Source organism: Citrobacter sp. MGH104 (genome assembly GCF_001034485.1).
Taxonomy (GTDB): domain Bacteria; phylum Pseudomonadota; class Gammaproteobacteria; order Enterobacterales; family Enterobacteriaceae; genus Citrobacter; species Citrobacter freundii.
The window spans coordinates 1,322,143-1,437,485 of record NZ_KQ089818.1 but is presented as its reverse complement, the minus strand read 5'-3'; the positions used below and the strand labels follow the sequence as shown (position 1 = coordinate 1,437,485).

The following is a 115,343-nucleotide window of genomic DNA, read 5'->3' as shown; positions in this document are numbered from 1 at the left end:
AGCAGCGGAATATCTTCCGGGCGCTCACGCAGCGGCGGCAGATGGATCGGGAAGACGTTCAGTCGATAGTAGAGATCGTTACGAAACTCGCGATCGGCTACCATCTTTTTCAGATCGCGGTTAGTGGCGGCGATCAAGCGCACGTCGGTCTGGATCAGTTTATTGCTGCCCAGACGTTCAAACTCCTGCTCCTGCAAAACGCGCAGCAGCTTAGGCTGTAGCTCCAGTGGCATGTCGCCCACTTCGTCGAGGAACAGCGAGCTTTTATCGGCCAGTTCGAAACGACCAATCCGCTGCGTGCTGGCACCGGTAAACGCGCCACGCTCATGACCAAACAGATCGCTTTCCAGTAATCCGGCAGGCATTGCCGCGCAGTTCATCTTCACCATCCGGCGGGCGTTACGTCCACTCAGGTTGTGAATTGCGCGGGCGATCAGCTCCTTACCGGTTCCGGTCTCGCCGAGAATCAGGACGGTGCTGTCGCTCTGCGCCACCATTTCGACCTGCTTGAGCACGCTGTACATCGCTTCGCTGCGGCCAATGATTTCACCGAACTCGCTCTCCACGTTGTTGAGTTGTTCTGTCAGCGCCAGGTTTTCATCGACCAGGCGTTCTTTCAGACGGTGAATTTCCTGATAGGCGAGGGCGTTATCCACGGCGATCGCCACGCGTTCGGCGATTTGGCGCAGCAGTTTGAGGTTGGCAGTGGTGAACACTTTCTCTTCGCACTGCGCCAACTTAAGGACGCCGAGCATCGTATTGCCCGACATCAGCGGCAGCAGACACAGAGTCTGTAGCTGGTTGCCCCAGGTTTCGAACAGCATCCGTTCGTAAGGGGCGAGCGTATCGCGTTCGCTCAGATTAATCAGCAGCATCTCTTTGCTTTTGAAAACGCGTTCAGAAAGCGTACCTGCTTCATCCACTTCACTTTGTTCGTGCGCTGGATGATGTTCATCCAGATAGTGGGTGGAATAAATGCTGAGCTTGTTTTTGCTATCGCTGCGTAACACGATGCTGATGGCATCAATGTCGAAGTAGTGGTGGATCTCTTTGGCGACTTCGCTGACAAGCTCATCAATATCCAGGCGGGAGAGTACCGCATTGGTGATGGCGACCAGGATGCGAAAGTTGTCACGCTCACGACACAGCAGATCGTAATCGACGTTGTTGCTGACTCTGCTTTGAATTTGTTCAGCAACGACGCCGACTATCTGGGTGAAGGTCTGTAGACGGTTATATTCTTTTTCACTCCACGGACGATCCTCGTTACGGATGAACTCGCAACCGCCAAAGATGCGCCCATCTGCCGCCAGCGGCAGCAGGCAGTAGTGGCCAAATTCAGAATACAGTCCGCCAGAGGCCAGCTGTGGCCAGGTTTCCGTAAACTCGTGATAGTTGCAGTGCAGCGCATCGGGGCGAGACAAAATACGGCGTACCGGGCCATGAGCCAGTACCGTTTCGTCTTCATAATCGATGGGTTTACCATTTTCACGCGTCGCAAAATAACGCGCACGCTGCGTTTGTGCCTGCCATAAGACAATAGCCGCACAGTCGGCCAGAGCTGAACGCTTGACCAGCTGCGAAAGCGCCTCGCTAAGAGACGGGAGATCGGGCTGCTGTAATAATGTACGAGTAATATCGAACAGGCCTTGCTGTCCGAGGTCACTCATCGGTGTATACGACATATTGCTTTTCCAGGAAAAGCACCGCAGAACGGTGCGAAAACGGTAAATGAATTATAGGTATAAGTCGTAAATTATTGCCGGATAGCGATTTCGCTTATCCGGCCTACACGTTGCTGCTAATGGGCAGTTAGCATATACGAGGTAAAGGTTCGGCGTGTGGTAAATCGAGGGTTCGTTTCACGCCGTAAAGTCCGGCCAGACGCACACCTTTGCGTTCTACCACTTCGCCAATCATTGCGGCATCGCGTCCTAATGGATGCGCGCGCAGCGCGGCAAGCGCCGTTTCAGCGGCCTGACGCTCAACGGCAATCACCAGCTTACCTTCGTTAGCAAAGTTGAGCGCATCCAGTCCCAGCAGTTCGCAAACTCCACGCACCGCGGGCTTCACGGGCAGGGCTGCTTCAGACAGCTCAATACCAAACCCGCATGATGCGGCAAATTCATGCGTTACCGCATTCACGCCGCCACGGGTGGCGTCACGCAGCGCCTTGACGCCGGGAATATCACGTAGCGTCTGGATAAGCGGCGTCAATACCGCGCAGTCGCTGACCAGTTCGCCATCAAGACCCAACTGTTCGCGCAGGTTAAGGATAGTTGCGCCGTGATCGCCAAGCGTACCGCTGACCAGCAGCACATCGCCCACGCTCAGGGTCTGTGCGCCCCAGTGAATGTTGGCGGGGATCGCGCCCATTCCGGCGGTGTTGATAAAAAGCTTGTCCGCCGCGCCGCGCTGTACAACCTTGGTGTCGCCGGTGACGATGGCGATACCCGCTTCGCGTGCGGTTGCCGCCATGCTGTTAACGACGGTTTTCAGCGTCTCCATTGGTAAACCTTCTTCGAGGATAAAACCGCAGGAGAGATAGCGCGGGATCGCGCCGCTGACCGCCACGTCGTTAGCCGTACCACAGATAGCCAGCTTGCCGATATTACCGCCCGGGAAGAACAATGGATCGATAACATAGCTGTCGGTTGAAAACGCCAGACGATCGCCTTCAGCGACCAGTTGCGCCAGTTCCAGACGTGCCTGATCTTCTTGTTCCGCCAGCCACGGATTCGCGAATGCCTCCATAAACAGACTGTTGATCAACTGCTGCATAGCCTGACCGCCGCTACCGTGGGCGAGTTGTACGCTGCTCATGCTTCACACTCCTGCTGACGATACTGATACCAGGCGGCACATGCGCCTTCTGAGGAGACCATCAGGGCGCCAAACGCGGTCTCCGGGTTACACGTTTTGCCAAATAATGGGCACTGATGTGGTTTACATCTGCCCGTCAGCACTTCCCCACAACGCGCGCGCGGATCGTCATACACCTGCTGCGGCGCTGGCTGGAAATGGGCTTCGGCATCAAAGCGCTGATAGTCAGGCGTCAGGTGAACGCCAGAGGATTCGATAACGCCCAGACCGCGCCATTCGCTGTCGCCATTGACGCAGAACACCTCGGCGATGGCCTGTTGCGCTAACGCGTTACCGGCGTCCGGTACCACGCGACGGTACTGGTTTTCTACCTGGCTGTGCGCGGCAATTTTCTGCTCAATTAACATCACCACGCCTTGCAGGAGATCGAGCGGTTCAAAACCGGCGACCACTAACGGACGATGGAAGTCTGAAGCAATGAAATTATAGGCATCTGTGCCAATCACCATGCTGACGTGGCCTGGTGCTAAAAAGGCGTCAATACCGTTGTCCGGCTGTTCCAGCAGGCTGCGCAGCGTAGGGATAAGCGTGATGTGCTGGCAGAAAAAGTAAAAGTTCTGCACGTCACGCTGCTTTGCCTGTTGCAGAGTGATAGCGGTCGTTGGCATTGTGGTTTCAAAACCCAGACCAAAGAACACCACCTTACGCGTTGGGTTTTCCTGTGCCAGCTTCAGCGCATCCATCGGTGAATAGACGATACGGATATCTGCACCGCGCGCCTTGGCTTGCAGCAGGGAGCCTTGCTTACCCGGGACGCGCATCGCATCACCAAAGGTGCAGAAAATGACTTCTGGATGACTGGCGATTTCTACACAGCTGTCGATTCTACCCATCGGCAGAACGCAAACCGGGCAACCCGGACCATGAATAAACTCCACGTTTTCCGGTAGCAACTGGTCGAGGCCGAATTTGAAGATAGCGTGGGTATGACCACCACAAACTTCCATGATGCGCAGTGGGCGTTCAGCCGTGTAGGGGAGGTGGGCGGCACGTTCAGACAGGTGCTCTATCAGTTGCATCACCTGCTCTGGTGCGCGGTATTCGTCAACAAAACGCATTTATTTTTCCTCGCCGTACAGCAACGCGCCGACATCCGGCTCAACGTCAAACATGTTTTGCAGCGCGTCGAGCGTATCGCGCGCTTCAGCTTCATTAATGATGCTCATGGCAAAACCGACGTGGACCAGTACCCACTGGCCGAGGCGCGGTTGGCCATGTTCATCACAGCTACCGACCAGCGTCAGGTCGACGTCGCGCTGAATACCGCAAACGTCGACTTTGGCCTGGTTGCCATCAATGGTGCGGATTTGACCCGGAACACCTATGCACATCGCTGCGTCTCCAGCCAGGAGAGCCATTGATCCATCCCTTCACCACTGGTGGCGGAAATCAGGATAATCTCAATTCCCGGGTTCACTTCCCGGGCGCTGGCGATGCATTTTTCAACGTCAAAATTGAGGTACGGTAGCAGATCCACTTTGTTGAGCAGCATCAGCGATGCGGCGGCAAACATATGTGGATATTTCAGCGGTTTGTCTTCACCTTCGGTGACGGAAAGCACGGCCACTTTATGGCGCTCGCCGAGGTCGAAGCTGGCCGGGCAGACCAGGTTGCCGACGTTTTCAATGAACAGAATGCCGTTATCGTCAAGTGGCAAACGCGGCGCGGCGTCAGCGATCATTTGTGCGTCAAGGTGGCAACCTTTACCGGTGTTGACCTGAATGGCGGGCGTGCCTGTGGCGCGAATACGGGCAGCATCGTTCACCGTCTGCTGGTCACCTTCAATAACGGCGCACGGCACGCTATCTTTCAGCTTCATCAGCGTTTCGGTCAGCAGCGTGGTTTTACCGGAGCCCGGGCTTGAAACAAGGTTCAGCACCAGATGCTGACGGGCCGCAAAGCGGGCACGGTTGCGTTCGGCCAGGCGGTTGTTTTTGTCCAGTACGTCAATTTCCACTTCCAGCATACGGCGTTGGCTCATACCTGGTGCGTGGGTTCCTGCCTCACCGTGACCGTAGTGCAAATCGCCTTCTTCGGTCTGGCTCGGTGTGAAATTTGAGGTCTTCACACCGGTAATATTCAGCGCTGGACGAGCCGCTGGGGCAAATGGCGCGCTGCGAAACGCCGAGTGGGGATTATGCTCATCACCCTCTATATATAGGTTGCCTTCAGCGCAACCACATGTCGTACACATCGCTCACTCCTGATCTTTTTACTTGCGATACATCTGTTGCCGGATGACTGCGTTGCCTTATCCGGCCTACAAACGAGCTCTTTCTGTAGGCTGGATAAGACGCTTAAGCGTCGCCATCCGGCGCTGGAGTCTGATCTATTTCAATACGTCGAATCTGTAGGCCGTCATCGGCCACAATTCTCAGCATATCGCTGTTGCATTGCGGACATCGGCGCACGCGTTGCGTCAGTAACGTGACGTATTGTTGACAAGATTCGCACCAACATTCGGCTTCTTGTTCTTCGAGGTGGAGTTTACAACCTTCTGCAAGGGTCCCGCGGCATACCAGATCAAAACAAAAGGAGAGAGCGCTGGTTTCTACGCAAGAAAATGCGCCAATTTTGAGCCAGACCCCAGTTACTCGCTGAGCACCGTGTTGCGTGGCCTGTTGTTCAATCAATTCCAGTGCCCGTTGGCAGAGGGTTATTTCGTGCATACCGCCTCCTGTGAAGTTGCCGTATCAAAAGCAATAAGCATGCCAGGTTGATTTTTTTCATTCGTGACAATGACGACAATGACGAAATGACATGTCGTCACCCGCCTTTAATTTTTTATCTATATGAAAATTAAGTAATTTAATTTTGGCATGAAATGTGCTTAAGGCTGTTCATCTCTGCTAAACGGGTAACCTGACATGACTATTTGGGAAATAAGCGAAAAAGCCGATTACATCGCTGAACGGCATCGTCGCCTACAGGACCAGTGGCGTATTTACTGTAACTCGCTGGTTCAGGGGATCACCCTGTCGAAAGCGCGTTTGCATCATGCAATGAGCTGTGCGCCGGACAAAGATCTCTGCTTTGTCCTTTTTGAACACTTCACTATCTACGTCACGCTGGCGGATGGCTTCAATAGCCACACCATCGAGTACTACGTCGAAACAAAAGATGGTGATGATAAGCAACTGATTGCACAGGCACAGTTGACCATCGACGGTCAAGTCGATGAGCGTTTCAGTAACCGCGATCGCGAACAGGTGCTGGAGCACTATCTCGAGAAAATCGCCACCGTCTACGACAGCCTGTACACCGCGGTTGAGAACAATATGCCGGTGAATTTAAGCCAACTGGTTGAGGGACATAGCCCGGCTTAAGCCTCAGGTGCTGTCCACTTTGTCATGATGCGGTTTACATACTGCGTCACGATGTTTTAGGGAATGGGCATGTCGAAAAATGTCGAAATGACATTTTGCAGACATGTTTTCGTCAAAAATGACTATCACCTGAGGAATGCCTGGTGAATCGTTTTGTAATTGCTGACTCCACTCTTTGTATTGGCTGCCACACATGTGAAGCTGCCTGCTCAGAGACACATCGCCAGCATGGCCTGCAGTCAATGCCGCGCCTGAAAGTGATGTTAAATGAAAAAGAATCCGCGCCGCAGCTTTGCCACCAGTGTGAAGATGCGCCTTGCGCCACCGTGTGTCCGGTTAATGCCATTAACCGCGTTGATGGCGCCGTACAGCTGAATGAAAGCCTGTGCGTAAGCTGCAAACTGTGCGGGATCGCTTGTCCGTTTGGCGCGATAGAGTTTTCTGGTAGCCGTCCGCTGCATATCCCGGCAAACGCCAATACGCCAAAAGCGCCTCCGGCTCCGCCAGCGCCTGCTCGCGTGAGTTCGCTGTTGGACTGGGTTCCTGGCGTTCGTGCCATCGCGGTGAAATGCGATCTGTGCAGTTTTGACGAGCTTGGTCCGGCCTGCGTGCGCATGTGTCCGACCAAAGCCCTGCACCTGGTGAGCAACATGGATATCGCCCGCGCCAGCAAACGTAAGCGTGAGCTGACTTTCAATACCGATTTCGGCGATCTCACCTTGTTTCAGCAGGCTCAGAGTGGGGATGCAAAATGAGCGCAATTTCACTGATTAACAGCGGCGTGGCCTGGTTTACAGCGGCTGCGGTTCTGGCATTTCTGTTTTCATTTCATAAATCGCTGAGCGGCTGGATTGCTGGAGTTGGCGGTGCGGTCGGCAGCTTGTGTACGGCAGCCGCGGGTTTTACCATTCTGACTAATGCGCTGGCGGTGAGCGGCGTGATGCCGTTTATTGGGCACAGTCTGCAAATTACTCCACTGAATGCTATCTGGCTGATTACGCTGGGACTGTGCGGCCTGTTTGTCAGCCTGTACAACATTGACTGGCATCGTCATCCGCAGGTGAAAGCTAACGGCCTGCTGGTGAATCTGCTGATGGCCGCGGCGGTATGTGCGGTGGTTGCCAGCAACCTCGGTACGCTGGTGGTGATGGCGGAAATCATGGCGCTGTGTGCCGTGTTCCTCACCGGATGCAGTAAAGAAGGCAAACTGTGGTTTGCGCTGGGGCGTATTGGTGCGCTGCTGCTGGCGGTTGCCTGCTACCTTGTGTGGCAACGTTACGGCACTCTGGAGCTGCGTCTGCTAGACCTGCGCACCCAGGAGCTGCCGCTCGGGTCTGATATCTGGCTGCTGGGCGTGGCAGGTTTTGGCCTGCTGGCCGGGATTATTCCTCTGCATGGTTGGGTGCCACAGGCACACGCCAATGCCAGCGCACCGGCTGCGGCACTGTTCTCTACCGTGGTCATGAAGGTCGGTCTACTGGGTATTCTCTCCCTGTCGCTGCTGGGCGGTAATGCGCCGCTGTGGTGGGGAATTACGCTGCTGGTGTTGGGCATGATCACCGCATTTGTTGGCGGTCTGTATGCGCTGATGGAACACAATATCCAGCGCCTGCTGGCGTACCACACGCTGGAAAACATCGGCATTATTCTGCTGGGGCTAGGCGCTGGCGTGACCGGGATTTCCCTGAATCAACCGGCGCTGATTGCGCTGGGTTTGACCGGCGGTCTTTACCACCTGGTAAACCACAGCCTGTTCAAAAGCGTTCTGTTCCTGGGCGCAGGCAGCATCTGGTTCCGTACCGGTCATCGTGATATCGAAAAACTGGGCGGTATCGGCAAACGCATGCCGGTTATCTCTCTGGCGATGCTGGTTGGCCTGATGGCGATGGCCGCGCTGCCGCCGCTGAACGGTTTTGCCGGTGAGTGGGTTATCTATCAATCCTTCTTCAAGCTGGGTAACAGCGGGGCGTTTGTCGGTCGTCTGTTAGGGCCGTTGCTGGCGGTTGGGCTGGCAATTACCGGCGCGCTGGCGGTGATGTGTATGGCGAAAGTCTATGGCGTAACGTTCCTTGGCGCACCGCGCACGAAGGAAGCTGAGAATGCCTGCTGCGCACCAATCCTGATGGGCGTGAGCGTCGTTGCGCTGGCTATCTGCTGTGTGATTGGCGGCGTGGCTGCGCCGTGGCTGCTGCCGATGATCTCCTCTGCCGTTCCGCTGCCGCTGGAAACTGCGAACACCACCGTTTCTCAGCCAATGATCACGCTGCTGCTGATCGCATGTCCGCTGCTGCCGTTCATCATCATGGCAATTTTCAAAGGCAACCGTCTGCCGTCGCGTTCACGCGGTGCGGCATGGGTGTGTGGTTACGATCACGAGCAGTCAATGGTCATTACCGCGCACGGTTTTGCCATGCCGGTGAAAGAAGCCTTTGCCCCGGTACTCAAACTGCGTAAGTGGTTGAATCCGGTATCACTGGTTCCGGGCTGGCAGAATGCGGCTGCGCCGGTGCTGTTCCGTCGCCTGGCGCTGATTGAGCTGGCGGTGCTGGTGGTGATTGTGGTTTCACGAGGAGCCTGAAAATGAGTGTTTTATATCCGTTAATTCAGGCGCTGGTGCTGTTTGCCGTTGCGCCGCTGCTGTCCGGTGTTACCCGCGTGGCGCGCGCGCGTTTGCACAATCGCCGTGGTCCTGGCGTTTTGCAGGAATACCGCGACATTATCAAACTGCTGGGCCGTCAGAGCATTGCGCCTGCGGATTCCAGCTGGGTCTTCCGCCTGACGCCGTTTGTGATGGTGGGCGTGATGCTGACTATCGCCACTGCGCTACCGGTAGTGACCGTTGGCTCACCGCTGCCGCAACTGGGCGATCTGATCACCTTAATTTACCTGTTCGCCATTGCCCGTTTTTTCTTCTCTATCGCGGGACTGGATACCGGTAGCCCGTTTACCGCCATTGGTGCCAGCCGTGAAGCGATGCTCGGCGTGCTGGTTGAACCTATCCTGTTGCTGGGGCTATGGGTAGCGGCACAGGTTGCGGGGTCAACCCATATCAGCAATATCGCCGATACCATTTACCACTGGCCTGCTGCGCGCAGCATCCCGCTGATTCTGGCACTGTGCGCCTGTGCTTTCGCCACCTTTATCGAAATGGGCAAACTGCCATTCGATCTGGCAGAAGCAGAGCAAGAACTGCAGGAAGGTCCATTGACTGAATACAGCGGCAGCGGTTTTGCCGTGCTGAAATGGGGCATTAGCCTCAAGCAACTGGTCGTTCTGCAAATGTTCGTTGGTGTGTTCCTGCCGTGGGGACAGATGGAAACCTTCACCGCGGGTGGGCTGCTGTTGGCGCTGGTGATTGCCGTCGTCAAGCTGGTCCTCGGCGTGCTGGTCATCGCCCTGTTCGAAAACAGCATGGCGCGTCTGCGTTTTTGCGCCACTTCACGCGTGACCTGGGCCGGTTTTGGGTTTGCGTTTTTAGCGTTCGTCTCCTTGCTGGTGGCGTGATTTAAGAGAGTTTGAGCATGTCTGAAGAAAAATTAGGTCAACAATATCTCGCTGCGCTGCATCAGGCCTTTCCGGGCGTGGTGCTGGATGAAGCCTGGCAGACCAAAGATCAGCTGACGATCACCGTCAAGGTGAACTATCTGCCGGAAGTGGTGGAGTTCCTGTACTACAAACAGGGCGGCTGGTTGTCCGTGTTGTTTGGTAACGACGAACGCCAGCTGTGCGGCCATTACGCTGTTTATTATGTGATGTCGATGGAGCAGGGCACCAAATGCTGGATAACCGTCCGCGTTGAAGTCGATGCCAACAAGCTGGAGTTCCCGTCCGTCACGCCGCGCGTTCCGGCTGCGGTCTGGGGCGAGCGCGAAGTGCGCGATATGTACGGTTTGATCCCGGTTGGTTTGCCGGATGAGCGCCGTCTGGTACTGCCCGATGACTGGCCGGACGAACTCTATCCGCTGCGTAAAGACAGCATGGATTATCGTCAGCGCCCGGCGCCGACTACCGATGCTGAAACCTACGAGTTCATCAACGAACTGGGCGACAAGAAAAATAACGTGGTGCCGATTGGCCCGTTGCACGTCACCTCCGATGAACCCGGTCACTTCCGCCTGTTCGTGGACGGCGAGAACATTATCGATGCCGACTACCGTCTGTTCTATGTCCACCGCGGCATGGAGAAACTGGCGGAAACCCGTATGGGTTACAACGAAGTGACGTTCCTGTCAGATCGCGTGTGTGGCATCTGCGGCTTTGCGCATAGCACCGCCTATACCACCTCCGTTGAGAATGCGATGGGTATCGTGGTGCCGGAACGTGCGCAGATGATCCGTGCCATTCTACTGGAAGTTGAGCGTCTGCACTCGCACCTGCTGAACCTCGGCCTGGCCTGTCACTTCACCGGTTTTGACTCCGGCTTTATGCAGTTCTTCCGCGTGCGTGAAACGTCGATGAAGATGGCGGAGATCCTCACCGGGGCACGTAAAACTTACGGTCTGAACCTGATCGGCGGTATCCGTCGTGATCTGCTGAAAGAAGATATGATCCAGACCCGTCAACTGGCGCAGCAGATGCGTCGTGACGTGCAGGAACTGGTCGATATGCTGCTCAGTACGCCGAATATGGAACAGCGTACCGTTGGTATTGGTCGTCTGGATCCGGAAATTGCCCGTGACTTCAGTAACGTCGGCCCGATGGTTCGCGCCAGCGGCCACGCGCGTGACACCCGCGCCGATCACCCGTTTGTCGGCTATGGTCTGCTGCCGATGGAAGTTCATAGCGAGCAAGGCTGCGACGTTATTTCTCGTCTGAAAGTTCGTATTAATGAAGTCTACACCGCACTGAATATGATCGACTTTGGTCTGGATAACCTGCCGGGCGGCCCGCTGATGGTGGAAGGCTTTACCTACATTCCTCACCGTTTCGCACTGGGCTTTGCTGAAGCGCCGCGCGGAGATGACATTCACTGGAGCATGACCGGCGACAACCAGAAACTGTATCGCTGGCGCTGCCGTGCGGCGACCTACGCCAACTGGCCGACGCTGCGCTACATGCTGCGTGGTAATACCGTTTCCGATGCGCCGCTGATTATCGGTAGCCTCGATCCTTGCTACTCCTGTACTGACCGTATGACCGTGGTCGATGTACGTAAGAAGAAGAGCAAAGTCGTGCCGTACAAAGAACTTGAGCGCTACAGCATCGAGCGTAAAAACTCGCCGCTGAAATAAGGAATCGCCATGTTTACCTTTATCAAAAAAGTCATCAAAACCGGGGCACCGACGTCGTCGTATCCGCTGGAGCCGATCGCGGTCGATAAAAACTTCCGTGGCAAACCGGAACATAATCCGCAGCAGTGCATTGGCTGTGCGGCCTGTGTGAATGCGTGCCCGTCGAACGCGTTGACGGTCGAAACCGATCTGGCCACCAATGAGCTGGCGTGGCAGTTCAACCTCGGTCGCTGCATCTTCTGCGCCCGTTGCGAAGAAGTTTGCCCGACGGCGGCGATCAAGCTGTCGCAGGAGTATGAGCTGGCGGTGTGGAAGAAAGAGGATTTCCTGCAGCAGTCCCGCTTTGCGCTGTGTAATTGCCGCGTATGTAACCGTCCGTTTGCGGTACAAAAAGAGATTGATTACGCCATTGCGCTACTTAAGCACAACGGTGATAGCCGCGCGGAAAACCACTGTGAAAGCTTTGAGACCTGCCCGGACTGTAAGCGCCAGAAATGCCTGGTGCCGTCTGACCGTATTGAACTGACTCGCCATATGAAAGAGGCCAGCTGATGAGCAATTTATTAGGCCCACGTGACGCCAACGGTATTCCGGTACCGATGACGGTGGATGAATCCATTGCCAGCATGAAAGCGTCGCTGCTAAAAAGCATCAAGCGTTCAGCGTACGTTTACCGTGTGGACTGCGGCGGCTGCAACGGTTGCGAAATCGAAATCTTCGCCACGCTTTCTCCGCTGTTTGACGCCGAACGTTTTGGCATCAAAGTGGTACCGTCCCCGCGCCATGCGGATATCCTGCTGTTTACCGGCGCGGTAACCCGTGCCATGCGCTCTCCGGCGCTACGCGCCTGGCAGTCTGCGCCAGACCCGAAAATTTGTATCTCTTACGGTGCTTGCGGTAACAGCGGCGGTATTTTCCACGACTTATACTGCGTCTGGGGCGGCACGGACAAAATCGTACCGGTGGATGTGTATATCCCTGGCTGCCCGCCAACGCCTGCAGCCACGCTGTATGGTTTTGCCATGGCGCTGGGTCTGCTGGAACAAAAAATTCACGCGCGTGCGCCGGGTGAACTGGACGAACAGCCCGCCGAAATTCTGCATCCGGATATGGTTCAGCCGCTGCGAGTGAAGGTGGATCGCGAGGCTCGCCGTCTGGCGGGATACCGCTACGGTCGCCAGATTGCTGATGACTACATGACGCAGTTAGGGCAGGGCGAGCATCAGGTGGCGCGCTGGCTGGAGGCGGAAAACGATCCGCGTCTGACCGAGATCGTCACGCATCTTAACCATGTTGTCGAAGAGGCGCGTATCCGATGAGTGAAACGGTGGTGTTCAGTCAACTGAGCCGTAAGTTTATTGATGAGAACGATGCGACGCCCGCTGAGGCGCAGCAGGTTGTCTATTACAGCCTGGCGATTGGTCACCACCTTGGGATCATCGATTGCCTGGAAGCGGCGTTAACTTGTCCATGGGACGAATATCTGGCATGGATTGCTACCCTTGCTGAGGGAAGCGAAGCTCGCCGGAAAATGGAAGGTGTGCCGAAATACGGCGAGATCGTTATCGATTTCAACCATGTGCAAATGCTGGCACGCGCGTTCGATGATGCGCGTGCCGTACAGACCCCGCAGCAGCAGGAGTGGAGCAAGCTGATGCTTAGCATGCTGCACGACATACACCAGGAAAGCGCCATCTATCTGATGGTGAGGAGACACCGTGACTGACGTTTTATTATGTGTGGGTAACAGCATGATGGGCGATGACGGCGCGGGCCCGCTGCTGGCTGAAATGTGTGCTGCAAATCCTCAAGGCAACTGGGTTGTCATCGACGGTGGTAGTGCGCCAGAAAACGATATTGTCGCCATCCGTGAACTGCGTCCGCAACGTTTGTTGATTGTTGATGCTACCGATATGGGGCTGAACCCTGGTGAAATCCGCATTATCGATCCCGATGACATTGCCGAGATGTTCATGATGACCACTCATAACATGCCGCTGAATTACCTGGTCGATCAGTTGAAAGACGACGTTGGCGAGGTGATTTTCCTCGGCATTCAACCGGACATCGTCGGTTTTTACTACCCGATGACACAGCCGATCAAAGATGCTGTTGATACCGTCTATCAGCGATTAGCCGGTTGGGAAGGACACGGTGGATTCTCCGAGCTGGAAGCGCCAGAAGAGTAAACCGTATCAGTGCCGGATGTGAACGACATCCGGCCTGTTTTCCCAGTGTATCCTCGTCATTCAATTGCCTGCTCAATAATTAATTTCCCCTGCATCACTGATACATTCACTGCCGTACCGGTCGGAAATCCAGCTTGTTCCAGCCAGTCGCCGTTCAGCGTGAGCGAGGCGTGCCGACTGATTCGTCGCGTGTAACCCGTTTTTGGATCTTCATGGCGTTTTCTGACATAGCTGACTTTCAAGCGACGTACCGGTTTGGTGATTACCTCTGCTGATTTACCCTTTTTATCAAACATGCACGCTTCCTTGTGGTGAACGGCCAGGATTAAAAACTACTGAATAAAATGCCAGTAAAAAAGGATGAGGGCAAACCTGAAACTGGAAGGACGATTCCACATCTGGAATGTAATAAATGAAATGAAAATATGTAATTCTGCCGGAAGACTGTAACCCCCTCCGGCAGATCTGTTATGCCAGATCGGCGCCGTTGCTGGCGATTACTTTTTTGTACCACCAGAATGATTTCTTGCGGGTGCGCGCCAGCGTGCCGTTGCCCGCGTCATCGCGGTCCACATACACAAAACCGTAGCGTTTGCTCATCTCACCGGTTGAGGCAGAAACCAGATCGATACAGCCCCAGGTGGTGTAACCCATCAGGGGCACGCCATCTTCAATCGCGTCTGCCATGGCGCGAATATGTTCGCGTAAATAGCTAATGCGATAGTCGTCATTGATCTCACCATTGGCATCGATTTCATCCTTCGCTCCCAGCCCGTTCTCCACCAGAAATAGCGGTTTCTGGTAGCGGTCATACATCATATTCATGGTGATGCGCAGACCAAGCGGATCGATGCCCCAGCCCCATTCGCTGGCCGCAATATACGGATTACGCAGCGACTTCACCACGTTGGCGGCGCTGGTATTGCCGGTGTTCATTTCCGCCGAGGCGCAGCGCGATGCGTAATAGCTGAACGAGACGAAATCAACGGTGTTTTTCAGGATGTCGTCATCTTCTGGGGCTTTTTCTATGACCACGCCTTTTTCGCGAAACACGCGGGCAGAATAAGCCGGGTAGGCCCCGCGCGCCTGCACATCAATAAAGAACAGGTTTTCGCGGTCTTTTTCCAGCGCGGTCCACACATCTTCCGGCTTACACGAATAAGGATAAAAATTACCGCCAGCCAGCATACAACCGACCTGGTTTTGCGGATTAATTTCATGGGCTATTTTAGTCGCCAGGGCGCTGGCTATCAGTTCGTGGTGAGCGGACTGATATTTCACCTGATCCTGATTTTCACCTTCTTCAAATACCAGCCCGGCGCCTGAAAAGGGGCTGTGCAGCATAATGTTGATTTCGTTGAACGTCAGCCAGTACTTCACCAGACCGTCAAAGGCCTCGAAGCAGGTACGGGCGTAGCGGGTAAAGAACTCAACCATTTTGCGGTTACGCCAGGAGCCGTACTCGGTGACCAGATGCATTGGCACATCGAAGTGACACAGCGTGACTAATGGCTCAATACCGTATTTTTTACACTCGGCAAACACGCTCTGGTAAAACGCTATGCCCTCTTCATTCGGCATCAGCTCATCGCCGTTAGGGTAGAGACGGCTCCAGGCAATGGAAGTACGAAATACCGTAAAACCCATTTCCGCCATCAGCGCGATATCTTCTTTATAGCGATGATAAAAGTCGATCGCCTGATGGCTAGGATAAAATTCGTTATCCCGCAGCGCAAAGCGCTTTTCCTGACCCAGCTTGACGGGCATCCGATGTGTGCCGTGGGGGATCATATCGACGGTAGTCAGTCCTTTGCCGCCTTCCCGGTATGCCCCTTCAGACTGGTTGGCGGCCAGTGCGCCGCCCCATAAAAATCCTTGTGGAAAAACAGACATAATTAACCTCAGTTCATACCAGTCAAATGCTGGCTCCATTGATATTGCCCGGTTGTGCGGCCTGGTTTTTTCTGGCCTGCGCGGCTGCATCTTCGACAGGGATATCTTCAAAGCCGAGAATCAGCGTTAATACAAAGGAAAGCACTACCGCCAGCGCCATCACGCCAAATACCCAAACGATAGTCATCGGATTGGCCGGATCGAAAAACTGGACGCTGGTGAACAGGCCAGGAGCTGCCATGGAGTGGCTTGCAAGTCCGGCCATTCCGGCAACGGCACCGCAGATAAAACCGCTGATAAGACTCGCAATCAGTGGTCGTTTCAGGCGGATCGCTACGCCATACAGCGCAGGTTCGGAAATCCCCGCCATGATGGCGGAGGCGGCTGCCGCTAACGCCGTCTGACGCAGTTCCGGGTTTTTGGTTTTCCATGCTATTGCCAGCGATGAACCACCTAACGACAAGTTGGCGCCGATTTCTGACGGCATCACCATGCCTTCTTTTCCGGTTTCGGCAATGGTCTGAATAATGGTTGGCGTAAAGACACGGTGCATACCGGTCATTACCAGCAGCGGCCACAGTGCGCCCATAATGGCCACCGACAGCCAGCCGAGATAGCCGTGAATGGTATAGACCAGCGCTGAAATTGCGCTACCGATCCAGATACCGATCGGGCCAATGATGACGATGGCGAGCGGCGCGGCGATCAGCACGATTAGCATTGGTTTAAGGAAGTTTTTGGTTACCGCCGGAGTGATGCGATCGACCCAACGTTCGATGTATGACAGGCACCAGGTCATCACCAGCGCCGGGATCACCGTGTAGGTGTATTTCACTGCCGTCACCGGGATTAGGGCAAACTCAACGTGCTCACCCTGCGCAGCCTTCGCCATCAGATCGATGAAGCTGGGATGCACCAGTACGCCCGCGATGGCGATTGCCAGCGACATGTTGGTTTTGAATTTGATAGCGGCCGACGCGGCGACCATCAGCGGCAGGAAGAAAAATGCGCCGTCACCGATAACGGTCAGAATGGTGAGCGTGGACGATCCTTTCTCCAGCACGCCGGTCATTTCGAGGATCATTGCCAGCAGTTTGAGCATTGATCCGCCGATAATTGCCGGGATCAACGGCGACATGGTGCCGATCAGCGCGTCGAGGATCCCCGCGCCAATCCGCTTCAGCGTCAGTCGGGGTTTGGTTTGCGGCTCAGCAGGCTGCATATTGGCAGGCAACAGGCTGACCACTTCGCGATACGCCTGCGAAACGGTGTTGCCGATGATCACCTGGCACTGGTTATCGCTACGCACCACGCCAAGTACGCCAGAAAGCGTCTTCAGCGTCGCGCTGTCGACCTGCGAGTCATCTTTGATAACGAAACGCAAACGGGTCATACAGTGGGTCACTGCTGTGATGTTGTCGACGCCTCCCAGAGCCGTCACAACGGAGCGCGCCAGCGCTGCATAATTCTTGGACATCGGATTTAATCCTGTTTTATCAGTAGGGTACGTTATGTTTTATCCGTTTACGTTGGGTCGCTTTTCTGGGTTATGAAACGCAGATAGGAAACCGGTTCCACAAAATCATGTTTAAAATATGAGTAATGAGCAAGATTTAATTTTGATCATTTTTTGTAATTGTGACTCCGATCACCAGATGTCAGCGTCTGCGATTTAGCAGCAAGGACAGCGGCGAAACGGTGCAGTACACTGCGTCACATTGAGAGAATAGGGATGAGTAATATGACCACGATGCTGGAGGTGGCGAAGCGTGCCGGGGTGTCGAAAGCGACAGTTTCCCGGGTGCTTTCCGGGAACGGCTACGTCAGCCAGGAGACCAAAGACCGCGTGTTTCAGGCCATTGAAGATAGTGGTTACCGCCCAAACTTGCTGGCGCGCAGTCTGGCGGCGAAAACCACGCAGACGCTGGGCCTGGTGGTAACAAATACCCTTTATCACGGCGTCTATTTCAGCGAGCTGCTGTTTCATACCGCGCGGATGGCGGAAGATAAAGGACGCCAGTTGTTGCTGGCTGACGGTAAGCACAGCGCTGAGGAAGAGCGTCAGGCGATCCAGTACCTGCTCGACCTGCGCTGTGACGCGATTATGATTTATCCGCGTTTTCTCAGCGTGGATGAGATAGACGATATCATCGATGCCCACAGCCAGCCGATTATGGTGCTTAATCGACGCCTGCGGAAAAACAGTAGCCACAGCGTATGGTGTGATCAAAAGCAGACCAGCTTTAACGCCGTTACTCAGCTCATTGCCGCCGGGCATAAAGAGATTGGTTTTATTACCGGCTCGATGGATTCTCCAACCGGCGTGGAGCGACTTTCAGGTTATAAAGACGCGCTGGCACATCATGGTATCGCGCTAAATAATGATCTGATTGTTAAAGGGAAATGGACGCCAGCCTGCGGCGCAGCGGGTGTGGATACTTTGCTTTCGCGCAAGGTCAATTTTACCGCGCTGGTGGCTAGTAATGACGATATGGCGATCGGCGCGATGAAGCAGTTGCACGAGCATGGCGTGAGCGTTCCTGCACAGGTGTCGGTGATTGGCTTTGATGATATCGCCCTTGCGGCATACACTATTCCGGCGCTTTCCAGCGTTAAAATTCCGGTAACAGAAATGATTCAGGAAACGATTGGGCGCCTGATCTTTATGTTGGGTGACGGGGCGTTTACGCCGCCAAAGACTTTCACCGGTGAACTCATCCAGCGCGACTCAGTTGCGCCGCCCGCTTCGCGCTGACGGCTGTCATTTGTCATCGTCACTAGTGACGATGACACGCCCTTCTTGCGTCCATCAAAATAAAATTCCTTTAATAACAGTGAATTAAATTCTGGCACGATTTGTGAATGCTTCGGCAGATATTCTGTCATTGCTGGAGAAATTGATGAACCGTTTCATCATTGCAGACGCCAATAAATGCATTGGTTGCCGTACCTGTGAAGTGGCCTGCGTGGTATCCCATCAGGATAACCAGGACTGCGCATCGCTGACCCCTGAAACTTTTTTACCCCGCATTCACGTCATCAAAGGCGTTAATGTCTCTACGGCGACGCTGTGCCGCCAGTGTGAAGACGCGCCGTGCGCTAACGTCTGCCCGAACGGTGCGATCAGCCGTGATAAAGGTTTTGTTCACGTAATGCAGGAACGCTGCATTGGCTGTAAAACTTGCGTTGTGGCTTGTCCTTACGGCGCAATGGAAGTAGTCGTGCGTCCGGTTGTGCGTAACAGCGGCGCGGGTCTGAACGTCCGTGCAGAAAAAGCTGAAGCCAATAAGTGCGACCTGTGCCACCATCGCGAGGCCGGTCCTGCCTGTATGGAAGTGTGCCCGACTCACGCGCTGATTTATGTCGATCGCAATAAGCTTGAGCAACTTAGTGCGGAAAAACGCCGTCGCGCGGCGCTGGATTCCACCGCATCTTTGCTGTTCTGATATCTGAAAATCCGCGTAAAATACGGTAGTACTTATGCCGGATGGCGGCTTCGCCTTATCCGGCCTACTGATCGCATCCCCGTAGGCCTGATAAGCATCGCGCCATCAGGCTAACCGGGATTGATGACTGCGGGAATAATCTAATGACAATAAACAACCACTCCGGCGTACAGTTGCGTATTCGCGGCAAAGTACAGGGCGTCGGATTTCGCCCCTACGTCTGGCAACTGGCGCAGCGGTTACAACTGCATGGCGATGTGTGTAACGACGGTGACGGTGTGGTTGTGCGCTTACAGGAAGATCCGGCGGTATTTATTGCGCAGTTACATCAACACTGCCCACCGCTGGCGCGCATTGACAGCGTTGAGAGCGAAGCATTCGCCTGGACGCAGCAACCTGCCGATTTCTCGATTCGTCAAAGTGCTGGCGGTACGATGAATACGCAAATCGTTCCGGATGCCGCGACCTGTCCCGAATGCCTTGTTGAAATGAACACCCCCGGCGAACGTCGCTACCGATACCCCTTTATCAACTGCACCCACTGTGGTCCACGCTTTACGATTATCCGCGCCATGCCCTATGACCGCCCGTTCACCGTGATGGCGTCGTTCCCACTCTGTGCGCAATGCGACAAAGAGTATCGTGACCCGTATGATCGTCGCTTCCATGCCCAGCCCGTTGCCTGTCCGGTGTGCGGCCCTCATCTTGAGTGGTTCAGCACGGATGAGCGGGCGGAGAAAGAAGAGGCGCTGCAGGCGGCGGTATCGCGACTGAAAGCAGGCGGTATTGTGGCGGTTAAAGGCATTGGTGGGTTTCATCTGGTGTGCGATGCGCGCAATGATGACGCCGTCGCGCTGCTCAGGCTGCGTAAACACCGTCCGGCGAAACCGCTGGCGGTAATGCTGCCAGGTGGTGACGGACTGCCTGAACCCGCGCGTCGTTTACTCACAACCCCCGCCGCACCGATCGTGCTGGTGCAGAAACGCTATGTCGCTGCATTGAGCGAGGGCATTGCGCCAGGGTTAACGGAGGTTGGAGTTATGCTGCCCGCGAATCCGTTGCAGCATTTGCTCTTACAAGAGATGAATTGTCCACTGGTGATGACCTCCGGCAACCTCAGCGGCAGGCCTCCGGCCATTACCAACGCCCAGGCGCTGGAAGATTTAAGTGCGATTGCTGATGGTTTCCTGCTGCATAACCGCGAAATTGTGCAGCGGATGGATGACTCCGTGGTGCGTGACAGTGGGGAAATGCTGCGTCGTTCCCGGGGTTACGTGCCGGATGCGGTCGCGCTGCCGCCAGGATTTCGCGACGTGCCGCCGATGCTGTGCTTAGGCGCGGATCTGAAAAATACCTTCTGCCTGGTGCGTGGCGAACAGGCGGTTATCAGCCAGCATTTAGGCGATCTCAGCGATGACGGCATTCAACAGCAGTGGCGTGATGCGCTACGCCTGATCCAGAATATTTATGATTTTACGCCACTGCGTATCGTGCATGATGCCCACCCTGGCTATGTTTCCAGCCAGTGGGCCAGCGAAATGAATCTGCCAACCGAAACGGTACTGCATCACCATGCGCATGCCGCTGCATGTCTTGCCGAGCACGGCTGGCCGCTCGATGGCGGCGATGTGATTGCTCTGACGCTGGACGGTATCGGCATGGGGGAAAATGGCGAGCTGTGGGGCGGCGAATGTCTGCGGGTCAACTATCGTGAATGCGAACACCTTGGCGGCTTACCGGCGGTAGCGCTGGCGGGCGGCGATTTAGCGGCAAAACAGCCATGGCGCAATCTGCTAGCGCAGTGCCTGCGTTTTGTTCCTGACTGGCAGCGTTACCCAGAAACATCGGGGCTACAGCATCAAAACTGGAACGTACTGGCGCGCGCCATCGAGCGGGGAATCAATGCCCCGCTGGCATCGTCGTGCGGACGACTGTTTGATGCGGTTGCCGCCGCGTTGCATCGTGCGCCGGAATCGTTGAGTTATGAAGGTGAGGCGGCCTGTGCGCTGGAGGCGCTGGCATCTCAGTGTGCAGGCGTTGATCACCCTGTTACGGTGCCGCTTAATGGCAATCAACTGGACTTAGCGATTTTTTGGCAGCAATGGCTGACCTGGCAGACCGACCCTGCAGAAAGAGCGTGGGCGTTTCACGACGCGCTGGCGTGTGGTTTTGCCACGCTGATGCGTGAGCAGGCCGAAGCGCGCGGAATTAAAACGTTAGTATTCAGCGGTGGCGTGATGCATAACCGCTTATTGTCGGCCCGTCTGGCGTTTTATCTGCGTGATTTTACCTTACTGTTCCCGCAGCGTTTACCGGCGGGCGACGGCGGGTTGTCATTGGGACAGGGCGTGATTGCCGCGGCGCGGGTGTTGACGCAAAAATAAAAAAAGCCCCGGGACTGGCGGGGCAAGAAAAACATGTCGGGGCATACCGACAAGTGGCAACGCACATCCATGTGCGTGAGGTTAATAAATCAGTAGCAGCGTTGCCGGGCAAAGTCATAGGCCGGATAAGACGCGAAGCGGCGCCATCCGGCATCACAGACTTATACGGGCAACGTTTTCAGCAGCGCAAAGGCCTCTTTCATGCGGTCTTCACTGACGACAAATGCACACAGCTGGCCTTCGTCGTTCATCCCTCTGGCGACCATCCCCTGTGCTTCGGTGGCGATGTGCCAGTTCAGATCGCGGCGCTGGGTTTCCCCGGCCAAATGTAAAGGCAGTTCTGGCGTTTTGACTTTTACCAGCATGGCTGGCAGTTTAAATGGCGCATTGCCGCCGAGCAGGTTTTTCGCCAGATACATGGCGCTCAGCTGAATCGGCTGCAGGAACGGGAGCACCTGACCGTTAATCTCCGCACAGTCGCCGAGAGCATAAATGTCCGGATGGCTGGTTTGCAGGTAGCTGTCGACGCAGACGCCACGATTGATGTTCAATCCGGCGCGACGCGCCAGTGCGGTTTCCGGTCGCAGTCCGGTGGCGGCAATCACCGCATCGACTTCTACGTTGCGGCTACGATCGAGCGTGGCGCGAATACCGGTGCTGGTTTTCTCCAGGCTCTGAAGCTGTGATTTCAGCAGCAGGTGTACGCCCATATCGGTCAGACGATGCTGTAAGCGACTGCTGACTTCCGGCGGCATCAGCGAAGCCAGAATGCTGGCGGCGTTGTCGATAAGCGTTACCGCTTTACCGGCACGACAAAAATCCATCGCCAGTTCACTACCAATCAAGCCGCCGCCGACAATCAGCACCCGCTGGGCGTCACGCAATTGCGTTTCACAAGCGCGATACTCTTGTTGGCTGTTCAACGTGAGCATTAACTCACGTCCGGTAACCGGCGGTACAAAGGCTGAAGCGCCCGTCGCCAGCACCAGCTTGTCGTACTGCCACTGCTTGTCCTGACTTTTCACTACGTGGGCATCGGCATCGATGTCGGTTACCCAGGTATGTGGGAACAGGCGCAAATTAAACTGTTCGGCAAACTCCCCCGCCGACTGGCGGGTGAGGTCGTCTGCACGCTGTGACTGACTGATAACGTGGCTGAGATCGGGCTTGTTGTACTCATCCATGCTGTCCGCGGCAATCAAGGTCAGCGGAACATTCGCATCCTGCTTACGGATATTTTTGACTAACTGGCGGGCGGCGAAGCCCGAACCAATGATGACAATGCCGTGACTCATTTTGCCTCCGTTGCCAGTACGTCGAAGACGTCTTTACCTAGTGAGCATTCCGGGCACAGGAAGTTGTCCGGAACTTCGCTCCATGGCGTACCCGGTGCAACGTCCTGCAACGGTTCGCCTTTCGCCGGATCGTAAATCCACTGGCACACGCTGCACTGCATGCTTGGACCAAGATCGGCGGCACACGCACAGGCTTCTTCCGGGGCGACGGCTTTCACGGTTGTTTCCGGCAATGGAGCCAGCGCCCACTGACGCGCGATTTCACGGCCGTGCCGGCGGCACAGTTCCAGTGCATCCAGGTCCGGACGCCATTTCGCTTTCAGGCTCAGTGACATCTCGAAACCTGCATCCTGCAAACGCGTGGACAAACGGTCTACTGCACCGCCGCTCCAGCCGTGCGAGCCAAAGGCACTGGCGCGTTTGTTACGAAAACGCAGGCCAGTCATCTCTTCCACCAGACCGGCAATTTTCGGCATCATCACGTTGTTCATTGTGGAAGTCCCAACCAGCACGCCTTTAGAGCGGAAGACGTTGGTCAAAACTTCGTTTTTGTCGCTACGGGCGACGTTAAAGATTTTTACCGCCACGTTCGGGTCGACTTCGTTGATGCCCTGGGCAATCGCGTCCGCCATCATGCGGGTGTTGTTGGACATGGTGTCGTAGAAAATGGTGATGCGGTCTTCCTGATAATCCGCCGCCCATTTCAGGTACAGCTCAACGATTTGTGTCGGGTTGTCGCGCCATACCACGCCATGGGAAGTGGCAATCATATCGACCGGCAGGTTGAAGCCGAGGATCTCAGTAATTTTCGGTGTAACCAGACGGCTGAATGGCGTCAGGATGTTGGCGTAGTAACGCTGGCACTGTTCGAACAGTTCAGTCTGGTCAACTTCGTCGTTAAACAGACGTTCGTCGCAGTAGTGCTGACCGAAGGCGTCGTTACTGAACAGCACAGCATCGCCGGTCATGTAGGTCATCATACTGTCCGGCCAGTGCAGCATCGGCGTTTCAACGAAGATCAGTTGCTTGCCGTTACCAATGTCCAGCGAATCACCGGTTTTCACTACGTTAAAGTTCCATTCCGGGTGATGGTGGTGCCCGTTGATAGAGTCAATGGCGTTGGCGGTGCAGTAAATCGGCGTGTCCGGGATGCAGGACATCAGCTCGGTCAGCGCCCCGGCATGGTCTTCTTCAGCGTGGTTAATGATGATGTAGTCGATATCCGCGAGGTCAATTTCACTGCGCAGGTTCTGCACGAATTCACGACTAAACTTGTGGTCTACTGTATCGATCAGGACATTTTTTTCTTCACGGATGAGATAGCTGTTGTAGCTGCTGCCGCGCAGCGTTTTGTATTCAGTTCCGTGGAAATCACGCACTTCCCAGTCACGTTGGCCAACCCAATGAATGTTATTTTTAACCAGAATAGACATAACAACCTCAATTAATTCAGCGTTTTTCAAAAAAGATGTTTTGCTAATTGCAGGTTGCGTGCCAACTTTTTATTTGTTTGATTTTAAAGGATTAGTTGTTTTACCACCTATAAGGTGGTAGTCAAAATGACTATATGTTTTATTGTCAATATGACAATATTAATTGTCAAAATGACAATGAGGTAGACATGAGCTTTTCCGTAGACGTGCTGGCGGGCATCGCCATTGAATTACAAAGCGGTATTGGGCATCAGGACCGTTTTCAACGACTGATAACCACCTTGCGTCAGGTGCTGGAGTGCGACGCGTCGGCACTGCTGCGCTACGAGTCGCGACAGTTTATTCCGCTGGCGATCGATGGGCTGGCGCAGGATGTTCTCGGCAGACGCTTTACTCTGGAAGGGCATCCGCGTCTGGAGGCGATTGCCCGCGCCGGGGACGTGGTTCGTTTCCCTGCCGACAGCGATTTGCCAGACCCGTATGATGGTCTGATTCCGGGGCAGGAGAGTCTGAAGGTGCATGCCTGTATTGGACTGCCATTGTTCGCCGGTCAAAATTTGATTGGTGCGTTAACCCTGGATGGCATGGAGCCCGATCAGTTCGATGTTTTCAGCGATGAGGAGCTTAGGCTGATTGCCGCGCTGGCGGCTGGCGCATTGAGCAATGCGTTGCTGATTGAACAGCTGGAAAGCCAGAATATGCTGCCAGGTTCGTCAACCAACTTTGAGCAGGTGACGGAAACCCAGATGATTGGCCTGTCGCCCAATATGATGCAGTTGAAAAAAGAGATTGAGATTGTGGCGGGGTCCGATCTCAACGTGCTGATTAGCGGCGAAACAGGGACCGGGAAGGAACTGGTGGCTAAAGCTATCCATGAAGGTTCGCCGCGCGCGGTGAATCCACTGGTGTATCTGAACTGCGCGGCGTTGCCGGAAAGCGTTGCCGAAAGCGAACTGTTTGGTCACGTAAAAGGCGCGTTTACCGGGGCTATCAGCAATCGTAGCGGTAAGTTTGAAATGGCCGACAATGGGACGCTATTTCTCGACGAGATAGGCGAACTCTCGCTGGCGCTACAGGCTAAGCTGCTGCGCGTATTGCAGTACGGTGATATTCAGCGCGTAGGTGACGATCGCAGCTTGCGCGTGGATGTGCGAGTGCTGGCGGCGACAAACCGTGATTTACGCGAAGAGGTGTTGGCCGGGAATTTCCGTGCGGATTTGTTCCACCGGCTGAGCGTCTTTCCCCTTTCGGTACCGCCTCTGCGTGAGCGCGGTGAAGATGTGGTTTTGCTGGCGGGTTATTTTTGCGAACAGTGTCGGCTGCGGCTGGGACTTTCCCGCGTGGTGTTAAGTCCTGGCGCGCGTAGTCATCTGTTGAGCTACGCCTGGCCCGGGAATGTGCGCGAGCTGGAACATGCCATTCACCGCGCGGTGGTTCTGGCAAGGGCGACCAGGGCAGGGGATGAAGTGGTGCTGGAGGCGCAGCATTTTGCCCTGCAGGATGAAGCGCCAGTAACACCGGCGGCGGAAGTTGTTGCGGAGATCCCACAGCATCACAACCTGCGTGAAGCAACAGAGTCGTTCCAGCGGGAGATGATCCGCCGGGCGCTGGCACAAAATAACCATAGTTGGGCGGCAAGTGCGCGGGCGCTGGAAACAGACGTCGCCAACCTGCACCGGCTGGCGAAGCGTCTGGGGTTGAAGGATTAGATAATACCGGCCTGATAGAAATCCTGCAGGTTGATAGCACCGGTGAGTTTACCGTTTTCATCGACCACCGGTGCGGCAGTGATTTTGCGCTTCATCAGGATCTCTTTGGCGTCAATCGCGCGGCTCTGCGCCTGCAGTGTAATGCCATTCTGGGTCATTGCTTCGCTAACCTGAGTGGTGAGCGCTCCGCCGCCAACCAGCCAGCGGCGCAGGTCGCCGTCGGTAAAGACCCCTTTCACCAGTGACTGGTCGTCGCAGACCGCGACCAGGCCAAGACCCGTGCGGCTGAGCTCCAGCATCGCGTCCATGACGCTGGTGGTAAGCGTCACCTGCGGGATGGCATCGTCACGGCGCATCAGATGATGCACTTTATTTAACAGACGAGCGCCCAGCGCACCTGCCGGATGCGAGCGGGCAAAATCTTCCTCGTTAAAGCCGCGCGCCTGCATTACGGCGATTGCCAGCGCATCGCCCATCATCAACGTATTTACGGTACTGGACGTCGGTGCCAGGCGCATCGGACAGGCTTCGCGCTCAACGGAAATATCCAGCACGGCTTTGGCGGCCAGGCCTAACGGTGAGGTCGGTTTTCCGGTCATTGCCAGCAGGGCGACGGATTTGTCTTCCAGGCGCGGAATGATGAGATCCAGCTCTTTCGCACCGCCGGAGTAGGAGATAAACAGCATGACATCACGGCTTTCGATCATCCCTAAGTCACCGTGCAGCGCTTCCGCCGGATGCACAAAAAAGGCAGGCGTGCCGGTACTGGCGAGGGTCGCCGCAATTTTTTTGCCAATATGACCTGATTTACCAATACCGGAGACAATGACTTTGCCTTCACAGTGGATGATAGTATTGGCGGCGCGGACAAAATCATCGCCCAGTCGCTCAGGCAAACGGCTGGCTTCCTGTAGTTCCAGCATTAACGTCTGACGGCCCGCATTCAGTAGTGCATCACTCATTGGTTTCTCCGGTTATGATCACTTCAATCCCTTTTGCTTCCAGCGCCTGACGAAATGCAGGGTCGATACCCGCATCTGTAATCAGCTTGTCGACGCTTTCCAGACTGCATACAACATTAGGGCTTTTGCGCCCAAATTTTGACGAGTCAGCCATCAGAATCACTTCGCGAGCGGCATTACACATCGCTTTACTGACGCTAAACACCTCATTAAAAGTGGTCACGCCGGCATTGAGGTCAATGCCGTCGGTGCCCATGAAGAGTTTATCAAAGCTGAACTGCTCAAAGGCGTTTTCTGCCAGCTGACCGTGAAATGACGCAGATTTTTTGCGAAAGGTCCCGCCCGGCATCAGGATGGTTTGCTCGTTGTCCAGCTCCGAAAGGGCGTTAACAATGTGCAGACTGTTGGTCATGACGGTGATGTTGCTAAAGCGTGTGAGCATCGGCACCATCTGCAGTACGGTGCTACCCGCATCCAGAATAATAGAGTCGCCATCGTGTATAAAACGGACGGCAGCTTCGGCAATCTGCTCTTTTTTATGCGTATTAATTAGCGTTTTGTGATCGATTGGCGGATCTGATTCGTCTTTATTTAATACCACGCCGCCATAGGTACGAATGACGGTTCCGGCGTTCTCCAGAATGACCAGGTCTTTGCGAATGGTCGTGCCAGTCGTGTCAAAGTAGTGGGCCAGTTCTTCAACCGAGCATTTTCCCTGCTTTTGCAGGTGCTCCAATATGGCAGCCTGACGCTGACGAGGTTTCATAGGCGTGATTACCCTGACTTAAATTTGCAAAATGATAATTTCGCAAGCTATTAGCATTCACAACGAAATTACCCATGTTTCAGTTTAAGCGCCAATGATAGTGCATTCTGTGCTAACGGATCATGGGGAAAGATCACATCAGGCTGTAAATCATCAAGATGTTTGCCGGTTATCGTGGCAATTTTGCCGGGTCTGGCGAATACCGTAAGACCTTTCATAAATAACGTGTCGGTCACCCGCTGCTGCTCATTCAGCGCGATGGCAACTACCACGCGCGGTTTAAAACGCCCACCGGAGCGACCAACACCAACCCGACCCTGTTGGCAAAGCCTATCAAACGCCCGGTTAAAGCGGGATATTTGCCAGCCACCAAGCGCCAGTTGCAGGCACCAGGCGATAGCGGCGACGGTAATCAGTGCGGAAACCATTATGTACTCCTTTGATTTTGCCGGATAAGCGCAGACGCCATCCGGCAATTCAACATTAAAACATCACCTGACCGCCAGTGACGTTGATGGACTGCCCGGTACAGTAAGAGGCTTTCGGACTGGCGTAAAACAGCAGCATGTTTAGCACGTCCTGATAATCGCAGCCGCGCTTAAGCGGAACCTTATCAATGTAGTACTGCTCAACTTCATCTGGCTTAAGGCCAAGTTTGGTTGCATATTGTGGTAATAACGACTGGAACATCGGTGATTTCAACAGATTGCCGAGCATCAGTGAATGCACGGTGATCCCGTATTCCGCCAGATCCAGCGCCAGTGACTGGGTTAAGCCCACGCCGCCAAATTTTGCCGCGCTGTAGCCTGAATTGTGTTTGCTGCCCACTTTCCCTGATTTGGAGTTGATCTGGATAATGCGTCCCTGCACGCCATCGCGGATCATCAGGCGTGAGAATTCACGTGCACAGAGGAAGTAGCCAACCAGATTGACCTGCAGCGAGCGGTCGAAATCCCCAAGCTGAAAGTCGCTGATAAACGCGGCTTTAGCGATACCCGCGCTGTAAACCAGCAGATCAACACGACCGAATATTTCATCCACTCCGCGCGACAGCGCCAGCACGCTCTGTTCGCTGGTGGCATCTGCGCCAAAACCGTAGGCGGTGCCTTCGCCAAACTCGGCGTTAATTTCCTGCGCCACGTTGGCGGCTTTATCGCTTTGAATATCCACCACCGCGACGCGGTATCCTTCTGTCGCAAGCCCACGGCAAAGGAATGCCCCAAGGGTCTGGCCTCCACCAATGACAACGGCAACCTGATTCATCTTTATCTCCTTCAATCTTAAGCAACAAACTTCAAAATACAGCCCGGCGCGATACCGTCCGGTACGGGACCTGCAACGTGTACGGTACCGGGGAATTCCGCTTCACTCAGTCCGTCAAAGCGCAGAGTGATATGCCCGAGTTCACGTAAGTTTTGTTCCGCCACGCTGCCAACGGCGGTGACCGGGTAGTGATGCTGGCCTAGTTCAAACTGGATCCCAGCTTGCAACGAACCGTTCAGCTCGCCGTGGCAATGGATGAAGCAAAACTCCTCGATATCCGCGGGCGCGCCTTCACGAAAGGTAATCAGCATCTGGTCGCACAATGCATCCGGGGCGCTCTGGCCGATACGGGTGATGGTGGTTTGATAAATCACGGTCATTTTTGAGTGCCTCTTATTGGTAAATAAAGCCGGAAACAAACCAGGCGATGAGAACGGTTGGCGCGCCGGTCAGAAAGCGGCTCACCAGAACGGATGGCACGCCGACGCGGACCGTGTCCTGACGCGCTTCGGCCAGCGACAACCCGACAGGAATAAAGTCACATGCGGCCTGGGCGTTAATGGCGAACAGGGCAGGTAGCGCCAGATGTGGGGGAATATTCCCCAAACCAATCTGTACACCGATTAGCACGCCGATAACCTGGGCGATAACCGCACCGGGGCCGAGGAAAGGCGACAGCAGTGGGAAAGAGCAGATCAGTGCCAGCGTGACCAGTCCCAGCGGATGGCTGGCTAGTGGTGCGAGTCCATGGGCGATCCAGTCTCCCAGACCCGAAGCCATAATGATGCCGATCAGTGCTGAGACGAACGCCATAAATGGCAAAATAGTTTTCAGGACGGTATCGATGGTGTCGCGCCCGGCCTGGAACAGAACCGCAACGGCTGAACCCATGCCCATCCCCACTTTTGCCAACAGACCATCGCTTTGCTCGGTAATTTTCTTGCTGGTGTCGTAATCGCGTCCCATGCTGCTGCTTGCGGGCGTTGGCGTGGCGGACGCTTCGCCGACAACAGTAATGTTTTCTTCTTTTACGCCAGAGACATAGATATCTTCGACAATATACTGAGCCAGTGGGCCGGATTTACCCGTAGCGTGAATATTCACCGTCGGTATACGACGTTTGGGATAGATCCCACAGCGCAGCGTGCCGCCGCAGTCGATGATCGCCACACCAATTTCGCTCTCCGGCGGCTCGCCCTCTTTGAAGCCATCAACGGCCTGCCAGCCGGTCAGGCTTGCTATCCTGTCGACGATCGCGGGGCGAGTTCCTGCGGTGATATAGACAATTTTCTTGCCCGGAACGGCATCCAGTTCAAGTGGGCCACCCCAGCCGCCGGTGCCTTTTTCAATACGAATACGTGTCATGATGTTGCTCCCGCCAGATGTACCTTCTGCTCAAGTTGAATGCCCATTTTTTTCTCGAAGATAGTGGTGGTGAAATCGGTCACCCAGCCACGGAAGAAGTTGGTCACCAGACCGACCAGTAAATAGCTCACCGCCAGTGGGCCAAGCGGAAGCCCCAGCGTGGTCAGTCCGCTGGCGATCCCCAGATAGACAAACAGTTCGCCGGGGTTGATGTGCGGGAATAAGCCGTTCATGGAATGGCAACTGTAAGACGCGGCGGCGTAGTAACTGGGCTTGTATTTTTCTGGCATAAAGCGACCCAGACTCAGCGTCATTGGGTTACAAAATACAAATGTGCCGATGCACGGCAGTAGCAAATAGCGGGACAGCGGGTTTCCGGCGCAACGCTGGGCAAAACGTTCAATGCGCTGCTGACCGATAAAGTTAATCAGCGCATTCATGATGACCAGCAGACTGATCAGCAGGGGCAGAATACCGGTCACCATGCCGGTAAATACTTCTCCGCCTTTCTGGAACAGCCCGATAAACCACTCAGCACCGAGTGTGATGGTGTCGATCATTATTCTCTCCTGTAGGGATTTTTAGTTATCTTGCCAAACGGTGGCTGATTTTAATCAGATTGAAAGATATAAAAGTGTTATTTTGATCTCAAAATAAAAGATAAATATTTTAATTTGAAAGTTTTTGCGTGAAAGCTCGCAAATGTGATGGTCAGAGATGAAAGGGGATGTAAATTCTGTGAAGGAGAGCGACTACCGCTTCCTTGTATGGCGGAGGATGCTTTACCATACTTCTCCCAGGCTGAATTTGTTTAATGGATGTCTCATGTTCAAGCGTCGTTATGTAGCGTTACTCCCCCTTTTCGTACTGCTCGCTGCCTGTAGCAGCAAACCTAAACCTTCAGAGACTCAAACGACTACGGGTGCGCCATCCGGCGGCTTCCTGCTTGAGCCACAGCACAACGTCATGCAAACGGGCGGCGATTTTGCCAATAATCCGAACGCGCAGCAGTTCATCGAGAAAATGGTGAACAAGCACGGCTTTGACCGCCAGCAGCTGCAGGAGATCCTGTCGCAGGCCAAGCGTCTGGACTCGGTATTGCGTTTGATGGACCGCCAGGCACCGACGACTCAACCGCCAGCCGGACCTAACGGCGCATGGCTGCGCTATCGCAAACAGTTCATCACACCTGACAACGTGCAAAACGGCGTGGCTTTCTGGAATCAATATGAAGATGCGCTGAACCGTGCGTGGCAGGTCTACGGAGTTCCGCCGGAAATTATTGTCGGTATTATTGGCGTAGAGACTCGCTGGGGCCGCGTGATGGGTAAAACGCGGATTCTGGATGCGCTGGCGACGCTGTCGTTTAACTATCCTCGTCGTGCGGAATACTTCTCTGGTGAACTGGAAACCTTCCTGCTGATGGCGCGAGATGAAAGCGACGATCCGCTCGATTTGAAAGGTTCTTTCGCGGGGGCAATGGGCTACGGCCAGTTTATGCCGTCTTCCTATAAACAATATGCCGTTGATTTCAATGGTGATGGACACATTAACCTGTGGGATCCGGTTGATGCCATCGGTAGTGTGGCGAACTACTTCAAGGGCCACGGCTGGGTGAAAGGCGATACGGTCGCGGTTCCGGCAAATGGTCAGGCACCTGGGCTTGCGAACGGCTTTAAAACCCAGTACAGCATTTCTCAGCTTGCTGCCGCGGGTCTGACGCCGCAGCAGTCGTTGGGGAATCATCAGCAGGCCAGCCTGCTGCGCCTGGATATTGGCACGGGTTATCAGTACTGGTACGGACTGCCGAACTTCTACACGATTACCCGCTATAACCACAGCACGCATTACGCGATGGCAGTCTGGCAGTTAGGTCAGGCGGTGGCGCTGGCGCGCGTACAGTAATCGCTCCACCGGCCTACCGGAAGATATCTCTGGTAGGCCGGATAAGATGTCCTGGCATCGCTATCCGGCAGGCCTTATTTGTGCAACGGAGCAATTTTTGGAATCCCCCTCGTAAAACGTTCTCCCCATCCCCACATTGGTCATGAAAGTGCTATCTTGTCCGGCATATTTTTTTAACTGACAGAGGCTGAAATGACCGACAGTGAACTGATGCAGTTAAGCGAGCAGGTTGGCCTGGCGCTGAAAGCGCGCGGGGCAACCGTGACGACGGCGGAATCCTGCACCGGCGGCTGGGTAGCCAAAGCGATTACGGATATTGCCGGAAGCTCCGCCTGGTTTGAACGCGGGTTTGTGACCTACAGCAATGAAGCCAAAGCGCAGATGATTGGCGTGCGCGAAGAGACGCTGGCCCAACATGGCGCGGTGAGTGAGCCTGTGGTGGTGGAGATGGCGATAGGCGCGTTAAAAGCCGCCCGCGCGCATTTCGCTGTTTCGATAAGCGGTATTGCGGGGCCGGATGGCGGTAGCGAAGAAAAACCTGTGGGAACGGTATGGTTTGCCTTTGCCAGCGCGAGCGGCGAGGGGATTACCCGCCGGGAATGCTTTAGCGGCGATCGCGATGCGGTCCGTCGACAGGCGACCGCCTACGCGTTACAAACCCTGTGGCAACAATTTCTACAAAATACTTGATACTGTATGAGCATACAGTATAATTGCCTCAACAGAACATTATCTATCACGTTTCGCGGTTTAACCCGAAAGCGGCATGACAGGAGTAATTAATGGCTATCGACGAAAACAAACAGAAAGCGTTGGCGGCAGCGCTGGGTCAGATCGAAAAGCAATTCGGTAAAGGCTCCATCATGCGCCTGGGTGAAGACCGTTCCATGGATGTGGAAACTATCTCCACCGGTTCGCTTTCTCTGGATATCGCATTGGGCGCGGGCGGTTTGCCAATGGGCCGTATCGTCGAAATCTACGGGCCTGAATCCTCCGGTAAAACAACGCTGACCCTGCAGGTTATTGCCGCTGCGCAGCGTGAAGGTAAAACCTGTGCATTTATCGATGCAGAACACGCACTGGACCCGGTCTATGCCCGTAAGCTTGGCGTTGATATCGATAACCTGCTGTGTTCTCAGCCGGATACCGGTGAACAAGCGCTGGAAATCTGTGATGCACTGGCGCGCTCCGGTGCGGTTGACGTTATCGTTGTCGACTCCGTTGCCGCATTGACGCCGAAGGCAGAAATCGAAGGCGAGATTGGCGACTCTCACATGGGCCTTGCGGCGCGTATGATGAGCCAGGCAATGCGTAAGCTGGCCGGTAACCTGAAGCAGTCCAACACGCTGCTGATTTTCATCAACCAGATCCGTATGAAGATTGGCGTTATGTTCGGTAATCCGGAAACCACCACCGGTGGTAACGCCCTGAAATTCTATGCGTCTGTTCGTCTGGATATCCGTCGTATTGGTGCGGTGAAAGAAGGTGACAACGTGGTTGGCAGCGAAACCCGCGTTAAGGTTGTGAAAAATAAAATTGCAGCGCCGTTCAAACAGGCTGAATTCCAAATCCTTTACGGTGAAGGCATCAACTTCTACGGCGAACTGGTTGACCTGGGCGTGAAAGAGAAGCTGATTGAAAAAGCTGGTGCATGGTACAGCTACAACGGTGAGAAAATCGGTCAGGGTAAAGCGAATGCGACCAACTGGCTGAAAGAAAACCCGGCAACTGCGAAAGAAATTGAGAAGAAATTACGTGAGCTACTGCTCAATAACCAGGATTCAACGCCTGATTTCTCCGTTGATGACAGCGGCGAAGACGTAAAAGAAACGAACGAAGATTTCTGATAATCTGTTTTGAATCGCATGTTTTGAATCGCATATAGTAAAGGGCTGCATATCATGCAGCCCTTTTTCATTTCTGAAGGCTTACTATGACAGAAGCAACTTCCCGCCGTTCCGCTTATTCCCGACTGCTTGACCGCGCCGTACGTATTCTGGCGATGCGCGATCACAGCGAGCAGGAACTGCGGCGCAAGCTGGCCGCTCCGGTGATGGGGAAAAATGGACCAGAAGAAATTGATGCCACGCCGGAGGATTACGACAAGGTCATCGCCTGGTGTATTGAAAGTCGTTATCTGGATGATGATCGCTTCGTGCAGCAGTTTATCGCCAGCCGTAGCCGCAAAGGTTATGGACCTGCCCGGGTGCGCCAGGAATTAAACCAAAAAGGGATCACGCGTGAAGCTATCGAGCGGGCCATGCGTGAATGCGAAATTGACTGGGCAGTGCTTGCGCGTGAGCAGGCCATTCGGAAGTACGGTGAACCTTTACCTGTCGATTTTTCAGATAAGGTAAAGGTCCAGCGTTTTTTGCTCTATCGCGGCTATCTGATGGAAGATATTCAGGCAATATGGCGAAATTTTGACGATTGACCGCATACGGGATTTTACTTCCCAGTAAAGAAAACTTATCTTATTCCCACTTTTCGATTGCCAGAGGCGCAGTTTGCTTGCCGATGCTGGTAATGACATTTCGTTAGCTTGATTTCTTCAGGATAATTATGAGCAAGAGCACCGCTGAGATCCGTCAGGCGTTTCTCGATTTTTTCCATAGTAAAGGACACCAGGTAGTTGCCAGCAGCTCCCTGGTACCGAACAATGACCCTACTTTGTTGTTTACCAACGCCGGGATGAACCAGTTCAAGGATGTTTTCCTTGGCCTCGACAAGCGTAATTATTCCCGCGCAACCACCTCGCAGCGTTGTGTACGTGCGGGTGGTAAGCACAATGACCTGGAAAACGTCGGTTACACTGCACGTCACCACACTTTCTTCGAAATGCTGGGCAACTTCAGCTTCGGCGATTACTTCAAACACGATGCTATTCAATATGCATGGGAACTGCTGACCGGTGAAAACTGGTTTGCCCTGCCAAAAGAGCGTCTGTGGGTCACCGTCTATGAAACTGACGATGAAGCCTATGAAATCTGGGAAAAAGAAGTCGGTATTCCGCGCGAACGTATCATCCGCATCGGTGATAACAAAGGTGCGGCTTATGCTTCCGACAACTTCTGGCAGATGGGTGATACCGGTCCTTGTGGTCCATGCACCGAAATTTTCTACGACCACGGCGACCATATCTGGGGTGGGCCTCCGGGAAGCGCAGAAGAAGATGGCGATCGCTACATTGAGATTTGGAACATCGTCTTCATGCAGTTCAACCGTCAGGCTGACGGCACCATGGAACCGCTGCCGAAACCGTCCGTGGATACCGGTATGGGTCTGGAGCGTATTGCGGCCGTGCTGCAACACGTTAACTCCAACTATGAAATCGACCTGTTCCGTTCACTGATTGAGTCCGTGGCGAAAGTCACCGGCGCGATCGATCTGAGCAACAAGTCGCTGCGCGTTATCGCCGACCATATCCGTTCCTGTGCGTTCCTGATTGCCGATGGCGTTGTGCCGTCGAATGAAAACCGTGGCTATGTGCTGCGCCGTATCATTCGTCGCGCGGTACGTCATGGCAACATGCTAGGCGCGAAGGATACCTTCTTCTACAAGCTGGTTGGTCCGTTGGTGGACGTCATGGGCTCTGCTGGTGAAGAACTGAAGCGTCAGCAGGCTATGGTTGAGCAGGTTCTGAAAACCGAAGAAGAGCAGTTTGCACGTACTCTGGAGCGTGGTCTGGCGCTGCTGGATGAAGAACTGGCAAAACTGTCTGGCGATACGCTGGACGGCGAAACCGCATTCCGTCTGTATGACACTTACGGTTTCCCGGTTGACCTGACGGCAGACGTTTGCCGCGAGCGTAACATCAAGGTTGATGAAGCTGGCTTTGAAGCTGCAATGGAAGAACAGCGCCGTCGTGCGCGTGAAGCCAGCGGTTTTGGCGCAGACTACAATGCAATGATTCGTGTTGATGGCGCCTCTGAATTTAAAGGCTACGAGCACCTGGAACTGAACGGCAAAGTCACCGCGCTGTTTGTTGATGGTAAAGCGGTAGACGCAATTAACGCAGGTCAGGACGCTGTTGTCGTACTGGATCAGACGCCGTTCTATGCGGAGTCTGGTGGTCAGGTTGGCGATAAGGGTGAACTGAAAGGCGCAGGTTTTGCGTTTGCCGTTAGCGACACACAGAAATATGGCCAGGCCATTGGTCACATTGGCAAGCTGTCTGCGGGTTCTCTGAAAATTGGTGATGCAGTACAGGCTGATGTGGATGAAGCACGTCGTGCGCGTATTCGCCTGAACCACTCCGCAACGCATCTGATGCACGCGGCGCTGCGCCAGGTTCTGGGCACACATGTGGCACAGAAAGGCTCGCTGGTTAACGATAAACTGCTGCGCTTCGACTTCTCTCATACCGAAGCGATGAAGCCTGCTGAAATCCGTGCTGTTGAAGATCTGGTGAATGCGCAAATCCGTCGCAACTTGCCGATTGAAACGAACATCATGGATCTCGAAGCGGCAAAAGCCAAAGGCGCAATGGCGCTGTTTGGCGAGAAATATGACGACCATGTGCGCGTTCTGAGCATGGGTGATTTCTCTACCGAACTGTGTGGCGGTACTCACGCCAGCCGTACGGGTGATATCGGTCTGTTCCGCATAGTGTCCGAGTCAGGTACTGCGGCAGGCGTTCGTCGTATCGAAGCGGTAACCGGTGAAGGCGCTATCCAAACCGTGCATGCTGAGAGCGATCGCTTAAGCGATGTTGCGCAGCTGCTGAAAGGCGATAGCCAGAATATCGCTGACAAAGTTCGTTCCGTGCTGGAGCGTACACGTCAACTGGAAAAAGAATTGCAGCAATTGAAGGAACAGGCTGCGGCGCAGGAGAGTGCAAATCTTTCCAGCAAAGCGGTTGATATCAACGGTGTGAAGCTGCTGGTCAGTGAACTCGCGGACGTTGAGCCGAAAATGTTGCGTACCATGGTTGATGATCTGAAAAATCAACTGGGGTCTACCGTTATCGTTCTGGCAACGGTAGTGGAAGGTAAGGTTTCTCTGATTGCGGGTGTGTCTAAGGACGTGACAGATCGCGTGAAAGCAGGGGAACTGGTTGGAATGGTCGCTCAGCAGGTCGGCGGTAAGGGTGGCGGTCGTCCGGACATGGCGCAAGCCGGTGGTACGGATGCAGCGGCTCTGCCTGCAGCGTTAGCCAGTGTGAAAGGCTGGGTCAGCGCAAAACTGTAATAACTATAAGCGTCAGCGCATGCCGAAACCCTAAGTTACGGCATGCGAATCAACGCTATCGACAATGATAAAGTCAGGTTGAAGTTGTGTATATCGGCTAAACTTAGGTTTAACAGAATGTGATGCCGTGACTGCTTACACTTAGGTGTTTGTCATCGCTTACTTTTTGGCGTTATATGATGGATAATGCCGGGATACAGAGAGACCCGACTCTTTTAATCTTTCAAGGAGCAAAGAATGCTGATTCTGACTCGTCGAGTTGGTGAGACCCTCATGATAGGCGATGAGGTCACCGTGACAGTTTTAGGGGTGAAGGGCAACCAGGTGCGCATTGGCGTAAACGCCCCGAAAGAAGTTTCTGTCCATCGTGAAGAGATCTACCAGCGTATCCAGGCTGAAAAATCCCAGCAGTCCAGTTACTAAGGTTTTCGCGTCTCACCTTTCTGGTGAGGCGCAACCTGATTGAGTCACCCTTTTTCTTCTCTTCTCTTTTCTTCTTCGTCCTCCCCATTTTTTCGATTCTACTGGGCGTAATGCCTTTCCCGACGAAGTTTCCGTTTGTTCACTGCTTCAGGAAATTGCCAATTTATCTGTTGATAAAACACTCTTTTTGCCGTTTTTGCAGACTAATTGCGCGTGAAATGTGCAAACGATAAAAGCTCTGGAAAAATTGTTTGACTTATAAGTCCCAGAAAGTAATATGTGCGCCACGCAGCGACGATGAGCAGAAACAAGTTCTTCGAAGCACTCGCAAGAGGCGTGTTGGTGAGGTGGCCGAGAGGCTGAAGGCGCTCCCCTGCTAAGGGAGTATGCGGTCAAAAGCTGCATCCGGGGTTCGAATCCCCGCCTCACCGCCATTTGCATCCGTAGCTCAGCTGGATAGAGTACTCGGCTACGAACCGAGCGGTCGGAGGTTCGAATCCTCCCGGATGCACCATCTTCTCTGCAATAACGCATTAGCGTTGTTACGGAAATCGATATCACTTTAGCAGCGATATCAAATCTGCAGTAAGTAAGTTTTCCTGATGCATCCGTAGCTCAGCTGGATAGAGTACTCGGCTACGAACCGAGCGGTCGGAGGTTCGAATCCTCCCGGATGCACCATATTCTCCGAGATAACAGCAAAACTGTTGTTTCATGGTCTGTGAGATAATCGCGAGCACCAGGGAGGATAACGTTGCTTCAGCAACGGCCCGCAGGGCGAGGCGCAGCCGAGTAATCCTCCCGGATGCACCATCTTCTTCGCAGTATCAGTAGTAATCAGCAATTCCCGATGCATCCGTAGCTCAGCTGGATAGAGTACTCGGCTACGAACCGAGCGGTCGGAGGTTCGAATCCTCCCGGATGCACCATCTTCTCCGAGATAGCAGCAAAACTGTTGTTTCATGGTCTGCGAGATAATCGCGAGCACCAGGAAGGATAACGTTGCTCCAGCAACGGCCCGCAGGGCGAACGCTAGTGAGTCATCCTCCCGGATGCACCATCTCCCCCTTTAAATTATTTCCACATACTCTCTGAACCCCCCTCAATTCGCTGTCAGCGACAAAATCAATCAATTACGATAAAATAACGTCTGGTCATTCGGCTTGTGAGAAGACGATGTACGAACGTTATGCGGGTTTGATTTTTGATATGGATGGCACCATCCTGGATACTGAGCCAACGCACCGTAAGGCGTGGCATGAGGTATTGGGGCATTATGGGCTGCGGTTTGATGAACAAGCCATGGTCGCCCTCAACGGCTCCCCAACGTGGCGTATTGCCCAGTCGGTAATTGAATTGAATCATGCCGATCTTGACCCCCATGCCTTAGCGCGCGAGAAAACTGACAAAGTGAAAAGCATGTTGCTGGATAGCGTCCAGCCTCTGCCGTTGGTTGACGTCGTGAAAGCCTGGCATGGGCGTCGGCCTATGGCGGTAGGAACGGGGAGTGAAAGCGCAATTGCAGAAGCGCTGCTCGCTCACCTTGGACTGCGTCGCTATTTTGATGCTGTCGTCGCAGCCGATCACGTACAACGCCACAAACCTGCTCCTGATACGTTTTTGCTTTGTGCCGAACGTATGGGGGTTATTCCGGTTCGTTGCGTCGTGTTTGAAGATGCCGATTTTGGAATACAGGCGGCGCACGCTGCGGGAATGGACGCCGTGGATGTCCGGTTATTGTGAGTGATGGACTGTCGCTCCTGTCACTGTTTGCCAGCAGTTTTCTCAGCGCCACGCTATTACCCGGTAATTCTGAAGTCGTTTTAGTTGCTTTGCTGGTCTCCGGGATAAGTCATCCCTGGGTCTTAGTCTTAACAGCAACAATGGGTAATAGCCTTGGAGGGTTAACTAACGTTATCCTTGGGCGTTTCTTTCCTTTGCGTAAAACATCGCGCTGGCAAGAAAAAGCCACTGGCTGGCTGCAGCGCTATGGCGCTGTCACACTATTATTAAGCTGGATGCCGGTTGTAGGTGATTTATTGTGCCTGTTAGCCGGGTGGATGCGCATCTCGTGGGGTCCAGTTCTCTTTTTCTTATGCCTTGGCAAGGCGCTGCGCTATGTTGTTGTCGCAGCGGTTACGACGCAAGGCATTATGTGGTGGCACTAATTGTGTTGTGAGATAGCCTTCAGGGTAACCAATACCATTATGCTAATTAAAACGATTTTGACAGGCGGGAGGTCAATTTGATCCCGGACGTATCACAGGCGCTGGCCTGGCTGGAAAACCATCCTCAGGCGTTAAAGGGGATTCAACGTGGTCTGGAGCGCGAAACGCTGCGTGTTAATGCAGATGGGTCATTAGCAACGACAGGCCATCCTGAGGTGTTAGGCTCAGCGCTAACGCATAAATGGATAACTACTGACTTTGCCGAAGCGCTGCTGGAATTTATCACTCCGCCAGGCGATGACATTGAGAAAATGCTCACATTCATGCGCGACCTGCATCGTTATACCGCCAGAAACCTGGGCGACGAGCGTATGTGGCCGTTGAGCATGCCTTGCTATATTGCCGAAGGCCAGGATATCGAACTGGCGCAGTACGGCACGTCGAACACCGGTCGCCTGAAGACGCTGTACCGTGAAGGCCTTAAAAACCGTTACGGTGCATTGATGCAGACAATCTCAGGCGTACACTACAACTTCTCGCTGCCAATGGCTTTCTGGCAGGCGAAGTGCGGCGTAACCGAAGGCGAAGATGCTAAAGAGAAGATCTCCGCGGGCTACTTCCGTCTGATCCGCAACTACTACCGTTTTGGTTGGGTGATCCCGTATCTGTTTGGCGCCTCTCCGGCCATTTGTTCCTCATTCCTGCAAGGAAAACCAACAACCCTGCCGTTTGAAAAAACCGACTGCGGGATGTACTACCTGCCGTACGCGACCTCGTTGCGTCTGAGTGATTTGGGCTATACCAATAAGTCGCAAAGCAATCTTGGAATTACGTTTAACGATTTGCATGAGTATGTGGCAGGATTAAAGCGCGCGATTAAGACTCCTTCCGAGGAGTACGCGGCGATCGGTCTGGAGAAAGACGGTAAGCGTCTGCAAATCAACAGCAACGTTCTGCAGATTGAAAATGAGCTGTATGCGCCTATCCGCCCGAAACGCGTTACTCGTCGTGGTGAAACACCATCTGATGCGCTTCTGCGTGGCGGTATCGAGTACATCGAAGTACGCTCGCTGGATATCAACCCGTTCTCACCGATCGGCGTGGACGAGCAGCAGGTGCGCTTCCTCGATCTGTTTATGGTCTGGTGTGCGCTGGCCGATGCCCCGGAAATGAGCAGTGATGAATTGCTGTGTACGCGTAAAAACTGGAATCGTGTGATTCTCGAAGGGCGTAAGCCTGGACTGACGTTAGGTATTGGCTGTGAAACAGCCCAGTTCCCGCTGCCTAAGGTTGGGAAAGATTTGTTCCGCGATCTGAAACGCGTGGCACAAACGCTGGACAGCATCGATGGGGGAGAGGAGTATCAGAAGGTCTGTGATGAACTGGTTGTCTGTTTTGACAATCCTGAACTGACTTTCTCTGCCCGGATCCTACGGTCTATGATTGATGAAGGCATTGGCGGCACGGGCAAAGCGCTGGGTGAGGCTTACCGAAATCTGCTACGTGAAGAGCCATTAGAAATATTGCAGGAAGCTGAATTTATTGCTGAAACCGAGGCTTCGAAGCGTCGTCAGCAGGAGATCGAAGCGGCTGATACTGAGCCGTTTAGCGTGTGGCTGGAAAAGCACGCTTGATACAAAAGAAAAAGGCCACTCGGGAGTGGCCAAAATTTCATCTCTGAAAACAGGGATGATGATAACAAATGCGCGTCTTTCATATACTCAGACTCGCCCCGGAACAAAGAGTTCAGATTATTTTTAAAAAATTTATCGGAGGTGGCTAAATGCCGTTGTTAGATAGTTTTACTGTCGATCACACCCGGATGGAAGCTCCCGCGGTCCGGGTTGCAAAAACGATGAATACCCCGCATGGCGACGCAATCACCGTGTTTGATCTGCGTTTCTGCATTCCGAACAAAGAAGTCATGCCTGAGAAAGGTATCCATACGCTGGAGCACCTGTTTGCAGGTTTTATGCGTAACCACCTGAACGGTAATGGCGTTGAGATTATTGATATCTCTCCGATGGGATGCCGTACCGGCTTCTACATGAGCCTGATTGGTACGCCGGACGAGCAGCGTGTTGCCGATGCGTGGAAAGCGGCAATGGCGGACGTGCTGAAAGTACAGGATCAGAACCAGATCCCGGAGCTGAACGTTTACCAGTGCGGTACGTATCAGATGCACTCTCTTAGCGAAGCACAGGATATCGCGCGTCATATTCTGGAGCGGGATGTACGCGTGAACAGCAATGAAGAGCTGGCGCTGCCGAAAGAGAAATTGCAGGAACTGCATATTTAGTCTTATTGATTAACTGTTCCAGTATTTAAATTAACCCCGGTTTATGTCCGGGGTTTTTTATTTCGTAATATAATCTATATCTATTATATTTACGACAGGAATATAATTTCAGTTAATTAATGGGTGACCTGTTAAATAATAAAACGTGATCTGGTAAACAGAAAATAATGGATAATTAACGATGCCAGCCCACACCGATCACATAAATCAAAAAACATAAATAATTAATAGAAAAACATAATGGAATACGCCAGGTATCCAGGTAATAAAAAGACTCTTTTCATCGCTGGTGGATGGGGTTTTTATCAAATCTTATCTGGTATACATTAAACTTTAGGGATAAAAAATGAAGGTGAAATATTTAGCGCTTGTGGTCGGCGCTTGCTTTTCGCATAACCTTTGGGCAGCAAATACCGCTATTGAACAGCGTCTTGCTGAACTGGAACAGCGCGTGATTAATGCCGAACAGCGAGCCGCAGATGCTGAATCGCAAATTCGCTCGCTGAGGCAGCAGCAGGTAGCCGCAGCGCCGACGGTGCAAGTACAATCTGCTGAACCCTCCGCCTCTACGGAAAATCCACCCAAGTTAACGCTATCCGGTTTTAGCGATATCAAGTTCTATGGCGACGTTGAGTTTAATATGGATGCGGCAAGCCGCTCTGGTAGCCTGACATCAACCAGAACTTCAGCAAATAAAGATTGGGCGCCGGGAACGAATGAACGTTGGGATATCAACGGGCGTCTGCTATTAGGGTTTGATGGCTACCAACGACTGAACAACGGTAATTTCGCCGGATTCTCAGTTCAGCCGCTGGCAGACCTGACCGGAAAAATGAATCTCGATGATGCAGTGTTCTTTTTTGGCCAGGAAAAAGACTGGCAAATTAAGGTCGGACGTTTTGAAGCGTACGATATGTTCCCGCTGAATCAGGATACGTTTATTGAATATTCAGGTAATACGGCGAATGATCTTTACAGTGATGGCTATGGCTATATTTATATGATGAAAGAGGGGCGTGGACGTAGCGACAGCGGCGGTAATTTCCTGATAAGTAAAACCATCGATAACTGGTATTTTGAAGTGAATACATTGATGGAAAATGGCAGTACGCTCTATACCGAGAAGCAGTACCACGGGATGGACTTAACCAATGATAAAAACGTGGCTTACGTGCGCCCGGTGATCGCCTGGCAAAACGGGCGTTTCTCGACGGCAGTGGCGATGGAAAGTAACGTCGTTAACAACGCCTACGGCTATTATGAGAACGGGAAGTGGATCGATCAGTCCGATCGTACGGGGTATGGTTTTACCATGACCTGGGACGGACAAAAAACCGATGCGGAAGACGGCGCGGTGATTAACCTGAATACTGCTTATATGGACGCGACCGATGAGACCGATTTTACCGCTGGGGTGAACGCGTTGTGGCATCGATTCGAACTGGGCTATATCTATGCGCATAACAACATTGACGCTTTCAATGCCACTAACCTGGAGGCCGTTTGCGAGGAAGACTGCTGGATCACCGATCCGGGCAGCTATGATATTCACACCATCCATGCCTCATACTTATTCCCTAACGTAATGAATATGAGAAACTTTAATATCTATCTCGGTGCTTATGCCTCATGGGTTGAGGCCGATCCGAACAATGGCGACAACAGCGAAGATGCACGTTACGGCGGACGCCTGAGATTCAAATATTATTTCTGATGCTGGCCACAATAAAAAAGGGATCCGCAGATCCCTTTTATCAGATAGTTAGTGCGCTCCACCGCCGCCGCCGCCCGCGCCGAAGGGCGGTTTAGCGAACCATACCAGACCAAGCAAAACCAGGAAGATCCCCGCCGACATCCAGAAGATTTCGTTGGCGGAAATAATCAGACCCTGATTAGTGATCTGCTGGGCTATCCACCCTGACGCCTGCTGGTGCGTCATCCCTAAATCCTGCAGCTTGTCGTACATTGCCTGAGCATTTGGGTTGTAGGGGTTAACGGATTCCGTCAATTGCGCATGGTGCAGCGACTCACGGTTAGTCCACATCGTTGTTGTAATCGATGTACCAATAGAGCCGGCCAGCGTTCGCGTAAAGTTAGACAAGCTCGATGCAGCCGCCAGACGCTCAGGCGGTAAACCGGACAGCGTAATGGTCGTCAGCGGCATAAAGAAGCAGGCTACTGCGAACCCCTGAATAAACTGCGGCCAGGCCGATGCGCCAAAGTCCATACCCGGCTCGAACGTCCACGCACGCCAGTAGAAACAGACTGCGTACATAATAAAACTGAACGTCACCAGCCGACGCATATCCAGCTTGTGCGCAAAGCGGCCGATAATTGGCGACAGGATCACCGGAATAATCCCTACCGGCGCTGACGCCAGACCGGCCCAGGTTGCCGTATAGCCGTATACCTCCTGCAACAGCTGCGGCAGCAGGACGATTGCGCCGAAGTAGAGCATATAGGCCAGGCTAATACACAGGCAGCCGATGGTAAAGTTGCGCGACTTAAACAGCGAGAGATCGACAATCGGGTGCTCGTCGGTAAGCTCCCAGACGATCAGGAAGCTGATAGCAACCACTGCGACCACCGTCAGGATGATAATCTCCTGCGAGGCGAACCAGTCCAGCTCTTTGCCGCGGTCGAGCATAATCTGCAAACTGCCGATACCGATGACCAGCAGTGCCAGACCAATGGCGTCAATGCGCCGCTGCTCGGTTTTGGTTTCCCGACCGCGCAGGGTTTGCAGGGTCATCAATACCACCGCAGCTCCGATTGGCACGTTGATAAAAAATATCCAGCCCCAGTGATAGTTGTCGCTGATATAGCCCCCAAGAATTGGGCCACATATCGGGGCAACAATCACCGTCATCGACCATAGCGCGAGGGCGATGGAACGCTTGGCGGGTGGATAGTTATTCAGCAACAGGCTCTGTGACAGCGGAATTAATGGACCGGCGACAATACCCTGGATTACGCGGAAGAAAATCAGCATGTTCAGGCTGGTGGACATCCCGCATGCCCATGACGCAATGACGAAGGCGATAGTTGACCACATAAAGAGTCTTACTTCGCCAAAGCGTTTTGCCAGCCAGCCGGTGATCGGAATAGAGATAGCGTTCGCTACCCCGAATGAGGTGATCACCCAGGTTCCCTGGCTCAATGAAGAGCCGAGGTTCCCGGCGATAGTGGGGATCGCCACGTTAGCAATGGTGGAGTCCAGCACCTGCATGAATGTCGCCAGGGACAGCGCGATCGTCATTATGACGAGCTGCGCGCCTTCCAGCGGTTTTTGCTGTTGCATCACACGCACCTTTGAATTAGCCCGCGTTGGCCCGCACGATCTCTTCGATCATCTTATTGACCGGAGCAAGGTCGATTTCACGTGCATTACTTTCTGATACCGGCGTGGTGCGGACCTGGCTTGCCAGAATTTGTCCGTCACGATTGGAGGTATCGACTGTAACCAGCGTAGACAAACCGATCCGCAGAGGATGCTGTGCCAGTTGCTGCGCATCCAGTTCGATACGCACCGGCAGACGCTGGACGACTTTGATCCAGTTCCCGGTCGCGTTTTGTGCTGGCAGCAAGGAGAAGGCGCTGCCCGTTCCCATATCGAGGCCGACAACTTTACCGGTATATTTCACGTCATCGCCATAAATATCGCTGACAACCGTCGCGGGTTGACCAATACGAATGTGGGCGAGCTGTGTTTCTTTGAAGTTGGCATCCACCCACAGGTTGGTGGCCGGAACAACCGCCATTAACGGCGTGGTTGGGCTAATCTGCGCACCAGGCTGTACGGCGCGACGGGATACATAACCGGTCATTGGGCTGACAATTCTGGTACGTTCCAGCGCCAGCCAGGCATCGCGCACTTCGGTGGCGGCCTGTTGTACGGCGGGTTGATCTTCCAGCTTGCTGCCGAGAATCATTGCCTGGTTAGCATTATATTGTTGGATTGCGACATCAAGCTGAGCCTGAGCGCTGGCGACGGCATCACGCGCATGTTGCAGCTCTTCGCGGCCAATCAGGTTGGCGTTGCCCAGCGGGACTCGGCGATTAAAATCGCTTTGTGCCTGCGCCAGAGCTGTTTTCTGCACTTCAATGTTGGCCTGTAACTGCTTGCTGTTGATCATCAACTGGTGCGTCTGACGCACGCTGGAGGCCAGCGCAGTTTTGGCTTTTTCAAATGCCTGTTTGGCATCTGTCTGGTCGAGGGTGACCAGCACATCGCCTTGTTTTACAAAGTCAGTGTTATCAGCCCAGACTTTCGTCACGCTGCCTGATACCTGCGCCATGATTTGAACCTGGTTCCCTGCCACGTACGCATCGTCTGTATCTTCGTAATGACGCAGTACTAAAAACCAATAAATCCCATATGCCACGGCAATGATAATAAAGAGCAAGGTCAGAAGGAGAAGCAGACTTTTACGTTTGCCATTCTTCTTGACCGGTTGCTGCGGGGTTTGAGTCTCCGCATTTGCGCTCATGTTGTTCTCCACGATCTTCTTTTTATTCACATCGGCTGAGCCGACCTGTTTATCAGACAGGCCAGCAGTATGCGTGCTGGCCTGTCGGTTTTTTCATTTATAAATCTGGATTTCTGAGCGAGTCGACGCCTTAGCGCAGCGCTTCTAACACCGCGCCATCCTGCTCCATCTGATCAAGACGGGTCAGAAGTTTACGGGTAATTTGCTCAAGCTGATCTTTTTCGGTGGTGCTAAGAGACGACCAGAGCTGGTGCAGGCAATTATGCTGAGGCGGTAACACCTCTTGCAAAAATGCATGGCCTTTCTCGGTCAATTGCAGATGCAGACAGCGGCGATCGTTATCGCTTTCGCGACGTTCGATCCAGCCACGTTTTTCTAACTCATCCGCGATGCGGGTAGCGTTAGTACGTGACGAGCCAAGCGCACAACTCAGTTCAGAAGGCTGAATACTGTGGTTTTCCTGAGACTCCAGCGTAATCAACGCCATAAACAACGTCTCGTTAATCCCTTGAGCTTTCAGCATCTTATTGCGATTTTCCAGCAGCTTGCCCTGCATGTGCATGCATAGACGAGTCAGAAGCACTTCCTGATAAGGGAACTCTTCGTAGCGGCTGGCGCGAAATTTTAGCATTTGTTCAATGGGCGTAAACGAACTATCCATTTGGGTATAACCTCATTAATTTCAGCCGATATAGTAACGACAGTGACAAATAAAGTAAATGTATTATTAATTTAAAATGATTGTTTTTATCTATAAGACAACCAGCATTTTCCAGGCTAATCCATAGCCCAGAGCACTCAGTAACGTTGGAATGATGATGCTGCGGGTCTTATAGAAGCTTGCACCCAGTATGACAAACCCCACCAGAGTAGGCACGAACCGACGAGCGTCGTGCATCACTTCTGGCGCGGTAGACACCACCAGCAGGGCGCAAATTGATGTAATGCCAATAGTGTCGAGTAATATGCCCGTCGCGCCGCGCTTCGTCGGGCGAACATTGCCGACCCCAAGACGGAGCGGCAAATAGCGAAAACAGTAATTTACGCAGCCGACCAACAGGCCAAGTAGCAGAACTTCATAGCTCATCAGGACCTCCTTGCCAAAATGACTGGATGAGCGCCGTCAGGCATCCACAGACAATACCTGCAAGGATAGCGGCAGGGATGGAAAACAGCATGACGCCAGCCAGCGCCCCGGCCAGGGCCGCAGTCACGCAGAGCGCCTGTTTTCGTTGGAATGACGCGAGCAGGAAGCTCATAAACAGCGCCGGGAGCATGAAGCCCAGTGCCGCTTCAACCGCCGGGTAATCTTTGAGTAAACCACTGCCGGAAAACGCGCCGAGCACCGTACCAAACACCCAGGAGGCCCAGGAGCATAGCGCAATGCCGATCATCCAGTTTTCACTCCAGCGCCGGTTATCCCGTACCAGTTTCGCCGTTGCAGCGGCAAAGACTTCATCGGTAAGGCCAAAAGCCCACAGCGCGCTTTTGGGTTTACTCAGTCGCTGGGCGATCCGACTACGCAGGGAAGGGCCGTACAAAACATGACGGACATCCATGGCCATGACGGTCAGCGCGGCGACCCACAGCGAACTGCCTGCGGCGAGCATGGTGGTAATAACAAACTGGCTGGCTCCCGCATAGATAATGCAGGAGAAAAAGATGCTTTCAACCGGCGTAAAGCCAAGGCGAGTGGCATTGAGACCAAATGCAAAAGCGACCGGAATATAGCTGATAACTATTGGCAGGCTGTCTTTGAATCCTTCCGTTAACGTTGCCGAACTGGATTCAGACTGGGGTACAGGGCTTTCCATAGGGTTATAGGTTTCATTACCGAAATTAATATAACTTGGTTCAATGAGTTATAACCTTAGCAGACTGATGGGCTCCTTAACACCCTGTGGAGCCCAATCAGCGGTAAACATGCGTTATACGCTTAATTTACGGCTTCCTGACGGTGAAAACCTCGCCACCAGACCAACAGGTTGAGTATGGCAACGGTCGTACCTGCCAGACAAACGCCAGCCCACCCGGCATGCTGCCAGGCAGAGGCTGAAATCAGCGAACCTGCCGCTCCGCCAATAAAATAGCTTGTCATGTATCCGGCGGTCAGGCGATTACGCGCGTCAGGATGAATGCGATAGATAACCGTCTGGTTGGTGATGTGCACTCCCTGAACGGTGAGGTCCAACACCAGAATACCGATAATCAGCATGGGGACTGAAGCATGCCCAAACCAAATAGCAAGCCAGGAGAGCAGTAGTAACAGCAGCCCCATAGTTGTGGTCAGGTGGGATTTACCTTTATCGGCAAAACCGCCCGCCGGACGTGCGCCTAACGCCCCTGCGGCACCCGCCAGACCGAACAGACCAATCATTCCTTCCGAATAGTTAAACGGCGGCGCGGCGAGCAAAAATGCCATCGAGGTCCACAGAATACTGAAATTGGCAAAAGTCAGGCAGCCCAGCATCGCGCGGGTACGCAGCAATTTATCGTTAATAAACAGGCTGAATACGGAGCCTAACAGCTGCGGATAGTTGAGATGGGTATCGGATTTCATCTTCGGCAGGCCGCGCCACAGTGCAACCGCCATCAGCGCCATTAATACTGATGCGACCCAAAATACAGTGCGCCAGCCGCCAAGATTCGCCAGTAATCCCGCCACGGTGCGCGCCAGTAGAATACCTAGCAGCAGGCCGCTCATAATCGTGCCGACGACCTTACCGCGCTTGTCCGGTGTGGCAAGTGTTGCCGCCAGCGGAACCAAAATCTGTGCCACGACCGAGAACAGCCCGGTCAGGGCAGTACCAAGGATCAGCATACCCAGCGACTGGCTGCTGGCGGTGATCAGCATGCCACCAGCCGCTAACAGCGTCATGGAGACAATCAGCATCCGGCGTTCAAACATATCGCCGAGCGGCACTAAGAACAGCAGGCCGGCGGCGTAGCCGAGCTGGGCCGCGGTGACGATAAACCCTGCGGTACTGGCAGAGAGCGAAAAGTTGCGCGCGATGGTGTCGAGCAGCGGCTGCGCATAATAGTTACTGGCGACGGCGAGGCCGGTGGCGATAGACATTAACAGGATTAGCGAAGGGCTAAGTCCCTGAGTTGTTTTCGTCATGGTTTTCAACTGAATAATGGATTGCAGAAAACAATCATAACGGAAGTGATTAAATGTTGCTGATTTGTTGAGTGATGGATTGTGCGATTGGAGGAGGGTGGATAGGCCGGATAAGGCGCATCGCGCCACCATCCGGCATTTATGCGGTTACTGGCCTGATGGCAATACGCTCATCAGGCCTGTGAGTGGGTTATTTCTGCGCGGCCAGCGCTTCGTTCACCCAGCCGTCAAACTGCTGCTGGTGGGCTTTGATCCAGCCGTCAACGTGACCCTGCACGTCGGCTTCAGACGCTTTCCCGTCGTGCATCATTGCGTTCTGCGCGTTGATATCCGCCAGCGGCAGCTTCATTATGGCAAACAGTTTCGCCGCAGCCGGGTTTTTCTCTGCCCAGGCTTTATTGGCGACAATATGCATCGTGTTCACCGGGAAGCCGTAGTTGGCGCCGTTTGGCAGCTTGGTATCAATATCTTTCTGCTCGCCTGGCAGGGAAGAGAACGGCACCTGCAGCCAGACCACATCTTTACCCGGCTTCATTACGTCGCTGACCCAGTACGGTGTCCAGGTGTAGTAAAGAATGGGTTTACCTTCTTTGAAGCGGGTAATGGTGTCAGCCATCATTGCTGCATAGTTACCGTGGCTGACTTCGACGGTTTTTTCCAAATCGAAAGCTTTGTTCTGGTGGTTGATTACTGCTTCACAACCCCAGCCTGGTGAACAGCCCATCATATCGGCTTTTCCGTCACCGTTGGTGTCAAAGATTTTGGCGATCTTCGGATCTTTTAACTGGGCGATATTGGTGATTTTGTACTGCTCAGCGGTTTTTTTGTCGATCAGATAACCCTGTGCGGCACCCGTAACGAATACCCCCTCGCGATAAAACTTTTTGTCTCCGCCCGCCGCGGCGTACATATCATCATGCAGCGGCTGCCAGTTCACGGCGGTAAAAGTTGCATCGCCAGAGGCAATGGAGGTATAGCCGACGTTGTAGTCAACTTCGCTGGTTTTGTTAACGGTGTAACCCAGTTTCTCCAGCGCACGAGCGACTAACTGCGTCTGGAAGGATTCTTCAGAGATAGTGCTCTGGATTGGCTGTACGGTGATGCCTTTGCCCGGCAGGTCGGCAGCGAAAGTGCTGGTGGAGACAAGGGTGGCAAACGCTGTGGCAATAATAATTTTCTGTCGCATCGTTGTTCCTTAATTATTGGAGGGACGTGTAGGCCCGGTAAGCAATGCGCCACCGGGCAACGGGTGAATTACTTCGTGAAAGGGCGAGTGATAAGCCCAACGGGACCAGTGGTGTACCAGCGACGGTTGCCACGGCTACGCGAATCGCGACCAACGGCCTGTGTCAGGCGATCCAGAATGATGGCGAGGATCACAATCCCAACTCCGCCGACGGTGGCAAGCCCCATATCCAGACGACCAATTCCGCGCAGAACCATCTGACCCAGCCCGCCAACGGCAATCATCGACGCGATGACGACCATTGAGAGCGCCAGCATCAGCGTCTGGTTAACCCCAGCCATAATGGTGGGCATTGCCAGCGGGAGCTGCACTTTAAACAGCATCTGGCGCGGGCTGGCACCAAACGAACGCGAGGCTTCAATCAGATCGGCTGGCACCTGGTTAATCCCCAGAATAGTCAGACGTACGATTGGCGGCAGGGCGAAGATAATCGTCACCACTACGCCCGGGACGTTACCAATACCGAACAACATGACAATCGGCACCAGATAGACAAACGCGGGTGTGGTTTGCATGGCGTCCAGCAGCGGGCGAACAATTTTTGCTGCCCGTGGACTGCGCGCCAACCAGATCCCCATCGGCAGACCGATCACCACGCAGAACAGCAACGCGGTCAACACCAGCGCCAGGGTTATCATGGCCTGCGACCACGCGCCGATGGCACCGATGGCAATCAAGGAAATCAGCGTAGCAACGCCCATCCCAACGCCGGAAATTTGCCAGGCAATCAGCGCGAACAGGATAATCGCCACCGGGGCTGGCATACCTAACAGCAGCTGTTGAAAACCGTTGAGAATGTAATCCACCGGGACACGAATGCCCTGGAAGACTGGACGGAAATGGGTAACGACCCAGTCGATCCCCTCTGTGACCCAGCTGTCCAGCGGGATCAGCGTTTTATGGAACGGATCCATAATATTGAAATGCTCTGGTGCCGGCGCGGGGGCGCTGGTCAGCCAGTCCGCGCCACCGCCATCAGTGGGCGCACCGGATGGCGTGCTCCAGGCATCGGCAGTTTGTGCGGCGCTGTCGGCCGCTGGTGTGGTATCCCACGGATTAGTTTGATCAGCCATTGTTTACCCCCTCACGATCTAAAGCCTGTAACAGCATGCGTTTTGAAATGACGCCCACATACTGCTGTTCCTCATCAACAACCGGCACCGCGCACGGGGCCTGGCCGACATGAGAAAGCAACTCGCTGAGAGGAGTTTGTGCATCTACGGCTAACGGCTCATCGATCAATGCCGCTTCAATACCTTGCGCCTGACTTAACGCTGTTTTTAAGGAGTCGATTGAAACAACGCCAACGAATTTATTGCCGCGTTCGATCACGTAACCATATTCGCGATCTTTGTCCTGCAATAATTGCAGCGCCGAACGTGGGCCCACCCCGGGCGTTTTACGAATTAAACCTTCGGGGCTACGGCGTGAAATATCTTTCGCACTGAAGACCTGGCTAATATCAACGCCGCGGAAGAAGGTGCGTACATAATCATTGGCTGGATTATTCAGGATTTCATCCGGCGTGCCGACCTGGACCACTTCACCGTTTTGCATAATGGCAATTCTGTCGCCAATACGCATAGCTTCGTCGAGATCATGCGATATAAAGACCACGGTGCGTTGATGCTTCGCCTGTAGTTTTACCAGTTCATCCTGCATCTCAGTACGAATTAATGGATCGAGGGCTGAGAAGGCCTCATCCATTAATAAGATATCAGGGTTAATGGCTAATGCGCGGGCGAGGCCTACACGCTGGCGCATACCCCCTGAAAGTTCATCCGGGTATCCGTGAGCATAATTCTCCAGACCAACCTGACGTAGCGCATCTAACGCTTTTTCACGACGTTCATCCGCACCAACACCGGCTAATTCCATGCCGAATGCCGTATTGTCCAGCACCGTCATGTGCGGCATCAGGGCAAAGGACTGGAACACCATCGCAATCTTTTTTCTGCGCACCTCGCGAAGCTCAGCATCGGATATCCGGGCGATGTCTACGCCGTCAATCAATACCTGCCCGCGGGTGGGTTCAATCAGGCGATTGAGAAGGCGTACCATTGTGGATTTACCCGAACCGGATAATCCCATGATGACAAATATCTCGCCTTCTTCAATGGCCAGACTGGCGTTCTTAACGCCAAGCGATAGCCCCGTTTTATCCAGAATCTGCTCTTTTGAAAGTCCTTTTTCAATATATTTGAAGGCTCTCTGCGGATGCTCTCCAAATATCTTATAGAGATTTTTAACTTCTAATTTAATTGCCATGCAATAGAATGATTCCTGTTATTTGTTTATATCGATATATTACCTGATGGAAATAGTGACCTTTTTCTACCCTAACATACTGAGAATCTGAGACAACCCTGAATTTGGTTGTGGCATGAATATTGCCAAAGGCCAGGTGGCGGGACTTCCCGTGATATAAGGGCTGAGCGCGAATGTGAGCGGCTTAATATTTTTTGTAAATGGCAATGAAAAGTCGCCTGAATTGCTGGAATGCAGGCGAATAATGCGTCTGATATTGAGTGTAGATCACACAATTATATTTGCACGACAAAAGTGTGATCCTGTTAAAATATTTCCGCGAAAAATGTACGGTATTTCCCGTGAAAATGAGTGCTAGAAATTCCAGTCGTCATCTTCGGTTTCGACCGCTTTTCCCATCACATAGGATGAACCGGAACCCGAGAAGAAATCGTGGTTTTCGTCAGCGTTGGGCGACAGCGCGGCAAGGATTGCCGGGTTAACCTCCGCCATTTCAGGCGGAAATAGCGCCTCATATCCCAAATTCATTAATGCCTTATTGGCGTTGTAACAAAGGAAGGCTTTGACGTCATCCACCCAGCCGGTCTCTGCATACAATTCTTCCGTATAACGCCCTTCGTTATCATACAATTCCATCAACAGGTCAAAGGCAAAATGCTTTAACTCTTCGCGTGCTGATTCGGAAATATGCTCCAGACCTTTTTGATATTTATAACCAATGTAATACCCATGAACCGCTTCATCACGAATGATCAGACGAATGAGATCGGCGGTATTGGTCAGTTTACCGCGGCTGGAGAAATACATCGGTAACCAGAAGCCAGAATAGAACAGGAAGGATTCCAGAAACACGCTGGCTATTTTTTTCTTCAACGGTTCGTCGCTGGCGTAATGTGCCAAAACGATCTGCGCCTTGCGCTGGAGTGGGGTATTTTCTTCACTCCAGGCGTAAGCTGCATCCACATCTTTGGTCTGGCAAAGGGTGGAGAAAATAGAGCTATAGGAACGGGCGTGCACCGCCTCCATAAAGCTGATATTCGACAGCACCGCCTCTTCATGCGGCGTTAACGAATCAGTCATTAACGCTGGTGCTCCGGCAACATTCTGAATGGTGTCGAGCAGCGTCAGCCCGGTAAAAACGCGGATTGTTAGCTGCTGTTCGGCTGCGTTCAACGTTTGCCAGGCCGGAATGTCATTGGAGAGCGGGACCTTTTCCGGGAGCCAGAAGTTACTGGTCAGACGGTTCCATACCTCAAGATCTTTATCATCCTCAATCTTGTTCCAGTTGATGGCGCTCACGCGGGATAATGTCATTTTCTCCTCCTTACAGCGCGCATGACACGCAGCCTTCGATTTCGGTGCCTTCCAGCGCCAGCTGGCGTAGTCGGATGTAGTACAGGGATTTGATGCCCTTACGCCAGGCGTAAATCTGCGCTTTGTTGATATCGCGCGTGGTGGCGGTATCGGGGAAAAAGAGCGTCAGTGAAAGCCCTTGGTCGACATGCCGCGTTGCTTCAGCGTAAGTATCAATGATTTTTTGTGGACCGATCTCGTAGGCATCCTGATACAAGGCCAGATTCTCATTGGTCATAAACGGGGCAGGGTAGTAAACGCGCCCGGTTTTGCCCTCTTTACGAATCTCCACTTTCGACACGATCGGGTGAATGCTTGACGTGGCATGGTTGATGTAGGAGATAGAACCGGTGGGCGGAACCGCCTGTAAATTCTGGTTGTAAATACCGTAGCGCATCACATCTTCACGCAGTTGCTCCCACATCTCGCGCGTCGGCAGCGTAATGCCGCTGACGGCAAACAATGTGCGGACCTTGTCGGTTTTTGGCTGCCAGTCGCCCTGCAGATACTGGTTAAAATACTCGCCGCTGGCGTAGCGTGACTGTTTGAATCCGGCAAAGGTTTGACCCCGCTCGCGAGCGATCTTCATTGACGTATTCAGCGCATGCCATGTGATGGTGTAGAAATAGAGATTGGTGAAATCCAGCCCTTCCGGCGAGCCGTAGGCGATCCCTTCCCGCGCCAGATACCCGTGCAGATTCATCTGCCCAAGACCAATCGCGTGCGACGCGCTGTTCCCGGCGTCGATCGAAGGCACGCTGCGGATATGGCTCATGTCCGAAACGGCGGTTAAGCCGCGAACCGCCGTTTCCACGGTACGACCAAAATCGGGTGAATCCATGGTATGGGCAATGTTCAAGGAGCCGAGATTGCAGGAGATATCGTGCCCGATCTGCTCGTAATTGAGATTTTCATCGTAGGTGGAGGCACTGTTAACCTGCAAAATCTCCGAGCACAGGTTGCTCATATTGATCCGACCGGCAATCGGATTGGCGCGATTCACCGTATCTTCAAACATGATGTAAGGATAACCAGACTCAAACTGGATCTCGGCCAGCCGCTGGAAGAATTCGCGGGCGTTAATGTATTTTTTGCGCACGCGTTCGTCGGCCACCAGTTCGTCATACCGCTCACTCACGGCGATATCACCGAACGGTTTGCCGTAAATCCGTTCCACGTCATACGGTGAGAACAGCGCCATCCGGGCATTTTCTTTCGCCAGTCGAAAGGTAACATCTGGGATCACCACGCCAAGCGAGAGCGTTTTGATGCGGATTTTCTCGTCGGCGTTTTCGCGCTTGGTATCGAGAAAACGTAAAATATCCGGATGGTGTGCGTGCAGATACACCGCGCCTGCGCCCTGACGTGCCCCGAGTTGATTCGCATAAGAAAACGCATCTTCCAGCATTTTCATTACCGGGATCACCCCAGAGGACTGGTTCTCAATGCGTTTAATGGGCGCACCTGCCTCGCGCAGGTTGGAGAGCAAAAATGCCACGCCACCGCCGCGTTTGGAGAGCTGAAGTGCGGAGTTGACCGCCCGACCAATAGACTCCATGTTGTCTTCAATACGCAACAGGAAGCAGGAGACCAGCTCGCCGCGTTGCTGTTTACCGCAGTTTAAAAAGGTTGGCGTGGCGGGCTGAAAGCGCCCGGAGAGCATTTCATCGGTCAGTTGCGTCGCGAGTGCTTCATCGCCCTGCGCCAGCGTGAGTGCCACCATCGTTACCCGATCCTCAAAGTCTTCGAGATAGCGCTTACCGTCGAACGTTTTCAACGTATAGCTGGTGTAGAACTTCCATGCGCCGAGGAACGTCTGGAAACGGAATCCGCTGGCGTGGGCGTGGGCGAATAGCTTCAGCACGAACGCGCGATCGTAGCGGGCTAACACGCTGGCATCGTAATAGCCTTCATCCACCAACGTTTCCAGGCGCTCCTGCTGGCTGGCAAACGCCACCGAGTTGGGGCGGACGTGTGCGGCAAAGAAGGCCTCCACCGCCTGATGGTCTTTGTCGAACTGAATGCGCCCGGCTTTATCATACAGATTCAGCATGGCGTTCAGGGCGTGATAATCCAGCGTTGGCTGCATTACACGTTCTGCGGTTGTCGTTGCCAAAATTCGCTCACTCCTTTTCGAACGTTGTCGATATCGCTTTGGGTGCCCATCAGCTCAAAGCGATAGAGCCACGGCACGCCGCATTTTTGTGAGATGACATCACCCGCGCGACCGTAGGCGTCACCGAAATTACGATTGCCGGAGGCGATCACTCCACGGATTAACGCCCGGTTGTGCGTATCGTTTAAAAAGCGGATCACCTGTCTTGGGACCGCGCCAGCAGTGCCGCCGCCGCCGTAGGACGGCACGATTAATATGTAAGGTTCGTCTACCCGGATCGGCTCGCGTTCGTTAAGCGGAATGCGGATGGCAGGCAGCCCCAGACGCTGCATAAAGCGGTGCGTATTTTCGGAGCTGCTGGAGAAGTAGACGAGCTGACTCATGCGCTGGCCACACGGTGTTCCGGATGCAGACGGTTGATCATGTCCGGGCGAAACCCTGACCAACTGGTTTCACCCGCGACTACGACCGGTAACTGGCGAAACCCTTGATCGCGCAGGTTATCAGCCAAATCGGGCTGTAAATCGACGTTTACCATCTCAAAGTCAAAACCATGACTTTCCATTGCCCGTTTGGTGGCATGGCACTGAACACAGTTATTGCGAGTGTAAATAATAATACGCATGATTCGTATTTCCATTTAAAAATAAAAGATCGGCGCGATAGAGGGCGTCGGGTTGTGTGTGTCCTGATAGGAAAGATACTAGATGTAGTTTTAAAAATATTCAACCATACAAGATATGGGAATTTTAGATTGATGATGGGCTGGGTGATGGGCGTGGCAGGGGAAGTGATATGTTCCATCGCAGGTTGCCGGATGGCGTCGCGTCTAATCCGGCCTACAGGAAAGTACTTCCCAGGCCGGATAAGGCGTTTATGCCGGCATCCGGCAGCGCAGAATCACATGCGCATCCCCACCGCCAGGCGGTTAAAGCAGTTCATCAGGCTAATGGCAAATGTCAGGTCGCTAATCTCTTTCGCGCTGAAATGGTCGAGTAGTGGCAGATAAACGTCATCTTCGGCGTGAGTAGTGGCAATTTGGGTGACCGATTCGGCCCACGCCAGCGCCGCACGTTCCTGCTCGCTGAAGTGGTGACTCACCCGCCAGCCTGCCAGCGCATCCAGTTTGGCCTGCGCAACACCGGATTTGCGCAGTGCTTTACTGTGCATTTCCAGACAAAAGGCGCAGCCGTTGATTTGCGAGACCCGCAGGTAAATCAGTTCCGTCAGCGTAGGTTCCAGCGCGCAGTTCTCCAGCGCTTTGCTTGCCTGAACCAGAGCGTTATAGATTTCGGGGCTGAGTTCATAATAGGGCTGGCGTAACATGGTCATGGTATTTCTCCTCGTTTGGATGAGCCGCAATGTAGCACTATAATGGACTGCTACAGAGAGCCATATTGTTGCCAAAAAAGCAGACCATAAATGCCGCGCTATCAGCAAATCGCCCGTCAGTTAAAAAACGCAATTGAGAAAGGTGAACTCAAGCCCGGTACCAGATTGCCCTCCAGTCGGACCTGGGCCCAGGAGCTGGGAGTATCACGCTCGACGGTGGAAAATGCCTATGCAGAGCTGGTGGCGCAGGGCTGGCTCGCGCGGCGTGGACAGGCAGGAACGTTTGTCAGTGAGCAACTGCAACCAGAAAGGGCGTCTGCATCTCCTGCCATCTTTGCCGGAGAAAATCCCAGACCGCAAACTTTTCAGATGGGATTACCCGCACTCGATCTTTTTCCGCGCGAAGTCTGGGCGCGGGTGATGGGACGGCGTTTGCGCACCCAAACGCGTTTTGATCTGGCGGTGGGCGATGTGTGTGGCGAGCGGGCGTTACGTCAGGCGATTGTGGATTACCTGCGGGTCTCACGCAGCATTGAATGCCAGCCAGAGCAGATTTTTATCACTTCAGGTTATGCGGCATCAATGACGTTAATCCTGCGCGCTCTGGCGCATCCCGGAGAGGGAATGTGGGTCGAAGATCCCGGCTTTCCGCTGATTCGGCCCGTGGTGGCTCAAGAACGCATTGAGTTGAAGCCGGTAGCGGTGGATGCCGATGGTCTGGATGTCAGCGCCGGGATTCGCGACTACCCGCAGGCGCGTTTTGTACTGCTCACTCCCGCACATCAAAGCCCACTGGGGGTAGCACTGTCTTTAGACCGTCGCCACCAGTTGCTGGAGTGGGCGACTCGTGCGCAGGCGTGGGTAATCGAAGATGATTATGACAGTGAATTTCGTTACCACGGTAAGCCGTTGCCGCCGCTAAAAAGTCTGGATGCGCCCCAGCGGGTGATTTATGCCGGAACGTTCAGCAAATCGATGTTTCCGGCTTTGCGTACGGCATGGCTGGTGGTGCCCCTGACCCAGGTTGAACACTTTCGCCAACAAGCGGCGCTAACGGCCTGTAGCGTTCCGGTTCTATGGCAGCAAACGCTGGCGGATTTTATGCGAGACGGCCACTTCTGGCGACACTTAAAACGTATGCGACAACATTATGCCGAACGACGACAATGGATGGAAAACGCCCTGACCGAACAAGGATTTAGCGTCATTCCTCAGGAAGGTGGGATTCAACTGGTGATGAGTGTGGACGGAGATGATGTTGCGCTGGTGCGTAAAGCGAATCAGGCCGGGTTAGCTGTTCAGGCGTTAAGCCGCTGGCGAATAACGTCAGAAGGAAAGGGGGGAATATTGCTGTCATTTACCAATATCAGCTCGGCGGAAATGGCGCAACAGGCGGCGTACCAACTGCGGATGGCGCTGACATAAATCTATACCCGTCATACTTCAAGTTGCATGTGCGTTGGCTGCGTTCGTTCACCCCAGTCACTTACTTTAGTAAGCTCCTGGGGATTAGCTCCCTTGCCGCCTTCCTGCCACTCGAATTATTTAGGGTATATAAGGTTCTTACGATATGCGTCCCACCATCGCCACCCGTTTATGGACTTTTCTGAAAGCGTTGCTAATGCTGAATCAGGTAAGGTAAGCCCGCAGTAAAAGATAACGAGGAAAATAATATGTATTTACGACCTGATGAGGTGGCGCGCGTACTTGAAAAAGTGGGCTTTACCGTTGATGTAGTGACGCAGAAAACGTACGGCTATCGTCGTGGCGAAAATTATGTGTACGTTAACCGTGAAGCACGCATGGGACGTACCGCATTAATTATCCATCCCACGCTAAAAGAGCGCAGCTCTTCGCTGGCAGAACCAGCGACGGATATTAAAACCTGCGATCATTACCAGCAATTCCCGCTGTATTTAGCCGGAGATACTCATGAGCATTATGGTATTCCGCATGGCTTTAGCTCGCGTATTGCGCTTGAGCGTTATCTGAGCGGGTTGTTTGGCGACGTTAATTCTAACTAATAACGCGACTGGCAGTGCCAGTCGCAAAGAAGCGTGTCAGGCTTTAGCCTGATGATAGCTGCTGACCTTAAACAAGCGGCGGCAATAATCAAGAAAGTAGCCATAGACAGCGCCCATCAGCATTGATACCACGATGTTCGAACTTACTGCAGCCGTAATCTGGTGCCAGTCTGCGCCAACCGTCAGCAGAATAATCACATACACCGGCGACTGGAAGGTGACATAAGCCAGCACATCCGCCAGATTTTTTGCCCATCCTGCCTGCGTGGCTTTACGCGCCGCGCGCATGAACAAATCACGGTACATGCCGTATGGCCACGCGATCAGTATGTTGACAGGGATAGCGACTAATCTGGAATACAGCGACTGTTCGAAGCTCATTCCAGAAAGGAATATTTCGATCAACATGTTCACGACAGAACAATAAACAACCATCGCGAACGTGTCTGCTACTGCATGACGCAAGCGTGACTGCGGAGAGAACATGTTAATGCTCCTTGTAAAAAGGGGGAAAAAGGTTTTGAATACTTTAACTGCTAGTGATTTGTCTTGCTGCTTTCGCGTTTTAATAGGATATCTGCCTGGATAATAACTATCAACTAGCTTAAAATTTTTATTTATTGTCTTTTTGTCGATAAAATGCTCTGTAATGGTTTGTTTTTTGTTCGTTTTGGTGTTTTCGTTGCTGTGTTAATTAAAATTCTTTTAGATCAAAGAGTTATTTTTGCTTGTTTTTCTGGATTTTTTGCGCTCCTTTTCTGAATGTTGACTGATGTGCAATATGTATACTCGTTGGTTCCACGCGATGCCGTGGCCTGTTTCTTAAGTGACGTACTGAGATACCTTGCAGGTATATTCAAAGCTGCAATCAGGGTCATAGAATATATTGTCTGAGCGATAGCAGAATGGATGCTATAAATATCAGAGTTGGCTATTTGTTTAATGACCTGCGAATAAATTAGACTGGAAATATAATAATCAGTTGCATACAATATTTAGCGTAATACCATTTTTATGTTTTACGTTAAAGAGGTTTTGTTAATATGAGTTCAATGTTAAAAAACTTAAATAATATCCGCTCGCTGCGTGCAATGGCTCGTGAATTTTCCGTTGATGTACTGGAAGATATGCTTGAAAAATTCAGGGTAGTGACCAAAGAACGGCGCGATGAAGAAGAACAGCTACAGCGCCAACGCGCAGAACAGCAGGCAAAAATTAATGCCTTGCTGGCGCAGATGCAGGCAGACGGGATCAGCCCGGAGGAGCTGCTGAGCATAACACCTGCTACGACACGTTCAGTTAAAAAACGCCAACCGCGCCCGGCGAAATATCGTTTTATCGATCTCAATGGTGAAACGAAAACATGGACTGGGCAAGGTCGCACACCGAAGCCAATTGCCCAGGCGCTGGCTACCGGTAAATCTCTTGATGACTTTTTGATCTAATTATGAAGGCGGTGAGGAGATCCTCACCGCTTATTTTCAGCAAACGCCGAAATCACCCTCTTCGGTATATCGCGTGACATCAGCTGCTTTCAGCGTGAATTTATCACCGTTTTCATTACTGGCTTGTACCGCCACAATTTGATCGTCATTGACTTCAACAACTTTCAGTTTTGGACCGCCCATACGCGGTTGAACCAGATCGCCAGGTTTAAACATATTGTTGCGCTCCTTTATTTATCATTTATCGCAGAACTCACCATAGATCACGTCAACCGGCGGGTACAGTGCTGTTTCAATGATTACCGCTTAATGAGTACGTCGGTTCCAGGGCATTTTGTCCAGCAGACGCGCCATGCCGCAAAAGCCGGTCACGCCAGCGAGAATCAGCCCGGCCCCGACAAAACCGCTCAGCAGGAAGAAAATACTGCTGACGGTGTAACCCAGAATAACACCGAGTAAGGCAAGGCTACCTGCGGCTATCTGCACCTGACGCATCAGCGGTAACGGCTGTGAACTGTCTTTCGTCACCGGCAACCCTGCGGCTTTCCAGCCGTCAATTCCACCTTCCAGCAGCCAGACCTGCGCGGGCGCAGCAATGGCGCTCAGTTTTGTTGCCGCATTTTGTGTACGTTTGCCTGACTGGCAGTGAAAAATCACCTGCTCGGCGCGTAAATTCGCAGGCAGCGATCCCTGCTCAAGCGCGGGCAACGGCGCCAGATGAGCCTCAGGAATATGCTCGTGCAGATACTCGTCAGCGTCGCGGATATCAATCAGTTTTGCACCTTGCGCGACCAGTGTCTGCGCCTCGCGCGGGGAAATCGTCCCAATAGTCATGATGGCTCCTTATGGGCAATACAGTGTTTTTAATGTGGCGATCAGCGAATTCACGGCCGCATTTTTAATGGAGTAGAGGATGCGCTGGGCATCGCGCTGGCTTTCTATCAGACCTTCTTCACGCATACGCGCCAGATGCTGGGAAGTGGCGGAAGGGCTAAGGCCGGTAACACGGGCTAACTCGCCTGCGCTGGTACCGGGTGAACCGCAGAGCATGCACAAAATCAGCAACCGTTTCGGGTTACTCATCGCTTTTAGCAGGGCGGCAGCTTGTTCAGCGCTGGCCTGGAGTTGTTCAAGTTCAGTCATATGTATTTAAGCATAATCTAAATTAAGTATATTCTAAAATAAACCAACCAACGTACGCCAGCGTAAAGAGCGTAAAGGAGGGTAAAACAGCCGCGGAATGCTGGCAGAGTTGGGTAGAATGGCTACTCTTAGAGATAAAATCTCTTTTTAAACAATGATTAATTTTTTGCTTGTAGGGAGTGTGTATGGGTTTCTGGAGAATCGTTTTTACTATTATTCTGCCCCCGCTTGGCGTGCTGCTGGGGAAGGGGTTCGGCTGGGCATTTATCCTCAATATCGTTCTGACGCTGCTGGGCTACATCCCTGGTTTGATCCATGCCTTCTGGATACAGACGCGTAATTAATTCCTTTCAATTACGGCGCTTTGGCGCCGTTTTCTTTGGCCCCCTTTCTCCTCTGCTACACTTTTGGGTGTTAATTGTTAATTACCGAGGTGGATATGGGACTCTTCAATTTTGTAAAAGATGCGGGTGAAAAACTGTGGGATGCGGTCACTGGAAACCATGACACAGCCGATCTGGCAAAAAAAGTGCAGGAACACCTGAACAAAACTGGCATCCCTGATGCGGATAAAGTGGACGTGCAAATTAACGAAGGCAAAGCCACTGTTTCTGGTGATGGATTAAGTCAGGAGGCGAAAGAAAAAATTCTGATCGCGATTGGTAATATCTCCGGTATTGCCAGCGTAGATGATCAGGTTAAAACCTCTGCGCCCGCGAGCGAAAGCCAGTTTTATACTGTGAAATCAGGGGATACCCTGAGTGCTATTGCTAAACAGGTTTACGGTAATGCCAACCTGTATAACCAGATATTTGAAGCGAATAAACCAATGCTGAAAAGTCCGGATAAAATCTATCCTGGGCAGGTGTTACGTATTCCGGAGCAGTAATATTATGCAGGCTTATTCCGTCAGCAATTTACCGGACATCGCCTGTTGAATAATCGGAATCGGCGTCAGCAGGTGCTGGCGCATTAATTCGCTGGCGCGCGCGGCATCGCGTGCCAGAATTGCTTCGGTCAACGTTTGGTGCTGATCGTGTTTGTCTTCCAGCATCTCCACCGACAGCACCGTTTTTCGCAGCCAGATAAACCGGTAGCGCGCCGCCAAATCGAACAGTCGTTCGCGCATTTGCAGCAGATATTGTGAACCACAGCCAGCGACAATCGCCGAGTGAAACGCCTGATGGCGCTGATCCCACTCGTCGAGCATCTGTTCGCTGGCATCAATGGCTTCAAGCTTACTAAGCATATGCGCGCGCGCCAGAATTTCAGCTTCCCAGGCGTCGTCGCCGCGTTCAATGGCCAGCGCGACCAGCATGGCTTCCATATTGGCGCGGGCATCGAAAATATCGAGCAACTCCTGCTCTGACATCGGGGCAACACGATACCCTTTCTGATTTACTACCGTCACTAACCGCTCGGCAACTAACTGCGAAAGCGCTTCGCGTAGCGGTCCAACGCCAAGATCATAGCGTGAGGTCAGCAGGCTCATACGCAGTTTTTCATCAGGCTGATACACACCGCGGATGATGTCGTTCTTCAGCCAGCGGTATCCATCAATGGCCGTCGGTTGGGGAATGGCGGTCATGGTCATACTCCTGAAAGGATTTCCCGGCCTGCGCCGGGAACAGGTTTAATGCGTATTTTGCAATGGTGCTTTTTGCCAAGATAGCAGTTTTTTCCAGCGTGACATAATGGGCACGGTGCAAATAATTCCTATGGCTAACAACCCGGTAGAGATAACTTCCAGCTGTTGTGCCGGGCGAAACAGCATGACCACCAGCACAAAGATAATAAATGCGATGACCAGCCAGGTAAGCCACGGATAGAGCCACATTTTCAGTTTAATTTCGCCGCCTCGCGCCAGCAGGATTTTACGCATCCGCAGTTGAGAAACGGCAATGACCAGATAGACCAGCAGTGCGATGGCACCGGAACTGTCGATCAGGAATTTAAACACCTTGGCCGGGGCGTAATAGTTGACGATGACGGTGAGGAATGCGGCACCGGTAGACAGCAACACCGCCACATAAGGCGTTTTACTGCGGTTCGTTTTACCCATAAAAGCGGGGGCATCGCCACGGCGGCTCAGGGAGTAGAGCATACGCGAGGACGTATACAGCGCGGAGTTGAGACAGCTAGTCACCGACAGCAAAATGACGCAATCCATGATCAGTTTCGCGTGCGGGATATGCAGTAGCTCCAGTACCGAGCGGTAAGAACCGACTTCTTTCAGTCCCGGCATGTTCCACGGGATCAGCGCCACCACCACAAAAATAGAGCACAGATAGAAGATGGAGATACGCCAGATAACCGAGTTGGTGGCGCGAACGATATGTTTATCCGGGGTATCGGATTCGGCGGCGGCGATGGTAACTATCTCTGCGCCCATAAAGGAGAACATAGTGATTAACATTGCGCTGATCACGGCGCCAAAACCGTTGGGCATAAAGCCGCCCTGATCCCACAGGCGCGAAACCCCGCTGACATCGGCATAAGGGTAGAAACCGCTAATCGCCGCTGCGCCGAGGGTTATAAACGCCAGAATGGCAATCACTTTGCACAGCGCCAGCCAGAACTCGAACTCACCGTAATTTTTGACGCTCAGTAAATTACTGCCGGTTAATGCCAGCGTGATAACCAGAGAAAACAGCCAGATAGGAATGCCAGGCACCCAGGAGTGAAGAATGATGGCGGCGATATTCGCCTCCAGCGGGATAACCAACACCCAGAACCACCAGTACAACCAGCCGATGGTGTAACCTGCCCAAGGGCCGATGGCCTTATCGGCGTATGTGGAAAAAGAACCGGTATCCGGTGTGGCGACGGCCATTTCGGCCAACATGCGCATAATCATCACCACCAGCAATCCGGCGAACAGATAGGCTAATAATACTGCGGGGCCGGCTTCTGCAATCGCCACGCTTGAACCGACAAACAGACTTGCGCCGATTACCCCGGCAATAGACAGCATGGTGACGTGGCGTGATTTCAGCCCGCCCCCTAAATCATGTGATTGTGACACTTGCCCCATCTTTAAACCTCTCGAAAGTATTTCACTTGGGAGAGCACCCCGGCATTCCCGCGCCGGGGCACGCGTATTATTGTTATTGACCCTGTTTGCCGGATGGCGGCTCCGCCTTATCCGGCTTAAAACTCCCCGTTTTGATACGGGTTTAACCCTGCTTTGCCTCGGCAAAACACTGGGCGATAATGTCCAGCCCCTGGCGGATTTGCGCATCTTCAATAGTCAGCGGGACAAGAATGCGCAGCACGTTGTAGTAAGGTCCGCAGGAGAGCAGGATCAGTCCTTTCTCACGTGCACGCGCCACCACTTCCGCAGTCAGTTTGGCGTCTGGTTTCGTGTGGTCGCCGTTTTCGAACAGTTCGATAGCAATCATCGCGCCCAGCCCGCGTACGTCGCCAATCTCGCGGTGGGTTTCCGCGATAGCCAACAGGCCTTCACGCAGGGTTTGCCCCAGCTCGTTGGCTTTTTGCAGCAGATCTTCCTGCTCGAAAATGTTTAGTACCGCCAGCGCAGCGGCACAGGCAATTGGGTTACCTGCATAGGTACCGCCCAGACCGCCCGGTGGAATAGCGTCCATGACATCGGCGCGTCCGGTCACGCCTGCCAGCGGGAAGCCTCCGGCGATGGATTTGGCGAAGGTGGTGAGATCGGGCGCAACGCCCATCTGCTCCATGGCAAACAGCGTACCGGTGCGGCCCGCACCGCTCTGTACTTCATCAGCAATCAGCATGATCCCGTGTTCGTCACAAATAGCGCGCAGACGTTGCATAAAAGCAGGGGAAGCGGCGTAAAAACCACCTTCGCCCTGGACGGGTTCAATTACGATGGCGGCGACGTCTTCTGGCGCGGCATCGTTTTTGAAAATGCGGTGAATACTGGCGATAGCATCGTCGTCACTGATGCCGTGCAGTGGGCAAGGATAAAGCGCGCGATACACGTGGCCCGGCATCAGCCCCATTCCGGCAGAGTATGGGTTCACTTTCCCGGTCAGTGACAAGGTGTAGTGGGTACGGCCGTGGTAAGCACCGCTGAAGGCGATTGTGCCGGTGCGTTTGGTGGCGGCGCGGGCGATTTTCACCGCATTTTCTACCGCTTCAGAACCGGTGGTCACCAGCAGGGTTTTCTTGGCGAAATCACCCGGCACTTTCTTATTCATGATTTCACACAGCTCCAGGTATGGCTCATAGGCCAGTACCTGGAAACAGGTATGGGACAGCTTTTTCAACTGCGCTTCTACCGCAGAGACGATCTGCGGGTGCAGGTGACCGGTGTTCAACACTGCAATACCGCCAGCAAAGTCAAGGAATTCACGGCCTTCAACGTCCCAGACCCGACAGTTTTCTGCACGCTCGGCAAAAATAGGGTGGATCTGGCCTACGCCACGGGGAACGGCGTTGCTGCGACGTTGCATAAGTTCGTTGTTGGTGCTCATCAGGTGTTCTCCAGTATTTATTTTATTAAAGGCCGATGCACATATATTTGATTTCTAAGTAGTCTTCGATGCCGTATTTTGATCCTTCACGGCCAAGACCGGAGGCTTTGATTCCCCCAAACGGGGCGACTTCGTTGGAGATAATGCCGGTGTTAATCCCGACGATGCCGTACTCCAGCGCTTCGCCAACGCGGAAGACGCGGCTTAAATCACGGGCGTAGAAATAGGCGGCCAGACCAAACTCGGTGTCGTTGGCCTGAGCGATGACGTCGGCTTCGTCTTTAAAACGAAACAGCGGAGCCAGCGGTCCGAACGTCTCTTCTTTGGCGACCTTCGCGTTGTCAGGCACATCCACCAGAATGGTGGGCTGGAAGAAGTTACCGCCGAGCGCATGAGGTTTACCGCCCGCGATAATGCGCGCGCCTTTATCCAGAGCATCGGCGATGTGTTCCTGCACTTTGGCAACCGCTTTATCGTCGATCAGCGGTCCGGTGGTGACCTCTGGTTGCAGACCATCGCCGAGATGCAGTTTGCTCACTGCATGCTGGAGTTTTTCGGCAAAACGCTCATACACACCGTCCTGTACGTACAGGCGGTTGGCGCAGACGCAGGTTTGCCCGGCGTTACGGAACTTCGAGGCCAGCGCACCTTCCACGGCTTTATCAAGATCGGCATCGTCAAAGACGATAAACGGCGCATTGCCGCCCAGTTCCAGCGATACCTTTTTGATGTCTTTGGCGCACTGCTGCATTAACTGACGGCCAATTTCGGTTGAGCCGGTAAATGACAGTTTGCGCACCAGCGGGTTGCCGGTCAGCTCGTTACCGACCGCGCTCGCAGAACCGGTCACCACGCTGAAAACGCCAGCCGGGATCCCGGCGCGATTAGCCAGTTCTGCCAGTGCCAGTGCGGAGTAGGGGGTCTGGCTGGCGGGTTTAAGCACCATCGTACAGCCTGCCGCCAGCGCGGGACCTGCTTTGCGGGTGATCATCGCCGCCGGGAAGTTCCACGGCGTAATCGCGGCGGTAACGCCGATCGGCTGCTTGATGACGATCAGACGCTTATCGGCCTGATGGCCAGGGATCGTATCGCCATAGATGCGTTTACCCTCTTCGGCAAACCACTCAATAAATGAGGCGGCATAGGTGATTTCGCCTTTGGCCTCCGCCAGCGGTTTACCCTGTTCCAGGGTCATCAAGCGGGCGAGATCGTCCTGATGCTCAATCATCAGGTTGAACCAGCGGCGCAGGATATTGGCTCGCTCTTTGGCAGTCAGCGCACGCCAGGCCGGCAGAGCGCGGTTTGCGGCGTTAATCGCTTCGCGGGTTTCATCTGCCCCCATTTTAGGTACGCTACCCAATTGCTGACCGTTGGCGGGATTGGTCACCGCGATGGTCTCGCCGCTGTTAGCGTCACGCCAGTTGCCGTCGATCAGTGCCTGCTGGCGAAATAAGGTTGGATCGTTAAGTTGCATGATTGCTTCCTGTCTTAATCGGTTTAACGGGTAAATGCGGCGTGTAATGTCTCCACGCTACGTGCCGCACGCAGCGTGCGTCCGGGATTACTCTGGTTCTCCAGCAGCGCATGAACTTTGCTGACAATATGTGCACCGATAGGGATTGCCGATGTTGCCGCCGGAGAAGGCGCGTTACAGGTGTGAATTGAGCGTGGCGTGGTGACAAACAGAAAATCGTCGATAAGCTTGCCATCAGGTGATACCGCCTGTGCCCGCACGCCCGCAGGCCACGGTTGCAGATCCTTAAGCATCAGGCTCGGACAGTACTTTTGTACCAGCCGCAGATAACCGCTTTTGCACAGCGAATTCTTCATTTCGCCAAGCCCTGAGCGCAGGTTGTTTTGCAGCACGCGGCGAATACCAGAAGAGCCGAGGATCTCGAGCGTATCGCTGAGCGAGAAGTCACGCTTACGGTAGCCTTCACGTTTAAATGCCAGCACCGCGTTGGGGCCGACCGTGACGCTGCCGTCAATCATCCGGGTCAGATGAACACCGAGAAACGGCATTGCCGGGTCGGGGATGGGGTAGATCAGATGGTTAACTATCTGATTATGTTCTGGCGCCAGGCGGAAATATTCGCCACGGAACGGGCAGATGATAAAGCCAGGTTCAACGCCGAGCATTTTCACCAGTCGGTCCGCCATCAGGCCAGAACAACTAATCAGCGTCGCGCCTTCATATTCCTGACCCTGACGGGTATGGACAATCACGCCCGTAGCGTGCTCTTTCAGCGCGCTGACCTCGGCGTTGTAAATAATCTCACCGCCTTTGGCCTGGAAAATATTCGCCATCGCGGCGGTGACTTCACGGTAGCTGACGATCCCGCTCGACGGAACAAAAATGCCGCCCAGACCGGTGATATTCGGTTCACGCTCGCGAAGCTCCTGCGCATTCAGCCATTCGCGCTCCAAACCGTTAGCGGCGGTGCGATCCCATAGCGCGCGCATGCGCTCCATTTCCAGAGGGGAGGTGGCAACCAGCATTTTTCCGCAGACGTCGTAGCGGATGCCGTTTTGGTCGCAAAAGGCTTTTGTGGCGCGATTTCCGGCCAGGCAAAACTGCGCCTTCAGGCTGCCGGGAGTGTAATAGACCCCGGCATGAATGACGCCGCTGTTGTGGCCCGTCTGGTGACAGGCCGGGCCGGACTCTTTTTCCAACAGCGCGATTCTGGCGTCCGGATAGACATCAATCAGCTGCATGGCGGTCGACATGCCGATAATGCCGCCGCCAATAATCACAAAATCATACATCCGCTTTTTTCCTTCGCGCTTACTGATGAGTCTGGTAGTGGTTTGTCGCGTAAGCGAAATAACCACGTTGGCGCATCAGTTCGCGGCGCAGGTCAGGATGCGAGGTGAAACGATCGCGACCGTGTAGCCAGAACAGGTTGTTGATCAGCAGGAATTTACCCACTGAAACCGGTACGGAAATAATACTTTTGCTGGTTTCCAGCGCGTCGGACAGGTCACTCAGCCAGACGCCTTCTTCATAGTCTTTTGGCTGGACGAACTGGTCGATGTAGCGCATCACCGGACGACCCTGCTGGTCAACGTCAAATACCGGATGGAACACTTCCTGGCTCACGTTTTTGCTTGGCGGCGCGGCAAAGCGCATAGGGCGACGCGCCAGCGGATGGGTAAAGTACTGATCCAGATGTTCCCAGTCGTCGAGGTGCAGCAGCAGCGAGTTACCGCCGGTCATGTTCTGCTCGTCAATCTTCATCATCAGCACGTAATCGGTGATTTCTTCGAGATAGGTTCCGTCGTTGTGCAATTCCATCACTCGGTGAGGCTGGCGCAGATAGCTGTCTGAGTTATCGACGTTTTTCACCACAAAACGTGCGTAATATTGACCGCTCATCGCATCAAAATTCGAACGTCCGATTAGATGTGCTACCGCCGTCGCCAGCTTGACCATCTCTTCTGCCTGCGCCACATCATCCACGCCAACGGCATTGATCAGCAGTGCGCCTTCGGCACGATCGAGCAACGTTTTCAGCAGCAGAGGCTGCAACTGATTGCCGCACAGGTCGTCGAGGATCTTGCCCACTTTGAAGCGCAAGAAGGATTTGTATTCCAGCGCCTGCACCGGCCACTGCGCGACGGCCTGCAGAAATTGCTCAGTGGTCTCAGCAGAAAAAGTCAGCTCCAGCAGGCGTGGGGACTGGGCTGATGGTTTCAGCGTGAAACCGCTGTAGTGCTGGGCTGGATCTTCAGCGTTCGGTTTTACGGCAGTCAGTGCGTTCATCAAATCGTTCCTCTCAGTAGATTGTCAGGGAGATATGGCGCAGCTCGTTTCGTAGCCATAAATTAAAAATATCTACATTTTTGAAAAACGCGCACATAATGAGCTTGTTTGTTTATTATTTGTGATCAAAAGCAACAAATATTTAACATTGCAAACAATAGGGATTTAAAGCGAAGGCAGGGATAGAGCGGTTATATCAGGTGGTAACCACCTGATTTTTAAGAGGTAAATAAAGCATCTTAATGTTCAAGAGCAATAGCGCAGACGTGTTCAACATGAGTGAGATCGTGGTACAAGTCAGGCAAGGTCATCTTCTTACGAATTACGATTTTGAGATTAACCTCGATTTTACCCTTCTTAATATCCCTGATCGTTATGTTTTCAATAATGTTTTTCTGTTGATGGATGCGGGTTATCAGATTTTCGAGCGCATCGCGTTCATCAAGAATAACCCTGACTTTTACTTTTCCGGGGAACTGGTTTTTAGTCTGTAAGAAAATAATGAACGGGCTTAATTTAATTGCCAATAAAAATAAAGCCGTGGCAAAAAAAGCATGAAAATAAAAACCGGCCCCACAGGTGATTCCCACCCCAGCAGATGCCCAGACAATTGCCGCAGTAGTGAGACCAGAAATAGCATCGTCGTGTCGGTGCAGAATGACTCCCGCACCGAGAAAACCAACGCCACTAATAATCTGAGCCGCCAGACGCATAGGATCGCTACGGATGTTCATCGAAATTTCAGCATAGTATTCTGCAGATTGTATTGATACGACAGTTAATACACAGCTGGCTACGGATAAAATAACGCAAGTTTTGAAGCCAACCGGTTTCCCTTTCGATTCTCTTTCCAGGCCTATAATGCCACCCAGAATAAATGCAATGCTGATTTTGATGATCGTAGTTAAAGGCAACAATCCTTGCTCATTGATGATGGCGGCCAGATTATTCATGCAATTACCTTAATGAAAGAGTCTTTAACGATCAGGAGTTTGCTTTTTTCAATGGGAGGTCTGCTTTGCGTTTTGAAATATCGTCCCGGAAGAATATCAGGAAGAATACGCTGACCACTGCGGCAACGCCTGCTGAAACTAGCCAGAATGTTTCCCATTGCGGTAACGCCTGTGGGCCTTGTTCCGTCACGGTGCTGTTGAAGATTTGACCGCATACGGTAGAGGCAAACAGCAAACCGACGCCGTTGGAGACGATAAATCGCAAGCTTTGGGCTTGTGCTTTAATCTCTGGCGCGGCTTTACGGTCAACATAAATGTCGCCCACGGTAAAGAAAAAGTCCCAGCAGAATCCCTGCAACATCAGACCGATCAGCACAAACATCATGTTGGCATCCAGTGATGCATGAGCAAACAACAGTGTGCGGATGATCCAGCAAACGGCGCCCAACATGAGAGTAATTTTGAAGCCGGCTTTCAGTAAGAAAAACGAGAGCAGGAACATAAAAATGACTTCACAGGCGATGCCGACCTGCATCATTGACGCGGCGTTATCGAATCCAAGCGCTTTTAAAAAGACCGGGATATAGGCGGAATAAGCTGTTTTGGGGATCATCAGGACAAAAATACTGAGCATCAAAACCGAGAAACTGCGGTCCTTGAAGAGTGCCAGAGCGTCCAGACATAACAGATCGCGGAGTGTAAATACGCTTCCTTTTGCTTTCGGTGGGGTGTTTGGCAACGTAAAGCAGTAAAGGCCGAGCACGACACCGGAGGCTGACGCAATATACCAGGTGATGGTATTTCCAGAATAGCCCATTTCACCAATAATAAAACCGATGACCATAAAGCCAAATGTGCCGAACACACGAATAAAGGGGAAGTATTTCACCCCGTTAATGTGGCTGAAACTGATGCTGTTAGCCAGCGCAGTTGTTGGATAAAACAGCAGACCGACCAGGAAGATCATGGTCAACGTCATGCCCGTGTTTTGTGCCTCAATAAATTGTGGAACAAACAACAGTACGCCAGCATTAATTAAATGCAGGATCGCCATGACTTTTTGTGACGAAAAGAAACGGTCGGCTACCATGCCAATAAAGAGTGGCGAAAGAATGGTCGCCAGACCAAGCAAAGCATAAGATGAGCCAATAATGGTCGCCATACCATAGGTACTTAATACCAGTCCCATGGTCATATTCCAGGCGCCCTGCATGAAATATTGTATGAACATCATAACCAGCAGGCGTGGTGTTTTATTAAGGTCCATATTGCATATCCTTATTGGTTGATGCTCAGGTTAAGCCCATCCCAGGCGACAAGAATGTTCTCTTTGTCGCACGCCGCCACGAGATCGTCGTGCAGTAGACCGCCGCTGTGTGAGACATGCGAGACGATGAGTTGGCTATTTTTCTCAAGGCAGCCCAGTTCTGCAAGCCTGTCTCTGGCAGCGAAGACGGTTTCCAGACTCATGTGGTTATTTGTACGGTTATCACCATTAAAACCGTAGGTACATTCCAGCACCGTTAAATCGATCTTTTTCCCTTTTAACCATTGCCAGGTGAGTTCAGGGAACCAGCCCGAATCATGTCCATAGAAAATTGACTGACCATCTTTTTCGATAAACCAGGTATAACAAAGCTCCCATTTGGCATGGTTCGCCAGCAGTGGAGTGATTCGGTATCCGCGGGTTTCAACGGTTACGAAGGGAACCAGGCAATGAAAAGCAAATCTTTCTGCGCTGTAGCCTGGTAACACTTGTGCCGCGCCGTTAATCGCACGGTCATTACCAAAAATGTGCAACGGATGAGTAATCTCAAATCCGTACCCTTCCATTCGGCTAAAAAGATCGCCGACGTTGAAATGATCGGGATGTGTATGCGTGAACAGCAGCGATTTGATCTCTGTTGCGTCCAGGCCATCTCGCAGCAGTTGCTGGCTGAATTCAGGCGCGACATCGATCAACAGTTCATCGTCGATGATCGCTGAGGAGTGCGTGCGTATGTCTTTGCCTTTACGAATACGGGCTTGCTGACAGTGCTCACAACGGCAAAAAGGATTGGGTATCCCTTCGGATGCTGCGGTTCCCAGAAAATGAATATTCATGTTTCCCTCTTGATCAAAACAGAGTGTTGTTTTTTGAACGAAAATGTAATGAAACGTAATTGGAACGTGTCAATTATTATCCTGCAGCTTTAAGGCAACAACGATCTTTTGTTGCATAAGTGATCCTCTTCAAGGATTTAATAATTTATTTTTATATTTCATAGCGTTGAGATTTTTAGTTCATTTCTTCGTGCTATGTGGGGTTGAAAGGTGGTTATAAGAATGTGTTGATAAAATGCACTTTTTAATATTGTAACGTTCAAATTATCTTGCTGGAGATAGTTTCCTGATGAGCGCCGTGCTAGCATCAAAACATCAGGGGAAGGGTGTAAAAATGCCAACTATCAAAGACATAGCAAGAATTGCCGGTGTATCGCATGGGACTGTCTCGAATGTGCTCAATGGCAGAGGAAATGTAAGCGTTGAGAAGATTGAAGCGGTTCAACGTGCGGCCCGAGAAGTTGGCTATCAGTTGAATGCGCAGGCGCAATCATTGAGAGCCAGCAAAAGTCAGGGAGTGGCCTTGATTCTGCCGGACATCAATGCGGAACGTTACTATCAACTTTATCGGGGATTACACCAGGCCTGGCAACCTTCACTCAGCGAACCGGTTGATCTTTACCTGACTAATGATTTGCCCAATCTGGAACTGGATATTTTGCAAACACTGGCGGCAAAGTCTTACCAGGCTGTTGTCACCGTGAGTTGCCTGGACAACAGCCAGCCCTATTACGATATGCTCAGGCTCTCTCCGGAGAATGTGCTTTTTGCGTATCGCCAGCCAGCCGGTGCAGTTTGTTATATTAGCCTTGACTATGTGACCGCAGGGGAAGAAACCGCAAGAAGGGCACTGGCGCAGCTGCCGGGTCATATTGGTGTTTTCTGCGAGCCGCTGGAATTTGCCCACAGTGCACGCTTTACTCAAGCGATACAGAAGGTATGCCGGGAGTTAAGTACGCACACAAAGCTTACGGTTATACCTGCGCATGCCAGTGAAGTTAACACCGTCGCGTTTGACTTTTTCCGGGGGGCGATACCCGATCTGTTTATTGTTCAGGACAGTGAGAAGACGCGTGCGTTGACGCAAGCGTCCTGGTTTGGGAGTTCTCAGTCCTGCCCGCCGATAGTACAACTGAGTGATAATCTTCCTGCATCTTTTGATGGAATCACCAGCTATCAGATGGATTATGCCCGCCTGGGGACAACTATTGCTTCATGTATTCGCCAACCCAAAAGTAAAGAGAAGCACCGTATTCTGACGAATTGCGGTTTTTCCTGGAATGGGCAATACGCTCCGCCTCATGAGACGGAGGCGACGCTGAATATGTTAATTTTGCCCAGCCCTTCGACCGATGCGCTGAAGAAACTGTTACCTCACTTTTATCGCCAGACCGGTATTAAGGTTAATCTTGCGGTTTATCCGTATGATGAGGTTTTTGAAATTCTCTCTCATCTTCACCTGCACCCTTATTACGATTTACTGCGAATCGATATGGCATGTTTTCCCTGGTTTGCAGAAAAAGCATTATTGCCGCTGGAGTCGGTCTCCCCCGAACTCCCGTTATTGCTGGATAACTTCTCTGAGCAAATTCAGCAGCACTTCAGCCAGGTGAATGGGACTGCATGGGCAATTCCCTTTGATGCCAGTATGCAGCTTCTGTTTTATCGACGAGATCTGTTTGAAGATGCGACGATTAAACGGATGTTTTATGAATCAACAGGCAAAGAGTTAACGCTACCAGAGAATTTCGCACAATTTGATGAGATTGCCGCTTTCTTTAGTCAATTGCATCAGCCAGAAAACAGACAGCGCCCAATGGGAACGGCGGTGACGTTGGGCAGCTCAGGACTTATCGCCACTGAGTACTTGCTACGTTACTACGCGTTAGGTGGACGATTGGTGCGTGAGGGCGAGCCGGTACAACTTGATGCTTCGCTTGCTGCCGCTGCACTCGAAGAATATCTGCACCAGCTTTCTATCGCCGTGAATCTCCCTGGTGAGTGGTGGAGTGATGCGGTTAAACAGTTTGAGCGTGGAAATCTCGCCATGCTGATTATGTATCTCAATTTGTTTAACGATGTTGCGCATACGACCATCGCCCCCACGATTGGCTATGCTCCCGTTCCGGGGCAGCTTCCACAATTGGGCGGTGGCTCTATTGGAATGTCTCGCTACAGTAAGAAGAAAAAACAGGTTGAGCAGTTTTTTCATTGGCTTTATTCCGATGAAATTTCGCGCCATCTGGTTCTATTGGGGGGCAACAGCGCCTGGTCTGGAATATGTCACGATCAAAATGTTCTCAATCTCTACCCGTGGTTTAATTTACTGAATGAAAAAGGCATGACGGGAATACGGGAGTCTCAGGGAAGTAAAGGTGAGCCTTTTAACCTGCGACAGGCAGAGATTATTATCGGGCAAGGCGTGACGAATGCGATTAACGGCATTATGGACGTCACGCAGGCCGTGGAATACATCAATGCGCGGATCAGAAACGAAACGGGTGCCTGAAATATGCGACTCATCGCCTCTTACTGATGACGTAAGAGGCGAGAAAAAGCGGTTAACAGTAACCCACTTTATAAATGCGCCCGCTCTGGATGCCTTCGACGCTGCGGCGATAGGCGTTGGCGACCGTGACGGCGGGGACGCTTTCAAAGCCGGGGAAGAACCCGTCATAGGCTGCAGCGGATTCACTCAGCACGGTCGGGCTTATCAGGTTAATACGCTGACCACGCTCTAGCTCACAGGCAGCAGCGCGCACAAATCCTTCCAGACCGGCATTGATCGTTGCCGCATTTGCGCCTTGTGCGATGGGCTCGTGGGCGATAATGCCGCTAATTAACGTTATCGAACCGCCATCATTGAGGAAATGCTGCCCGGTTAAGGCCAGACGTATCTGGCCTAACAGTTTATCCTGAAGCCCCTGATTAAAGTCCTGGTCGGTCATTGTCGACAGCGGTCCAAAGAATAGATTGCCGGTGGCGGAAACGATCGCATCTACCCGACCGACTTTTTCGAACAATGCCTCGACACTCTCCTGCGAGGTGATATCGACCTGGTAATCCCCCTGCGTGCGACCTACGCGGATCACCTCATGTTTACGGCTTAACGTTTCTGTGACTGCGCGACCCACTGTACCACTGGCACCAATAATGACGATTTTCATAACCACCTCCGCAATAGTGTGAGCCGCTATTCTTTAATGAAAATGAAATCGGATAAACTGGCTAAAAGTTAGATTATTACTAACCAGAGGTTTGCAATATGGATAAGTTACGCGGCATGGAAACGTTTGTCGCCGTGGTGGAGAGCGGGAGCTTTACTTCTGCCGCGACGAGGCTCGAGATGTCTGCGGTGATGGTGGGAAAATATATTGCCCAACTGGAAGCGCAGCTCGGCACGCGTTTGCTGGAGCGCAATACGCGTCGCCAGAGTCTGACCGATGCCGGACGCGTCTATTTTGAAGAAGCCCGTCGCGTGCTGGAGCAGGTATCGATAGCTGAACGTTCGGTAGAGCGTCTGCGGCTGGCACCAGCAGGGACGCTGCGCATAAGCGCGCCCACGTCTTTTGGCGCTTGCGTGATCTCGCCATTGGCCGCTGCGTTTTTACAGACCTGGCCAGAGGTGCGCATTGAACTGGATCTAACCAACCGGATGGTTGATCTGGTTAATGAAGGTGTTGATCTGGCGATCCGCATTGGCGATATCCATCAGACTGACGTGGTGGCGAAATACCTGTGTCCCTACCGTATGGCAATTTGTGCTTCGCCAGAATATCTTGCCCGCCATGGCACCCCCCGAACGCCCGCGGATCTGGTGGATCATCTGTGTCTGTCCCATACCGTGTGGACGGCCCGCAACGAGTGGATACTGCCTGGCGTGACGGGGGAAGTCAGATGGAAACGCGATGCGATCCTGCGCTGTAACGATGGTCATGGACTGCGTATGGCGGCGGTAGCGGGGGCTGGGCTGTTATTGCAACCGGAGGTGCTGTTGGCAGAAGAGCTGGCTACTGGCAAGTTGGTTCGTATTCTGGAAGGATTTACGCCACAGCCGCGGCCGATTCATTTGCTGTGGCGACAGGATTTGCGTCCGTTGCCCAAGCTGACACGGTTTGTTGAGCACGTTCTTAGTGCAGTTCAGGAATTAAGATGAAAATGCCGGATGGTGCTGCGCTTATCCGGCCTACAGTGGCGATTAATCGTAGGCCGGACAAGGCGCGTTATTAACTGATATCCACCTGTGGTTTGCTGTTGCGTTTACGGATCATGCGCAGCACCGGCGGGACCACGATAACCAGTACCGCCATCACCAGCAGCACTTTCGCCACGCCGCTGGCCCACAGAATATCCATACTCCCGTTACTGATAGACAACGCCCGGCGCAGGTTCTGCTCCAGCATTTCCCCGAGAACGAAGCCCAGAATCAATGGCGACATTGGGAAGTGCATTTTACGCAAAATGTAGCCCAGCACGCCGAGGGCGACCATCAACACCAAATCGAAGGTAGTGCTGTGGACAGCGTACACACCTACCGCGGAGACTGCCGCAATAGCGGGTACCAAAAACCACAGCGGAATGGTCAGCATGCGGGTAAACAAACCGATCAGTGGAATGTTCATCACCAGCAGCATTACGTTAGCGATCAGCAGCGCTGCAATCAGCCCCCAGACGATATCCGGCTGTTCAGTGAACATCGCCGGCCCCGGGGTGATGTTGTACAGCGTCAGCGCGCCCATCATCACCGCCGTGGTACCGGAGCCCGGCACGCCGAGCGTCAGCATCGGGATGAAAGAGCCGCAGGCCGAGGCGTTGTTGGCGGCTTCTGGTGCTGCTACGCCACGAATATCCCCCTTGCCAAAGCTGTCGCTGTTGCCGCTGAGCTTTTTCTCGGTCATGTAGGTGATGGCACTGGCAATGGTGGCGCCAGCGCCAGGCAGAACGCCGACGAAAAAGCCAATCACTGATGAACGCAGGGTGGCCCCTACGCACTGAGCGCCTTCTTTGGCGTTGAACAACATGCGGCCCGTTTTACGCACCAGCGTCTGGCCACTGCTGGTATGTTCCAGCATTAACAGTATTTCAGAGACAGAGAACAGCCCAATCACCACTACGATAAACTGCACACCGTCGGAGAGATGGACACTGTCAAAAGTAAAGCGATAAACCCCGGTGTTGGCGTCTACGCCGACGGTCGCAAGTCCGAGACCGATAAGCGCTGCCAGAAATGATTTCAGCGGATTTTGCGCCATCATGCTGCCGAGACAGGCAATGGCGAAAACCATTAAGGCAAAGTATTCTGCCGGACCGAAGGCCAGCGACCATTGGGCTAACGCCGGGGCAAACAGAATGATGCCGCCGATGGCGATAAGCGAACCAAAGAAAGAGCTGACCGCCGAGATAGAGAGCGCCACGCCGCCGCGTCCTTGCTGCGCCATCGGGTAACCATCCAGCGCGGTCATAATCGCCGCCGCATCGCCGGGAACATTCAGCAGGATGGAGGAGATGCGCCCGCCATATTCACAGCCAATGTAGACCGTAGCCAGCAGGATCAGCGCGGATTCTGCGGGCAGATGCAAAGCAAAGGCCAGCGGCAGCAGGATCGCCACGCCGTTGATTGGCCCAAGGCCAGGCAGCAAACCCACAATGGTGCCTACAAAACAGCCTATCAAGGCGATGACCAGGTTTTCCGGCGTCATTGCCACCGCGAAACCCTGAGAAAGATAAATCCAGGTATCCATCGTTTCTCCGTTAACCCAGCCAGGCGCCGAGTGGTAAGGTGACGTCAAGCAGTCGGTCAAAGGCATACCACAGCAGAATGCCGAGCACCGCGCCGGAAATACCCGCAGCCGGGATGGTTGCGCCGAACAGCATGCCAATCACCACGGTGAGAATGGCGGTGGCGATGGGAAAACCGAGCCACTCAAAACCCCAGGCGTACATCAACAGAACAATTACCATCGTCAGCAGCTTTTGCAGCACGTGGCGACGGGGCCAACTGATGGTATCCGGATGGCGCAACAGCAGCGCCACGGCGCATACCAACATCAGACTGATAATGCCCAGCGGGAAGGGACGCGGCCCTACGGGTTCATAGCTGTATTCGCTGCTGATTTGCCAGGCCACGAACAGCCCGGCTATGCAGAGCAACAGCCAGATACCTGCAAAAATACGATCGCTCATCATCTTTGCCTCTGCGTTTACTTCGCCAGACCGAAGGCTTTCGCCTGCTCACGATAATCCGTAACCTGTTTTTTCACGTAGTCGTCGAGCTGTTTGCCGCTCATGTTGAACTCAAACAGACCGCGCAGATCGCGTTGTTTTTTAAACTCATCGGTCTGCTGGAGTTTGTTAAAGGCATCAACCCACCACTGATACTCGGCGTCGCTGACTTTTGGCCCAACGTAGAAGCCACGAATGATAGGCCACACGAGGTCATAACCCTGCTCTTTGGCGGTTGGCACGTTGGCTAACTGGCCCGGTAGGCGTTGATCGGAGAACACCGCGAGCACGCGGATTTTGTCGCCACTGAGGTAGGGCACCATCTCACTGAGATCGCCGGAAACCACTTGTACGTGATTTCCCATCAATGCGGTAACCGGTTCGCCACCGCCTTCAAAAGCCACATAGCGCATCTTGTGCGGATCGACATTGGCTTTTTGCGCCAGCAGCGCCGACTTCATCCAGTCCTGGCTACCGATAGAAGCACCTGCGCCAATGACCACGCTGTTAGGGTCTTTCTCCATTGCCGTAAGCAGATCTTTCAGCGTCTTCCATGGCGCATCCTGACGTACGGCAATCATGCCGTAGTCGGTGCCGACACTTGCCAGCCAGCGGACATCATCCACACCGTAGCGACCAAACTTGCCCTGTGACAGGTTCAGCAGGGAGCCGCCGGAGAAGGCCACCACGGTTCCCGCTTCAGCCGGGCGTTGAGCGACGATCGCGTTATAGGCCACGGCACCAACGCCGCCAGGCATATAGGTCACGCGCATCGGTTTTTCGATAGCACCGGTTTCCATCATGCTCACCTGAATCAACTTACAGGTGAGATCGAAACCACCGCCGGGTTTAGCAGGGGCGATACATTCAGTGCGCGATGGCGCTTGTTCGGCCAGTACAGAGGTACTCATCAGTAAAATGCTTGCAGTAAGGGTACGAAGTAACTGTTTTTTCATTGTTTATCCTCACGCCGGAAAACCGGATTTTCGGGTACGGAAGAAGATTTTTGTGATTATGTGAGCCGATGTGTAGCAGTTCGGTTGCGTGATTGTTAAAACATTAACCTTTCAATTCCCTTTCAATGCGGCAGAAACTTTACAGGATGTGATATGCGTCTCTTATTAGCGGAAGATAACCGTGAGTTAGCTCACTGGCTGGTGAAAGCGCTGGTGCAAAACGGTTTTGCCGTTGACTGCGTTTTTGATGGCCTGGCGGCCGACCATCTTTTACATGGCGAAACATACGCGTTGGCGGTGCTGGATATCAATATGCCGGGGCTGGATGGTCTGGAAGTCGTTAAGCGGCTGCGCAAACGCGGGCAGACGCTTCCTGTCCTGCTGCTGACGGCGCGTAGCGCGGTGGCCGATAGGGTGAAAGGGTTGAACGTCGGGGCCGATGATTATCTGGCAAAACCGTTTGAGATCGAGGAGTTGGATGCTCGGTTGCGAGCCTTGCTGCGTCGCAGTGCGGGACAGGTGCAAGGCATACAGCAACTGGGGGAGCTGGCGTTTCACGATGAAGGCTATTTTCTGTTGCAGGGGTTGCCGTTGGCGCTCACGCCGCGAGAACAGGCGCTGTTGACGGTGCTGATGTACCGTCGGTTGCGACCAGTTTCACGCCAGCAGTTGTTTGAGCAGGTCTTCAGCCTGAGTGATGAGGTCAGTCCTGAAAGCATTGAGCTGTATATCCATCGTTTGCGCAAAAAGCTACAGGGAAGCGATGTGCGCATCGCCACGTTGCGTGGTCTGGGTTATGTGCTGGAGCGTAGCGATGAAGTGGGTTAAACCCCAATCGCTATACCTGCAACTGCTGATGTTTTTGGGCCTGCCGCTAATGTTGCTGTGGGGCCTGTCAGCATTTAACAGCTATGTCAGCGCGCTACAGGCGGCGACCCAGGCGTATGACCGCACGCTGCTTTCATCCGCCAGGACCGTCTCCGAGCGGCTGGTGGTGCGCAATAAACAGTTAGAAGTGAATGTGCCATGGGTGGTGCTGGACAGCTTTGAATTGAATATGAACGACCGACTGTATTACAAAGTGGTTGATCCGGCGGGGAAGGTTATCTCTGGTTATGACGATTTACCGGCGATGCCGCCTGCTACCTCGCGCACGCGGCTTTATCCGGCGCTGGCATGGTTTTATCACACTGAATATCGCGGTGAGGCAATCCGTGTGGCGCGTCTGCTGCAGCCTGTCAACGAAGGTGGCATTGTTGGCATGGCGGAGATTTATGTTGCCGAAACGCTGCAATCGCGGCGTTATCTGGCGCGACAGCTGTTGTTTTCCTCGTGGGTCTCGCAAGGGCTGCTGGTACTACTGACTCTGGTGCTGGTTGGCTGGCTGCTGCGCCGGGTGCTACGCCCGATGCGCCAGCTGTCATCGCTGATGGTGCGTCGTGAGCCGGGGCTACTGACGCCGCTGCCGGAGCTGCTGCCGTGGTCGGAAACCCGTCTACTGATTGTGGCGTTTAACCGCTATCTGGACCGACTTCGCGGCCTGATTTCTCGCCAGGAGCGCTTCAGCGCGGATGCTTCCCATCAGCTTAAAACGCCGTTGGCAGTGCTGAAAACTCAGGCGGCGGTGGCTCTCGCCAGTCAGCAGCCGCAGCAGTGGTACGAGAGTCTGCAAGCCATGAGTACCACGCTGGATAACACCATTCAACTGACTGAAAGGCTGTTGCAGTTGTCTGCGGTGAAGCGCAAAGAGCAAGGGGAAAGGCATTTCTCGCCGGTTAATCTGTATGAGGTGGTGCAAACCAGCTGTTTTACCCGACTGGCGCAAGCGCGTAGTAAAGGGATCGATCTGGGCTATGAAGGGGATCAGGACGCGGTGTGGGTTGAGGGCGACGAAGTCTTGCTCGGGGAACTGTGCGGGAATCTGCTGGATAACGCACTGAAATACACGCCGCCGTGTGGCGTGGTGACTGCCCGACTGCGGCGAGAAGGAGAGGCTGTGGTGCTGGTGGTTGAAGATAGCGGGCCAGGCATTGATGAACAAATGGTGCATCAGGCGCTGCTCCCGTTTCATCGTCTGGATAACGTCGGCAATATTCCTGGGGCAGGAATCGGTCTGGCGCTGGTCAACGACATTGCTCGCCTGCATCGTACGCACCCACAGCTATCCCGGAGTGAAGCATTAGGCGGGTTAAGCGTACGGATGCGGTTTTTATGTCTGGAGCGAGAAGGGCAGGACGATCGGTGTCGTCCTGCGCCCGTTATTTAAAGGTCACTGTCGCATTGACCGGGATACTAAATGCGCCTGGTTGAGGAGGGTTCTTCAGCCAGAACAGGGTCGCCATGAACTCTTTGCGCCGACTGTCGCTCTGGTTGTTAAACGCGCCGCTGGTAAAATCGATGCGGTTGCCGCTGATAATATCCCCGGCGCCGGGCCGTGCAGCATCCTGAAGTGTAACGCCGATATCCGGCGTACCCTGACCGGTAAAAACCGTGCCGCTGTTGTGCGTGGTGCCGGTAAAGGTTATCGCGTAATTGATGCCGCGACATTCATGCTTCCCGGCAGCTTCTGCAGCGATAACGGCAAACTGTTTGCTGTGGCTGTTATCCTTGCCCGCTTTGGCTTCGGTAATGCTGATCCTGCCAAACTCGACGGTATCCGTTCCCTTATCAGAGGCGATCAAGACGATCGGTTCGCAGTTGATATAACTGATGTTATTCAGGCCGGTCAGCGCGGGGCCAAAGTTTTTTGCCGGATTGCTGGCGGAACAATGCGTACTGCAAGAGTTAATGCTGCCAATACCGTCGACGACGAAAACTTTGTTGATGGTGCGACCCGCCAGTGCGGGCAAAGGATCCGGGAGCTTTCCGGTGGCGACCAGACTGAGGTTAAAGGTGAAAGAGAAAGTTTGCGGAAGTGCCAGGCAGGCACTGGTATTTCTGTGGCTGTTACTATTGCAGTAGCCGTTTGAACCTGTTCGGGGCAGCGTTGCCTGATATTGCGTGGTGACGGCCTGCGCGCTCTGATCGTAAGAACGACCATCGATGCTCACCACCAGTTTCATATTGGTTCCCTGCAAAAAATGCGCAAACTCATGGTCGGGATCGATGTAGATTCTGGCCGCTTCGCCCTGGGGCATATGGTCCGTGTCGCTGCAGGTGACGCTAACGGTTTGTGAATTGGACACCCAGACGGTGTCTCCGGCGGCGGTGCTGCGGCTAATTTTAATCGGATCAACGTGTACAGAGACGCTGTTTGCTGTACAGGTAACCGCATAGCTTGTACTACTGAAGATCGGCAAACAAAACAGCACCACGAGTTTAACTATTTTTAACGGATTCATTGATTGCACCTTACGAACCGACGCACTGGGCAGTAATTTGTGTATATCCGATTTTCTTCACCGGCTGGTGATGGTTATCCGGCATTTGAATAAAGCAGTGTTCATTGGTATGTGAGCCCCAGCGCACTTCCAGGCGCGAATTATCTTCCACGCCGCTGGCATACAGAGCGCCATGCAAACCGACCAGGCCGTGATTGCGGCCTTTGGCATCCCGAACGATCGCACCAACCGGCGGGGCTATGTTGCCGGGTATGACTGCATTCACCAGATAGTTGCGCCCGCTGAAGGTTTCAAACACGACTTTGCCGATGGCTTTCTCTGTCGGGACAATTTTTTTCTGTGCCTGGGGAATATCCAGACCGGCGCCAATATCGGCGGTATTCAGACTCACCACGTTGTAATGCCAGGCATCTGCCGCAGTCAGGACCGCATAGCCGTTACCGTCTATCGCCACGCCGTTTTGTTGCTGGATATGGACGCCGTCGGCATTTTGAGCCTCGACCAACACCATGGTGTCACCCGGAGAGTGCATAAGCGTAACGCCGCCTGCGTGCAGCATCGCCCCGCCGCTGATGCCCATATTCATATTCTGGTAGTTGCGCCCGGCGCTATAGCCTCCCTGAACGTTCATCTTGTCGCCTTGCCAGGCGGCGTTAACGCCGGCAGCGGAATCTTGTCGATCGGTGGTACTGCCTTGAACGCCCCAGCTCAGACGATCGTCAAATGCGGTGTTGCTGTAGCTGGTGGAGTAGCTGTCGCCATTCTGCTGGCTATGCATCACGTTGGCAGAGACAAAGCCGTGGCTGTCCATGAAATCAAATGGGATGGATAACGTCAGGTTGATACTGCGGTCCTGGTAGTCGTACTGGTTGCGGGTGTCCTGCACGTATACGCTCCAGTTGATTTTCCCCAGCGTATCGTTGTAACCCAGCTGTATCGTGCGGTCGTGACTCCCGTTGTGCCAGTAGTTTTGCTGGCTGGCGCTGACGTAAAGCGAGGCGTTATCCCACAAACGCTGATTAACAGAAACCTCAAAACGTTGGCGGCGATTATTGTAGTTACTGGTGTAGTAATGCTTTTTGTTGTGCTGCTCGCCAGGGTAACGCAGCTGCTGATTGGGGTCGTCATAGGCGATGTCGTAATAACCCGAGGACCAGCTGTTATGCTCGTTAATGGTGTCGCTAAAGCTGTAATAGCCGGATGTATTGTAGCGGTAGCCAACCAGACGAAAATCCGTGCCGTACTGGTTCAGCGATTTAGAATACAGGAAACGGTAACTTTGCCCCGTGGACGCTTCTCCGCTGGCAAGCTGTGCTCGGGCGGTGGTGATATCAAAGGAGATCGCGCCGAACTGATGCAGATCCTGAGCGACCCCAGTGGCAATCGCGTTGTAACTTTCCGCCGTCAGTAAACCGCCGTACAGCGTGGTTCCAGAGCTGAGGCCATAGCTCAACGTTCCCTGGACAAAACGGGGCCGCCAGCCGCCACTGTAACCGTCACGGTATTCCCCGGCCGTAAACTGAAAACGGCTGTTACCTGCGCGCAGCATGTTCGGTACCGCCGAATAAGGCACGCTGAAATTGCGACGGCTGCCATCGGCTTCAATAACGCTAACATCCAGATCGCCACTCTGGTTGCTGGGGTTAATATCGTCGATGTCAAACGCGCCCGGCGCGACGTTTTTACTGTAGATCAGGTAGCCATTTTGCCGGATTTCGATTGTGGCATTGCTGTTGGCGACGCCGCGAACGACCGGGGCAAAATCGCGTTGGCTATCAGGCAACATATTTTCATCGCTGGTGAGCTGCGCCCCGGTAAACTGGATGCTGTCGAACACATTGTCATCCGTGTAGGTTTGCCCGATGCGCAAGCGGCTACGTAGCGCAACAATATTGCGCTCCACCCACGTAGAAACCGCCTGCCCCTGGCGGCCTGAACCGCTGGCGTAGCTGAACGTGGACTGGTTACGGAAATGCCATCCCGCCAGGTTGATGCCGTTGGCAAAACTGGCAAAAACGGAGTCATGATCCTGACCCTGTTCGGCCAGGCGGGTAGTATTGACGTTGTAGCCGACAAAAGCGGCATTAACCCCATCGTCATAGGCAGACTCCGGGACTGCATCGTGTGCGGTCGAGAGCAGAAAAGCTTCCGGCACTGAAATATCAATACGCTGGTAGTTTGCATCTGCCGTCAGGCGGCTGTTTGCTATCAGCGCTGTGAGCTCAATGCAGGTATCGCTGCGGTCATCCGGGATTTTAATCCCGTATCTGCGCAGATCGTCAGCGCTTAGGCAGGGTTGTGGCTTGCCTTCTGGCTGACGTCTTTTGAAGGCAACATTGCGCGTCTCAACGAAGCTATGATCAATATAAATATCGTATTCAAACGTCCCTTCGCTAAGCCCATCATTACGGGCGATTTGCACCACGGAGGTAATATTTTGCGCACCGTGCACAAAACGGGTATTAAATTGTGGCGCACTGTTGGCGTAAGCAGGCATACACAGGACCAACGTTGACAGCGTAAAGACCTTTTCCTTAAACCGTTGCGGTTGCTTATTTTTTATCATCATTGCAACCTCTGACTTAATAACACGATATCGGGACGTTATTGACCGCGTTAGTGCCGCCGTAATCATCTACCCAGTTAAAATCGATGTGGCTAACTTTTTGCTGCGACAGCGTAAACGTGCGTTCGCCATGAGGATTCACCATATCGGCATCAACGTTTTGGCCGTTAATATGCAATTGCGTCAGAGAAATATGTAACGGTGTCGGATTAACGGCACGCAGAGTATTTCCGTGACATTGCCACTGTAATTTCTCGACCGCTTCAGGTAGCGTCATATTCAACCCCGCAGGGCGATAAAAGAGTTTGATGCGAATTCGTTGCGCCAGTTGTAAGGTATTTTCCTCGTTTTCAATGGTGGGGATTTCCTGCACGTTAATCCACAATACCGATTCAACATCATGGGGAAGCCCGTTGCCCTGGTAAATAGCCCGTAGCCCGGCGGATTTATGGCCGTCGAGTTTCAGGATCGGCGGGGTAATTATCATTGGTAGATTGGCCGGCGTCTCATCTGGATTACCCTTATCCAGCCATGTCTGTACCATATATGGCTTGTCTGTATTATTGTTGACGTCAAACATCGCTGCTTTATCGTTCTCATTATAAATAACGCGTGTTTGACCCAAATTAATCGCGCTGTGTGCGGTGCTAACCACGCACAGCAACAGATAAAAGAAGACTTTATTCATCAGGTGCACTTTCCAGATTCAGGGAACAGTGCCATCCATAGCAATCAACGTCCGTTATTTATAAATGACGGTATAATTCATATCCGCAGTAATTGTGCCTGCCGCAGGCAGCGTTGCGCCTATTTGCTGATATTTGGCGACCAAATCAATATGTGCATCGCCGTTTTGGTCCGGTGTCAATGACACTTCATTCTGACTAGCGGAGAAATCGAGGGCTTTACCTGAGTTACCTTTATTGTCCACTTCAATGCCGACATCGGTGGCTGCTCCTGTTGTACGAGTTGCTTCCAACAATGTGGTATTACTGCCAGGATTTTTACCGGTAAAGACCACCACATAGCTGTGTGCTCCCGTTGCGCCACTACAGCCGGTAAATTGCAACGTAAACTGAGTATCGCCGGTGGTAGAGCCTGCGCCGCCAAATAACTGGTTGGTGACTTGCGGTAATACGACGTTTGTATTTGTTGGATTGGCGGTGTTCACTACGCAGGTGCTGGCAACAATTTCACCGGTAAAATGGACCGTCGCGGTGGCTTTAGAACCTGCTCCCGCGGTGGTGGCGTAATTAGTACTTCCTGCCGCGCCAACATTAGCCGCAAACAAAGCAACCAGCGCGGTGCAGGTGAGTGTAATTTTCTTCATCATAACTCCGTTAAATTTATTATTTACCCAGAAGAGTACTTGTCAGAGGCGCAGATTCAGCCGGAGTACATCAATGTCAAAAAATGATGCAGGACTTCATTTAAAAGAAACGATTAACGTTTGTAAATTGCTCAACAAGTCATCCGCTGCGGATATTATTTATTTGCGAAAAATAAGTAAACATAATTTTTTATGTGTGATGAAAGGGTGTTTTAGTAATCTTTTAAGGTTTTTTAACACGGTGTATACATGATTATAAATAACGTATGGGATTATCGTTGTGGTACATTTAACAAAATATCAATGTTGTCATTTATTCTTTTTGGGTGTTTTGAATGAGCGGATTGATCTGTGTTGAAATTACTGTTGTTAGATGTATAAGTTCGCAGAATGTTGATATTAGCGAGATGTGATATTCATTTTGGGGTTGAACAGTTACAGTGTGTTTTTTATACCTGTAAAGTCATGTTGGTCATCTTCAGTCATCGGAGTTGCTACAATTATTTAAACTAAATTTTTTGTGCTGAATTTGATTGTTCTTCATTTTTGTACATCAGAATGACGATAATTCTAAGATCCAATCAGTAAGCATCACGCTCACAATAAGCTTGCTAATCATTTTCTTGTTAATATATTCCCGTGTTATTTTTCTTAAGGATATTATATACGCTTATATATGCTACGGATTTCTCGTTGTGGGAAGGCGGCAAGTGAGAGGCTCCCGATGAGCCTACCCCAGTAAGTGACCCGGGTATTCATCATACAATTGCACTTGCTATTAGTTCATGAACTGTTATCTGTCAATGCGATTTTTGTTGCAGGTAATTATATTTTCTAATGTGGAAAATAAATCGAGCTTGATTTTAATAGTCAATAAAATCATATTGATGCTGATATCTTGTGAGGTGCTTGTCACAACTTGCCATCTTTCTTTTTACATTTGCTGACAATCTACCCTTGTGTTTTTTAAGCTTGTGATATAATTAACTTCATGAAATAAGAAAAAAACAATTAAAGATCAATCGATAATAGGTTGAGATATGCTTAAAAATTCGCTAAAGATTAGCAGTCAAGGATATCCGGTCTTTTTAAAACTGGTCGATTTCATTGTTATCAATGTGGTGTTAATTTTTAGCGCCCATCTGCTGGGTTTGGTGCCCTTTAACACCATTGCGATTTTGAGTCTTCTCTTCTCGATCTTTTTCTTACTGTTTGCTGAATACATTAAAATGTACCAGCAAAAGATTAAGACGATCGGTTTGCGTAATCAAAAACGCTTGGTTTTTTGTACGCTGCTGGCGATTTTTTTTAACGAACTGGTCAGTATGACGGTGGCTGAGCCTGAATCACTCGGCTACTTAGACAGACTGCCTTCACCGTTTTATTCAGCCATTATTTACTGGTACTTCATTCCATTACCTTTTCTATACTATATCCGCTTTTTTCTTTTCAAATACACCGCCAGAAAAAATATTCGCGTTGCTGTGATTGGGCTTACTGAGAACGGTCTGGCGGCGGAAAACGCATTGACCACTGAATATGCCAATATCAAATTAGACCTGGCATTTTATGATGAGCGCAGTCCATCCCGTTGCGGCGATGTGGTGGAGAAAATAAAAAGTCCCTTTCGCGGCTCGGTGAGCAATTTAGTTGAGGAAGCCAGGCAGGGAAATATAGACGAAATCTACATCGCTTTACCGATGGTTGCTTTACACCGAATTCGTCATTTTTTAGCGATGATGTCTGACACCACCGTAGATACCTATATTGTCCCTGACTTTTATACCTATAGTAACAACATGTCCAAGTTACGCTCCATCCACAACCTGCAAACTATCGGTATCTTCAGTTCACCGTTTGAAGGGGCGGGGTCGTTTATTAAGCGGGCGGAAGATCTGGTTCTTGGCAGCATCATTATGGTGATGATTTCCTCGCTGATGCTGGCTATTGCCATTGGTATCAAACTCACGTCCCGCGGGCCGGTGTTTTTCAAACAGGACCGCTATGGTCTTAGCGGGCAAAAAATTAAGGTCTGGAAGTTTCGTTCTATGCGCGTCATGGAGAATTCCGATACGGTTATTCAGGCCACGAAAAACGATCCGCGGGTAACCAGATTCGGGAGCTTTTTACGCCGCACTTCGCTGGATGAACTTCCGCAATTTATTAACGTTTTGCAGGGAAGTATGTCGATTGTCGGTCCCAGACCTCATGCGGTAACGCATAATGAGCAGTACCGCAAACAGGTCGAAAATTACATGATCCGCCATAAAGTGAAGCCTGGGATCACTGGGCTTGCACAGATCAACGGTTTCCGCGGGGAAATCGATGCGCTTTATAAGATGGAAAAACGGGTTCAGTACGATATTGAGTACATTCAAAACTGGTCGTTATGGCTGGATATAAAAATCATCATTAAAACTATTTTCAAAGGATTTGTCGGTAAGAATGCATACTAAATTGATAGTGATTACCGGAATCGTGATATCGCAGCCCGCATGGGCTGATTTAACCCCGAAATCACACATTGGCTTTGCGGGAATCGACTTCCAGGGCAAGGTCGCTGTGGATTATGGTTATAATGATAACGTTTCTTATCAGCCACATAGCAGCGATGCTATTGGTTCCTCGTTTCAGAGCGCAGCGCCTGTACTGAGTATGATCGGAGAGCGTGGTCAGGATAAGTATTTACTGATGTATTCCGGAGATTATCGTAACTACTCCAGTGATTCCGCTGATAACTATAACGATCATTTTTTCCGTTTTAACGGTGCCTGGCGGTACGGGCTCAAGCATGGTCTAACCCTCAATCTGGAGGATACGCTTGGGCATGAATCCCGTGGTCGCGGTATTACCGAGGGTTTTCTCCCGGGCCAATTCGAGCAGTATGGGATTACATCTCCACTGACGACGAATTTTATCAACAGTGAATTGCGTTACAGTTACGGCGCACCTGATGGGCGTGGGAAAGCGGAACTGGCGTTGTTGTATAAAAAACTCACTTTCGGCAACACGTCTGATGTACGGGACAGCAGTGAAGACTTCTACAATTATATTCAGGAACAGGAATGGCACGAAAATAGCTTGGTGGCAGAAATTTTTGACCAGTACACATCCAGAACGCGCTTTCGCTATAGTTTTATTACTAACCAGCGTCGCTATGATAACAACTCAGAAAAAGACACTAATGAGTACTATTTGCTGTATGGCCTGAAGTCGCAGTTGACGGGGAAAACCAATGTCGACATGAATATTTCATGGCTGTATAAAACATTTGAAAACAACGCAAACTCGCATGATTTTAATGGTCTAAACTGGGACATAAAAGCGGAGTGGAAGCCATTACAACAATCAGTTTTCACGGCCCACTCTGCGCAAAGCATTAAAGACCCATCGGAAGTTGGGGGATATATTTTAGTGACCCAGTATGGCCTTTCTTACCAGCATTTCTGGTTAGGCACTCGTTTTTCTACTTTATTGGACTACTCATTCACTTCGGAAGACTATAAAAAACAGAACAAGGATCGACATGATAAAGATGGTGTGTTTAGCGTAACCATGAGCTATGACTATACGCCGTCGGTTAATTTTGAGATTAAATATCAGATAGATACATTAAATTCGAATAGGGATACTGACTCGTTTTATATCGGTCCCAACGACAATCAGGAAGTTATTAGAACGTTGGGTTATGATAATTCTATGATTATGCTTAAAGCTAAGGTTCAGATCTAAAATGAAAATAATAGAACTGTGCGCGGTTTTGCTTTTCAGTATCCTGTTGGTTGGATGCACAACGTCCAGCCCGCGATTAATGGACGATCCTGCTACTGTTCAGCAGGATTACCGACTTGGGGCGGGGGATACGGTCAATATCGCTGTTCATGGTCAACCCGATATGACGATGCGGTTTATTTTGGATAAGAGTGGGGAAATTAATTTCCCATTTGTTGGTGCTCTTAAATTACAAGATAAAACCGTTGATCAAGTGACAAAAGAATTAACTCAACGCCTGACCGGAGATTATTTTACCACTCCGATGGTGACGGTGAGCATTGCCGAGTTCCGCAAATACTATGTTTCAGGCGAGGTGAAAAGTCCAAATGGCTTCGCCTATGAGCCAGGGCTTACCGTCGAGAAGTCTATTGCGCAGGCGGGTGGGTTTACAGACCGTGCGGACCGTCAAGATATCAACATTCGTCTGTCGGGTAGCAATCAGCTGCTTGAGAATGTCGATTTAACGCACTCTGTTCATCCAGGGGATGTCGTGATTATTGGCATGGGGTTCTTCTAACGATGAAACTATCTATAGTGGAAAACGGCAAAAAACGAGAAAGCAGTGTCGAATTCTCCCGCTTTGCCAAAGAGCTGAAAAAGAACGCCTGGAAAATCGCGCTGGCCGGTATCGTTGCTGGGGTCGTCGCGTATCCATTAATCAGCATGATGTCCTCAAAGTATGTTTCAACGGCGACGGTGCTGATTAAGGCGCAAGCTGATAACGTTTCTCCGTTTCCACAGGTTGATGGTTTCGATTCAACGCGTAGTGGTTACTACGAAACACAATATGCGTTGATGCATTCACGTATTGTGCTGGAGAAAGCCATACGTGATATGAAGCTGGATGAAAACCCGGAGTTTACCGGGGAAAAAGCCGGTACTCGGGGGGCTGATAGCAATGAAAGTCGGCAACTGAGAATGGAACAAGCGCTGAAAACGCTGGCGAAAAATCTGAATGTCATTGGTATTCGTACGACGAACCTGGCGTCTATTACCTATGAATCAACGTCCCCACAGGTTGCGGCTGACATTGCGAATGGCGTCGCGCAGGCTTTCATCAACTACACGGTGGAGCAGAAGCGTCTGAAGGTGGAGCAAGCTCGTAAACTGAATTTTGAAAAAATGGAAGAGATTCAGACGTCGATAGCTAAGCAAAAAGACGAGATGGACAACTATCTGAAAAATGCCGGGCTGCTGACCTTCCGTGGAATCGATGGTTTTGAAACCGAGCAGCTAAGTATCGTAACCAATCGCCTGGCCGATGCAACTCAGCGTCGGGTTGCCGCTGAATCCGTCTATAACGAGGTGAACGGGGGAGGTAAGTCCATTGAGAGCGTTATCTCGCTGCCTTCGGTCTCTAATCATGCGCAGATCCAGGATTTGCGCATTGCGTTGATTCAGGCGCAACGAACATTGTCCGAACAGCGTAAAGTCTACGGGCCAAAAAATCCCGCCATTTTAAAAGCAGAGGCCGATGTTCAGTCGATCCAAAACCAGACTGGACGAGTATTGGGTGAGCTGAAAGTCGGTTTACGCCAGCAATATCTGGCGGCGCTGGCGGACGAAAAAAACTATCAACAGCAGGTGACTGAGCAGAAAGAGATCTTCCAGAAAATGGCGTCAAAACGGGATGCCTGGAACAGTCAAAAGCTGTCGTTAGATAAAATGGAAGACCTGTATAAATCGCTTTATCAACGTACTCAAGAGCTGTCGCTGTCCGGTGTGAATGCTGATGCGGTGTTATACGACCCTGCGGCACCCGCGTTAAAACCGGCGAAACCGAATAAATCTTTGCTGTTGCTGATGGTGGTCATGCTGGTGGTGGTGTTCAGCATCATGTATTTCATTGTTAAAGCGGCAATGGATAACTCAATCGGTACTCTCAGTCGCATGAAAAAACGGCTCAATGTTGCTCCGCTGGGTGAAATCCGTCGTTTTAGCGGAACCTCAGGGCGCGCGCAGGTGCGGGACATGATCATGAAGAACCCGCTGAATGCCGATATTGTGCACGGTATCCGTACCCGGATTATGCTGGATAATCGACCTTTACAGACGCTTGCCGTGGCGTCGACGGAGCACGGTGATGGGCGTTCTTTGTTGGCGAATCTGTTAGCTAACTCTTTTAGTTTCGACCAGAAAACACTGCTTATTGATGCGGATTTCTTTAACACTGACGGACTCTCTTCTGAACTGGCGTCGGTAACATCCGCAGGTTTGGCGGAACTGTTGCGCGGGGAGGTTCAGCTTGAAAAGGCGCGGATTACGCTCAGTGATCATCTCGATTTTATTCCGCACGGCAAGACAACCATCTCTTCTTTACTGATGCTGTCGTCGGGGCACGTTGAGCCCTTAATGCGTGAACTGAAATCGCACTATCAGCGCATTATTATTGATGTCGCTGCTGTGAATCAGAGTCAGGATGTTCAACTGATTAAACGCGCCGTTGATGGGGTGATTTTCATCGTGAAAGCGGGGACGGGGTCCGCCGGGCAAATCGCCAACGCGCTGGATAAGCTGGAAGAAAATAACGGCGTGGTAATTGGCGCGGTACTCAATGCGGTTGAAGAAAAAGATCTTGAGACGCAAGAAGGTCTGCGTTCACTGAACTTCAGTACCGATCAACTGATGACCACGCCAGGCCGCGTATGAGTCTACTGAAGAGCGCTTCCACAATAGCCGGTTCATCAGTCATCTCGCAGTTGATTGGTGCACTGTCTATTTGGTTGATTTCACACAAGTACGATATGGCTGAGGTGGGGCTTTATGCACTCAACTACAGCATCGCCGTGGTGGGCGCTCAGGTGTGTACCTTTGCATCACAGCTGTTAATTCCTAAACAGCAGGATGACGAACTGGTACAGAATGTTGTGTTTTGCCTGATCCAAAGCACGATCATTGCCTTACCTTACGCCGTGCTCACCGCGTGGCTGTTTCACCAGAACATCCTGTTTCTCTATTTGCTGACGTTGGCAACGGCGTGGGTTTTGATCTCGGAAAACCTGTCGCTACGCACGGCCAACTTTCGTTTTCTGATTTTCCAGCGTATTTCTGTTTCAGTGGTGGTATTACTTTCGGTTCTGATTACGCATTATGTACAGCTGTTTTATTGGTCGTGGGCCTGCGCGACGATGGCGCTGACCATAAGCTGTATTTTGCATTCGTTTGATATTCGTTCGGTGGCAGCCAGACATCTGCGACCCGCCAGTAATTGGCATTTTTTCAAACAGAATATTCATCACATTACCAAAGTGGGCAGTGCGGAAGTGCTGGCGATGGCCAGCAGCAATTTGCCGATTATGCTGATTAACTTTTGGTTCTCGGCGCTGACGGCGGGTTATTTTTCCGTGGTTAGCCGCTTTTGCCTGGCACCGGTGGTGATCATCGGCAACGCGGTACGCAATACTATTTTCTCCAAGTGGTCTATCGACTTCAGAAATAATACCTTTAACTATCAGGAATATACCAGGGTACGTATGCTATTGCTGGTACTAGGGGTTATCTGTACCCTTGGGGTTTTTATTTTCTATCCGATTGTGATGCGCCTCGGTTTTAGCGAAGACTGGATTAACTCCATTGAGACGTCGCGCTACATGTTGCCCTATTTATTCCCTGCGCTGGCGATAAGCCCTCTGACGGTGATAGAACTTATTTTTGGTTCCCATCGCTATTTTCTGCGTATCCAACTGGAACAGCTGGCGATTGTACTATTCGCTTTTGTCGTGACGCCCTATTTTTATAAAGATTATGCAACGTCGGTCATCTTGTTTTCTTCACTGACATTTATTCGCTACGCCTTCATTTATCTGAAAATGAATAAGCGAGCCAATCTCCTGAAAGACAAGCCGGTGATAATATGACACTGAATACCGGATACTATTTACAGATTTATACTTTTGTCACGCTGATCCTGTGTGGCTTGGTGCAATACTTTACCGGTATGCAGTCAGTGCTGTGGATACCTTTTTTCCTCACCTTATTGATGGTGGGATTATTGGTGATGCAGACGCGTGATGGCTCGCTGCAACTGGATGCGCAAGAGACGATTGTTCTGGCGTTGTATTTCTCGTTCCTGGTACTGGCTGGGACATCGACGTTGATTCAGGGCGGGATCACCGTCGCGATTGTGGCATTTAAAAACGAAATTGCATTGTCGCTGGTGATGATCTGTTTGCTACTAGGGTTTTGCCGGGAGTCGCAGATTTATCGTGTAACACGCTATCTGTACTGGGTTTTTTATGCGCAGATCCCGGTAATGATTTATCAGGTTTTACTGGTCGTTCCCCAGCGCGTCGCGGTGCGCGGCGAAGATGAGAAATGGGACTCCGTGGTTGGCACGTTTGGCGGTGACCCCATGGGGGGCGGGAATACTGCCGCAATGGGGCTGTTTTGCCTGTTAATTATGTTGTTAAAAGTCTCCGAATATAAGCATGGGCTCACCACGTTCAAATCCATGGCGCTGCATATTGTTCTCGGTATCGGGTTATGCATAATTGGTGAAGTGAAGTTTGTCATCCTGCTATCTCCAATATTCCTGGCGTGGGTGTGGCTCTCACCGAGCTACGTCAAAGACGTTAGTAAGGTTAATCTGAAGACGTTATTGGTTATTGTGGCGGGAATGCTGTTGCTCATTAGCCTGTCGATTGTGATCCTCGCGTACTATTATTCTACGGCGTTCGGTGGCGATCCATCGAAAAGCTCGTTAAGTATTTTTATCGACTCCTTAAGCTATATCTTTGATCCAAACTACATTATGTCTACCGGTGAATTAGGGCGCTTTACGACGTTCCTGTTCTGGTTGAAAAATAACGATCTGTGGGGGCTTTCAGGAACGTTATTTGGCTACGGACTCAACGCCACTAACAGTGGTAGTACGGTGTCGCCGGGATTTTTGAATATTATCTACAACTTAATTCTCGACTCGACTTCCCTGAGTATGCTGCTGTGGGAAGTGGGGGCGATTGGTACATTACTCTTTGTTAGCTTATTCATTTATATCCTGAAAGTTTGTCAGCCAAAGCCATTACTGAGACTTGAACAACTGGACCAGCAGGATCTCCAGTTGCTGAGTTTTGCACCGGCGTTTAACGCTTTTGCTATCAGTTGCTTAATTAGCTTACCTTACAGCCAGATACTGATGATTACACCGATGTTACAATTCCTGTTCTATTTATCACTAGGTGCAAGTTTAGTGATTCGTCGAACCGTCCTTCGCTGCGTAGGGTAATTGTATGGACAATAAACCGTTTATTTCAGTGAGTATTAAAACACTCAATGAATCTGAATGTATTGAGAAGACGATTGACAGCATCCGTAAGCAGCTTATTGACTATCCACATAAAATTATTGTGGCAGATAGTCTCTCAACGGATAACACCCAACAGCTTGCGATCGATAAAGGGGTGACCGTAGTGTCCTTAACTGACCCTGGCGATCGCTGCTGTGGCGTCGGGCACCAGTTAGGTTATCTGTATAGTGAAGGGGAATATCTGTTGTTGATGGACGGCGACATGGAGCTGGAAGAAGGATTTGTGGATCAGGCAGTCGCCTTTTTGCAGGCTGAACCAGAATATGCAGGCGTTGCGGGAACCGTTGAAATGGATGATGCCGTTAACTATGAATTTAAGTCTCGTAAGCAACGCATTAATAAAATCTATCCGCTCGGGGATAGCGACCATTTAGGCGGTGGTGGATTATATCGTCGCTCTGCGATTGAGAAAGTTGGTTATCTGACTAATCGTAATTTGCACGCGTATGAAGAGGCTGAGCTGGGTCTGCGTTTAATCGAAGCGGGCTATAAACTGCGGCGTCTGGATATTCCTTATTTTATTCATACTTCGCATACCATGCCGACCTTTCAGATGCTCAAGCACCGTTGGAAAAGCGGATACTATCAGGCCCCTGGCGAGCTTTTACGTTGTGCTTGGGGAAAACCTTATTTCGGCAAAGCGTTAAAAATGGTCAGGAACGAGGCGATTTTTTCTGTTTACTTGATTGGCTTGTTCATTGCGGCGGTGACCTTCAATCTTGAACTTTTCGACATTGCATTTCTGCCCTTACTTGCATTTATTGCCCTGAAAACCGTACAGAATCGATCGTTATTAAACGGCCTGCAAAGCGTAATGAACCTGGCCGTGCTTTCTGCCGGGCTGGTTAAAGGGTTGACTAAACCAGTACGCGATCCGTTGACTCCACCCAACAGTAAAATCATTCATGAATAACCGGGGCAGGCGCCATGAAAGTATTATTAGTTAACAAGTTTTTTTTCATTAAAGGCGGCGCGGAAACGGTTTATTTTCAAGAGCGCGATATGCTGAAACAGGCCGGAGTGCAGGTTATTGATTTCTCTATGCATCATGATAATAATCTCCCCTCGGACTATGCGGATTATTTCGTCAGCAATGTGGACTACCACAAAGAGAGCAATCTGCTGGGCGGTATCAAAACGGCGGTTAACTTTATTCATAATTCGCAGGCCTGCAAAAAAATGCTGGCGCTATTAGAAAAAGAGCGCCCGGATATTGTCCACTTTCACAACATCTACCATCAGTTAACACCGGCGTTGATTAAAGTTGCGCGTAATTTTGGCAGCAAAACGGTGCTGACTGCGCATGACTATAAGATTGTGTGCCCCTCGTATTCCATGCTGCGCGACGGCAAAGTGTGCGATTCCTGTATTACCGGGACGGTTTTCAATGCCTTCAGGTATCGTTGCCAGGAAGGTTCAGCCTCAAAAAGCTTACTGCTCTCCCTGGAGGCAACCTGGCAGTACATTGCACAAAACTATCAGGCACTGGATGTGATTATTTCACCGAGTGTTTTTTTACGAGGTATCCTGCTGCGTACGCTGCCAAATTCGCGCATTGATGTCATCGTCAATGGCGTTGATGACAGTCGTCCCCTGGCCGAAGTAAGCGATGAGGGCTATATGCTGTACTTTGGCCGTCTGAGCCGTGAAAAGGGCGTGGCAACGTTGTTGGAAGCGCATAAAAAAATGCAGAACAGCGCGCCGCTGAAAGTTGTGGGGCACGGTCCGTTGCATGATGAATTAGCCGCCAAATACCCTGATGTTGAATTTTTAGGTTATGTGCAACAAGGAGAAGCCCTCGACAAGCTTATTAAGCATGCGCGAGCGGTGATCCTTCCTTCTGAATGCTATGAAAACTGTTCTATGGCGATATTGGAAGCGATGTCTTTAGGCAAGCCGGTTATTGGATCGCGCATTGGCGGCATCCCGGAACAAATTCGTGACGGTATCGAAGGGATTTTATTCGAACCAGGCAATGCGCAGGAGTTGGCAAATGCGATGGACGCCCTGGCTGACTCGCAAGAGAAGGCGCGGAATATGGGCTTACATGGCCGTGCGCGGTTGAGTGAAAAATATGCGCTCAGTAAACATATGGATACCTTACAGGCGTTGTATAAAGAACTGCTGAGCAGGCCATAGAATGAGTAAAAAAATAACGGTTTTTGGAACGCGTGGTATTCCCGATGTATTGGGCGGTGTGGAGACACACTGTCAGAATCTTTATCCTGCCATTAAGCAGCAGTTCGACGCGGATATTTGCGTGATTGCTCGCTCGCCATATGTAAATTACAAACGATCGGTCTATAAAAAAGTCGAAACCTACGCGCTGTGGGCACCCAAAAAGCGCTCGCTGGAAGCTATTGTCCATTCCGTTTTAGCGGCGTTTAGGACACGTATCGACCATTCGGATATTGTGCATGTCCATGCTATCGGCCCTGGCCTTGTGATCCCACTCTTACGCGTGATGGGTAAGAAGGTGGTTTTCACCCACCACGGACCTGATTACGATCGTCAGAAATGGGGTTTCGTTGCAAAAAAAATATTGCTGCTGGGCGAACGTTGGGCGGTGAGATATGCCAACGAGGTGATTGTGATTTCTGAAGTTATTAATCAACTGATCCAGAAAAAACATGGTCGCTATGATGCGCATTTAATTCACAATGGCGTAAATGAGCCGCGGTTGTTATCAGAGCTCACCATCGACAATACACTCTCCCGCTTTGGGCTGCAGCCGAAAAATTATCTCGTTGTGGTTGGGCGGTTTGTGGAAGAAAAAGGGATGCATGATGCCATTGCCGCCTATCAACACAGTGGTTTGACCATGCCGTTAGTGTTAATTGGTGATGCGGATCATCCAACCGAATACAGCATTCGCCTCAAAAAGCTTGCCGCCGACACGCCTGGTGTCGTGATGACCGGTTTCTTACGTGGTGATGAGCTGCAGGCGGTGTTTTCGCAGGCCAGGCTATTTGTGATGCCTTCATACCATGAAGGATTGCCCATTGCGCTGCTGGAGGCAATGTCATTTTCTCTTCCGGCCGTCGTCAGTGATATTCCTGCTAACCTTGAAGTTCAACTGCCTGCCGAGACCTATTTTAAGGTGGGAGATGTAACCGGTCTGGCCGAAAAATTAGGCCAAGGGGTAACAGCAAATAGCGTGGACTATCGTGTATATTTGCAAAACTACAATTGGCATGAAATCGCCAAAAAGACGGTTAACGTCTATCACTCAATTGATAAAGATATAGGTTAATTTTGACCAGTCCTCAAAATCGTCCCCCCGTCATCGAACGATTTTATACTCATCTTGATGAGACGATTGCGCAGGGGTTGACCCCTGAACAAAAAGAAGGGGTGGAAAATGCGATCCTGGCCTCGACGCTGGCTTCGCGGCATCAGATCGATATTCGCAGAAGCTTTCCCTTTTTCAGTAAGCGTTATTATCTGGTTTTTTTGTTTGGCAGAGATTTACGCCGCCAGCACCGCCAGGAATCGACCCTGTCGAGAATGTTGCTCACTTTTTTGCTGCTGATTGCCGTGCTGTTCGTCACCTGCTGCGTATTGTTGACGCTGTATATGATCAAATCCGCGTTAGGTATTGATGTGTTCCAAAATTTTCACGTAGGTATCTGGGATTGGTGGTTAAGTCTGAAAAACCACTAGCGTTAACAAACCTGTGGAGGCATTACTGCGATGAAGTGTAAATGGGTTTCTGCGCTGTTGTTAATGTCCTTTCCGTTAACGGTCATCTCCGCATTAACGACCGTAACCCCCAAAGCATTAACTGGCCCGCTGACCAATCCGGGGATTGGCGTGGCAAGTTTTCATCAGGGATACGGTGAAACGCTGGGGCTGGCGGACTATCCCAATACCGGATTTGAATACGACCGTTTTTACTGGCGGGACCTGGAGCCAGTCGAAGGCCAGTATAATTTTGCGTTGGTGGATGATGCCTTCAAATACGCGGCGGCACATCGTCCAGCGATGAATGTCGGGCTACGATTTATGGTACTGGCAGAGCCGGAAAGCGGCTCGCAAATTCCTGACTGGCTGATTAAAAAAGGCGTGAAAGGTACCTGGACGCCGGATAAAAAGACATTTGCCCCGGATTTAGACGATCCTCTGTTTATTCAATACAGCCAGCGTCTGTTGAACGCATTTGGTAAGCGCTACGATGGTAATGAGAATCTCGCGTTTGTTGATATTGGCATGGTGGGATCATGGGGAGAATGGCATAACAGCAACTTCCCGAACCTGAAGCCATTACTGGAGCGATACACCACGGCGCAACTGGATCGCTACGTCGCGATGCACTTTTCTGCTTTTCCGGTGACGCCAAAAACCATGCTGATAAGCGGCGGACAAAGTCTGGCGAATGCGATGGAGCGTGGGGCAGGATGGCGTGCGGACTGTTGGGGGGACCTGCGCGTATTTTCGGACTCCTGGAACCATATGACTGATGATTACCCGCAGCGATTGCTGGCTGCGCAGCAGAGTTATTCAGGGTTCAACGACGCCTGGAAACGTGCGCCGGTCAGTCTGGAAATCTGTTCATATATGCAAGACTGGAAGAATACTTTTCATTATACGCGTGCCGAAGTGCAGGGTATTTTTGACTGGGCGGTCAAACAGCACGCCAGTACCATTAACCTGAAATCGAGAGCGATACCCAGCGACTATCGACCGATTGTCGACGATGCGCTGACCAAATTAGGCTATCGATTTCGCCTGGCGTCCCTGAGCCATGAGTCCGTGTGGGACAGCGGACAAACGCTGACATTGGACAGTACCTGGTACAATGAGGGTATCGCTCCGATTTATATGCCTTATATGTTGGCATTCCGTGTTGTGGACAATGCTAATAAGGTGGTGGCTCAGGGGAATTCCGCGGAGGATATTCGCCGCTGGCTCCCCGGTAAGTATCAGGTCAGTTATGCGTTATCTATGCCAGGTCGACTGGCAAAAGGGCAGTACGCGATAGAGGTTGCGATGTTGGATAAGTCGGGTGCGGCGAGAATTAACTTTGCCAACGAAGGGAAGCAGAGCAGTGGCTGGTATCGCGTATCAACGATTACTGCACGCTAGCCCCTTACGGCAACGAGCCTGACCGTCAGGCTCGTTACAGGGCATATCAGATGTTATAACCATTCGGGTTATTTTTTTGCCAGTTCCAGGTGTCACGCATCATTTCATCAAGGCTGTAGATGGCCTTCCAACCGAGCTCTTTGTATGCCAGTGACGGGTCAGACCAACATTCGGCAATGTCTCCGGGTCTTCTGGCGACAAACTGATAATGAATTTTGGTCTGGGCCGCTTTCTCAAACGCCTTAATCAGATCAATCACGGAATAACCGACCCCGGTACCGAGATTAATCACCTTGTAGGCAGCGCCTTTGTTCTGGCAATCAAGCGCGGCTAAATGACCAGTCGCCAGATCCATGACGTGAATATAATCACGCACGCCGGTTCCGTCAGGGGTTGGATAGTCATTACCATACACCGATACGGTTTTAAGCTTACCAATCGCGACCTGGGAGATGTATGGCACCAGGTTGTTTGGGATACCGTTAGGATCTTCACCAATGCGACCCGATGGATGGGCGCCGACCGGGTTGAAATAGCGCAGACAGGTAATGCGGAAATCAGGTTGCGCACGTGAGAAATCGGCCAGAATCTGTTCGACCATTAATTTAGAGGTGCCGTAGGGATTGGTGGTACCGCCCGTACGTGATTGCTCGCTCAACGGCACGCTTTCCGGATTACCGTATACCGTAGCTGATGAGCTAAAAATGAATCGGTTAACGCCTGCGGCCAGCATCTCATCCAGTAAAACCAGCGTTCCGGTGACGTTGTTTTCATAGTAGGCAAGAGGTTCTTTTATCGACTCGGAAACCGATTTGAGCCCTGCAAAATGAATGACATCGGTGATGTGATGGTTGGTAAAAATGTTTTTTAAGGCCTGTCTGTCGAGAACATCGGCGATATAGACAATGGGTTCCTTTCCGGTAAGTTCCGCGACCCTGTCCAGCGATATCCGACTCGCATTTGCCAGATTATCGATGACAACGACATCATCGCCTCTTTCCAGTAGTGATAAAACAGTATGTGAACCAATATAACCTGCACCACCTGTGACAAGAATTGCCATACAGACTCCAGAAAAATGCTAGAAACCCGAACAATTTTCTACCAATGTCACCTGAGAATCCAGTGAATCAGTTGTGTTGCCGGGAAAGGTAGATGTTTCTGTATTTTACCATAAATTTATATGATAGTTTTTTTAAGATAGCCAACAGACTGAACTTATTGATTTTTGTATCATAAGCAATGTAATTATTTGAGAAATTCAGCGTATGAACACCGTCACTGTGGTTGATCGATGAATTGATTTGTTCGATCAGATTCTCATCAAAGTTAATATCGTTAAGTGTAACTAGTTCTTTGATATAGATAGATTTTCCATAAGTTTCGGGCGTGCATTCCTGGGTGAGGAAGTACATTTTATTATCGACAAGATAAGGGGTACCAGCTCCTCGATGATGATGATTACTCACCTTTAATGTAGGGGTGATCCGCTGCCACTGACCGTGAAGATGCTCTGCGGAATGAATAATTATTTTATTATCCATGGTGGTCGACAAAAGATAGCAAGTCTCATTTATTGAAAGAAAAATGTTATCTGTGACTTCGGTGTCAGAGAGTAGAACTTTAATTTTCTTCCAGCGCGCAGGAAACTCTACCGACTGGAACAGGAGCACTTCTTTTCTTTCTGATGATTCCGGGATCATGAAGAGTTGATTGTTGATATTAATCAGAAAAGGAAATGACAAATGACACCTCAGGTCGTCAAATCCTTCAAGTTTCACATCATCAATTTCAGTTAGTTCACGATCAAGAATGCGGCAGCGGAGCGTGCCTTTCGAGTTGCGGAAGCTAAAAGCTTCATAAAAAACATACAGTTTGTCGTCTTTTTCAATAAGAAAAGGATCGGCCTGAAACGTATATTTCTTTTTTAACTGCTGCGCAGCAGATTTATTCAATATTTCCAGCGTGTTATCAGGAAATAAGTGTGTACCATGATCCTTAATAATCATGATATCCCACGACTCATGATAGAATAACATGTTTATTATTCTTTTTATTTTCGCTTGCATTCGTACCTGCTCCTTTTTATCGCTTGCACCATGTATGAACAGCTACTTGCGGGGCAGCTCATGAGACTTGTCGCAATGTAGCAATGTTGTATGAATGTGCGAAAACCGCGTGGTAACACCTGCGGTTATTTTAATGTTAGTGACAAGGATGTTTTTTGTCCATAGCACCAAAGTAGGTAAAAATTATCCAGAGCATCCTTGCTCCAGTGGAAGAATTACTCGAAATGCACCTGCGGGTTTTCAGCAAGGGAAACGTAGGTTTTGCTGTTTTTATCCAGGGTACGGATTTCACCGCTTTCGATGTCATATACCCAGCCGTGCAGACGAAGAGCATTATTTCTCAGTCCAACCGCGACACAAGGATGCGTTTTAATGTTGTTGAGCTGCGCGATAACGTTCTCTTCCACCATGGCGTTAACTTTATCGATTGGGTTAGCCCAGGTTTTTTTCTCGACCACGGCTTTCGCGGCATCGGCATAGTGCAGCCAGTGAGCCACAGCAGGCATCGGATCCAGAGGCTGGCTATCGGCGATGGCTTTCATCGCGCCGCAGTTGGAGTGTCCGCAGATGACGATATCCGTCACTCCAAGTGCCACAACCGCGTATTCGATGGTTGCGGATACGCCACCCGGTTCCGGGCCGAAAGAGGGGACGATATTACCGGCGTTGCGGATAACGAAAAGCTGTCCGGGATCTTGCTGAGTAACGAGTTCTGGCACCAGGCGGCTATCGGAACAGGAGATGAAAAGCGCTTTAGGATTTTGGCTGGATGCCAGGCTGCGAAAGAGTTCCTTGCGTTGAGGGAAAATCTCTTTTTGGAAGTTGAGGAAGCCCTCAATGATATGTTGCATAGCAGTGTCTCTTTTCTCTGTTTAAGCAGGTTATGATGAAGATCACACTTTCCAGTTTAACACCAGCCGACAGAAGAGAAAGACTTTATAGCAGTTCTGCAACATCTTTGGCTAACTTTTCTCCACCGCGGCGAGGCGAATAGCGTGATGTGTGCTATGTGCTTTCCCTTTTTTGCCAATAAATCGGAGTTGTAGCGATAGCCAGCATTCACGCGATACCGTACATTTTTATATGTATCCACATTTTAAGGAATCATCATGTCCAGACTTCGTGCTTTAGCAACAGCTTTAGTCGCCGTTGCCGCGATGACGATGTGCGCCACCCCAGTATTGGCCAACCCCGGTAATGGCAACGGCAATGGTAATAGTGGCAACCATGGAAATAGTGGCAACCATGGAAATAGTAGCAATCATGGTAATAGCGGGAATAAGGGCAATAGCCAGAAAGGCAATTCGCAGGCAGAACAACGTAAAAATTATGGTAAGCCGGACCATGTTGATAGTGACATCAGCTATAACGTGGCCAGACAGTATGCCGTCAGATATGGTTTGACGGGCTATAAGTCACTGCCTCCGGGTATCGCCAAAAATCTGGCGCGAGGAAAGCCGCTTCCTCCGGGGATCGCTAAGAAAAGTGTTCCATCCTCTATGCTGAACCAATTGCCGTATTATCCAGGTTATGAATGGCAGGTTGTGGGCGACAATCTGGTGTTGATTGCACTGAGTACGGCGATTGTCACCGCGGTAATTAATGGTGTGTTTGATTAAGTATTTTCGGGCTTAATGTGCTCTGTTCTACCGATGAGAAGCCCGCGTTGTGCGGGCTTCTCAGTTAATAAGGAAAGCTTACAGTCCGTACAGTTTTATTTTTCTATAGAGCGTGGCAATGCTGATCCCCAGTTCTGTCGCGGCTTGCTTTTTTCCCTCAACGCTTGAGCCGAATCGCTGGATGACGTTTTCGATAGCCTCCCTTTCCGCCTGTTTTCCTTTGTTGGCAAGCTGTCGGGGTTGCGCGGTCATCGTCGTTTTTCTACCGTCAGCGGCGGTAAGCAGGTAAGGGGGAAGATGGCTGGCGTTGATCCCAGCGGCTTCTCCGCGCATCACAAAAATGTATTCGATCACGTTGCGTAATTCACGAATGTTGCCCGGCCAGTGCCAGGCATAAAGGCGATTAATAACGTCATCAGGCAGTTTTTGCGGTGGTCGCTGGTAACTGACCGAAAACTCATCGGCAAAATACTGTGCGAGGACTGCAATATCAGCCCGGCGTTCACGCAGGGAAGGAAGTACCAGAGGGACTACGTTCAGGCGATAGAAAAGATCTTCACGAAACTGATTATTTTCCACCATCGCGTTAATGTTTTTGTTAGTTGCGGCAATAATGCGCACATCAATATTGATGGTGTTATTAGAGCCAACGCGGGTGATCGCCTTTTCCTGCAATACCCTGAGCAGCTTGGCCTGCAGGTGTAGTGGCATATCGCCAATCTCATCCAGAAACAGGCTGCCGCCGTTGGCCAGTTCAAATTTCCCCATTCGCCCTTTAGGATCAGCCCCGCTGAATGCGCCGCGAACATAACCAAACAGTTCGCTTTCCAGCAGTTGTTCTGGGATAGCCGCGCAGTTGATTGTTACGAAAGGCGCGGCTTTACGGGGACTGCTCTGGTGAATGGCAAATGCCACGACCTCTTTCCCCGAGCCACTTTCCCCGGTGATGAGCACGCTGGCGTAACTGTTGGCGATTTTACCTATGGTACTTCTGAGCTGTTCCATTGAGGGAGAGTGACCAATTAGTCGTACCTGTATGTCGGACTCATAAGGGGATGGAGTAAGGTTACTCAGGTAGTCGTGTGCATCACGAAAGATAACCATGGTTAAGCGATCGTTATCCTGTGAGGAGAGCGAAATTTGTTTGCACAGTACATGATGTTTCTGACCTTCAAGCGTCAGCCACGCTTCTTCATCGCCATACAGGCTGTCCCCGGTTGTTTCAATGGTCAGAGGTAATCCCTGAACCTCACGGTTGAGGATGCGATCAGCTGAATGATTGGCATGCCAGATAAGACCCTTGCCATCAATCGCTACCACGCCGCGGTCCATGGCATCGATCAGACGCCGAAATGCGCCAAGCGTTTCCTGTGCGCGTAAACGTTCCAGGCATTCAAAGACCTTACTGGAGATCATTACGGCGATTTGCTCAATAAAGGTGACAAATTTATCAATCTGGCTCAGTAACGTGTCACGCTGTGCCTGGGTTGAGCAAATAATCCCGATCACGCCAATCACGCGATTATTGAGAAAAATAGGTGCGTTCAAATCCAGCATTTCAGAACAGTAGTGGTGTTTTTCACATAACTGACACAGCGGATGCTCGCCGGGGTTTTTGATCAGTACTGTTTCTCGCACCTGCAATACGTGACGATAAATGTAGCCATTTTTGGCCACGTTCTCATTGAGCATATGCCGGTATTTCCCGGTACCCGCGATGCGCATTAAAGATTCATCAATGATTTCAACGTCCGTGCCCGTTATGCCAGAAATAGCGTCGGCGTAATTGCATATATCATCCTGAATATTGCTGAGTACTGAAATCATGGTACTTCTCCGGCGGTGTGTCACATTTCTCAAGGAAAATGATAAATAGGCGAAACAATGCAAAAATGATTTGCGAAAAATCAATCTACCACGCTGTTTTTGAATGTTTTTCTTATTTTATCTTCCGCGATCACACTATTTATCAATGATGAGAATTTATCAAAATGAGGCGATAAACTGAGGCATTGATATTTTTGGTTGTCAATTTCAAATTTCATTTAATTTATTGAAATTAAAGCCTTTATTAAAATATTTATAAGAATTTACTCAATTCATAAAAAGCTGGTAAGTATTTTGCTCTATTGCCAATACCGATAACGGAAATATCTCTGTATTGCACCGATTACAGGGAATGAAATACCAGGACAATGAGGTTTTATGATGCAGGAAAACTTATCATTTTTTATCAACCAGACACCGTTTACCGAACATCCGAACGCGCCGCTGGCACCGTTTAGCCGCCAGGAACTGGTAAAAGCGTTGAATTTTCATCGGTCTATTCCGGGCTACGCGCCGACGCCGCTATATACGCTACCGGCGCTTGCACAAAAACTGGGCGTAAAAAATATCTACCTCAAAGATGAATCTCAGCGTTTTGGCCTGAAAGCCTTCAAAGCGCTGGGTGGCTCCTATGCGATGGCGTGCCATATCGCTGAATTAGTTGGTAAGGATATCAGTGAACTGCCGTTTGACGTGATGACCAGCGAAGAGGTACGCCACGATCTGCAAACCGTCACGTTTGCTACCACCACTGATGGCAACCACGGTCGCGGCGTGGCATGGATGGCGCGCCAACTGAAGCAAAACGCCGTAGTTTATATGCCAAAGGGCTCTTCGCAGCAACGTCTGACCTCTATCCGTAACGAAGGCGCTACCGCTGAGATCGTCGATATGAACTATGACGATGCGGTTCGTATGACCGCAGAGCAGGCCGAAAAGTATGGCTGGATTGTCGTGCAGGATACCGCCTGGGAAGGATACGAAAAGATCCCGCAGTGGATTATGCAGGGCTACGGCACGCTGATGCTGGAGGCGATAGATCAGCTGCATCAGGTTGCGCCGACTCACATTTTTGTGCAGGCAGGCGTCGGCTCGTTCGCCGGCATGGTTCAGGGAATGGTGACGGCAGCCTGGGGGGAGAATCGCCCGAAAGTAATCGTCGCCGAAGCGTTAATTGCCGATTGCCTCTACCGCTCAGCCCGTTCGAAAGAGGGGGATGCCATTGCGGTGGGCGGTGATTTACAAACCGTGATGGCCGGTCTCGCCTGCGGTGAGGCGAACAGTATCGGCTGGAAACTGCTGCGCGACTATGCCAACGCATTTGCTTCCTGCCCTGATGAAGTTGCAGCGTTAGGCATGCGCATGTTGGGCAACCCGCTGGCAGGCGATCCGCAGATTATTTCGGGTGAGTCAGGTGCGGTTACTACCGGTCTGCTGGCGCTGTTGATGACCTCACCTGAACTGGCGCAAACGCGTGAGCAACTGGGGCTGGATGCGCACTCTCGCGTGCTGTTAGTCAGCACCGAAGGGGATACCGACCCGCAACAATATCTGGATATTGTCTGGGGCGGACAGTACCCGGGCATCAACAAATAATTCCCTGATTAAGAGATATAACGGAGAAACCCATGTTATCTGCAAACCGCATTGAAGAAGTCATTAAAAACTGTCAGGCGCTGATCCAACAAAAAAGTTATTCCGGTCAGGAAGGTGAAGTGGTTAATGCCATAAAAACAATGATGCAGCATTACCAATTCGATGACATCCACGTTGATAAGTACGGCAACATTGTTGGCGGTATTGTCGGCAACCAGCCAGGGAAAACGTTGGTTCTCGATGGTCATATCGATACCGTGCCGGTGAACGAAGAGAAGTGGTCCCGCAACCCATACGGCGGCGATATTGAAGATGGCAAAATTTATGGTCGCGGCACAACTGACATGAAAGGTGCCGTGGCGGCGATGATCTCCGCCGTGGGCTTTTTCGGTCAGGACAATCAGCGAAATTTTGCCGGGAAAATCTACGTTGCGTGCATCGTGCATGAAGAGTGTTTTGAAGGTATTGCCGCTCGCCTGGTCAGCGAGCGCTATAAGCCAGACTACGTGATCATCGGTGAAGCTTCCGAGTTAAACCTGAAAATTGGTCAACGTGGCCGCGCTGAAATTGTGGTCGAAACCTTTGGTAAACCCGCGCACTCCGCTAACCCGCAGGCGGGGATTAACGCGGTGTACAAAATGGCGCAATTGATCGACAAAATTCGCACGATCACGCCGCCAACGCATCCGGTTCTGGGGCCAGGCATTCTGGAACTGACCGACATTAAATCTTCGCCGTACCCGGGGGCCTCGGTGGTACCGGATTACTGTCGCGCAACCTACGATCGCCGTTTGCTGGTGGGTGAAACCAAAGAAAGCGTGATTGCTCCGCTGGAAAATGCGCTTGCGGAACTTATTGCTCAGGATCCGCAGTTTAAGGCCCGAGTGTCCTACGCGGTGGGTCAGGAGTCTTGCTATACCGGCGCCACTATTGAGGGAGAGCGGTTCTTCCCTGGCTGGGTGTACGACGAGTCCGACGAATTCGTGCAGGCAGCGTTGGCGGGCGTTCGCGAGGCTGGCTTTAATCCAACCATTACGCAGTACTCATTTTGTACCAACGGCAGCCACTATGCGGGCGAAGCGGGAATCAAAACCATCGGCTTCGGTCCTTCACGAGAAAACCTGGCACACACCATTGATGAGTATATCGAGATCGAGCAATTAACCGGCTCGGCCAGCGGCTATTACAGCATTATCCAGACACTCTATCGCCAATAAAAATAAAGATAACCACCTCTTACCTTACAGGCGGTGTAGCTCAGCAGCACCGCCATGGAGAATAACGATGAAAACCATTTTCAAAAACGGAAATGTAATTGATGGGACGGGCAGTGAAGGCAGAATTGCCGATGTGATGGTTGATGAAGGACGTATTGTCGCAATCGGCCAAATTGAGGTTGGTGTCAATGAGCAGGTTATTGATGCAACAGGAAAAATAGTTTGCCCTGGCTTTATTGATACCCATACGCACTCTGACCTGTCAGCCATTATTAACCCCGCGCTGTCGGCAAAAATTCGTCAGGGTATCACCACCGAACTGTTGGGCCAGGATGGCGTCGCCTTAGCACCGCTACCGGAAGAATATATTCCAGCCTGGCGTAAAAATATCGCCGGACTGGACGGTGACACCGACAAAATTGACTGGAAATATAAAAATACAGACGGTTATCTCAATCTGCTGGCATCGCGTCAGCCGGCGACAAACCTCGCGTATTTAGTTCCTCATGGCAACGTGCGCATGGAAGCGATGGGCCTGGATGGGCGTCCTTCGACCCGTGAAGACGTAGCGAAGATGTGTGAGGTCCTTGAGCGGGAGTTAAAAGCCGGGGCATTTGGACTTTCCACTGGTCTTATCTATATGCCTTGCGCCTTTGGTGATACTGCCGAAATGATTGAACTGTGTAAGGTCACGGCGAAATATGACGGGATTTTTGTGGTGCATCAGCGCAGTGAAGCTGACGATATTATCAACTCAACCCAGGAACTGATTGATATAGCCACAGCCACCGGCGTCTGGCTGCATATTTCGCATATGAAGGTTTGCGGCAAGAAAAACTGGGGGCTGATCGACCAAATGCTGGGCATGCTGGAACAGGCGCAGAAAGAGGGGATTCGTATCTCTTTCGACCAGTATCCGTATGTGGCGGGCAGCACGATGCTCGGCGTGATCCTGCCGCCCTGGGTTCACTCCGGTGGTACGGACAAATTACTTGAGCGTCTCGCCTCGCCCGAACTGCGCGCCAAAATGATTGACGATATTCAGCAGGGTATTCCTGGCTGGGATAACTTTATCGATTTTGCCGGTTTGGACCAGATTTTTGTCACCAGCGTGAAAACGGCAAAAAATCAGGATGCTGTCGGTTTGAACCTCGTCCAGTTGGGCGAGCTGCGTGGAAAAGATCCGTACAACGCCACCTTCGATCTGCTCTTTGAAGAGGAAAACGCCGTGGGGATGGTCGACTTCTACGGTACCGAAGAGCACGTGATTAAGTTTCTCTGTCGACCTGAACAAAACGTCTGTACCGATGGCTTGATGGGGGCTGGCAAACCGCACCCGCGCGTGTTTGGCGCATTCCCTCGCGTGCTCGGTAAATATGTCCGTGAAGAGGGATGTTTGAGCTGGGAAGCGGCAATCCGCAAGATGACGGGGAAACCTGCTGAAGTATTGGGTTTGCAGGATCGCGGACTGCTGAAGGTCGGTTATGCAGCGGATATCGTGATGTTCGATCCGAACACCATTGCGGATAAAGGCACTTTTGTTGAACCCAATCAGTACCCGGAAGGGATTGAAATTGTCATGGTTAATGGGCGCATTGCCTTAATCAATGGCACGGAAAGTTATGCCTGTAGCGGTACGGTTATTAGAAAACAATATTAATAAATAACGCTAAACACGCATGGATCTATCGCGACTATTTATGGCCGCGGTAGATCACTACACCCTAAGGACATCACAATGAACCTACAAACGTCTTTACCTTCAGGTAAACCCAAGACCTGGAAAGCAAGATATACCGTCCTGACACTGATCTGGCTGGCGTGGCTGCTCTCTTTTCTCGACAGAATGGTGATGAGCGTTTCACTCCCTTATATTGGCAAAGATTTAAATCTTGATACGACTCAACAAGGTTTAATTATTAGCGCCTTTTTTATTGGTTATGCCGCGTTTCAAATTCCCGGAGGATTACTGGCGGATAAGTTTGGCTCGCGAAAAATCATGGCCATTGGTATTGCATGGTGGTCTGTGTTCACCAGCTTAACCGGCGCTGTGCTGACGCTGCCGCTGATGTTAGCAGTACGTTTCTTCTTTGGTATCGGTGAGGGATGTTTCCCGTCGGCCTCATGGAAGATGATATCAACCTATTTCCCGTCGAAAGAACGTGGCCGCGCCACGGCGATTCAGTCAACGGTAAACACCTTAGGCCCAGCGCTGGCGGTAGTCGTGGCGGCAAGCATCATCGGGGCATTTGGCTGGCACATGGTTTTTATCGTGCTGGGTATTCCCGGTCTGTTTATCGCCGCAGGTATCTACTTATTTACGCGTGACAACCCGAAAGATCACCCTGCCATTACGCAACAAGACCTGGCGGAGCTGGCTGCTGACGACCAAGGGAGCCTGCAAAACACCAGTGCTATCGCGTTTAAAGACGTACTCAAAATGCCGGTGCTCTGGCAAATGGCCAGTATCTGGTTTTTGTTTGATATCACCTTCTGGGGTTTTTCAACCTGGCTGCCAAGCTACCTGATTACCGTACGAGAGTTTTCTCTGGCAAAGACCGGTGTCATGGCGGCCATTCCCTTCCTGTTCGGGGCCGGTGGAACATTATTAGGCGGTTATTGCTCAGATAAATTCAAACCCCAGCGTAAAACGCTGTATGTCGTAACCTCTGTTATTGCCGCGGGTTTCCTGTATCTGACCTTCAGCGTGAGCAGTGCAGATATGGCGGTGGTTTATCAGTGTATTTCAGCCTTGTTCATGTTCTTCGCTATGGCAACGTTCTGGGGTATTCTGATGGATACCATTCCCAGCAACATCATGGGGCGGGCATCCGGTATTGTTAACTTTGGCGGCCAGATGGCAGGGGTTGTATCAGCGCCCATCATCGGCTGGTTGATCCAAAGCAGCGGCGGAAGCTATAACAGCGCCTTTATCTTTATGATTGCCGCACTGTTGTGTTCTGCCGTCGTTACACTGACAGTCAAAAGCTCGCATGCAGTAGGGGCATTGCCCAGTAAAGCCTGATTAATCGCTGCCTCCCTGTGGCACTGCTGCTCCAGAGCTGCAGGGAGTTTCTCTCTAAATTCAGCAGGTTTGTACTCTTGTTCTCCATATTTGACCTGGTATGAAATTTATTTTTAGATAGCTATTCGCATATCCCCCTCGCAGTTCTGATGAACAATATCCCGGTTATATGTCCCAAAGCATTAAGAATAAATCATAATAAATGAGAGATTTGTCCTACGTGTGTAGGAATATTCCTTTTATGTTGTGTTAATGGTTTGATATTTAGATAGGCTCAAGGTTTAAAATTTGTAAATTACAGTGTTGCGTTTATACCTTGTTCTGCATTTTTTATAAAAAATGAATAAAATATACGCGTGAATATGTTAGGATTTACCTGATAAAGCCTTATTTTCAGAAATTATAATGTTGAAGGCTCGCCTGCTCTATAGCCATCGCCTCTCTTTATTTATCGGGATTCTTATACGCAATGAACGCGATAATCGTTGACGATCACCCATTGGCACGCATTGCCATCCGCAACTTACTCGATACTAATGGTATCGCTGTGACCACCGAACTCGACAGCGGAGATCAAGTGGTTCAAACCGTTGAAAAAACTAAGCCGGAGCTGTTGATTATCGATGTAGATATTCCCGGTATCAGTGGCATCGAAGTGCTGGAGCAACTGAGAAAGCGGCACTATGCTGGTGTAATCATTATCATTTCAGCCAAAAATGAATTTTTTTACGGCAAACGTAGCGCCGAATACGGTGCCAACGGATTTGTGAGTAAAAAAGAAGGTATGAATAATATTCTTGCCGCAATCGAAGCAGCAAAAAATGGCTATAGCTATTTTCCCTTTTCCCTTGAGCATTTTACTGGTTCATCCGTCAGCGAGCAGGATAAGCTTGATACGTTGTCGAATCAGGAAATGAGAGTATTGCGTTATATCCTTAATGGCATGGATTACAGCTCAATTGCCAGCAAAATGAATATCAGTAATAAAACGGTGAGTACCTATAAAAGCCGGTTGATGGAAAAATTAGATTGTTCATCATTAATGGAAATTTATGATTATGCGCAGAGAAATAAAATAGGATAGAGTAATGCTGGAACGCTTGTTTATTTTTTTGATGGTCATATTTACCATCGGGTTGTCTACGGGTGTAAGCTCAGCTCGGCAAGTTGAGCTAAAAAGTAATTATAATACTTCAGTACAAAATATCAGCTTGAACAGGGAAGAAACAAACTGGTTAGCGCATAAAAAAACCTTGGTTGTTGGTACCTGGTTACCTGAAGTCTCCCCCATTGTTTATCAAAATAGCGGCGAATATTATCGGGGGGTTAACGCAGATTACCTCGCGTTAATGCAAAAGAACCTCAATCTAAAAATCATTATAAAGCAGTATGATAATGAGCAAGAGGCGCTGGCCGCGCTCGCCAATAACGATGTTGATACGCTGATAACCCAACTGTCCCGAC

At 51.6% G+C, this 115,343-nt stretch carries 108 protein-coding genes and 4 tRNA genes (2 of these 112 only partly in view); 55 read left to right on the top strand and 57 right to left on the bottom strand.

The window, feature by feature from the left end; genetic code table 11:
• The 6 genes from flhA to hypA form a co-directional block, all read right to left on the bottom strand.
• Positions 1–1,685: the 5' portion of a formate hydrogenlyase transcriptional activator FlhA gene (flhA, locus tag SK34_RS06710; protein ID WP_048232680.1), read on the bottom strand. The gene continues 394 nt to the left of window position 1, outside the view; 1,685 of the gene's 2,079 nt are visible here — the first part of the coding sequence; its start codon is at positions 1,683–1,685; its stop codon lies beyond the left edge, outside the window.
• A gap of 127 nt (positions 1,686–1,812) precedes the next feature.
• A complete protein-coding gene (gene hypE / locus SK34_RS06705) occupies positions 1,813–2,823 on the bottom strand; it encodes a hydrogenase expression/formation protein HypE (protein WP_003037416.1) in 1,011 nt (336 codons plus the stop codon).
• Positions 2,820–3,941: a hydrogenase formation protein HypD gene (hypD, locus tag SK34_RS06700; RefSeq protein ID WP_003037413.1), complete on the bottom strand. Its 1,122-nt coding sequence runs from the start codon at positions 3,939–3,941 to the stop codon at positions 2,820–2,822. Before hypD ends, hypE begins: the two co-directional genes overlap by 4 nt.
• Positions 3,942–4,214: a hydrogenase 3 maturation protein HypC gene (hypC, locus tag SK34_RS06695; protein WP_003037411.1), complete on the bottom strand. Its 273-nt coding sequence runs from the start codon at positions 4,212–4,214 to the stop codon at positions 3,942–3,944. It abuts the gene before it with no gap.
• Complete coding sequence (hypB, locus tag SK34_RS06690) at positions 4,205–5,077, bottom strand: hydrogenase nickel incorporation protein HypB (RefSeq protein ID WP_003037409.1); 873 nt, start codon at positions 5,075–5,077, stop codon at positions 4,205–4,207. The genes hypC and hypB overlap by 10 nt, the downstream gene beginning before the upstream one ends.
• Positions 5,078–5,180: 103 nt before the next feature.
• The gene (hypA, locus tag SK34_RS06685) at positions 5,181–5,552 is read right to left on the bottom strand and encodes a hydrogenase maturation nickel metallochaperone HypA (protein ID WP_003037406.1); all 372 of its coding nucleotides are present in this window, start codon (positions 5,550–5,552) and stop codon (positions 5,181–5,183) included.
• A gap of 198 nt (positions 5,553–5,750) precedes the next feature.
• On the opposite strand from hypA, the gene hycA reads away from it, so the two are divergent.
• The 9 genes from hycA to hycI all read left to right on the top strand — a co-directional run bounded on the left by hycA (position 5,751) and on the right by hycI (position 13,629).
• Positions 5,751–6,209: a formate hydrogenlyase regulator HycA gene (hycA, locus tag SK34_RS06680; protein ID WP_003840271.1), complete on the top strand. Its 459-nt coding sequence runs from the start codon at positions 5,751–5,753 to the stop codon at positions 6,207–6,209.
• A gap of 143 nt (positions 6,210–6,352) precedes the next feature.
• Positions 6,353–6,964 (top strand): formate hydrogenlyase subunit HycB, encoded by a 612-nt coding sequence (gene hycB, locus SK34_RS06675; RefSeq protein ID WP_003037401.1) that lies wholly within the window; start codon positions 6,353–6,355, stop codon positions 6,962–6,964.
• On the top strand, positions 6,961–8,787 hold the full coding sequence (hycC, locus tag SK34_RS06670; protein ID WP_048232678.1) for a formate hydrogenlyase subunit 3: 1,827 nt from the start codon (positions 6,961–6,963) through the stop codon (positions 8,785–8,787). Before hycB ends, hycC begins: the two co-directional genes overlap by 4 nt.
• 2 nt (positions 8,788–8,789) lie before the next feature.
• Positions 8,790–9,713, top strand: coding sequence for a respiratory chain complex I subunit 1 family protein (locus SK34_RS06665; RefSeq protein WP_003825914.1), 924 nt, complete (start codon positions 8,790–8,792; stop codon positions 9,711–9,713).
• 17 nt (positions 9,714–9,730) lie between these two features.
• On the top strand, positions 9,731–11,440 hold the full coding sequence (gene hycE, locus SK34_RS06660) for a formate hydrogenlyase subunit HycE (RefSeq protein WP_003037393.1): 1,710 nt from the start codon (positions 9,731–9,733) through the stop codon (positions 11,438–11,440).
• Between the two features lie 9 nt (positions 11,441–11,449).
• A complete protein-coding gene (hycF, locus tag SK34_RS06655; protein ID WP_048232676.1) occupies positions 11,450–11,992 on the top strand; it encodes a formate hydrogenlyase subunit HycF in 543 nt (180 codons plus the stop codon).
• The gene (hycG, locus tag SK34_RS06650; protein WP_003037388.1) at positions 11,992–12,759 is read left to right on the top strand and encodes a formate hydrogenlyase subunit HycG; all 768 of its coding nucleotides are present in this window, start codon (positions 11,992–11,994) and stop codon (positions 12,757–12,759) included. Before hycF ends, hycG begins: the two co-directional genes overlap by 1 nt.
• Positions 12,756–13,166 (top strand): formate hydrogenlyase maturation HycH family protein, encoded by a 411-nt coding sequence (locus SK34_RS06645; protein WP_003037385.1) that lies wholly within the window; start codon positions 12,756–12,758, stop codon positions 13,164–13,166. The genes hycG and SK34_RS06645 overlap by 4 nt, the downstream gene beginning before the upstream one ends.
• The gene (hycI, locus tag SK34_RS06640; protein ID WP_003037382.1) at positions 13,159–13,629 is read left to right on the top strand and encodes a hydrogenase maturation peptidase HycI; all 471 of its coding nucleotides are present in this window, start codon (positions 13,159–13,161) and stop codon (positions 13,627–13,629) included. The genes SK34_RS06645 and hycI overlap by 8 nt, the downstream gene beginning before the upstream one ends.
• Before the next feature lie 56 nt (positions 13,630–13,685).
• Here hycI and SK34_RS06635 read toward each other — a convergent pair whose 3' ends face one another.
• The 3 genes from SK34_RS06635 to ascF all read right to left on the bottom strand — a co-directional run bounded on the left by SK34_RS06635 (position 13,686) and on the right by ascF (position 16,999).
• Entirely contained in the window at positions 13,686–13,925 is a 240-nt protein-coding gene (locus tag SK34_RS06635) for a SymE family type I addiction module toxin (RefSeq protein WP_003037379.1), read from the bottom strand.
• A gap of 172 nt (positions 13,926–14,097) precedes the next feature.
• The gene (locus SK34_RS06630) at positions 14,098–15,522 is read right to left on the bottom strand and encodes a 6-phospho-beta-glucosidase (protein ID WP_016150884.1); all 1,425 of its coding nucleotides are present in this window, start codon (positions 15,520–15,522) and stop codon (positions 14,098–14,100) included.
• A 22-nt stretch (positions 15,523–15,544) separates the two neighbouring features.
• The gene (gene ascF / locus SK34_RS06625; protein ID WP_048232674.1) at positions 15,545–16,999 is read right to left on the bottom strand and encodes a PTS cellobiose/arbutin/salicin transporter subunit IIBC; all 1,455 of its coding nucleotides are present in this window, start codon (positions 16,997–16,999) and stop codon (positions 15,545–15,547) included.
• A gap of 264 nt (positions 17,000–17,263) precedes the next feature.
• Between ascF and SK34_RS06620 the strand changes: the two genes are divergently transcribed.
• From SK34_RS06620 to hypF, 3 genes are all read left to right on the top strand, one after another.
• On the top strand, positions 17,264–18,277 hold the full coding sequence (locus tag SK34_RS06620; RefSeq protein ID WP_048233779.1) for a LacI family DNA-binding transcriptional regulator: 1,014 nt from the start codon (positions 17,264–17,266) through the stop codon (positions 18,275–18,277).
• A 145-nt stretch (positions 18,278–18,422) separates the two neighbouring features.
• Positions 18,423–18,968, top strand: coding sequence for an electron transport protein HydN (gene hydN / locus SK34_RS06615; RefSeq protein WP_003037366.1), 546 nt, complete (start codon positions 18,423–18,425; stop codon positions 18,966–18,968).
• Between the two features lie 143 nt (positions 18,969–19,111).
• Entirely contained in the window at positions 19,112–21,352 is a 2,241-nt protein-coding gene (gene hypF, locus SK34_RS06610; RefSeq protein WP_048232672.1) for a carbamoyltransferase HypF, read from the top strand.
• Positions 21,353–21,513: 161 nt separating this feature from the next.
• Here hypF and norW read toward each other — a convergent pair whose 3' ends face one another.
• Both norW and norV read right to left on the bottom strand, forming a co-directional pair.
• Positions 21,514–22,647, bottom strand: a complete 1,134-nt coding sequence (gene norW, locus SK34_RS06605) for an NADH:flavorubredoxin reductase NorW (protein WP_048232670.1) — start codon at positions 22,645–22,647, stop codon at positions 21,514–21,516.
• Entirely contained in the window at positions 22,644–24,080 is a 1,437-nt protein-coding gene (gene norV, locus SK34_RS06600) for an anaerobic nitric oxide reductase flavorubredoxin (protein WP_048232668.1), read from the bottom strand. The genes norW and norV overlap by 4 nt, the downstream gene beginning before the upstream one ends.
• Before the next feature lie 188 nt (positions 24,081–24,268).
• Between norV and norR the strand changes: the two genes are divergently transcribed.
• A complete protein-coding gene (norR, locus tag SK34_RS06595; RefSeq protein ID WP_044713357.1) occupies positions 24,269–25,789 on the top strand; it encodes a nitric oxide reductase transcriptional regulator NorR in 1,521 nt (506 codons plus the stop codon).
• On the opposite strand, the gene gutQ is transcribed toward norR, so the two are convergent.
• From gutQ to srlA, 7 genes are all read right to left on the bottom strand, one after another.
• Entirely contained in the window at positions 25,786–26,751 is a 966-nt protein-coding gene (gutQ, locus tag SK34_RS06590) for an arabinose-5-phosphate isomerase GutQ (RefSeq protein ID WP_003037353.1), read from the bottom strand. The two genes, norR and gutQ, sit on opposite strands and share 4 nt — an antisense overlap.
• The gene (srlR, locus tag SK34_RS06585) at positions 26,744–27,517 is read right to left on the bottom strand and encodes a glucitol operon DNA-binding transcriptional repressor SrlR (protein ID WP_003037350.1); all 774 of its coding nucleotides are present in this window, start codon (positions 27,515–27,517) and stop codon (positions 26,744–26,746) included. The genes gutQ and srlR overlap by 8 nt, the downstream gene beginning before the upstream one ends.
• Before the next feature lie 68 nt (positions 27,518–27,585).
• The gene (gutM, locus tag SK34_RS06580; protein ID WP_003037348.1) at positions 27,586–27,945 is read right to left on the bottom strand and encodes a transcriptional regulator GutM; all 360 of its coding nucleotides are present in this window, start codon (positions 27,943–27,945) and stop codon (positions 27,586–27,588) included.
• Positions 27,946–28,000: 55 nt separating this feature from the next.
• Positions 28,001–28,780, bottom strand: a complete 780-nt coding sequence (srlD, locus tag SK34_RS06575; protein ID WP_003037345.1) for a sorbitol-6-phosphate dehydrogenase — start codon at positions 28,778–28,780, stop codon at positions 28,001–28,003.
• Positions 28,781–28,797: 17 nt separating this feature from the next.
• Positions 28,798–29,160: a PTS glucitol/sorbitol transporter subunit IIA gene (gene srlB / locus SK34_RS06570; RefSeq protein ID WP_003846051.1), complete on the bottom strand. Its 363-nt coding sequence runs from the start codon at positions 29,158–29,160 to the stop codon at positions 28,798–28,800.
• A 13-nt stretch (positions 29,161–29,173) separates the two neighbouring features.
• Positions 29,174–30,145 carry a PTS glucitol/sorbitol transporter subunit IIB gene (gene srlE, locus SK34_RS06565; protein ID WP_003840246.1) on the bottom strand — a complete coding sequence of 324 codons (972 nt, stop codon included), beginning with the start codon at positions 30,143–30,145 and terminating at the stop codon, positions 29,174–29,176.
• Positions 30,142–30,705 carry a PTS glucitol/sorbitol transporter subunit IIC gene (gene srlA / locus SK34_RS06560; RefSeq protein ID WP_003037339.1) on the bottom strand — a complete coding sequence of 188 codons (564 nt, stop codon included), beginning with the start codon at positions 30,703–30,705 and terminating at the stop codon, positions 30,142–30,144. The genes srlE and srlA overlap by 4 nt, the downstream gene beginning before the upstream one ends.
• Positions 30,706–30,970: 265 nt before the next feature.
• Here srlA and mltB point away from each other — a divergent pair, with 265 nt between their 5' ends.
• The 15 genes from mltB (at position 30,971) to SK34_RS06485 (ending at position 43,844) form a co-directional block, all read left to right on the top strand.
• Positions 30,971–32,050: a lytic murein transglycosylase B gene (mltB, locus tag SK34_RS06555; RefSeq protein WP_003037336.1), complete on the top strand. Its 1,080-nt coding sequence runs from the start codon at positions 30,971–30,973 to the stop codon at positions 32,048–32,050.
• A 192-nt stretch (positions 32,051–32,242) separates the two neighbouring features.
• A complete protein-coding gene (gene pncC, locus SK34_RS06550; RefSeq protein WP_003037333.1) occupies positions 32,243–32,740 on the top strand; it encodes a nicotinamide-nucleotide amidase in 498 nt (165 codons plus the stop codon).
• Between the two features lie 92 nt (positions 32,741–32,832).
• Complete coding sequence (gene recA, locus SK34_RS06545; RefSeq protein WP_003037330.1) at positions 32,833–33,897, top strand: recombinase RecA; 1,065 nt, start codon at positions 32,833–32,835, stop codon at positions 33,895–33,897.
• 86 nt (positions 33,898–33,983) lie between these two features.
• Positions 33,984–34,484: a recombination regulator RecX gene (gene recX, locus SK34_RS06540; protein ID WP_003037326.1), complete on the top strand. Its 501-nt coding sequence runs from the start codon at positions 33,984–33,986 to the stop codon at positions 34,482–34,484.
• Between the two features lie 128 nt (positions 34,485–34,612).
• Positions 34,613–37,240 carry an alanine--tRNA ligase gene (alaS, locus tag SK34_RS06535; RefSeq protein ID WP_048232666.1) on the top strand — a complete coding sequence of 876 codons (2,628 nt, stop codon included), beginning with the start codon at positions 34,613–34,615 and terminating at the stop codon, positions 37,238–37,240.
• Positions 37,241–37,477: 237 nt separating this feature from the next.
• Positions 37,478–37,663, top strand: a complete 186-nt coding sequence (gene csrA, locus SK34_RS06530; protein WP_000906486.1) for a carbon storage regulator CsrA — start codon at positions 37,478–37,480, stop codon at positions 37,661–37,663.
• 341 nt (positions 37,664–38,004) lie between these two features.
• Positions 38,005–38,097 (top strand) — tRNA-Ser (locus SK34_RS06525).
• A gap of 3 nt (positions 38,098–38,100) precedes the next feature.
• Positions 38,101–38,177: transfer RNA gene (locus SK34_RS06520), tRNA-Arg, on the top strand.
• 90 nt (positions 38,178–38,267) lie between these two features.
• Positions 38,268–38,344, top strand: a tRNA-Arg gene (locus SK34_RS06515).
• A gap of 171 nt (positions 38,345–38,515) precedes the next feature.
• Positions 38,516–38,592 (top strand) — tRNA-Arg (locus tag SK34_RS06510).
• Between the two features lie 247 nt (positions 38,593–38,839).
• On the top strand, positions 38,840–39,406 hold the full coding sequence (yqaB, locus tag SK34_RS06505; protein ID WP_016150874.1) for a fructose-1-phosphate/6-phosphogluconate phosphatase: 567 nt from the start codon (positions 38,840–38,842) through the stop codon (positions 39,404–39,406).
• Positions 39,403–39,831 carry a YqaA family protein gene (locus SK34_RS06500; RefSeq protein WP_003037317.1) on the top strand — a complete coding sequence of 143 codons (429 nt, stop codon included), beginning with the start codon at positions 39,403–39,405 and terminating at the stop codon, positions 39,829–39,831. Before yqaB ends, SK34_RS06500 begins: the two co-directional genes overlap by 4 nt.
• Positions 39,832–39,908: 77 nt before the next feature.
• The gene (gshA, locus tag SK34_RS06495; protein WP_003037314.1) at positions 39,909–41,465 is read left to right on the top strand and encodes a glutamate--cysteine ligase; all 1,557 of its coding nucleotides are present in this window, start codon (positions 39,909–39,911) and stop codon (positions 41,463–41,465) included.
• A gap of 149 nt (positions 41,466–41,614) precedes the next feature.
• Positions 41,615–42,130, top strand: a complete 516-nt coding sequence (luxS, locus tag SK34_RS06490; protein WP_003037312.1) for an S-ribosylhomocysteine lyase — start codon at positions 41,615–41,617, stop codon at positions 42,128–42,130.
• 346 nt (positions 42,131–42,476) lie between these two features.
• Positions 42,477–43,844, top strand: a complete 1,368-nt coding sequence (locus SK34_RS06485; RefSeq protein ID WP_048232664.1) for a carbohydrate porin — start codon at positions 42,477–42,479, stop codon at positions 43,842–43,844.
• Positions 43,845–43,892: 48 nt separating this feature from the next.
• Here the strand turns inward: SK34_RS06485 and emrB are convergent, their stop codons facing one another.
• The 14 genes from emrB to SK34_RS06415 all read right to left on the bottom strand — a co-directional run bounded on the left by emrB (position 43,893) and on the right by SK34_RS06415 (position 58,056).
• On the bottom strand, positions 43,893–45,431 hold the full coding sequence (gene emrB / locus SK34_RS06480; protein ID WP_003037306.1) for a multidrug efflux MFS transporter permease subunit EmrB: 1,539 nt from the start codon (positions 45,429–45,431) through the stop codon (positions 43,893–43,895).
• Positions 45,432–45,447: 16 nt separating this feature from the next.
• Complete coding sequence (gene emrA, locus SK34_RS06475) at positions 45,448–46,620, bottom strand: multidrug efflux MFS transporter periplasmic adaptor subunit EmrA (RefSeq protein ID WP_003037303.1); 1,173 nt, start codon at positions 46,618–46,620, stop codon at positions 45,448–45,450.
• A gap of 130 nt (positions 46,621–46,750) precedes the next feature.
• A complete protein-coding gene (gene emrR, locus SK34_RS06470; protein WP_003037300.1) occupies positions 46,751–47,281 on the bottom strand; it encodes a multidrug efflux transporter EmrAB transcriptional repressor EmrR in 531 nt (176 codons plus the stop codon).
• Between the two features lie 90 nt (positions 47,282–47,371).
• Entirely contained in the window at positions 47,372–47,707 is a 336-nt protein-coding gene (gene ygaH / locus SK34_RS06465; RefSeq protein ID WP_003037297.1) for an L-valine transporter subunit YgaH, read from the bottom strand.
• Positions 47,697–48,434, bottom strand: a complete 738-nt coding sequence (locus SK34_RS06460; protein WP_016150871.1) for an AzlC family ABC transporter permease — start codon at positions 48,432–48,434, stop codon at positions 47,697–47,699. Before SK34_RS06460 ends, ygaH begins: the two co-directional genes overlap by 11 nt.
• A gap of 122 nt (positions 48,435–48,556) precedes the next feature.
• Positions 48,557–49,741 carry an MFS transporter gene (locus tag SK34_RS06455; RefSeq protein WP_044713351.1) on the bottom strand — a complete coding sequence of 395 codons (1,185 nt, stop codon included), beginning with the start codon at positions 49,739–49,741 and terminating at the stop codon, positions 48,557–48,559.
• Between the two features lie 190 nt (positions 49,742–49,931).
• Complete coding sequence (proX, locus tag SK34_RS06450) at positions 49,932–50,927, bottom strand: glycine betaine/L-proline ABC transporter substrate-binding protein ProX (protein WP_043017315.1); 996 nt, start codon at positions 50,925–50,927, stop codon at positions 49,932–49,934.
• A gap of 68 nt (positions 50,928–50,995) precedes the next feature.
• Complete coding sequence (gene proW / locus SK34_RS06445) at positions 50,996–52,060, bottom strand: glycine betaine/L-proline ABC transporter permease ProW (RefSeq protein ID WP_003037285.1); 1,065 nt, start codon at positions 52,058–52,060, stop codon at positions 50,996–50,998.
• Positions 52,053–53,255 carry a glycine betaine/L-proline ABC transporter ATP-binding protein ProV gene (gene proV / locus SK34_RS06440; RefSeq protein ID WP_003037282.1) on the bottom strand — a complete coding sequence of 401 codons (1,203 nt, stop codon included), beginning with the start codon at positions 53,253–53,255 and terminating at the stop codon, positions 52,053–52,055. The genes proW and proV overlap by 8 nt, the downstream gene beginning before the upstream one ends.
• A gap of 354 nt (positions 53,256–53,609) precedes the next feature.
• The gene (gene nrdF / locus SK34_RS06435; protein WP_048232663.1) at positions 53,610–54,569 is read right to left on the bottom strand and encodes a class 1b ribonucleoside-diphosphate reductase subunit beta; all 960 of its coding nucleotides are present in this window, start codon (positions 54,567–54,569) and stop codon (positions 53,610–53,612) included.
• Between the two features lie 10 nt (positions 54,570–54,579).
• Positions 54,580–56,724: a class 1b ribonucleoside-diphosphate reductase subunit alpha gene (gene nrdE, locus SK34_RS06430; protein ID WP_048232661.1), complete on the bottom strand. Its 2,145-nt coding sequence runs from the start codon at positions 56,722–56,724 to the stop codon at positions 54,580–54,582.
• A complete protein-coding gene (gene nrdI, locus SK34_RS06425; RefSeq protein WP_003037273.1) occupies positions 56,697–57,107 on the bottom strand; it encodes a class Ib ribonucleoside-diphosphate reductase assembly flavoprotein NrdI in 411 nt (136 codons plus the stop codon). Before nrdI ends, nrdE begins: the two co-directional genes overlap by 28 nt.
• Positions 57,104–57,349 carry a glutaredoxin-like protein NrdH gene (nrdH, locus tag SK34_RS06420; RefSeq protein WP_048232659.1) on the bottom strand — a complete coding sequence of 82 codons (246 nt, stop codon included), beginning with the start codon at positions 57,347–57,349 and terminating at the stop codon, positions 57,104–57,106. The genes nrdI and nrdH overlap by 4 nt, the downstream gene beginning before the upstream one ends.
• Before the next feature lie 275 nt (positions 57,350–57,624).
• Entirely contained in the window at positions 57,625–58,056 is a 432-nt protein-coding gene (locus tag SK34_RS06415) for a carboxymuconolactone decarboxylase family protein (protein ID WP_003839686.1), read from the bottom strand.
• 90 nt (positions 58,057–58,146) lie between these two features.
• Between SK34_RS06415 and pdxR the strand changes: the two genes are divergently transcribed.
• Together pdxR and SK34_RS06405 are read left to right on the top strand one after the other, a co-directional pair.
• A complete protein-coding gene (gene pdxR / locus SK34_RS06410; RefSeq protein WP_048217216.1) occupies positions 58,147–59,481 on the top strand; it encodes a MocR-like pyridoxine biosynthesis transcription factor PdxR in 1,335 nt (444 codons plus the stop codon).
• A 248-nt stretch (positions 59,482–59,729) separates the two neighbouring features.
• Positions 59,730–60,080: a DUF2002 family protein gene (locus SK34_RS06405; protein WP_044699663.1), complete on the top strand. Its 351-nt coding sequence runs from the start codon at positions 59,730–59,732 to the stop codon at positions 60,078–60,080.
• Positions 60,081–60,116: 36 nt separating this feature from the next.
• Here the strand turns inward: SK34_RS06405 and alaE are convergent, their stop codons facing one another.
• Positions 60,117–60,566: an L-alanine exporter AlaE gene (gene alaE / locus SK34_RS06400; RefSeq protein ID WP_003037259.1), complete on the bottom strand. Its 450-nt coding sequence runs from the start codon at positions 60,564–60,566 to the stop codon at positions 60,117–60,119.
• 557 nt (positions 60,567–61,123) lie between these two features.
• Here alaE and stpA point away from each other — a divergent pair.
• Positions 61,124–61,525, top strand: coding sequence for a DNA-binding protein StpA (stpA, locus tag SK34_RS06395; RefSeq protein ID WP_003839690.1), 402 nt, complete (start codon positions 61,124–61,126; stop codon positions 61,523–61,525).
• A 36-nt stretch (positions 61,526–61,561) separates the two neighbouring features.
• Here the strand turns inward: stpA and SK34_RS06390 are convergent, their stop codons facing one another.
• The 3 genes from SK34_RS06390 to SK34_RS06380 form a co-directional block, all read right to left on the bottom strand.
• Positions 61,562–61,741, bottom strand: a complete 180-nt coding sequence (locus SK34_RS06390; RefSeq protein ID WP_003037253.1) for a hypothetical protein — start codon at positions 61,739–61,741, stop codon at positions 61,562–61,564.
• A 90-nt stretch (positions 61,742–61,831) separates the two neighbouring features.
• Positions 61,832–62,359 (bottom strand): rhodanese family protein, encoded by a 528-nt coding sequence (locus SK34_RS06385; protein WP_016150867.1) that lies wholly within the window; start codon positions 62,357–62,359, stop codon positions 61,832–61,834.
• Between the two features lie 9 nt (positions 62,360–62,368).
• On the bottom strand, positions 62,369–62,668 hold the full coding sequence (locus SK34_RS06380; RefSeq protein ID WP_003037247.1) for an ArsR/SmtB family transcription factor: 300 nt from the start codon (positions 62,666–62,668) through the stop codon (positions 62,369–62,371).
• Positions 62,669–62,853: 185 nt separating this feature from the next.
• Here SK34_RS06380 and SK34_RS23515 point away from each other — a divergent pair, with 185 nt between their 5' ends.
• Together SK34_RS23515 and lysM are read left to right on the top strand one after the other, a co-directional pair.
• Positions 62,854–63,012 carry a YqaE/Pmp3 family membrane protein gene (locus SK34_RS23515; RefSeq protein WP_003037242.1) on the top strand — a complete coding sequence of 53 codons (159 nt, stop codon included), beginning with the start codon at positions 62,854–62,856 and terminating at the stop codon, positions 63,010–63,012.
• 95 nt (positions 63,013–63,107) lie between these two features.
• Positions 63,108–63,557 (top strand): peptidoglycan-binding protein LysM, encoded by a 450-nt coding sequence (gene lysM, locus SK34_RS06370; RefSeq protein ID WP_003037241.1) that lies wholly within the window; start codon positions 63,108–63,110, stop codon positions 63,555–63,557.
• A gap of 12 nt (positions 63,558–63,569) precedes the next feature.
• Here the strand turns inward: lysM and csiR are convergent, their stop codons facing one another.
• The 9 genes from csiR to SK34_RS06325 form a co-directional block, all read right to left on the bottom strand.
• On the bottom strand, positions 63,570–64,256 hold the full coding sequence (gene csiR, locus SK34_RS06365) for a DNA-binding transcriptional regulator CsiR (RefSeq protein ID WP_016150866.1): 687 nt from the start codon (positions 64,254–64,256) through the stop codon (positions 63,570–63,572).
• A gap of 45 nt (positions 64,257–64,301) precedes the next feature.
• The gene (gabP, locus tag SK34_RS06360; RefSeq protein WP_003839698.1) at positions 64,302–65,702 is read right to left on the bottom strand and encodes a GABA permease; all 1,401 of its coding nucleotides are present in this window, start codon (positions 65,700–65,702) and stop codon (positions 64,302–64,304) included.
• A gap of 142 nt (positions 65,703–65,844) precedes the next feature.
• On the bottom strand, positions 65,845–67,128 hold the full coding sequence (gene gabT, locus SK34_RS06355) for a 4-aminobutyrate--2-oxoglutarate transaminase (RefSeq protein ID WP_048232657.1): 1,284 nt from the start codon (positions 67,126–67,128) through the stop codon (positions 65,845–65,847).
• A 25-nt stretch (positions 67,129–67,153) separates the two neighbouring features.
• Entirely contained in the window at positions 67,154–68,602 is a 1,449-nt protein-coding gene (gene gabD / locus SK34_RS06350) for an NADP-dependent succinate-semialdehyde dehydrogenase (RefSeq protein ID WP_048232656.1), read from the bottom strand.
• A gap of 23 nt (positions 68,603–68,625) precedes the next feature.
• Positions 68,626–69,894: an L-2-hydroxyglutarate oxidase gene (gene lhgO, locus SK34_RS06345; protein ID WP_048232655.1), complete on the bottom strand. Its 1,269-nt coding sequence runs from the start codon at positions 69,892–69,894 to the stop codon at positions 68,626–68,628.
• 19 nt (positions 69,895–69,913) lie between these two features.
• Entirely contained in the window at positions 69,914–70,891 is a 978-nt protein-coding gene (gene glaH, locus SK34_RS06340) for a glutarate dioxygenase GlaH (protein ID WP_003839704.1), read from the bottom strand.
• Positions 70,892–71,130: 239 nt separating this feature from the next.
• A complete protein-coding gene (locus SK34_RS06335; protein ID WP_003037218.1) occupies positions 71,131–71,844 on the bottom strand; it encodes an MgtC/SapB family protein in 714 nt (237 codons plus the stop codon).
• A gap of 31 nt (positions 71,845–71,875) precedes the next feature.
• Positions 71,876–73,111 (bottom strand): MFS transporter, encoded by a 1,236-nt coding sequence (locus SK34_RS06330; RefSeq protein WP_003037215.1) that lies wholly within the window; start codon positions 73,109–73,111, stop codon positions 71,876–71,878.
• A gap of 11 nt (positions 73,112–73,122) precedes the next feature.
• Entirely contained in the window at positions 73,123–73,947 is an 825-nt protein-coding gene (locus tag SK34_RS06325; protein ID WP_003037212.1) for an MBL fold metallo-hydrolase, read from the bottom strand.
• A 334-nt stretch (positions 73,948–74,281) separates the two neighbouring features.
• Between SK34_RS06325 and SK34_RS06320 the strand changes: the two genes are divergently transcribed.
• Positions 74,282–76,456, top strand: a complete 2,175-nt coding sequence (locus SK34_RS06320) for an extracellular solute-binding protein (RefSeq protein WP_048232653.1) — start codon at positions 74,282–74,284, stop codon at positions 76,454–76,456.
• Between the two features lie 52 nt (positions 76,457–76,508).
• Here the strand turns inward: SK34_RS06320 and SK34_RS06315 are convergent, their stop codons facing one another.
• On the bottom strand, positions 76,509–77,114 hold the full coding sequence (locus tag SK34_RS06315; protein WP_048232651.1) for a short chain dehydrogenase: 606 nt from the start codon (positions 77,112–77,114) through the stop codon (positions 76,509–76,511).
• A 98-nt stretch (positions 77,115–77,212) separates the two neighbouring features.
• On the opposite strand from SK34_RS06315, the gene SK34_RS06310 reads away from it, so the two are divergent.
• Positions 77,213–78,103 (top strand): LysR family transcriptional regulator, encoded by an 891-nt coding sequence (locus SK34_RS06310; protein ID WP_003037204.1) that lies wholly within the window; start codon positions 77,213–77,215, stop codon positions 78,101–78,103.
• A gap of 70 nt (positions 78,104–78,173) precedes the next feature.
• On the opposite strand, the gene SK34_RS06305 is transcribed toward SK34_RS06310, so the two are convergent.
• From SK34_RS06305 to SK34_RS06295, 3 genes are read right to left on the bottom strand one after another with little or no spacing between them, the layout of a single operon-like run.
• On the bottom strand, positions 78,174–79,688 hold the full coding sequence (locus tag SK34_RS06305) for a tripartite tricarboxylate transporter permease (protein ID WP_003846009.1): 1,515 nt from the start codon (positions 79,686–79,688) through the stop codon (positions 78,174–78,176).
• Between the two features lie 10 nt (positions 79,689–79,698).
• A complete protein-coding gene (locus tag SK34_RS06300) occupies positions 79,699–80,133 on the bottom strand; it encodes a tripartite tricarboxylate transporter TctB family protein (RefSeq protein WP_008321484.1) in 435 nt (144 codons plus the stop codon).
• Positions 80,134–80,147: 14 nt separating this feature from the next.
• Positions 80,148–81,125: a Bug family tripartite tricarboxylate transporter substrate binding protein gene (locus tag SK34_RS06295; protein WP_003846007.1), complete on the bottom strand. Its 978-nt coding sequence runs from the start codon at positions 81,123–81,125 to the stop codon at positions 80,148–80,150.
• A gap of 153 nt (positions 81,126–81,278) precedes the next feature.
• Here SK34_RS06295 and tctD point away from each other — a divergent pair, with 153 nt between their 5' ends.
• Together tctD and SK34_RS06285 are read left to right on the top strand one after the other, a co-directional pair.
• Positions 81,279–81,953, top strand: a complete 675-nt coding sequence (tctD, locus tag SK34_RS06290) for a transcriptional regulator TctD (RefSeq protein ID WP_003846006.1) — start codon at positions 81,279–81,281, stop codon at positions 81,951–81,953.
• Positions 81,940–83,391: a sensor histidine kinase gene (locus tag SK34_RS06285; RefSeq protein ID WP_003846005.1), complete on the top strand. Its 1,452-nt coding sequence runs from the start codon at positions 81,940–81,942 to the stop codon at positions 83,389–83,391. Before tctD ends, SK34_RS06285 begins: the two co-directional genes overlap by 14 nt.
• Here the strand turns inward: SK34_RS06285 and SK34_RS06280 are convergent.
• The 4 genes from SK34_RS06280 to SK34_RS06265 are packed head-to-tail and all read right to left on the bottom strand — an operon-like array spanning position 83,384 to position 88,362.
• The gene (locus SK34_RS06280; protein ID WP_048232650.1) at positions 83,384–84,466 is read right to left on the bottom strand and encodes a fimbrial protein; all 1,083 of its coding nucleotides are present in this window, start codon (positions 84,464–84,466) and stop codon (positions 83,384–83,386) included. The genes SK34_RS06285 and SK34_RS06280 overlap by 8 nt on opposite strands.
• Before the next feature lie 10 nt (positions 84,467–84,476).
• Positions 84,477–87,035, bottom strand: coding sequence for a fimbria/pilus outer membrane usher protein (locus SK34_RS06275; RefSeq protein WP_048217222.1), 2,559 nt, complete (start codon positions 87,033–87,035; stop codon positions 84,477–84,479).
• Positions 87,036–87,048: 13 nt separating this feature from the next.
• Entirely contained in the window at positions 87,049–87,720 is a 672-nt protein-coding gene (locus SK34_RS06270; protein WP_032938091.1) for a fimbrial biogenesis chaperone, read from the bottom strand.
• Positions 87,721–87,774: 54 nt separating this feature from the next.
• On the bottom strand, positions 87,775–88,362 hold the full coding sequence (locus tag SK34_RS06265; RefSeq protein ID WP_048217223.1) for a fimbrial protein: 588 nt from the start codon (positions 88,360–88,362) through the stop codon (positions 87,775–87,777).
• Positions 88,363–89,402: 1,040 nt separating this feature from the next.
• Here SK34_RS06265 and SK34_RS06260 point away from each other — a divergent pair.
• Genes SK34_RS06260 through SK34_RS06210 form a run of 11 tightly spaced genes read left to right on the top strand, consistent with a single transcriptional unit; the run spans position 89,403 to position 102,526 of the window.
• Positions 89,403–90,818 carry an undecaprenyl-phosphate glucose phosphotransferase gene (locus SK34_RS06260; RefSeq protein WP_048232648.1) on the top strand — a complete coding sequence of 472 codons (1,416 nt, stop codon included), beginning with the start codon at positions 89,403–89,405 and terminating at the stop codon, positions 90,816–90,818.
• Positions 90,808–92,094 (top strand): outer membrane beta-barrel protein, encoded by a 1,287-nt coding sequence (locus tag SK34_RS06255; RefSeq protein ID WP_003839728.1) that lies wholly within the window; start codon positions 90,808–90,810, stop codon positions 92,092–92,094. Before SK34_RS06260 ends, SK34_RS06255 begins: the two co-directional genes overlap by 11 nt.
• A 1-nt stretch (position 92,095) precedes the next feature.
• On the top strand, positions 92,096–92,653 hold the full coding sequence (locus tag SK34_RS06250; protein WP_003037180.1) for a polysaccharide biosynthesis/export family protein: 558 nt from the start codon (positions 92,096–92,098) through the stop codon (positions 92,651–92,653).
• 2 nt (positions 92,654–92,655) lie between these two features.
• Positions 92,656–94,785: a GumC family protein gene (locus tag SK34_RS06245; RefSeq protein WP_048232647.1), complete on the top strand. Its 2,130-nt coding sequence runs from the start codon at positions 92,656–92,658 to the stop codon at positions 94,783–94,785.
• Positions 94,782–95,993 carry a lipopolysaccharide biosynthesis protein gene (locus SK34_RS06240; RefSeq protein ID WP_032938083.1) on the top strand — a complete coding sequence of 404 codons (1,212 nt, stop codon included), beginning with the start codon at positions 94,782–94,784 and terminating at the stop codon, positions 95,991–95,993. Before SK34_RS06245 ends, SK34_RS06240 begins: the two co-directional genes overlap by 4 nt.
• Positions 95,990–97,360: a hypothetical protein gene (locus SK34_RS06235; RefSeq protein WP_048232645.1), complete on the top strand. Its 1,371-nt coding sequence runs from the start codon at positions 95,990–95,992 to the stop codon at positions 97,358–97,360. Before SK34_RS06240 ends, SK34_RS06235 begins: the two co-directional genes overlap by 4 nt.
• Positions 97,361–97,364: 4 nt before the next feature.
• Complete coding sequence (locus SK34_RS06230) at positions 97,365–98,354, top strand: glycosyltransferase family 2 protein (protein WP_032938081.1); 990 nt, start codon at positions 97,365–97,367, stop codon at positions 98,352–98,354.
• Positions 98,355–98,368: 14 nt separating this feature from the next.
• Positions 98,369–99,580: a glycosyltransferase family 4 protein gene (locus SK34_RS06225; protein ID WP_044699634.1), complete on the top strand. Its 1,212-nt coding sequence runs from the start codon at positions 98,369–98,371 to the stop codon at positions 99,578–99,580.
• Position 99,581: 1 nt separating this feature from the next.
• Positions 99,582–100,694, top strand: a complete 1,113-nt coding sequence (locus SK34_RS06220) for a glycosyltransferase family 4 protein (protein WP_032938077.1) — start codon at positions 99,582–99,584, stop codon at positions 100,692–100,694.
• A gap of 2 nt (positions 100,695–100,696) precedes the next feature.
• A complete protein-coding gene (locus SK34_RS06215) occupies positions 100,697–101,104 on the top strand; it encodes a hypothetical protein (protein ID WP_032938074.1) in 408 nt (135 codons plus the stop codon).
• 30 nt (positions 101,105–101,134) lie between these two features.
• Complete coding sequence (locus tag SK34_RS06210; RefSeq protein WP_048232643.1) at positions 101,135–102,526, top strand: DUF4832 domain-containing protein; 1,392 nt, start codon at positions 101,135–101,137, stop codon at positions 102,524–102,526.
• A gap of 46 nt (positions 102,527–102,572) precedes the next feature.
• Here the strand turns inward: SK34_RS06210 and galE are convergent, their stop codons facing one another.
• The 3 genes from galE to SK34_RS06195 form a co-directional block, all read right to left on the bottom strand.
• Entirely contained in the window at positions 102,573–103,589 is a 1,017-nt protein-coding gene (gene galE / locus SK34_RS06205; RefSeq protein WP_044699629.1) for a UDP-glucose 4-epimerase GalE, read from the bottom strand.
• A 67-nt stretch (positions 103,590–103,656) separates the two neighbouring features.
• Complete coding sequence (locus SK34_RS06200) at positions 103,657–104,595, bottom strand: glucosamine inositolphosphorylceramide transferase family protein (RefSeq protein ID WP_044713272.1); 939 nt, start codon at positions 104,593–104,595, stop codon at positions 103,657–103,659.
• Positions 104,596–104,810: 215 nt separating this feature from the next.
• Complete coding sequence (locus tag SK34_RS06195; protein WP_003037157.1) at positions 104,811–105,446, bottom strand: carbonic anhydrase; 636 nt, start codon at positions 105,444–105,446, stop codon at positions 104,811–104,813.
• Positions 105,447–105,704: 258 nt separating this feature from the next.
• Between SK34_RS06195 and SK34_RS06190 the strand changes: the two genes are divergently transcribed.
• Positions 105,705–106,214: an anti-virulence regulator CigR family protein gene (locus SK34_RS06190; RefSeq protein WP_003839750.1), complete on the top strand. Its 510-nt coding sequence runs from the start codon at positions 105,705–105,707 to the stop codon at positions 106,212–106,214.
• 78 nt (positions 106,215–106,292) lie between these two features.
• Here SK34_RS06190 and SK34_RS06185 read toward each other — a convergent pair whose 3' ends face one another.
• The gene (locus SK34_RS06185; protein WP_044713271.1) at positions 106,293–108,041 is read right to left on the bottom strand and encodes a sigma-54 interaction domain-containing protein; all 1,749 of its coding nucleotides are present in this window, start codon (positions 108,039–108,041) and stop codon (positions 106,293–106,295) included.
• Between the two features lie 381 nt (positions 108,042–108,422).
• Between SK34_RS06185 and dpaL the strand changes: the two genes are divergently transcribed.
• From dpaL to SK34_RS06155, 6 genes are all read left to right on the top strand, one after another.
• Complete coding sequence (gene dpaL, locus SK34_RS06180) at positions 108,423–109,637, top strand: diaminopropionate ammonia-lyase (protein ID WP_008321489.1); 1,215 nt, start codon at positions 108,423–108,425, stop codon at positions 109,635–109,637.
• 32 nt (positions 109,638–109,669) lie between these two features.
• Positions 109,670–110,854 carry a YgeY family selenium metabolism-linked hydrolase gene (locus tag SK34_RS06175; protein WP_003839756.1) on the top strand — a complete coding sequence of 395 codons (1,185 nt, stop codon included), beginning with the start codon at positions 109,670–109,672 and terminating at the stop codon, positions 110,852–110,854.
• 67 nt (positions 110,855–110,921) lie between these two features.
• Entirely contained in the window at positions 110,922–112,514 is a 1,593-nt protein-coding gene (locus SK34_RS06170) for an N-acyl-D-amino-acid deacylase family protein (RefSeq protein ID WP_003839758.1), read from the top strand.
• 78 nt (positions 112,515–112,592) lie between these two features.
• Entirely contained in the window at positions 112,593–113,879 is a 1,287-nt protein-coding gene (locus tag SK34_RS06165) for an MFS transporter (protein ID WP_003839760.1), read from the top strand.
• Between the two features lie 469 nt (positions 113,880–114,348).
• Positions 114,349–114,963, top strand: a complete 615-nt coding sequence (gene evgA, locus SK34_RS06160; protein ID WP_003839762.1) for an acid-sensing system DNA-binding response regulator EvgA — start codon at positions 114,349–114,351, stop codon at positions 114,961–114,963.
• Between the two features lie 4 nt (positions 114,964–114,967).
• Positions 114,968–115,343, top strand: the beginning of a protein-coding gene (locus tag SK34_RS06155; protein WP_048232642.1) for an ATP-binding protein. 2,867 nt of this gene lie beyond the right edge of the window; the window shows 376 of its 3,243 coding nt (coding positions 1–376); it begins with the start codon at positions 114,968–114,970; its stop codon lies beyond the right edge, outside the window.

Coding starts and splice junctions, on each gene's coding strand:
- nrdI (WP_003037273.1), bottom strand. CDS start 57,107: ATGAGTCAGCTCGTCTACTTCTCCAGCAGCTCCGAAAATACGCACCGC.
- srlA (WP_003037339.1), bottom strand. CDS start 30,705: ATGATCGACACCATCACACTCGGTGCTGAGTGGTTTATCGGGCTGTTC.
- gabT (WP_048232657.1), bottom strand. CDS start 67,128: ATGAGCACCAACAACGAACTTATGCAACGTCGCAGCAACGCCGTTCCC.
- lysM (WP_003037241.1), top strand. CDS start 63,108: ATGGGACTCTTCAATTTTGTAAAAGATGCGGGTGAAAAACTGTGGGAT.
- SK34_RS06165 (WP_003839760.1), top strand. CDS start 112,593: ATGAACCTACAAACGTCTTTACCTTCAGGTAAACCCAAGACCTGGAAA.
- srlD (WP_003037345.1), bottom strand. CDS start 28,780: ATGAATCAGGTTGCCGTTGTCATTGGTGGAGGCCAGACCCTTGGGGCA.
- proX (WP_043017315.1), bottom strand. CDS start 50,927: ATGCGACAGAAAATTATTATTGCCACAGCGTTTGCCACCCTTGTCTCC.
- SK34_RS06460 (WP_016150871.1), bottom strand. CDS start 48,434: ATGGAAAGCCCTGTACCCCAGTCTGAATCCAGTTCGGCAACGTTAACG.
- SK34_RS06220 (WP_032938077.1), top strand. CDS start 99,582: ATGAGTAAAAAAATAACGGTTTTTGGAACGCGTGGTATTCCCGATGTA.
- SK34_RS06300 (WP_008321484.1), bottom strand. CDS start 80,133: ATGATGAGCGATCGTATTTTTGCAGGTATCTGGCTGTTGCTCTGCATA.
- SK34_RS06235 (WP_048232645.1), top strand. CDS start 95,990: ATGACACTGAATACCGGATACTATTTACAGATTTATACTTTTGTCACG.
- SK34_RS06385 (WP_016150867.1), bottom strand. CDS start 62,359: ATGACTATTGGGACGATTTCCCCGCGCGAGGCGCAGACACTGGTCGCG.
- gutM (WP_003037348.1), bottom strand. CDS start 27,945: ATGGTTTCCGCACTGATTACCGTCGCCGCTATCGCCTGGTGCCTGCAA.
- recX (WP_003037326.1), top strand. CDS start 33,984: ATGACAGAAGCAACTTCCCGCCGTTCCGCTTATTCCCGACTGCTTGAC.
- norV (WP_048232668.1), bottom strand. CDS start 24,080: ATGTCTATTCTGGTTAAAAATAACATTCATTGGGTTGGCCAACGTGAC.
- hycE (WP_003037393.1), top strand. CDS start 9,731: ATGTCTGAAGAAAAATTAGGTCAACAATATCTCGCTGCGCTGCATCAG.
- SK34_RS06195 (WP_003037157.1), bottom strand. CDS start 105,446: ATGCAACATATCATTGAGGGCTTCCTCAACTTCCAAAAAGAGATTTTC.
- SK34_RS06305 (WP_003846009.1), bottom strand. CDS start 79,688: ATGGATACCTGGATTTATCTTTCTCAGGGTTTCGCGGTGGCAATGACG.
- proW (WP_003037285.1), bottom strand. CDS start 52,060: ATGGCTGATCAAACTAATCCGTGGGATACCACACCAGCGGCCGACAGC.
- SK34_RS06405 (WP_044699663.1), top strand. CDS start 59,730: ATGTATTTACGACCTGATGAGGTGGCGCGCGTACTTGAAAAAGTGGGC.
- gabD (WP_048232656.1), bottom strand. CDS start 68,602: ATGCAACTTAACGATCCAACCTTATTTCGCCAGCAGGCACTGATCGAC.
- pncC (WP_003037333.1), top strand. CDS start 32,243: ATGACCGACAGTGAACTGATGCAGTTAAGCGAGCAGGTTGGCCTGGCG.
- SK34_RS06225 (WP_044699634.1), top strand. CDS start 98,369: ATGAAAGTATTATTAGTTAACAAGTTTTTTTTCATTAAAGGCGGCGCG.
- hypA (WP_003037406.1), bottom strand. CDS start 5,552: ATGCACGAAATAACCCTCTGCCAACGGGCACTGGAATTGATTGAACAA.
- emrB (WP_003037306.1), bottom strand. CDS start 45,431: ATGCAACAGCAAAAACCGCTGGAAGGCGCGCAGCTCGTCATAATGACG.
- nrdH (WP_048232659.1), bottom strand. CDS start 57,349: ATGCGTATTATTATTTACACTCGCAATAACTGTGTTCAGTGCCATGCC.
- SK34_RS06210 (WP_048232643.1), top strand. CDS start 101,135: ATGAAGTGTAAATGGGTTTCTGCGCTGTTGTTAATGTCCTTTCCGTTA.
- SK34_RS06315 (WP_048232651.1), bottom strand. CDS start 77,114: ATGAAAATCGTCATTATTGGTGCCAGTGGTACAGTGGGTCGCGCAGTC.
- SK34_RS06310 (WP_003037204.1), top strand. CDS start 77,213: ATGGATAAGTTACGCGGCATGGAAACGTTTGTCGCCGTGGTGGAGAGC.
- SK34_RS06190 (WP_003839750.1), top strand. CDS start 105,705: ATGTCCAGACTTCGTGCTTTAGCAACAGCTTTAGTCGCCGTTGCCGCG.
- emrA (WP_003037303.1), bottom strand. CDS start 46,620: ATGAGCGCAAATGCGGAGACTCAAACCCCGCAGCAACCGGTCAAGAAG.
- SK34_RS06200 (WP_044713272.1), bottom strand. CDS start 104,595: ATGCAAGCGAAAATAAAAAGAATAATAAACATGTTATTCTATCATGAG.
- SK34_RS06175 (WP_003839756.1), top strand. CDS start 109,670: ATGTTATCTGCAAACCGCATTGAAGAAGTCATTAAAAACTGTCAGGCG.
- csrA (WP_000906486.1), top strand. CDS start 37,478: ATGCTGATTCTGACTCGTCGAGTTGGTGAGACCCTCATGATAGGCGAT.
- galE (WP_044699629.1), bottom strand. CDS start 103,589: ATGGCAATTCTTGTCACAGGTGGTGCAGGTTATATTGGTTCACATACT.
- hycG (WP_003037388.1), top strand. CDS start 11,992: ATGAGCAATTTATTAGGCCCACGTGACGCCAACGGTATTCCGGTACCG.
- srlB (WP_003846051.1), bottom strand. CDS start 29,160: ATGACCGTGATTTATCAAACCACCATCACCCGTATCGGCCAGAGCGCC.
- SK34_RS06170 (WP_003839758.1), top strand. CDS start 110,922: ATGAAAACCATTTTCAAAAACGGAAATGTAATTGATGGGACGGGCAGT.
- emrR (WP_003037300.1), bottom strand. CDS start 47,281: ATGGATAGTTCGTTTACGCCCATTGAACAAATGCTAAAATTTCGCGCC.
- SK34_RS06255 (WP_003839728.1), top strand. CDS start 90,808: ATGCATACTAAATTGATAGTGATTACCGGAATCGTGATATCGCAGCCC.
- srlE (WP_003840246.1), bottom strand. CDS start 30,145: ATGACACGTATTCGTATTGAAAAAGGCACCGGCGGCTGGGGTGGCCCA.
- stpA (WP_003839690.1), top strand. CDS start 61,124: ATGAGTTCAATGTTAAAAAACTTAAATAATATCCGCTCGCTGCGTGCA.
- nrdF (WP_048232663.1), bottom strand. CDS start 54,569: ATGACATTATCCCGCGTGAGCGCCATCAACTGGAACAAGATTGAGGAT.
- SK34_RS06380 (WP_003037247.1), bottom strand. CDS start 62,668: ATGACTGAACTTGAACAACTCCAGGCCAGCGCTGAACAAGCTGCCGCC.
- SK34_RS06485 (WP_048232664.1), top strand. CDS start 42,477: ATGAAGGTGAAATATTTAGCGCTTGTGGTCGGCGCTTGCTTTTCGCAT.
- SK34_RS06285 (WP_003846005.1), top strand. CDS start 81,940: ATGAAGTGGGTTAAACCCCAATCGCTATACCTGCAACTGCTGATGTTT.
- alaS (WP_048232666.1), top strand. CDS start 34,613: ATGAGCAAGAGCACCGCTGAGATCCGTCAGGCGTTTCTCGATTTTTTC.
- evgA (WP_003839762.1), top strand. CDS start 114,349: ATGAACGCGATAATCGTTGACGATCACCCATTGGCACGCATTGCCATC.
- norR (WP_044713357.1), top strand. CDS start 24,269: ATGAGCTTTTCCGTAGACGTGCTGGCGGGCATCGCCATTGAATTACAA.
- SK34_RS06250 (WP_003037180.1), top strand. CDS start 92,096: ATGAAAATAATAGAACTGTGCGCGGTTTTGCTTTTCAGTATCCTGTTG.
- hycC (WP_048232678.1), top strand. CDS start 6,961: ATGAGCGCAATTTCACTGATTAACAGCGGCGTGGCCTGGTTTACAGCG.
- SK34_RS06275 (WP_048217222.1), bottom strand. CDS start 87,035: ATGATGATAAAAAATAAGCAACCGCAACGGTTTAAGGAAAAGGTCTTT.
- hydN (WP_003037366.1), top strand. CDS start 18,423: ATGAACCGTTTCATCATTGCAGACGCCAATAAATGCATTGGTTGCCGT.
- ascF (WP_048232674.1), bottom strand. CDS start 16,999: ATGTCCAAGAATTATGCAGCGCTGGCGCGCTCCGTTGTGACGGCTCTG.
- SK34_RS06185 (WP_044713271.1), bottom strand. CDS start 108,041: ATGATTTCAGTACTCAGCAATATTCAGGATGATATATGCAATTACGCC.
- SK34_RS06630 (WP_016150884.1), bottom strand. CDS start 15,522: ATGTCTGTTTTTCCACAAGGATTTTTATGGGGCGGCGCACTGGCCGCC.
- SK34_RS06645 (WP_003037385.1), top strand. CDS start 12,756: ATGAGTGAAACGGTGGTGTTCAGTCAACTGAGCCGTAAGTTTATTGAT.
- hypD (WP_003037413.1), bottom strand. CDS start 3,941: ATGCGTTTTGTTGACGAATACCGCGCACCAGAGCAGGTGATGCAACTG.
- SK34_RS06280 (WP_048232650.1), bottom strand. CDS start 84,466: ATGAATCCGTTAAAAATAGTTAAACTCGTGGTGCTGTTTTGTTTGCCG.
- SK34_RS06390 (WP_003037253.1), bottom strand. CDS start 61,741: ATGTTTAAACCTGGCGATCTGGTTCAACCGCGTATGGGCGGTCCAAAA.
- hypE (WP_003037416.1), bottom strand. CDS start 2,823: ATGAGCAGCGTACAACTCGCCCACGGTAGCGGCGGTCAGGCTATGCAG.
- SK34_RS06245 (WP_048232647.1), top strand. CDS start 92,656: ATGAAACTATCTATAGTGGAAAACGGCAAAAAACGAGAAAGCAGTGTC.
- SK34_RS06620 (WP_048233779.1), top strand. CDS start 17,264: ATGACCACGATGCTGGAGGTGGCGAAGCGTGCCGGGGTGTCGAAAGCG.
- recA (WP_003037330.1), top strand. CDS start 32,833: ATGGCTATCGACGAAAACAAACAGAAAGCGTTGGCGGCAGCGCTGGGT.
- pdxR (WP_048217216.1), top strand. CDS start 58,147: ATGCCGCGCTATCAGCAAATCGCCCGTCAGTTAAAAAACGCAATTGAG.
- yqaB (WP_016150874.1), top strand. CDS start 38,840: ATGTACGAACGTTATGCGGGTTTGATTTTTGATATGGATGGCACCATC.
- srlR (WP_003037350.1), bottom strand. CDS start 27,517: ATGAAACCTCGTCAGCGTCAGGCTGCCATATTGGAGCACCTGCAAAAG.
- mltB (WP_003037336.1), top strand. CDS start 30,971: ATGTTCAAGCGTCGTTATGTAGCGTTACTCCCCCTTTTCGTACTGCTC.
- SK34_RS06665 (WP_003825914.1), top strand. CDS start 8,790: ATGAGTGTTTTATATCCGTTAATTCAGGCGCTGGTGCTGTTTGCCGTT.
- glaH (WP_003839704.1), bottom strand. CDS start 70,891: ATGAACGCACTGACTGCCGTAAAACCGAACGCTGAAGATCCAGCCCAG.
- hypF (WP_048232672.1), top strand. CDS start 19,112: ATGACAATAAACAACCACTCCGGCGTACAGTTGCGTATTCGCGGCAAA.
- hypB (WP_003037409.1), bottom strand. CDS start 5,077: ATGTGTACGACATGTGGTTGCGCTGAAGGCAACCTATATATAGAGGGT.
- SK34_RS06335 (WP_003037218.1), bottom strand. CDS start 71,844: ATGAATAATCTGGCCGCCATCATCAATGAGCAAGGATTGTTGCCTTTA.
- SK34_RS06230 (WP_032938081.1), top strand. CDS start 97,365: ATGGACAATAAACCGTTTATTTCAGTGAGTATTAAAACACTCAATGAA.
- SK34_RS06330 (WP_003037215.1), bottom strand. CDS start 73,111: ATGGACCTTAATAAAACACCACGCCTGCTGGTTATGATGTTCATACAA.
- hycF (WP_048232676.1), top strand. CDS start 11,450: ATGTTTACCTTTATCAAAAAAGTCATCAAAACCGGGGCACCGACGTCG.
- hycA (WP_003840271.1), top strand. CDS start 5,751: ATGACTATTTGGGAAATAAGCGAAAAAGCCGATTACATCGCTGAACGG.
- SK34_RS23515 (WP_003037242.1), top strand. CDS start 62,854: ATGGGTTTCTGGAGAATCGTTTTTACTATTATTCTGCCCCCGCTTGGC.
- csiR (WP_016150866.1), bottom strand. CDS start 64,256: ATGACCGCCATTCCCCAACCGACGGCCATTGATGGATACCGCTGGCTG.
- SK34_RS06455 (WP_044713351.1), bottom strand. CDS start 49,741: ATGACGAAAACAACTCAGGGACTTAGCCCTTCGCTAATCCTGTTAATG.
- lhgO (WP_048232655.1), bottom strand. CDS start 69,894: ATGTATGATTTTGTGATTATTGGCGGCGGCATTATCGGCATGTCGACC.
- proV (WP_003037282.1), bottom strand. CDS start 53,255: ATGGCAATTAAATTAGAAGTTAAAAATCTCTATAAGATATTTGGAGAG.
- SK34_RS06265 (WP_048217223.1), bottom strand. CDS start 88,362: ATGAAGAAAATTACACTCACCTGCACCGCGCTGGTTGCTTTGTTTGCG.
- ygaH (WP_003037297.1), bottom strand. CDS start 47,707: ATGAGCTATGAAGTTCTGCTACTTGGCCTGTTGGTCGGCTGCGTAAAT.
- hypC (WP_003037411.1), bottom strand. CDS start 4,214: ATGTGCATAGGTGTTCCGGGTCAAATCCGCACCATTGATGGCAACCAG.
- SK34_RS06320 (WP_048232653.1), top strand. CDS start 74,282: ATGCCAACTATCAAAGACATAGCAAGAATTGCCGGTGTATCGCATGGG.
- gutQ (WP_003037353.1), bottom strand. CDS start 26,751: ATGAGTGATGCACTACTGAATGCGGGCCGTCAGACGTTAATGCTGGAA.
- luxS (WP_003037312.1), top strand. CDS start 41,615: ATGCCGTTGTTAGATAGTTTTACTGTCGATCACACCCGGATGGAAGCT.
- SK34_RS06240 (WP_032938083.1), top strand. CDS start 94,782: ATGAGTCTACTGAAGAGCGCTTCCACAATAGCCGGTTCATCAGTCATC.
- SK34_RS06270 (WP_032938091.1), bottom strand. CDS start 87,720: ATGAATAAAGTCTTCTTTTATCTGTTGCTGTGCGTGGTTAGCACCGCA.
- SK34_RS06635 (WP_003037379.1), bottom strand. CDS start 13,925: ATGTTTGATAAAAAGGGTAAATCAGCAGAGGTAATCACCAAACCGGTA.
- norW (WP_048232670.1), bottom strand. CDS start 22,647: ATGAGTCACGGCATTGTCATCATTGGTTCGGGCTTCGCCGCCCGCCAG.
- gabP (WP_003839698.1), bottom strand. CDS start 65,702: ATGGGGCAAGTGTCACAATCACATGATTTAGGGGGCGGGCTGAAATCA.
- SK34_RS06325 (WP_003037212.1), bottom strand. CDS start 73,947: ATGAATATTCATTTTCTGGGAACCGCAGCATCCGAAGGGATACCCAAT.
- alaE (WP_003037259.1), bottom strand. CDS start 60,566: ATGTTCTCTCCGCAGTCACGCTTGCGTCATGCAGTAGCAGACACGTTC.
- SK34_RS06295 (WP_003846007.1), bottom strand. CDS start 81,125: ATGAAAAAACAGTTACTTCGTACCCTTACTGCAAGCATTTTACTGATG.
- dpaL (WP_008321489.1), top strand. CDS start 108,423: ATGCAGGAAAACTTATCATTTTTTATCAACCAGACACCGTTTACCGAA.
- tctD (WP_003846006.1), top strand. CDS start 81,279: ATGCGTCTCTTATTAGCGGAAGATAACCGTGAGTTAGCTCACTGGCTG.
- SK34_RS06415 (WP_003839686.1), bottom strand. CDS start 58,056: ATGACCATGTTACGCCAGCCCTATTATGAACTCAGCCCCGAAATCTAT.
- SK34_RS06260 (WP_048232648.1), top strand. CDS start 89,403: ATGCTTAAAAATTCGCTAAAGATTAGCAGTCAAGGATATCCGGTCTTT.